106 protein-coding genes and 2 pseudogenes (1 of these 108 cut by a window edge) are annotated in these 113,740 nt (G+C 59.1%); 55 read left to right on the top strand and 53 right to left on the bottom strand.

The genetic code is table 11. From position 1 onward, the window contains the following. The 4 genes in view from LOY68_RS12755 to LOY68_RS12740 are tightly spaced (at most 58 nt apart) and all read right to left on the bottom strand, a layout consistent with a single transcriptional unit that may run on beyond the window. Positions 1-101 carry the 5' portion of a hypothetical protein gene (locus LOY68_RS12755; protein WP_265044930.1) on the bottom strand. It extends 1,021 nt beyond the left edge of the window, so only the first 101 of its 1,122 coding nucleotides appear in the window; it begins with the start codon at positions 99-101; its stop codon lies beyond the left edge, outside the window. 58 nt (positions 102-159) lie between these two features. Further along, the gene (locus LOY68_RS12750) at positions 160-756 is read right to left on the bottom strand and encodes an ATP-binding protein (RefSeq protein WP_265044929.1); all 597 of its coding nucleotides are present in this window, start codon (positions 754-756) and stop codon (positions 160-162) included. Next, complete coding sequence (locus LOY68_RS12745; protein ID WP_265044927.1) at positions 753-1,283, bottom strand: hypothetical protein; 531 nt, start codon at positions 1,281-1,283, stop codon at positions 753-755. The genes LOY68_RS12750 and LOY68_RS12745 overlap by 4 nt, the downstream gene beginning before the upstream one ends. 38 nt (positions 1,284-1,321) lie before the next feature. Then, a complete protein-coding gene (locus LOY68_RS12740; RefSeq protein ID WP_163909654.1) occupies positions 1,322-2,194 on the bottom strand; it encodes a sulfatase-like hydrolase/transferase in 873 nt (290 codons plus the stop codon). A gap of 545 nt (positions 2,195-2,739) precedes the next feature. Here LOY68_RS12740 and LOY68_RS12735 point away from each other — a divergent pair. Then, complete coding sequence (locus LOY68_RS12735; protein WP_265044924.1) at positions 2,740-3,846, top strand: hypothetical protein; 1,107 nt, start codon at positions 2,740-2,742, stop codon at positions 3,844-3,846. A gap of 104 nt (positions 3,847-3,950) precedes the next feature. Here LOY68_RS12735 and LOY68_RS12730 read toward each other — a convergent pair whose 3' ends face one another. Continuing rightward, on the bottom strand, positions 3,951-4,289 hold the full coding sequence (locus LOY68_RS12730) for an FKBP-type peptidyl-prolyl cis-trans isomerase (protein ID WP_163909652.1): 339 nt from the start codon (positions 4,287-4,289) through the stop codon (positions 3,951-3,953). Positions 4,290-4,462: 173 nt separating this feature from the next. On the opposite strand from LOY68_RS12730, the pseudogene LOY68_RS12725 reads away from it, so the two are divergent. After that, positions 4,463-5,534, top strand: a pseudogene (locus LOY68_RS12725) (diguanylate cyclase domain-containing protein). A 34-nt stretch (positions 5,535-5,568) separates the two neighbouring features. Here LOY68_RS12725 and LOY68_RS12720 read toward each other — a convergent pair. Continuing rightward, the gene (locus LOY68_RS12720) at positions 5,569-5,877 is read right to left on the bottom strand and encodes an RcnB family protein (RefSeq protein WP_265044923.1); all 309 of its coding nucleotides are present in this window, start codon (positions 5,875-5,877) and stop codon (positions 5,569-5,571) included. Positions 5,878-6,059: 182 nt separating this feature from the next. On the opposite strand from LOY68_RS12720, the gene LOY68_RS12715 reads away from it, so the two are divergent. From LOY68_RS12715 to LOY68_RS12700, 4 genes are all read left to right on the top strand, one after another. Next, complete coding sequence (locus tag LOY68_RS12715) at positions 6,060-6,665, top strand: LemA family protein (RefSeq protein WP_265044921.1); 606 nt, start codon at positions 6,060-6,062, stop codon at positions 6,663-6,665. Positions 6,666-6,687: 22 nt separating this feature from the next. Continuing rightward, positions 6,688-7,734, top strand: a complete 1,047-nt coding sequence (locus LOY68_RS12710) for a M48 family metallopeptidase (protein WP_265044920.1) — start codon at positions 6,688-6,690, stop codon at positions 7,732-7,734. Between the two features lie 302 nt (positions 7,735-8,036). Continuing rightward, entirely contained in the window at positions 8,037-9,329 is a 1,293-nt protein-coding gene (locus LOY68_RS12705; protein WP_265044918.1) for an MFS transporter, read from the top strand. Between the two features lie 27 nt (positions 9,330-9,356). After that, positions 9,357-10,127 (top strand): substrate-binding domain-containing protein, encoded by a 771-nt coding sequence (locus tag LOY68_RS12700; protein ID WP_265044916.1) that lies wholly within the window; start codon positions 9,357-9,359, stop codon positions 10,125-10,127. Here LOY68_RS12700 and LOY68_RS12695 read toward each other — a convergent pair. Further along, on the bottom strand, positions 10,117-11,031 hold the full coding sequence (locus LOY68_RS12695) for a LysR family transcriptional regulator (RefSeq protein WP_054054454.1): 915 nt from the start codon (positions 11,029-11,031) through the stop codon (positions 10,117-10,119). The genes LOY68_RS12700 and LOY68_RS12695 overlap by 11 nt on opposite strands. 405 nt (positions 11,032-11,436) lie before the next feature. On the opposite strand from LOY68_RS12695, the gene LOY68_RS12690 reads away from it, so the two are divergent. Continuing rightward, the gene (locus LOY68_RS12690; RefSeq protein ID WP_054615187.1) at positions 11,437-13,248 is read left to right on the top strand and encodes a monovalent cation:proton antiporter-2 (CPA2) family protein; all 1,812 of its coding nucleotides are present in this window, start codon (positions 11,437-11,439) and stop codon (positions 13,246-13,248) included. Positions 13,249-13,443: 195 nt separating this feature from the next. Here LOY68_RS12690 and hcnC read toward each other — a convergent pair whose 3' ends face one another. The 5 genes from hcnC to LOY68_RS12665 form a co-directional block, all read right to left on the bottom strand. After that, entirely contained in the window at positions 13,444-14,703 is a 1,260-nt protein-coding gene (gene hcnC, locus LOY68_RS12685; RefSeq protein WP_265044912.1) for a cyanide-forming glycine dehydrogenase subunit HcnC, read from the bottom strand. After that, positions 14,696-16,105, bottom strand: coding sequence for a cyanide-forming glycine dehydrogenase subunit HcnB (gene hcnB, locus LOY68_RS12680; protein ID WP_265044911.1), 1,410 nt, complete (start codon positions 16,103-16,105; stop codon positions 14,696-14,698). The genes hcnC and hcnB overlap by 8 nt, the downstream gene beginning before the upstream one ends. Then, positions 16,102-16,416: a cyanide-forming glycine dehydrogenase subunit HcnA gene (hcnA, locus tag LOY68_RS12675; protein WP_163909641.1), complete on the bottom strand. Its 315-nt coding sequence runs from the start codon at positions 16,414-16,416 to the stop codon at positions 16,102-16,104. Before hcnA ends, hcnB begins: the two co-directional genes overlap by 4 nt. 245 nt (positions 16,417-16,661) lie before the next feature. Further along, positions 16,662-17,201, bottom strand: a complete 540-nt coding sequence (locus tag LOY68_RS12670) for a hypothetical protein (protein ID WP_265044909.1) — start codon at positions 17,199-17,201, stop codon at positions 16,662-16,664. A gap of 299 nt (positions 17,202-17,500) precedes the next feature. After that, the gene (locus LOY68_RS12665; RefSeq protein ID WP_163909639.1) at positions 17,501-18,442 is read right to left on the bottom strand and encodes a hypothetical protein; all 942 of its coding nucleotides are present in this window, start codon (positions 18,440-18,442) and stop codon (positions 17,501-17,503) included. A gap of 310 nt (positions 18,443-18,752) precedes the next feature. Between LOY68_RS12665 and LOY68_RS12660 the strand changes: the two genes are divergently transcribed. Both LOY68_RS12660 and LOY68_RS12655 read left to right on the top strand, forming a co-directional pair. Further along, complete coding sequence (locus LOY68_RS12660) at positions 18,753-19,436, top strand: response regulator transcription factor (RefSeq protein ID WP_163909638.1); 684 nt, start codon at positions 18,753-18,755, stop codon at positions 19,434-19,436. Beyond that, on the top strand, positions 19,414-20,808 hold the full coding sequence (locus LOY68_RS12655; RefSeq protein ID WP_265044906.1) for a sensor histidine kinase: 1,395 nt from the start codon (positions 19,414-19,416) through the stop codon (positions 20,806-20,808). Before LOY68_RS12660 ends, LOY68_RS12655 begins: the two co-directional genes overlap by 23 nt. 135 nt (positions 20,809-20,943) lie before the next feature. Here LOY68_RS12655 and LOY68_RS12650 read toward each other — a convergent pair whose 3' ends face one another. From LOY68_RS12650 to LOY68_RS12640, 3 genes are read right to left on the bottom strand one after another with little or no spacing between them, the layout of a single operon-like run. Then, entirely contained in the window at positions 20,944-21,354 is a 411-nt protein-coding gene (locus LOY68_RS12650; protein WP_265044905.1) for an SRPBCC family protein, read from the bottom strand. Positions 21,355-21,381: 27 nt separating this feature from the next. After that, positions 21,382-22,179, bottom strand: a complete 798-nt coding sequence (locus tag LOY68_RS12645) for an SDR family NAD(P)-dependent oxidoreductase (RefSeq protein WP_054052681.1) — start codon at positions 22,177-22,179, stop codon at positions 21,382-21,384. 2 nt (positions 22,180-22,181) lie between these two features. Continuing rightward, positions 22,182-23,198, bottom strand: coding sequence for an aldo/keto reductase (locus tag LOY68_RS12640; protein WP_265044904.1), 1,017 nt, complete (start codon positions 23,196-23,198; stop codon positions 22,182-22,184). Between the two features lie 117 nt (positions 23,199-23,315). Between LOY68_RS12640 and LOY68_RS12635 the strand changes: the two genes are divergently transcribed. Continuing rightward, positions 23,316-24,266 carry a LysR substrate-binding domain-containing protein gene (locus tag LOY68_RS12635; protein ID WP_265044902.1) on the top strand — a complete coding sequence of 317 codons (951 nt, stop codon included), beginning with the start codon at positions 23,316-23,318 and terminating at the stop codon, positions 24,264-24,266. Positions 24,267-24,341: 75 nt separating this feature from the next. On the opposite strand, the gene LOY68_RS12625 is transcribed toward LOY68_RS12635, so the two are convergent. The 3 genes from LOY68_RS12625 to LOY68_RS12615 form a co-directional block, all read right to left on the bottom strand. Next, positions 24,342-25,445 carry an NAD(P)/FAD-dependent oxidoreductase gene (locus LOY68_RS12625; RefSeq protein WP_265044900.1) on the bottom strand — a complete coding sequence of 368 codons (1,104 nt, stop codon included), beginning with the start codon at positions 25,443-25,445 and terminating at the stop codon, positions 24,342-24,344. Between the two features lie 16 nt (positions 25,446-25,461). Continuing rightward, on the bottom strand, positions 25,462-26,766 hold the full coding sequence (locus tag LOY68_RS12620) for an MFS transporter (RefSeq protein ID WP_054052689.1): 1,305 nt from the start codon (positions 26,764-26,766) through the stop codon (positions 25,462-25,464). A gap of 274 nt (positions 26,767-27,040) precedes the next feature. Continuing rightward, on the bottom strand, positions 27,041-27,823 hold the full coding sequence (locus LOY68_RS12615) for an SDR family oxidoreductase (protein WP_265044898.1): 783 nt from the start codon (positions 27,821-27,823) through the stop codon (positions 27,041-27,043). Between the two features lie 155 nt (positions 27,824-27,978). On the opposite strand from LOY68_RS12615, the gene LOY68_RS12610 reads away from it, so the two are divergent. The 3 genes from LOY68_RS12610 (at position 27,979) to LOY68_RS12600 (ending at position 30,600) form a co-directional block, all read left to right on the top strand. Next, positions 27,979-29,145: an iron-containing alcohol dehydrogenase gene (locus LOY68_RS12610; protein WP_163909630.1), complete on the top strand. Its 1,167-nt coding sequence runs from the start codon at positions 27,979-27,981 to the stop codon at positions 29,143-29,145. Positions 29,146-29,158: 13 nt separating this feature from the next. Further along, positions 29,159-29,473 carry an NIPSNAP family protein gene (locus tag LOY68_RS12605; RefSeq protein WP_054615203.1) on the top strand — a complete coding sequence of 105 codons (315 nt, stop codon included), beginning with the start codon at positions 29,159-29,161 and terminating at the stop codon, positions 29,471-29,473. Positions 29,474-29,616: 143 nt separating this feature from the next. After that, positions 29,617-30,600 carry a cyclase family protein gene (locus LOY68_RS12600; RefSeq protein WP_265045775.1) on the top strand — a complete coding sequence of 328 codons (984 nt, stop codon included), beginning with the start codon at positions 29,617-29,619 and terminating at the stop codon, positions 30,598-30,600. Here the strand turns inward: LOY68_RS12600 and LOY68_RS12595 are convergent. From LOY68_RS12595 to LOY68_RS12585, 3 genes are all read right to left on the bottom strand, one after another. Next, entirely contained in the window at positions 30,593-31,522 is a 930-nt protein-coding gene (locus LOY68_RS12595) for a LysR family transcriptional regulator (protein WP_265044897.1), read from the bottom strand. The two genes, LOY68_RS12600 and LOY68_RS12595, sit on opposite strands and share 8 nt — an antisense overlap. A 227-nt stretch (positions 31,523-31,749) precedes the next feature. Then, complete coding sequence (locus LOY68_RS12590) at positions 31,750-32,688, bottom strand: cyclase family protein (protein ID WP_265044896.1); 939 nt, start codon at positions 32,686-32,688, stop codon at positions 31,750-31,752. Positions 32,689-33,048: 360 nt separating this feature from the next. Further along, positions 33,049-34,257, bottom strand: a complete 1,209-nt coding sequence (locus LOY68_RS12585; protein WP_265044895.1) for an NAD(P)/FAD-dependent oxidoreductase — start codon at positions 34,255-34,257, stop codon at positions 33,049-33,051. A gap of 148 nt (positions 34,258-34,405) precedes the next feature. Between LOY68_RS12585 and LOY68_RS12580 the strand changes: the two genes are divergently transcribed. The 5 genes from LOY68_RS12580 to LOY68_RS12560 all read left to right on the top strand — a co-directional run bounded on the left by LOY68_RS12580 (position 34,406) and on the right by LOY68_RS12560 (position 41,363). Next, the gene (locus tag LOY68_RS12580) at positions 34,406-35,392 is read left to right on the top strand and encodes a GlxA family transcriptional regulator (protein WP_265044894.1); all 987 of its coding nucleotides are present in this window, start codon (positions 34,406-34,408) and stop codon (positions 35,390-35,392) included. Between the two features lie 467 nt (positions 35,393-35,859). After that, positions 35,860-36,156: a hypothetical protein gene (locus LOY68_RS12575; protein WP_265044893.1), complete on the top strand. Its 297-nt coding sequence runs from the start codon at positions 35,860-35,862 to the stop codon at positions 36,154-36,156. A gap of 272 nt (positions 36,157-36,428) precedes the next feature. After that, positions 36,429-39,149 (top strand): magnesium-translocating P-type ATPase, encoded by a 2,721-nt coding sequence (mgtA, locus tag LOY68_RS12570; protein ID WP_265044892.1) that lies wholly within the window; start codon positions 36,429-36,431, stop codon positions 39,147-39,149. Between the two features lie 223 nt (positions 39,150-39,372). Beyond that, the gene (locus LOY68_RS12565; protein WP_265044891.1) at positions 39,373-41,022 is read left to right on the top strand and encodes a Na/Pi cotransporter family protein; all 1,650 of its coding nucleotides are present in this window, start codon (positions 39,373-39,375) and stop codon (positions 41,020-41,022) included. Beyond that, a complete protein-coding gene (locus LOY68_RS12560; RefSeq protein WP_265044890.1) occupies positions 41,010-41,363 on the top strand; it encodes an SLOG family protein in 354 nt (117 codons plus the stop codon). Before LOY68_RS12565 ends, LOY68_RS12560 begins: the two co-directional genes overlap by 13 nt. Positions 41,364-41,799: 436 nt before the next feature. On the opposite strand, the gene LOY68_RS12555 is transcribed toward LOY68_RS12560, so the two are convergent. Further along, entirely contained in the window at positions 41,800-42,723 is a 924-nt protein-coding gene (locus tag LOY68_RS12555) for a LysR family transcriptional regulator (RefSeq protein ID WP_054052714.1), read from the bottom strand. A gap of 175 nt (positions 42,724-42,898) precedes the next feature. Between LOY68_RS12555 and LOY68_RS12550 the strand changes: the two genes are divergently transcribed. The 11 genes from LOY68_RS12550 to LOY68_RS12500 all read left to right on the top strand — a co-directional run bounded on the left by LOY68_RS12550 (position 42,899) and on the right by LOY68_RS12500 (position 55,319). Continuing rightward, positions 42,899-44,035: an iron-containing alcohol dehydrogenase gene (locus tag LOY68_RS12550; RefSeq protein WP_265044889.1), complete on the top strand. Its 1,137-nt coding sequence runs from the start codon at positions 42,899-42,901 to the stop codon at positions 44,033-44,035. 84 nt (positions 44,036-44,119) lie between these two features. Beyond that, positions 44,120-44,899, top strand: coding sequence for an enoyl-CoA hydratase-related protein (locus LOY68_RS12545; RefSeq protein ID WP_163909619.1), 780 nt, complete (start codon positions 44,120-44,122; stop codon positions 44,897-44,899). Between the two features lies 1 nt (position 44,900). Beyond that, complete coding sequence (locus LOY68_RS12540; RefSeq protein WP_265044888.1) at positions 44,901-46,106, top strand: CaiB/BaiF CoA transferase family protein; 1,206 nt, start codon at positions 44,901-44,903, stop codon at positions 46,104-46,106. 170 nt (positions 46,107-46,276) lie between these two features. Continuing rightward, a complete protein-coding gene (locus LOY68_RS12535; protein ID WP_163909617.1) occupies positions 46,277-47,320 on the top strand; it encodes a TRAP transporter substrate-binding protein in 1,044 nt (347 codons plus the stop codon). A gap of 15 nt (positions 47,321-47,335) precedes the next feature. After that, positions 47,336-49,234 carry a TRAP transporter large permease subunit gene (locus tag LOY68_RS12530; protein ID WP_265044887.1) on the top strand — a complete coding sequence of 633 codons (1,899 nt, stop codon included), beginning with the start codon at positions 47,336-47,338 and terminating at the stop codon, positions 49,232-49,234. 27 nt (positions 49,235-49,261) lie between these two features. After that, complete coding sequence (locus LOY68_RS12525; RefSeq protein ID WP_054052724.1) at positions 49,262-49,717, top strand: thioesterase family protein; 456 nt, start codon at positions 49,262-49,264, stop codon at positions 49,715-49,717. A 16-nt stretch (positions 49,718-49,733) separates the two neighbouring features. Continuing rightward, positions 49,734-50,693, top strand: a complete 960-nt coding sequence (locus LOY68_RS12520; RefSeq protein WP_265044886.1) for an amidohydrolase family protein — start codon at positions 49,734-49,736, stop codon at positions 50,691-50,693. Further along, a complete protein-coding gene (locus tag LOY68_RS12515) occupies positions 50,686-51,630 on the top strand; it encodes an amidohydrolase family protein (RefSeq protein WP_265044885.1) in 945 nt (314 codons plus the stop codon). The genes LOY68_RS12520 and LOY68_RS12515 overlap by 8 nt, the downstream gene beginning before the upstream one ends. 32 nt (positions 51,631-51,662) lie before the next feature. Next, positions 51,663-53,240 carry an aldehyde dehydrogenase (NADP(+)) gene (locus LOY68_RS12510; RefSeq protein ID WP_265044884.1) on the top strand — a complete coding sequence of 526 codons (1,578 nt, stop codon included), beginning with the start codon at positions 51,663-51,665 and terminating at the stop codon, positions 53,238-53,240. Between the two features lie 123 nt (positions 53,241-53,363). Continuing rightward, on the top strand, positions 53,364-53,936 hold the full coding sequence (locus LOY68_RS12505) for a PPC domain-containing DNA-binding protein (protein ID WP_265044883.1): 573 nt from the start codon (positions 53,364-53,366) through the stop codon (positions 53,934-53,936). 75 nt (positions 53,937-54,011) lie between these two features. Continuing rightward, a complete protein-coding gene (locus tag LOY68_RS12500) occupies positions 54,012-55,319 on the top strand; it encodes an OprD family porin (protein ID WP_265044882.1) in 1,308 nt (435 codons plus the stop codon). Positions 55,320-55,836: 517 nt separating this feature from the next. On the opposite strand, the gene LOY68_RS12495 is transcribed toward LOY68_RS12500, so the two are convergent. Together LOY68_RS12495 and LOY68_RS12490 are read right to left on the bottom strand one after the other, a co-directional pair. Then, positions 55,837-56,775: a pyridoxal-phosphate dependent enzyme gene (locus LOY68_RS12495; RefSeq protein WP_265044881.1), complete on the bottom strand. Its 939-nt coding sequence runs from the start codon at positions 56,773-56,775 to the stop codon at positions 55,837-55,839. Between the two features lie 112 nt (positions 56,776-56,887). Beyond that, a complete protein-coding gene (locus tag LOY68_RS12490) occupies positions 56,888-57,679 on the bottom strand; it encodes an SDR family NAD(P)-dependent oxidoreductase (RefSeq protein WP_265044880.1) in 792 nt (263 codons plus the stop codon). A gap of 125 nt (positions 57,680-57,804) precedes the next feature. Here LOY68_RS12490 and LOY68_RS12485 point away from each other — a divergent pair, with 125 nt between their 5' ends. Further along, complete coding sequence (locus LOY68_RS12485; RefSeq protein WP_265044879.1) at positions 57,805-58,743, top strand: GlxA family transcriptional regulator; 939 nt, start codon at positions 57,805-57,807, stop codon at positions 58,741-58,743. 101 nt (positions 58,744-58,844) lie between these two features. After that, positions 58,845-59,504, top strand: a complete 660-nt coding sequence (locus LOY68_RS12480) for a methyltransferase family protein (protein ID WP_265044878.1) — start codon at positions 58,845-58,847, stop codon at positions 59,502-59,504. Positions 59,505-59,621: 117 nt separating this feature from the next. Here the strand turns inward: LOY68_RS12480 and LOY68_RS12475 are convergent, their stop codons facing one another. The 7 genes from LOY68_RS12475 to LOY68_RS12445 form a co-directional block, all read right to left on the bottom strand. Continuing rightward, positions 59,622-60,290, bottom strand: coding sequence for an HAD-IA family hydrolase (locus tag LOY68_RS12475; protein ID WP_265045774.1), 669 nt, complete (start codon positions 60,288-60,290; stop codon positions 59,622-59,624). A gap of 173 nt (positions 60,291-60,463) precedes the next feature. Beyond that, entirely contained in the window at positions 60,464-60,871 is a 408-nt protein-coding gene (locus LOY68_RS12470; protein ID WP_163909605.1) for a response regulator, read from the bottom strand. A 112-nt stretch (positions 60,872-60,983) separates the two neighbouring features. Beyond that, positions 60,984-62,591 (bottom strand): GMC family oxidoreductase, encoded by a 1,608-nt coding sequence (locus tag LOY68_RS12465; protein WP_265044877.1) that lies wholly within the window; start codon positions 62,589-62,591, stop codon positions 60,984-60,986. Positions 62,592-62,755: 164 nt separating this feature from the next. After that, positions 62,756-63,973, bottom strand: a complete 1,218-nt coding sequence (locus tag LOY68_RS12460; RefSeq protein WP_265044876.1) for a mandelate racemase/muconate lactonizing enzyme family protein — start codon at positions 63,971-63,973, stop codon at positions 62,756-62,758. A 1-nt stretch (position 63,974) separates the two neighbouring features. After that, complete coding sequence (locus LOY68_RS12455) at positions 63,975-65,294, bottom strand: MFS transporter (protein WP_265044875.1); 1,320 nt, start codon at positions 65,292-65,294, stop codon at positions 63,975-63,977. A 192-nt stretch (positions 65,295-65,486) separates the two neighbouring features. Then, positions 65,487-66,911, bottom strand: a complete 1,425-nt coding sequence (gene aldA / locus LOY68_RS12450; RefSeq protein ID WP_265045773.1) for an aldehyde dehydrogenase — start codon at positions 66,909-66,911, stop codon at positions 65,487-65,489. 234 nt (positions 66,912-67,145) lie between these two features. Continuing rightward, positions 67,146-68,078: a LysR substrate-binding domain-containing protein gene (locus LOY68_RS12445; RefSeq protein ID WP_265044874.1), complete on the bottom strand. Its 933-nt coding sequence runs from the start codon at positions 68,076-68,078 to the stop codon at positions 67,146-67,148. Positions 68,079-68,261: 183 nt separating this feature from the next. Here LOY68_RS12445 and LOY68_RS12440 point away from each other — a divergent pair, with 183 nt between their 5' ends. After that, the gene (locus LOY68_RS12440; RefSeq protein WP_265044873.1) at positions 68,262-69,440 is read left to right on the top strand and encodes a hypothetical protein; all 1,179 of its coding nucleotides are present in this window, start codon (positions 68,262-68,264) and stop codon (positions 69,438-69,440) included. A 212-nt stretch (positions 69,441-69,652) separates the two neighbouring features. Continuing rightward, positions 69,653-70,528 carry a LysR substrate-binding domain-containing protein gene (locus LOY68_RS12435; RefSeq protein WP_265044872.1) on the top strand — a complete coding sequence of 292 codons (876 nt, stop codon included), beginning with the start codon at positions 69,653-69,655 and terminating at the stop codon, positions 70,526-70,528. Between the two features lie 123 nt (positions 70,529-70,651). Here LOY68_RS12435 and LOY68_RS12430 read toward each other — a convergent pair whose 3' ends face one another. From LOY68_RS12430 to LOY68_RS12395, 7 genes are all read right to left on the bottom strand, one after another. Further along, positions 70,652-72,016 carry an MFS transporter gene (locus tag LOY68_RS12430; protein WP_265044871.1) on the bottom strand — a complete coding sequence of 455 codons (1,365 nt, stop codon included), beginning with the start codon at positions 72,014-72,016 and terminating at the stop codon, positions 70,652-70,654. A gap of 160 nt (positions 72,017-72,176) precedes the next feature. Beyond that, positions 72,177-73,610 (bottom strand): NAD-dependent succinate-semialdehyde dehydrogenase, encoded by a 1,434-nt coding sequence (locus tag LOY68_RS12425; RefSeq protein WP_265044870.1) that lies wholly within the window; start codon positions 73,608-73,610, stop codon positions 72,177-72,179. Beyond that, positions 73,607-74,641 carry an aldo/keto reductase gene (locus tag LOY68_RS12420; protein WP_265044869.1) on the bottom strand — a complete coding sequence of 345 codons (1,035 nt, stop codon included), beginning with the start codon at positions 74,639-74,641 and terminating at the stop codon, positions 73,607-73,609. Before LOY68_RS12420 ends, LOY68_RS12425 begins: the two co-directional genes overlap by 4 nt. A 10-nt stretch (positions 74,642-74,651) precedes the next feature. Continuing rightward, the gene (gene fae / locus LOY68_RS12415; RefSeq protein ID WP_265044868.1) at positions 74,652-75,164 is read right to left on the bottom strand and encodes a formaldehyde-activating enzyme; all 513 of its coding nucleotides are present in this window, start codon (positions 75,162-75,164) and stop codon (positions 74,652-74,654) included. A 378-nt stretch (positions 75,165-75,542) separates the two neighbouring features. Beyond that, on the bottom strand, positions 75,543-75,839 hold the full coding sequence (locus tag LOY68_RS12405; RefSeq protein WP_265044867.1) for a pentapeptide MXKDX repeat protein: 297 nt from the start codon (positions 75,837-75,839) through the stop codon (positions 75,543-75,545). Between the two features lie 53 nt (positions 75,840-75,892). Next, the gene (locus LOY68_RS12400; protein ID WP_265044866.1) at positions 75,893-76,672 is read right to left on the bottom strand and encodes a molybdopterin-dependent oxidoreductase; all 780 of its coding nucleotides are present in this window, start codon (positions 76,670-76,672) and stop codon (positions 75,893-75,895) included. Continuing rightward, a complete protein-coding gene (locus LOY68_RS12395; protein ID WP_265044865.1) occupies positions 76,669-77,286 on the bottom strand; it encodes a cytochrome b/b6 domain-containing protein in 618 nt (205 codons plus the stop codon). The genes LOY68_RS12400 and LOY68_RS12395 overlap by 4 nt, the downstream gene beginning before the upstream one ends. 157 nt (positions 77,287-77,443) lie before the next feature. Here LOY68_RS12395 and LOY68_RS12390 point away from each other — a divergent pair, with 157 nt between their 5' ends. Next, positions 77,444-78,382: a class I SAM-dependent methyltransferase gene (locus tag LOY68_RS12390; protein WP_265044864.1), complete on the top strand. Its 939-nt coding sequence runs from the start codon at positions 77,444-77,446 to the stop codon at positions 78,380-78,382. A gap of 102 nt (positions 78,383-78,484) precedes the next feature. Here LOY68_RS12390 and LOY68_RS12385 read toward each other — a convergent pair whose 3' ends face one another. Next, on the bottom strand, positions 78,485-79,252 hold the full coding sequence (locus tag LOY68_RS12385; RefSeq protein WP_265044863.1) for a helix-turn-helix transcriptional regulator: 768 nt from the start codon (positions 79,250-79,252) through the stop codon (positions 78,485-78,487). A gap of 111 nt (positions 79,253-79,363) precedes the next feature. Here LOY68_RS12385 and LOY68_RS12380 point away from each other — a divergent pair, with 111 nt between their 5' ends. Both LOY68_RS12380 and LOY68_RS12375 read left to right on the top strand, forming a co-directional pair. After that, the gene (locus tag LOY68_RS12380; protein ID WP_265044862.1) at positions 79,364-80,467 is read left to right on the top strand and encodes a polyamine ABC transporter substrate-binding protein; all 1,104 of its coding nucleotides are present in this window, start codon (positions 79,364-79,366) and stop codon (positions 80,465-80,467) included. Positions 80,468-80,511: 44 nt separating this feature from the next. Further along, complete coding sequence (locus LOY68_RS12375) at positions 80,512-81,627, top strand: P1 family peptidase (RefSeq protein WP_265044861.1); 1,116 nt, start codon at positions 80,512-80,514, stop codon at positions 81,625-81,627. 123 nt (positions 81,628-81,750) lie between these two features. Here LOY68_RS12375 and LOY68_RS12370 read toward each other — a convergent pair whose 3' ends face one another. Beyond that, a complete protein-coding gene (locus LOY68_RS12370) occupies positions 81,751-82,362 on the bottom strand; it encodes an NAD(P)H-dependent oxidoreductase (RefSeq protein WP_265044860.1) in 612 nt (203 codons plus the stop codon). 85 nt (positions 82,363-82,447) lie between these two features. On the opposite strand from LOY68_RS12370, the gene LOY68_RS12365 reads away from it, so the two are divergent. Then, on the top strand, positions 82,448-83,074 hold the full coding sequence (locus LOY68_RS12365; RefSeq protein ID WP_265044859.1) for a TetR/AcrR family transcriptional regulator: 627 nt from the start codon (positions 82,448-82,450) through the stop codon (positions 83,072-83,074). Positions 83,075-83,208: 134 nt separating this feature from the next. Here LOY68_RS12365 and LOY68_RS12360 read toward each other — a convergent pair whose 3' ends face one another. Further along, a complete protein-coding gene (locus LOY68_RS12360) occupies positions 83,209-83,841 on the bottom strand; it encodes a TetR/AcrR family transcriptional regulator (protein WP_265044858.1) in 633 nt (210 codons plus the stop codon). Between the two features lie 163 nt (positions 83,842-84,004). Between LOY68_RS12360 and LOY68_RS12355 the strand changes: the two genes are divergently transcribed. After that, positions 84,005-84,445: a hotdog fold domain-containing protein gene (locus LOY68_RS12355; RefSeq protein WP_265044857.1), complete on the top strand. Its 441-nt coding sequence runs from the start codon at positions 84,005-84,007 to the stop codon at positions 84,443-84,445. A 147-nt stretch (positions 84,446-84,592) separates the two neighbouring features. Here the strand turns inward: LOY68_RS12355 and LOY68_RS12350 are convergent, their stop codons facing one another. Beyond that, positions 84,593-85,315: a GNAT family N-acetyltransferase gene (locus tag LOY68_RS12350; RefSeq protein ID WP_265044856.1), complete on the bottom strand. Its 723-nt coding sequence runs from the start codon at positions 85,313-85,315 to the stop codon at positions 84,593-84,595. Between the two features lie 268 nt (positions 85,316-85,583). On the opposite strand from LOY68_RS12350, the pseudogene LOY68_RS12345 reads away from it, so the two are divergent. After that, positions 85,584-85,715, top strand: a pseudogene (locus tag LOY68_RS12345) (alkene reductase); the annotation flags it as partial. Positions 85,716-85,944: 229 nt separating this feature from the next. Here the strand turns inward: LOY68_RS12345 and LOY68_RS12340 are convergent. Next, positions 85,945-86,508, bottom strand: a complete 564-nt coding sequence (locus LOY68_RS12340) for a YceI family protein (protein WP_163909592.1) — start codon at positions 86,506-86,508, stop codon at positions 85,945-85,947. A gap of 34 nt (positions 86,509-86,542) precedes the next feature. Then, positions 86,543-87,478, bottom strand: a complete 936-nt coding sequence (locus LOY68_RS12335) for a LysR family transcriptional regulator (protein ID WP_265044855.1) — start codon at positions 87,476-87,478, stop codon at positions 86,543-86,545. Positions 87,479-87,601: 123 nt separating this feature from the next. Between LOY68_RS12335 and LOY68_RS12330 the strand changes: the two genes are divergently transcribed. Together LOY68_RS12330 and LOY68_RS12320 are read left to right on the top strand one after the other, a co-directional pair. Next, positions 87,602-89,038, top strand: coding sequence for an amidase (locus LOY68_RS12330; RefSeq protein WP_265044854.1), 1,437 nt, complete (start codon positions 87,602-87,604; stop codon positions 89,036-89,038). A 176-nt stretch (positions 89,039-89,214) separates the two neighbouring features. Beyond that, complete coding sequence (locus LOY68_RS12320; protein WP_265044853.1) at positions 89,215-89,862, top strand: VOC family protein; 648 nt, start codon at positions 89,215-89,217, stop codon at positions 89,860-89,862. A gap of 92 nt (positions 89,863-89,954) precedes the next feature. On the opposite strand, the gene LOY68_RS12315 is transcribed toward LOY68_RS12320, so the two are convergent. Beyond that, complete coding sequence (locus LOY68_RS12315) at positions 89,955-91,313, bottom strand: MATE family efflux transporter (RefSeq protein WP_265044852.1); 1,359 nt, start codon at positions 91,311-91,313, stop codon at positions 89,955-89,957. Between the two features lie 278 nt (positions 91,314-91,591). On the opposite strand from LOY68_RS12315, the gene LOY68_RS12310 reads away from it, so the two are divergent. The 7 genes from LOY68_RS12310 (at position 91,592) to LOY68_RS12280 (ending at position 100,011) form a co-directional block, all read left to right on the top strand. Further along, positions 91,592-92,206, top strand: a complete 615-nt coding sequence (locus LOY68_RS12310) for a hypothetical protein (protein WP_265044851.1) — start codon at positions 91,592-91,594, stop codon at positions 92,204-92,206. A 60-nt stretch (positions 92,207-92,266) separates the two neighbouring features. Then, complete coding sequence (locus LOY68_RS12305) at positions 92,267-93,844, top strand: RNA-directed DNA polymerase (protein WP_265044850.1); 1,578 nt, start codon at positions 92,267-92,269, stop codon at positions 93,842-93,844. A gap of 166 nt (positions 93,845-94,010) precedes the next feature. Further along, positions 94,011-95,762 (top strand): ATP-dependent nuclease, encoded by a 1,752-nt coding sequence (locus LOY68_RS12300; RefSeq protein ID WP_265044849.1) that lies wholly within the window; start codon positions 94,011-94,013, stop codon positions 95,760-95,762. A 410-nt stretch (positions 95,763-96,172) separates the two neighbouring features. Beyond that, positions 96,173-96,445 carry a hypothetical protein gene (locus tag LOY68_RS12295; RefSeq protein WP_265044848.1) on the top strand — a complete coding sequence of 91 codons (273 nt, stop codon included), beginning with the start codon at positions 96,173-96,175 and terminating at the stop codon, positions 96,443-96,445. A 101-nt stretch (positions 96,446-96,546) separates the two neighbouring features. Next, positions 96,547-96,948, top strand: a complete 402-nt coding sequence (locus tag LOY68_RS12290) for a GFA family protein (RefSeq protein ID WP_265045772.1) — start codon at positions 96,547-96,549, stop codon at positions 96,946-96,948. A gap of 316 nt (positions 96,949-97,264) precedes the next feature. Then, complete coding sequence (locus LOY68_RS12285) at positions 97,265-99,421, top strand: TonB-dependent siderophore receptor (RefSeq protein ID WP_265044847.1); 2,157 nt, start codon at positions 97,265-97,267, stop codon at positions 99,419-99,421. 152 nt (positions 99,422-99,573) lie between these two features. Then, the gene (locus LOY68_RS12280; protein WP_265044846.1) at positions 99,574-100,011 is read left to right on the top strand and encodes a phage infection protein; all 438 of its coding nucleotides are present in this window, start codon (positions 99,574-99,576) and stop codon (positions 100,009-100,011) included. Between the two features lie 74 nt (positions 100,012-100,085). On the opposite strand, the gene LOY68_RS12275 is transcribed toward LOY68_RS12280, so the two are convergent. The 3 genes from LOY68_RS12275 to LOY68_RS12265 all read right to left on the bottom strand — a co-directional run bounded on the left by LOY68_RS12275 (position 100,086) and on the right by LOY68_RS12265 (position 104,450). Then, on the bottom strand, positions 100,086-100,451 hold the full coding sequence (locus LOY68_RS12275; protein WP_265044845.1) for a hypothetical protein: 366 nt from the start codon (positions 100,449-100,451) through the stop codon (positions 100,086-100,088). A gap of 1,014 nt (positions 100,452-101,465) precedes the next feature. After that, positions 101,466-101,768 (bottom strand): hypothetical protein, encoded by a 303-nt coding sequence (locus LOY68_RS12270; protein ID WP_265044844.1) that lies wholly within the window; start codon positions 101,766-101,768, stop codon positions 101,466-101,468. A 102-nt stretch (positions 101,769-101,870) separates the two neighbouring features. After that, positions 101,871-104,450 carry an EAL domain-containing protein gene (locus LOY68_RS12265; RefSeq protein WP_265044843.1) on the bottom strand — a complete coding sequence of 860 codons (2,580 nt, stop codon included), beginning with the start codon at positions 104,448-104,450 and terminating at the stop codon, positions 101,871-101,873. Positions 104,451-104,707: 257 nt separating this feature from the next. Here LOY68_RS12265 and LOY68_RS12260 point away from each other — a divergent pair, with 257 nt between their 5' ends. Next, entirely contained in the window at positions 104,708-105,028 is a 321-nt protein-coding gene (locus LOY68_RS12260; protein ID WP_265044842.1) for a hypothetical protein, read from the top strand. Between the two features lie 244 nt (positions 105,029-105,272). Here LOY68_RS12260 and punC read toward each other — a convergent pair whose 3' ends face one another. Further along, complete coding sequence (gene punC / locus LOY68_RS12255) at positions 105,273-106,472, bottom strand: purine nucleoside transporter PunC (RefSeq protein ID WP_265044841.1); 1,200 nt, start codon at positions 106,470-106,472, stop codon at positions 105,273-105,275. Between the two features lie 123 nt (positions 106,473-106,595). Between punC and punR the strand changes: the two genes are divergently transcribed. The 3 genes from punR (at position 106,596) to LOY68_RS12240 (ending at position 108,151) form a co-directional block, all read left to right on the top strand. Next, entirely contained in the window at positions 106,596-107,510 is a 915-nt protein-coding gene (gene punR, locus LOY68_RS12250; RefSeq protein ID WP_265044840.1) for a DNA-binding transcriptional activator PunR, read from the top strand. Between the two features lie 72 nt (positions 107,511-107,582). Next, positions 107,583-107,957: a hypothetical protein gene (locus LOY68_RS12245; protein ID WP_265044839.1), complete on the top strand. Its 375-nt coding sequence runs from the start codon at positions 107,583-107,585 to the stop codon at positions 107,955-107,957. Next, positions 107,954-108,151, top strand: a complete 198-nt coding sequence (locus tag LOY68_RS12240) for a helix-turn-helix transcriptional regulator (protein WP_163909574.1) — start codon at positions 107,954-107,956, stop codon at positions 108,149-108,151. Before LOY68_RS12245 ends, LOY68_RS12240 begins: the two co-directional genes overlap by 4 nt. A gap of 6 nt (positions 108,152-108,157) precedes the next feature. On the opposite strand, the gene LOY68_RS12235 is transcribed toward LOY68_RS12240, so the two are convergent. Together LOY68_RS12235 and LOY68_RS12230 are read right to left on the bottom strand one after the other, a co-directional pair. Continuing rightward, entirely contained in the window at positions 108,158-108,478 is a 321-nt protein-coding gene (locus tag LOY68_RS12235; RefSeq protein ID WP_163909573.1) for a DMT family transporter, read from the bottom strand. Positions 108,479-108,546: 68 nt separating this feature from the next. Continuing rightward, complete coding sequence (locus LOY68_RS12230; protein ID WP_265044838.1) at positions 108,547-109,002, bottom strand: carboxymuconolactone decarboxylase family protein; 456 nt, start codon at positions 109,000-109,002, stop codon at positions 108,547-108,549. A 200-nt stretch (positions 109,003-109,202) separates the two neighbouring features. On the opposite strand from LOY68_RS12230, the gene LOY68_RS12225 reads away from it, so the two are divergent. From LOY68_RS12225 to LOY68_RS12215, 3 genes are all read left to right on the top strand, one after another. Then, entirely contained in the window at positions 109,203-109,817 is a 615-nt protein-coding gene (locus tag LOY68_RS12225; protein WP_265044837.1) for an FMN-dependent NADH-azoreductase, read from the top strand. Further along, positions 109,814-111,223 carry a PLP-dependent aminotransferase family protein gene (locus LOY68_RS12220; protein ID WP_265044836.1) on the top strand — a complete coding sequence of 470 codons (1,410 nt, stop codon included), beginning with the start codon at positions 109,814-109,816 and terminating at the stop codon, positions 111,221-111,223. Before LOY68_RS12225 ends, LOY68_RS12220 begins: the two co-directional genes overlap by 4 nt. A 98-nt stretch (positions 111,224-111,321) precedes the next feature. Continuing rightward, positions 111,322-111,915: a TIGR00730 family Rossman fold protein gene (locus LOY68_RS12215; RefSeq protein ID WP_265044835.1), complete on the top strand. Its 594-nt coding sequence runs from the start codon at positions 111,322-111,324 to the stop codon at positions 111,913-111,915. A gap of 132 nt (positions 111,916-112,047) precedes the next feature. On the opposite strand, the gene LOY68_RS12210 is transcribed toward LOY68_RS12215, so the two are convergent. Further along, positions 112,048-112,587 (bottom strand): ester cyclase, encoded by a 540-nt coding sequence (locus LOY68_RS12210; RefSeq protein WP_265044834.1) that lies wholly within the window; start codon positions 112,585-112,587, stop codon positions 112,048-112,050. A 34-nt stretch (positions 112,588-112,621) separates the two neighbouring features. Then, the gene (locus tag LOY68_RS12205; protein WP_265044833.1) at positions 112,622-113,650 is read right to left on the bottom strand and encodes a polysaccharide deacetylase family protein; all 1,029 of its coding nucleotides are present in this window, start codon (positions 113,648-113,650) and stop codon (positions 112,622-112,624) included. Positions 113,651-113,740: the final 90 nt, after the last annotated feature.

The following is a 113,740-nucleotide window of genomic DNA, read 5'->3' as shown; positions in this document are numbered from 1 at the left end:
ACCTTGAGCGTGGTCCCCATGAAATCGAATACCGCCGAGAAACTCGAGAGCGCGCTTTCTCGTTTATGTACGTTCATCAGCGCATCGAGAGACTCATCCATTGTTGTGTCCCGTCTGGAAAGTAGCGATTGGTTTTCGGTGCGGTCCCTGGACTTCATCTCAACCGTAGTCCTGAAATGGCTGGATGAAATCGAGAAGGTCTTCGAGTTGTTGGTCCGCTGATTCATTCCTCAACCTGAGTATCCGTTTGTCAGTAGCGCTCAACCGTGTGAACAATTTTTCGTATTGGGTATGCACGGCCTGTAGCAGCGCCGGGTTGTCGTGCTGCCAACGCAGATCACCCTCGACGGCACGACAGCGCAGCCGCTCTCGCAACAAAGGCAGATCAGGAAGCATGCAAACCAGTACGCCGGGAAAACCATGGGGAAGAAACAGACTGTCGATATGCGCGATCAATCGTCGGGCTTCATCTGGCGTGATCCAGCCTAGATCTTGATAGGCGTTGATGTAGCAAAGGGTGTCGTAGATGCAACGGTCTGCCAGCAACATCGCGGACTGCGGTTTTTTTTCATTCTCTATCTGCTCCACCAGGTACTTGATGGCTCGCACGCTGGCGCGCTGATACGCGGAGTCCTCAGGTACCGGGAATGAAACCGCAAAGCCCCTGGCAAGCCCACGATGCGTGACAAGTCGATTGATCGCAGTCGATTTACCCGCACCGTGAGGACCACAAAAATAAACGACGGGCCGCGTCATATTGGCTTCATGGCATGTGTCTTGATACCTCGGCTTTCCAGTGCAGCCTTTTTTTCCGCACTATCGGAAAGTAGATAAACGTCGGCAATTTCCAGGTGCTTCAATATTTCGGCGATTTGTCCGAAATCGCGAAGATCATAGGTGAGCCCTAAACGCGTGCAAGCCTCCCGGCTGCTGAGGTTGTGCTGTTGCCTTTCGGCGTAGACCCTGACTTTACTGACCAACCCTCTACCGCGACCGTCATGTTCTTCGGTGTAGATAATCAAACCATTATCCAACCGATTGAGTGTGTGCATGGCATCGGTCATCTGTGCACAACAGTCGCATTCATGATCGCCTGCAATATGCCCTAACGCGCAGGCCGATTGAATTCGCAACGGAACCGGAGATATCAGATTTCTGTAGATAAACAAGTGGTGAAAGGGTTGACCTTTATAGACGGTTTCCATCGCACCCACATTAAACTCACCCACATCATTAGTGATCGTCGCGCCCCATGCAGCATCGAGTATTTGAAGATCAGGCATAAGCCAACCTGTAATGATTGTATATAAAGGAATCGGAACTAGTTGACGGTCGCAATAAGCAGAGGTACTTCAGTGACTTTTTCGTGAGGATAACCATGTCCCCACATACCGTCTTCCCCGAAGCATTCACCGTGATCGCCAGCAATGACCACCAACAGCGGATGAGAAATTTTCGACAGTAGAATACCCACCTTTCGATCAACTTCCTCGAGTGCCGCTATTTGCAGTTTTTGCAACTTCGCGAGCGCAGCGGTATCGACATCCACTTCATGCGAGAAGGCTTTTTTCAAACCCCACAGGTTTTTATGCTTCTTTATGGTTTCTTTCGCCGATTCCGGCAAAGGTGCAACGCCGCAGTCGTAGGGAACATGCGTTTCAGGACAATTTATAAACAGGAAGAACGGTTCATTGCCTATTTCATCAACGAGTTCATCAATATGATTAAGCGGAAACTCGGAGGCTTCCCTCTCCGTAAAAACAGACACGAAGTCATTTTTTCCATAGAAGTGAAAGGTATCGAAGTGCTTCGCCAAAGCAGGATGCCTGAACCAGCGAACGCCCCCGGCGCCGATCACTCGAAAACCACGTTTTGCGTAGGATTTCGGTACCGACTCGCCGTCAATGCTGACGCCGATGGTCAAGGGGTCGCGTTGACGCCCTGAAGCCAGGCGCCATAGCTGGCGGACTTCGGGGCTGTAGAAATCATTGAAAGGTGGCGTAATTACCGACGGTAGATAGCCCATGAAAAAGCTCATGTGCGCCGGTAGCGTATACGTTCCGTGAGTGCCCGCCGCGCGGGTTTGGCCGAGACTGTCGAAGGTCGGTGTCTCGGCCTGGGAAAATGAATCGAAACGACAGGAATCCACAGTAATAAATAAAACACTGCGATCTGACATTGCTGTCTGGCTCATGAATCCTCCTTGAATATTGAGCAATCGTTGCATTCCAGCGAACGCCGAGAGCCTAGGGCAGCATTAACCTACTGCCAACTTACAATTTAAATCAGCACATCCTTGTGCAACTTCAAATACGTCCATTTAGTGCAGCTACTTCAGGTTTGTTACTTAGGCGCGTGGACAGCACCACCACTCGAAGTGAAGGTAATTACAGCACTCACGGCTTGCTGCTCGGCGGAACTAAGTACGCGAATATTCTGATTCATGAAGGTCATCCTTTTATTTCATAAGTTGAGATCAATTTGATCGACTTCGAGACTTTGTTAATCGCCTCGCCTTCAACCCTAACAGTCTCAGGATATGCGTCAAAGATAATCTGCCCCCAAGTGTTGCAAGATATTTCAGGATTTCAGCGTCGTGAAAATTGCACTGGCTGATTACTTGACATATCCCCGATCGATGCTTAAGTCTCCCAGTCCACATGCAATGGAATACCGGGCAATATCATTCTGATATTAACTAGTATCATATTGCCGCACTGGCCATTACAGGGAGGTTTAATGAATTGTTCATCACTTGTTCGCGCGGCCATATCAGCCACTGAATTAGCCGAGATCAAGGAAAGGCTCGAAGCCTTTTTGAATAATAACGAGCAAAGACCTTTGTGCTCGTTCCTCTCCGGCTCGGTGGCCGAGGGGCTGGCGACAACCCGATCTGACTATGATGTGTATGCCCTGTACGAAACCTGCGAAGAAGGTGAAACCCTTGTTACAGGCGGACAACGGCCCATCGAAGTCACACGGATAAGCCTCGCGAAACTGCAGAACATCATCGAAGTGCTGATGATCGGCGAGGACCTGCCCAGTGTCACCAGCTATGAACTGCTGTTGTGTCACCGGCTGTATACGGGGATTGGCCTGACCCACTCTCACATTTTTGATCAATTGAAAAAAACACTGGATGTTGATGTCTTCCGAAACAGGTTGAGCGATTTCTGTCGACTCAATGCTGAGCGTTCAATGAAGGTCAGCGCGGGTTTCGCCGAAGCGGGAGACTTCGATTCCGCGATGCTCTCTGCGAGAACTGCGGCGAAACACAGCTTTAATCAGCTCTTGGTCTTCAGCGGCGCAACGTCTTTACTGGACAAATGGCAGTTACGTTACGCGCAGCTTTTTATGGGTGAAACACACCTGGCGTTTGAGCGTTTCGTGGACGTTTTCGCCGGAACATTCAGCGGGTCCGTAAACCAGAAAAAGGTTTACCTGCAGAGTTGCTACCGCTTTTTGCAAGTCATGGCGGATCATGCCTTGCTCGCGAATCGCATGCATGAAAACGATTTCTGGACGTTCTCCCGTTTCTTCCCCACGCATCTTTCAGGAAGCGCTCGGCTACTTGAAAAACCGCCGGGCATTCGGGTTGTCAGCCACGCAGACACGTTTTTTCTATTGCAGCTCAATACTCCGCTGATGGAGCTTCCAGAATCTGCGGCGTTGTTATGGGCGCTTATCGATAACGACTCTTGCGTCAACGACGTTCTGCAACGAGCTACTGAAGGGCTGCAGCTATCTGAAGAAGAATGCACTCAATACTTGCAGACATTTCTGTCGGCCGGTGTGATAACGATGAGCCGTTTCGACCTGCCGCTGCGACATTTGACGGGCGATTGACCGGGGGCTACGAGCTGCTGGTCTTCGTTCCAAAAACAAAAAAACCCGCCCTCTCATTTCACCGAGAAGGCGGGGTTTTTTCGTTTCAAACCACTAGCAATCCATCAATCATCCCGCGTCAGCACTTCCAGCAATTCAATCTCGAAGATCAAATTCGAATTCGGCGGAATCGCGCCCATCGTGCGTTCGGCATACGCCAAATGCGCCGGCACCAGCAGCTTGCGCTTACCGCCCACCTGCATGCCCATAATCCCCTGGTCCCAGCCTTTAATGACCCGGCCAGTCCCGATCACGCACTGAAAAGGTTTGCCTCGGCTGTAGGAAGAATCGAACTCAGTGCCGTCTTCCAGCCACCCGCGATATTGCGTGGTGATCAGCGCGCCTTTGACCGCTGCTTTGCCGTCGCCCGGTTCTAGGTCGATTACCTGAAGCTCATCATTCATTACATGCACTCGTCTGTTCACTCCCTCGCAAGGGCTTATGGGCGTCGTTTTCCCAGATTTGCGAGCAATTGGCAACCGTTCGGCGCGGTTTGGATCTATTTACGCTCGTCAGCCTGAACTAAGATAAGCAGCATCACCCCCACGGTTGAACATGTCATGACGGCCATTGCTGAATGAGTTTCCTCTGGATCAGCGCTGCCATTGGCAGTGATGCTTGCCCTGCTGGTAGCGCTACTTTGCCGTCAGTATTCCTTGCAACAGCAGTTGACCGAATGCCGCGCGCTGATCGCCAGCCTGTCCAAAGGACAAAACATTCACCTGGACGGTGACGCCGAGCGCTTCAAGCGCAGCCAGTATTTCGCGCGTATCGGCACGTGGGACTGGGACGTGGACACCGACAAGCTCTACTGGTCGGAGGCGATCTACGGCATGTTCGGGTTCAAGATTGGCGAAGTCACGCCCTCCTACACCTTGTTCTGTTCCTGCGTGCACCCGGACGACCGGGTCAAGGTCCGTGCCGGTGAATTACGTTGCCTGGAAACCGGCGAGAACCATGACGAGGAATACCGCGTGGTCTGGCCCGACGGCACCATCCGTTGGCTGCGCGAAACCGGCAATGTGGTGAAGAACGATCACGACACCACGATCAAAATGATGGGCGTGGTGCGCGACATCACCGAAGAAAAAGCCTCGGCCAGTTACCTGCAACACCTGGCCCACTACGATCCGCTGACCGGTCTGCCCAATCGCATTGTCCTGGAAGAACGCCTGTGCGAAGCGCTTGAGCAAGCGCGGATCAGCGCGACACGGGTAGCGCTGGTGTTTGTCGACCTCAATGGGTTCAAGGCCATCAATGACCATTACGGTCATGCGGCGGGCGACCGGGTGTTGGTCACCACGGCGACACGACTGAAAAAAATCCTGCGTTCAACCGACACCGTCGCCCGGATCGGCGGCGACGAATTCGTGGTCATCCTGCAAGGCTTGCCTACGGGCATCAACTTGCAGGACGAAGCGCGCAGCATCTGTCAGAACATTTTCATCGAGCTTTCACCGCCGATGACGATTGGTAATGATCAGCGGCACATCGGCACCAGTCTTGGGGTCGCGGTGTTTCCGGATCATGCGGCGAGCATGGATCGGCTGATTCATATCGCGGATCTGGCGATGTATGAGGCGAAACGTAGCGGGAATAATCAGTATCGGTTGGGGGCTATCAGCCCGGCGCGTGCTCATAGTGAATAACTCCGAACACGCGCCAAGACGCTAGCCGCGCCGCTTACCGCTCTACCGGTGTGACATCCACAATCGTCCCGTTCGTAATCTTCACCATCATGTACTTGTCATTGATCTGCACCCACTGCGCATCAGCCGACGGCGCCTTCAGGCCTTTGGCCTTCCAGTTCTTCACGGCTTTTTCGCTGCGTTGATACATGTCCGGTGCGCGGTCGCCTTTTACCAGGCTGCGGGAATTGTTGACGCCGGGCTGGACGGTTTTCTGGGGTGGCTCTGCGGCCTGGACGATGGGGTTGATAGTGGCGATGCCGGCGACAAGGGCGAGGCTGGCGATAAGGGTTTTGCTGTTCATCGGTGAACCTCTATAAAAAATGCGGTGTTCGAAGTGGGACCACGACCACCCTCAAACATTCGAAACCATTCATACAGACTGTAAGCCAAGCAATCAGCCAGCGCGGCCGACAGCAGTCAAACCCTGGGTTTTCCGCTAACATCCTGCGCAAAATCCCGCAGAGTGAACAAGGACATCACACCATGAGTACTTCCAATATTGTCATGCTGGTCATTTTGGCCATCCTGATTCTCTGCGTTCTGTATGCCATCGGGCTCTTCAATAACCTGGTCGCCCGCCGTAACGAAATCACCAACGCCTTCGCGCAGGTTGAGGTTCAACTCAAACGCCGCTACGACCTGATTCCCAATCTGGTGGCCACCGCCAAGGGATATCTGGCCCACGAGCGCGAGACGTTGGAGGCCGTCATTTCTGCGCGAAATAACGCACTGGCCGGGCTCAAGGCCGCACAGGCGCAACCGGGAGATGCTCGAAATATTGCCCAACTGAGCCTTGCCGATGGCGTGCTCAACAATGCGATGGGTCGCCTGAGCGTAACCCTGGAAGCCTATCCCGAACTCAAGGCTTCGCAGGCCATGCAGCAACTGAGTGAAGAAATCAGCAGCACCGAAAACAAAGTGACCTTCGCACGGCAGGTGTTCAACGATGCAGTGCTGACTTACAACAACCTCAAGCAAAGCTTCCCCGCCGTGCTATTCGCCGCTCGCTTCGGCCATGGCGCTGATGCCACCCCGCTGGAATTTGCCGACACCGCGGCTATTCAACAAACCCCACAGGTTTCCTTCTGACACGTTGCCCACGGATGGCTCGATGAATTTTTTCGCACAACAACGCCAGGCCAAACACCGGACAGCGTTACTCGTCCTGCTGATGAGCCTGGCGGTGCTTAGCCTGATCACCGTCACCAGCCTCATCTTCAGCCTTGATCGTGCCAACGACGGCAGCGATACATTGGTCATCAAGTGGCAAAACTTCGCGATGCCAGCGTCGATCATCGTTGGCGTCGTTTTACTCGGTAGCCTGGCCAAGTACGCCCAGCTTCTGGCTGGCGGCAAAGTCATTGCCGAAGAATTGGGTGGACGCCAGATCGATCAAGGCGGCCGAACGCTGGAAGAGCAACGCCTGCTCAACATCGTCGAAGAAATGGCCCTTGCCTCGGGCGTGACGGTGCCGACCGTCTATCTGCTGCCGGATGAAGGCATCAATGCTTTCGCGGCAGGGTTTACCCCTAAGGATGCAGTGATCGGCGTGACGCAGGGGGCGATAACACTGCTTACACGGGAAGAACTGCAAGGCGTGATCGCCCACGAATTCAGCCATATCTACAACGGCGACATGCGCCTGAACATGCACATGGTGGCAGTCGTTAGTGGCTTGTTAGTCCTGGGCCTTATGGGCGGCCTGATCCTGCTCAAAGTGAGTCAGGGAAATCAGCGTGACAACCGTTTCAAGATAGCGGGTCTGTTTATCGGTCTGATTTTGTGTGTGGCCGGATTTGCCGGAAGTTTATTGGGCAGCCTGATCAAGGCAGCCGTCAGTCGGCAACGCGAGTTCCTGGCTGATGCTACCGCCGTGCAGTACACCCGTAACCCTGACAGTATTGCTGGCGCACTGAAAAAGATTGGTGGTTATGCCCAAGGCTCACACATCAGCGCCAAAAGAGCCGGTGAGTTCAGCCACCTGTTTTTCAGTCCTGGCACGTCGTCGGTAATGGAGCGTTTATTTGCAACGCATCCTGACTTGAGTGAGCGAATCCGGCGGATCGATGCGCAATGGGATGGCACGTTCCCTATGATTGAAGCGGCAAAAATGCCAGACACTCGGGCTGCGCGAACGGCGGATCAATCCCTAGTGTAGGGATGATTTATCTGACGGGTGGGTTGTCTGTTTGGGCGCCTTCGCGAGCAGGCTCGCTCCCACCTTTGTTCGCGGTTGCTCGCTGATTCTGTGTTCGCTGAAGATCCCTGTGGGAGCGAGCCTGCTCGTGAAAGCGGTAGCTCAGACAACAACAATCCCAGCCCCATTGATCCGCCTCACGCATCAATACATGCCAACTATGCAATTAACATATCGATGCCCCTGCTCCACTATCCGCCCCAATAAGAACCGTGCGCCGCCCCCACGCGGCGCACGTCATAAAAGCGGTGGAGTACACGTCAATGACAGCAGCAATCCCTTCCGGTCGTTCCCGGGCCGGTGCGATTTTCCGGGTCACGTCGGGCAATTTCCTCGAACAGTTCGACTTCTTCCTTTTCGGCTTCTATGCCACGCAGATCGCGGCCGTATTCTTCCCGGCCAGCAGCGAGTTCGCCTCCCTGATGATGACCTTCGCGGTGTTTGGCGCGGGTTTCCTGATGCGCCCGCTCGGCGCCGTGGTGCTGGGTGCCTACATCGATGATGTGGGCCGGCGCAAAGGGCTGATCGTCACGCTGTCGATCATGGCCAGCGGCACGATCCTGATTGTGCTGGTGCCCGGTTACGAAAGCATCGGGCTGTTCGCGCCAGCCATCGTGTTGATTGGCCGCTTGCTGCAAGGCTTCTCCGCCGGTGCGGAAATGGGCGGTGTCTCAGTCTACCTGTCGGAGATCGCCACGCCGGGCAACAAGGGCTTTTTCACCAGTTGGCAGTCCGCCAGCCAGCAAGTGGCGATCATCGTCGCGGCAGCGCTGGGTTATGGGCTGAACCAATGGATGGCGCCGGCAATGATTGCCGACTGGGGCTGGCGGATTCCGTTTTTCGTGGGCTGCATGATTGTGCCGTTCATCTTCTTCCTGCGCCGCAACCTTGAAGAAACCGAAGAGTTCGCCGCGCGCAAGCACCGTCCGAGCATGGGCGATGTGTTTCGCACCCTCGCGCAGAACTGGGTGATCGTGTTCGCCGGGATGATGGTGGTCGCCCTGACCACCACCGCGTTTTACCTGATCACCGTGTACGCGCCGACCTTCGGCAAAACCGTGCTGCACTTGAGTACGTCCGATGCGCTGCTGGTGACGCTGTTGGTCGGTGTTTCCAACTTCTTCTGGCTGCCGCTGGGCGGTGCCTTGTCCGATCGCATCGGGCGGCGTCCGGTGCTGATCGCCATGGCGCTGCTGACCCTGGCCACGGCCTATCCGGCGCTGACGTATCTGGTGAACGCGCCGAGTTTCATCAACATGCTGCTGGTGTTGCTGTGGTTGTCATTCATCTATGGCTTGTACAACGGCGCGATGATCGCCGCACTCACCGAAATCATGCCGGTGGAAGTGCGGGTCGCCGGGTTCTCGCTGGCGTACAGCCTGGCCACCGCAGTGTTTGGTGGTTTCACCCCGGCGATGTCGACCCTGCTGATCCAGTACACCGGCGACAAGGCGGCGCCCGGTTACTGGATGAGTTTTGCCGCGCTCTGTGCGCTGTGCGCAACGCTGTTTCTCTATCGCCGCGCTTCCGGGCGCCTGCAACCGGCCGTGTCGTGACCGACCTTTGACTGCGAGAATCATTCGATGAAAAAGCTTTTTAACTTTGCAGCACTGATCCTCATCGCGAGTCTGAGCACCGCCGCCCAGGCTGAAGAAATTCGTGTGATGACCTCGGGCGGGTTTACTGCCGCCTACAAAATTCTCGGCCCTGAATTCGCCGCGTCCACTGGCAATACGCTGGATACGGCCCTCGGCCCGTCCATGGGCAAGGCGCCGGAAGCGATTCCCAATCGCCTGGCGCGTGGTGAAAAAGCCGACGTGGTGATCATGGTCGGCTACGCACTGGATGACTTGATCAAACAAGGCAAAGTCGACCCCGCTTCACGGGTTGAACTGGCGGATTCGCGCATCGGCCTGGTGGTGCGCGAAGGCGCGGCGAAGCCGGACATCAGTTCGGTGGAGGGCCTGAAAAAGACCTTGCTCGACGCGCAATCGGTGGCCTATTCCGACAGCGCCAGCGGTGTGTACATCGAGGAGCAGTTGTTCAAGAAATTGGGCATCGAAGACCAGCTCAAGCCGAAGTCGAAGATGATCCCGAAAATCCCGGTGGGCTCGGTGGTTGCCACGGGCGATTACCAACTCGGCTTCCAGCAGGTCAGCGAGTTGCTGCCGGTGCCGGGGGTGAGTTTTGTGGCGAAGATTCCGGAGTCGGTGCAGTCGGTGACCCGCTTCGCCGCCGGCATTCCGGTAGGCGCGCAACACCCGGCGCAGGCCAAGGCGTTGCTGGCTTACCTGGCCTCGCCGGCCGTTCAGCCGCAGGTGCAAGCCACGGGGCTGGATTCGGTCAGCCGCTGATTGTTGGTGGCTGGACTTTCATTTCCACCACCAGGCGTTCCAGTTCCAACGCTGCCGGGGTCAAGGTTCGACCCCGGCGCTTGATCAGGCCGACACTGCGCATCACTTGCGGATCGGTCAGCGGCACCCGAGTCAAAATCGGGTGATCCTCCGCCGGCATCGCCATCAACGGCACCGCCGCCACACCCAGCCCCGCCTCCACCAGACCGATCATCGTCGTGACATGACGGGTTTCGCAGATGCTTGGGCGCTGCGGCACCACACCGGCCAGTGCTTGATCGAGCAAGAAGCGATTGCCCGAGGTCTTGTCGAGGGAGATGTAGTCCTGCTGGTAAAACTCGTCCCAGGTCACGCTGCTGCGCCCGGCCAACGGGTGATCGCGCCGACAGGCCACCACGTAGCCTTCCTGCACCAGCGGTTCGAATTCGACCTCGGCTTCGAGGGTGCCCATGAAACTCAGGCCGAAATCCGCCTCGCCATTGACCACCGCACTCAGCACGTCGTGGGCGCTGGAATCGAGGACTTTGACCTTGATCCGCGGAAATTGTCGGTGGTAATGCGCGATCACCCGCGGCATGAAGTAGTACGCCGCCGACGGCACACAGGCGACAGTGACATGGCCGAGACGGGTCGAGGCGACTTCGCTGATGCCGAGCAGCGCTACGTCCAGATCGTCCAGCAAGCGCTCGACGCTGGGAATGAAACCGCGCCCGGCCTGGGTCAGGCTGACTTTGCGGGTGGTGCGTTCGAAGAGTTTTACGCCGAGTGCGTCTTCAAGCTTTTCGATGCGCCGGCTCAGGGCGGGCTGGGAAATACGCACCGTGTCGGCAGCCTTGCGAAAGCTGCCCTGCTCAACCACGGCGCGGAAGGCTTGCAGGTCGTTGAGGTCGAAGTTGATGGCCATGTGGGTGCTCAGGGGCAGGTTGATTGATCAGCTTAAACTATTAGTCCGTGGAATTGATGTTGCTAGTGAGGACGCCTTCGCGAGCAGGCTCGCTCCCACAGGAGGCTCTGCTGGGCACAGATTATGTGTACGACTCAGATCCCCTGTGGGAGCGGGCTTGCTCGCGAAAGCGGTGTGTCTGGCGAAAAGGATGTTGGATGTGATGGCCCTTTCGCGAGCAAGCCCGCTCCCACAGGGGGCTATTAGCGGCCGCAGATGATGTGTACGGCACAGATCCCATGTGGGAGCGAGCCTGCTCGCGAAGGCGGTGTGTCAGGCAACTTCATTTCATCTGCAAGGCTGACGCACGCGGCCTCAGCCTTTATCCTTGTCACCCCCGCTCTACCGAGTCTATGGAGTTTCGCCATGCCCCATGAAGGCAACCTGTTGCAAGCCGCTGTCGTGTTTCTGTTCGCGGCGGTGCTCACCGTGCCTTTGGCCAAACGCCTGCAATTGGGCGCGGTGCTGGGTTATTTGTTTGCCGGGGTGATCATCGGGCCATCGGTGCTGGGCTTGATCGGCAACCCGCAAAGCGTCAGCCACATTTCCGAGCTGGGGGTGGTGTTGCTGCTGTTTATCATCGGCCTGGAGCTGTCGCCGCGACGTTTGTGGGTGATGCGCAAATCGGTGTTCGGCGTCGGCCTTGCGCAGGTATTGCTGACGGGCTCGGTCATCGGGGTGCTGGCACTGTTTGTGTTCGGCCAGTCGCTGAACAGCGCGATAGTGCTGGGCTTGGGCCTGGCGTTGTCGTCCACCGCGTTTGGTTTGCAGAGCCTCGCCGAGCGCAAGGAACTGACCAGTCCCCATGGGCGGCTGGCGTTCGCGATTTTGCTGTTCCAGGACATCGCTGCAATTCCGCTGATCGCCATGGTGCCGTTGCTGGCCGGCGGTGATCACACCACCAGCGCCGCCGAAGACTTGAACCATGGCCTGCGGGTCCTGGGCAGTATTGCCGTAGTGGTGATCGGCGGGCGTTATCTGCTGCGGCCGGTGTTCCGGGTGGTGGCTAAAACCGGTCTGCCGGAAGTCTCTACCGCCACCGCGTTGCTGGTGGTGATCGGTACCGCGTGGTTGATGGATCTGGTCGGCGTGTCGATGGCGTTGGGGGCGTTCCTCGCCGGATTGCTGTTGGCGGACTCCGAATACCGTCACGAACTGGAAGCGCAGATCGAACCGTTCAAGGGTTTGCTGTTGGGGCTGTTCTTTATCAGCGTCGGCATGGGCGCCAACCTGAGTCTGCTACTCAGCGCGCCAATCACGGTGCTGGGCCTGACCCTGCTGCTGATCGCGATCAAGCTGCCGCTGTTGTTTGTTGTCGGGCGCCTGGCCGGTGGTTTGGGCAAGGTCAGTGCGATTCGCCTCGGCATCGTGCTCGCGGCGGGCGGTGAGTTTGCGTTTGTGGTGTTCAAGATCGGGCGCGATCAGGGCTTGTTCGAGCCGCGCCTGTACGACCTGCTGGTGCTGACGATTACCCTGTCCATGGCCGTAACACCACTGCTGTTGCTGCTGTGCGCGCGGCTGTATTCGCCGAAAGTGCAGCCAGTGGTAGTGCCGGAAAAATTTCGCGACATCGACACCGACGCCCCGCGTGTGGTGATCGCCGGCATGGGTCGGATGGGCCAGATCGTTTCGCGGATTCTGCGCGCGCAGAACATCAAGTTCGTGGCGCTGGACACCTCGGTGGAAACTATCGAACTGTCCCGCAGCTTCGGAGGTGTGCCGGTGTTCTACGGCGACCCGATGCGCCCGGAAATCCTCAGCGCAGCCAAGGTCGAGCAGGCGGAGTATTTCGTGATCGCCACGGACGACCCGGACACCAATATCAAGACCGCCGAAGTGGTACACCGCTTGTACCCGCACATCAAAATCATCGCCCGGGCGCGCAACCGCCAGCACGTTCACCGCTTGGTCGACCTCGGCGCCGAGGCGATTCGGGAAACCTACTATTCCAGCCTGGAAATGAGCCGCCGCACACTGGTTGGCCTCGGGTTGACCCAGGCCCAGGCGGATGCGCGGATCAAACGCTTCAAGCATCACGATGAACAGGTGCTGGAAGCCCAGCATGCGGTGTATGACGATGCGGCGAAGGTGTTGCAGACCGCGCAGGAAGCGCGGGCGGAACTGGCCAAGTTGTTTGAGTCGGATCAGTTGGAGGAACAGGAGTCGGGTAAGGCTTGAAGGCCTGAAGGCTTGCGTAATAGACAGGCAGCCTTCGCGAGCAGGCTCGCTCCCACAGGGAATCTGGTTGACCACAAATTGTGGCTACATCCGAGATCTAATGTGGGAGCGGGCTTGCTCGCGAAGAGGCCGTGTCAGTCGAATCAATGCTGACTGATACACCGCTTTCGCGAGCAAGCCCGCTCCCACAAGGGGTCAGGCGGTTTCCAGTGCCTTCACCTCAACCGCGCCCTTGACCTCAAACCGGTCCGCGAGGAACGGCGTGATGTCCAGCGGCAGCGGTTCGTGGTTTACCAGTTTATCCAGCAACACCCCGGTAATCGCCGACGTCAGGATGCCGGTACGAAAGTGCCCGCAGGCATTCAGATACCCCTCCACGCCCTTCATCGGCCCCAGAATCGGCAATTCATCCGGCGACCCCGGACGCAGCCCGGCCCAGGTGCGCTTGAGATTCACGTCAGCCAGTTGCGGAATGCAGCGCACCGCGCCTTGCACAAGCCCGGCGATTTCCGGGTAGGTGGTGGTGACGTCGAAGCCTTTGTCTTCAGTGGTGCTGCCGATCAGGATCTCACCGTTGTCCTTCTGCGCCACGTAGCAATCGCTGGTAGTCAGGCAACCGCGCAGGATCTTCGGCATGCGTTCGGTCAGCAGGATCTGGCCTTTCACCGGATTCACCGGTATGCGAATCCCGGTGGCCTGCTCGCTCAAGTCCGCCGCCCAGGCACCGGCCGCGTTGATCAGCGTGTCGCAATGAAACACCCCGGCCTCGGCGGTTTGCACGCCGGTGACCCGCGAACCATGGTGCAACACGCCAGTGACGTTGGTATTGAAATACATGTCCACACCGTTCTGCCGCGCGCCTTCGGTATAGGCATCGGCCAGGCGGAACGGGCTGACCTGGTGATCGCAAAGGAACTCCAGCGCTCCCCTCGCCCCGTGGCTAACGGCTGGCTCGGCTTCGCGAAGGGCGGCCTGATCGAGCCAGCGCACCTGATCCGCCAGATGCGGAATGCAAGCAACGATATGCTCGGCGTAGAGCCGGTCTTCATTGTCGTAGATCACAAACTTCAGTCCGGTCTTCTCGAACTTGAAATCCATCCCGTGGTTGTCCTGCAACTCCTTGTGCAGCGCCGGGTACATCGCGTTGGACTGCAAGGCGAAATCGAAGAACGACTGCGGCAGGATGTGCGGCGTGCTGGAGTCCACCACCACCGCCGAGCCATGGGCTTCGCGCTTGCGATTGGCCGACATCATGCGAAAGAAAATCACCCCGCAGCCCAACCCCACTGACTCGCCAATAGCCCACAAGCCGCCGGCCGAGGCCCGGGTCGCGTTGCCCGGACGCTTGAAGTCGATCAGCGCCACCTTGAGGTTTTTGCGCTTGGACAATTGATAGGCGCAGGACGCCCCGATCACACCGCCGCCGGCGATGACCACGTCATAGAACTTACTCATGATGGGCTGCCTCCGTATCGGCATTGTGGAAGGCTGAAAATGGGATCGGATCGATGGGAAAGCGCGGTCGCAACCAGCCCACGTCCTGGCGCCCGGTAGCCTCACGCAACCGGTCGCTGCAATAACCGACGCACATCCGGCCCTGACAATCGCCCATGCTGACGCGGGTGCGCATTTTCAAACTGGCCATGTCTTGTACGCCTTGCTCCAGCGCCCGGTCGATGTCGGCGCGGGTTGCGTGTTCGCACCGACAGATCACCGTGTCAGCGGCAGGCAATGCGGTCTGCCCGGCACCGCGTTCGGTGTAGCGATCGACCGCCGCACGAAAGCGCACAATCGCCTTGAGTTTCGACAGATAGCGGTCACGCCTGACCAGCGCCAGTTCCGTGTCCAGTACGTCCCGTTGCAACAGGATCGATAGCGCCGCGATGCGCCCAGCGAACATTGCCGCTTCGCCACCGCGAATCCCGCCCATGTCACCGGCCAGGTGCACGTGGGGCTCGTTGCTTTGCTGCCAGATATTGGCGCTAGCCCGCAGGTAACCGTCGTCGCTGAAGCCATGGTTCAGCCCCATCTGCTGGCTGAGTTGAGTGCGCGGGATAAAGCCGTAACCGACCGCCAAGGTCTGGGCGGCAATGGTTTCGGCGCGACTCAGATCCGGTTCCCAAGTGCGGGAATACGGCGCCACGATGACGGATTTCAACTCGCCGTCGCCCTGGGCCTCTACCACGCCCCAGCCGTAATGCATCGGGATGCCGTGCAGTTTCAAGAACGTCAACATGCTCAAGCCATCGAGAAACAGCTGCGGTTTGTTCAGCAGCGCCAGGCTTTCCCGGGCGATCTTGCCAAACCCGCAGGCCTCGTAGACCCCGGCGACGGTGACCCCGGACGCGTGCAACTGACACGCCACCAGCGGCAGCAACGGACCGGTGCCGGTAATGACCACCGGACCCTGGGGCTTGACCACGCCGCTCTTGATTTGCAACTGCAGCCCGCCGAGCAGAATCACGCCAGGCAAGGTCCAGCCGGGAAATGGCACGCTGCGTTCATGGCAACCGGCCGCCAGCAGCAGTTGCGGATACTCGAATTCGTGCAAGCGCTCGTCGCCATCCAGCACCACCAGTGCACGAGTGCCCTCGGCACCGACCACGCGATGATTGAGCCGCACATCGATCAGCCCCGACTGTGCCTGGAATTCACCGTGCAGGCGGCTCAGGATTTCCGAATAGCGTGGCCCCAGATAGTCGAGCTGAACGCCATCGCGCAACGGCCCGCGATAGACCACACCGCCAAGCCGCGAGGCTTCTTCCAGCAGGGTGCTGCGCACGCCATGTCGAGCCAGTTCAATGGCCGCGGCCATGCCCGCCGGGCCGCCGCCGACGATCACCGGATGCAGGCTCATAAGGCCTCCTGCTCGGCGATGCGATTGACCTGGGTTTCGACGATCATGCCTTCACGCGCGATAGTCTGGCAGGCGCGACGCTTGTGCCGGCCGTTGATCTTCACCAGGCAGCACTGACACACGCCCATGCCGCAATAGGCGCCGCTGATCTGATCGTGATCGTTACGGGCCACCTGGCGCAGGCCAAGGGACTGGATGACTGTTAGGACGGTTTCGCCGATGGCGGCGCTGACCGGTTGGCCGTTGATGTGCAAAGTCATATCCGCCCTGGCCAGCGGCTGGATATCGAAGGTTCTGTCTAAGCGTTGCATTGCAATGTTCTTCCGTGAAAGGTTCAGGTGGGTTCGTCAGCTCCATGCCGTACTACACCTTGCTGGCCAACTGAATACACAACAACGAGGAGGTCTGCATCGGTACTTCGACAGCGCAATAGCTGCGCATGAAAAGTACCTTAGCCGGTACAGCAGAGAGGGCCTGGATCTTTTACGTTAAGCGATATTTCAAAATTAAATATTGATCCACGCCAGTAAAAATGCCCTCCCCTCTAGCCCGGGCCTCAGTTGGAAAAAACGTACTGTCCCTTGATTTTTTTCGGCCCGATAAAGTTCAGGTCCGGGAACAGCAGTGTCTTGAGCCAGGCCACAAAAAACACCATGCCCAGGCCGATCGCAGCGCCGATCAACGTCGATACTGGATCCTCGGAAAAACCCTTGAAAATTTGCGAGGCCTGGCTAAGGGAAAGGATCACGTACACGGTGTAAAACTGCGCCCGGTACTTGTAGAAGCCGTAGGCGAACCACAACGGAATCAGCCCGCTAATCAACGTGAAAATCACCATCGCCTTCGGCCCGATCATCGCGCCCAGGGAGAACCCCGTGAGTGCGCCGAGCAAGGCTTGAGCAATCATCAGCCCGAGCAACACCTTGACCTTGCCCTGATGCTGCGCATTGCGCGCCGGGTCCGGGTGCGAACCGATCCAGTAAGCCAGCACGCGGTCCTTGACCGCCCCGCCGGAAAACGCCTTGAACGTCTCGGTTTTGGAACGCCCGGCGTCGAGCATCGCCGTGATTTGCTGTTTGATTTCCTTCTTGTCCAAGCTGCTTCTCCCTGACACAACACAATTAAATGTGGGAGCGAGCCTGCTCGCGAAAGCGATAGACCATTCAACATTAATGTTGGCTGATACAGCGCTTTCGCGAGCAAGCGCGCTCCCACAGAGGATAAATCGCGTTACATATTGCCCTAGAAAGCAAAACGCCGCTTCTACCAGAGGCAGAAGCGGCAGAGGCATGAGCCTCAGAGGGATCAGTGCATGAACAGGGCGATCAAAATGATGATCGGGATTGGCACGCCAAGAAAGAACAGAAGTAGTGAGCGCATGATGATTCTCCCGGGTTAGCGAACTGGTGGCAGAGTGGTGGTGGTGACGTAGGCATCCGATTCCAGATACACCACGGCATCCCGACGACGACCGCCAAAGGTTGCGGCAAGGCTGGCGAAGAACGCACCGGCCAGCAGCGCGACGAACATCCACAACGCGGTCCAGGCAGCGATTTTGGCAGCGGTGTCAGCGGCTTGTTGAGCGGCAAGTTTGGCGTCGGCAATGGCTTTCTGAGTGCGGGCGTAAACCTCATCCACACGACGTTCGGCATCAGCCTGAGTCAGGTTGGTACGCTGGGCGACCAGTTGTGCGAGGTAGGTCCGGTCTTCAGCAGCCAGTTGGCCGTTGTTGCTCAGGCTGCGCACGAAGATGCGAGTCACGGTGCCACGGGCGGCGTCATCGCTGACGGCGGCCGGACGATCATCGCGGAACAGGCTATCGATGAAATAACCGTACTGGTCACTGTTGGTGTTACCGGCAGCTGTGCCCGCCGCTTGAGTCACGGCACTTGCAGCGCCACCGGCGACACTCGCCCCGGCCTGCACACCACCGCTGACAATGCTGCTGACCGAACCGACCACCAGGGTCGCGGTTACCAGGGTTGCCACGCACCAGGCCAGGAAACCATGGGCGGTATCACGAAAATACACTTCATCACCGTGCATGTTGGCCCACTTCACCCGCAAGCGACCGGCGATGTAGCCGCCGAGCCCGGATGCGACGATTTGCGTGACCGCCAGCCAGATGATCGTTGAAATGCCCAGGCCCTTGGCGCTGACGCCCTCGTTGGCCCACGGTGAGACAGCCGAAAAGCCCAGGCCGAAGCCGAGCAATACCAGAATCAGCGACAACGCCGCTGCGGCAGCAGCCCCGGCGAAAATCGCGCCCCAGGACACGCCCGAGAGCGTGCTTGACTCTTCTGCGGCAGGATAAAAACCCTCTGAGGATCTATTCATTATTGTTCAGCTCCAGGCATGAAAGATGGTGTTACAAATCTTCGAGAGAGGAATTGCAGGCACCGTGCCAGTCGCCAGATATAAATAAATCGTTTTATATCAATAGGTTAAAAATACTAAAAATCCTAGGACCATGCATTTTGCAATAGCTGCTGAATATCAGCGGGTTTTATGCATTGAGAACCGACGTGCAAATAAACGCCCCACACGCAAGGTTCCTCAACCAACATGAAAGTTAATTTAATAAGCCGCGCGCATTTCTTGGCAAAATGCCCTCATTCTGTAACGAACTGAATAGCAGGCCCGCCCTATGACCCGCATCTTGACCATCGAAGACGACGCCGTGACCGCCCGCGAGATCGTGGCCGAACTGAGCAGCCACGGTCTGGACGTGGATTGGGTCGACAATGGCCGCGAAGGCCTGGCGCGCGCGGTCAGCGGCGGCTACGACCTGATCACCCTCGACCGCATGCTGCCGGAGCTCGATGGTCTGGCCATCGTCACCACGCTGCGGACCATGGGCGTGGCCACGCCGATCCTGATGATCAGCGCCCTCTCCGACGTCGATGAGCGCGTGCGCGGGCTGCGGGCCGGTGGCGACGATTACCTGACCAAACCGTTCGCCACCGATGAAATGGCGGCGCGGGTGGAAGTGTTGCTGCGCCGGCAAAGCACCGTCAGCGCCCAGGCCACCACGTTGCGGGTAGCGGATCTGGAGCTGAACCTGATCAGCCACGAAGCCAGCCGCGACGGCGAATTGCTGACCCTGCTGCCCACCGAATATAAATTGCTGGAATTCCTGATGCGCAACACCGGTCAGATCCTGTCGCGCATGATGATTTTCGAAGAGGTCTGGGGTTATCACTTCGACCCCGGCACCAACCTGATCGACGTGCACATTGGCCGTTTGCGCAAAAAGATCGACCCACCCGGCAACGTCCCGTTGATCCGGACTGTGCGAGGCTCGGGGTATGTCATTGCTGAACCCCTCTAAAGGCTGGCGCTCTTCCAGCAGCCGTTTGCTGGCGCTCTACAGTTCACTGTTCGTGGCCTGGAGCGGGATTCTGATGGGGGTCATGTATTACGAGGTGTCCGGTTACCTGGACAACCTGGCCAAGCACTCGTTGATGCAACGCCAACACCTGTTCTCGCGTTTTCAGGGCGAGCAACTGGTGGATGCTCTCGCCGCCAGCATGACTTTCGATATCCGTGGCATCGACGCTTACGGTCTGTTCGACGCCCAGCATCGTTATCTCAGCGGCGCTCTGCGGGAGATCCCGGCGGAGCTGCCACTGGACGGCCGGATTCACATGCTCGGCAACTGCGCCGAGTCCGACGACCCGACGCTGCCCGCCGACAGCTGCGACGCCGTGGCCACGCCAACCCTTGACGGTCGCTGGCTGGTGCTGGTGCGCGACAACGGTTCGTTGTTCGCCGTGACCCAGATCATCCTCCACGCGTTGTTCTGGGGCGTGTCCCTGACCATCCTGCCCGGCATTGCCGGTTGGCATCTGTTGCGTCGCCGCCCGTTGCGACGCATCCGCGCGATCCAGGCCAGCGCCGAAGCCATCGTCGCCGGCGACCTGACTCATCGCTTGCCCCTGTCCAACCGCCGCGACGAACTGGACATGCTCGCCGCCATCGTCAACGCCATGCTCGAACGCATCGAGCGCTTGATGAACGAAGTCAAAGGCGTGTGCGACAACATCGCCCACGACCTGCGTACCCCGCTGACCCGCCTGCGAGCGCAGCTCTATCGGATCCAGCAACAGGCCGACGAGAGCTCGCCTCTGGTGCAGCAACTGGATTCGGTGCTGGCCGAGGCGGATACATTGATGGCGCGGTTTCGCGGATTGCTGCGGATTTCAGAACTGGAGGATCGTCAGCGGCGTTCCGGGTTTGTGCAGCTTGATCCAGTGCCATTGCTGCGGGAATTGCATGACTTTTATCTGCCGCTGGCGGAGGAAGGTGAACTGTCTTTTCAACTGCAACTGCCTGAGTCCTTGCCGACACTGAATGGCGACCGGGCGTTGCTGTTCGAAGCGGTTGCGAACCTGTTGAGCAACTCGATCAAATTCACCCCGCCCGGTGGCCAGGTAATCTTGCGCGGGATCAATCAAGGTGGGCATACACGGATTGAAGTAATCGACTCAGGGCCGGGTATTCCGCCGTCGGAACGAGAAGCCGTGTTCCAACGCTTTTATCGGGCCGAGGGTGGGAATCAGCAGAGCGGGTTCGGGCTGGGTCTGTCGATTGTCGCGGCGATTGTCAGCCTGCACGGCTTCACCCTGGAAGTAGGCACCAGCGACAACGGCGGCGCACGGTTGGCGCTGGATTGCCGGCAGAGTTTGATTCCACCGACGTAACGCTAATGCGTGGCCGCAGGAGATCAATGTAGGAGCTGCCGAAGGCTGCGATCTTTTGACCTTGATCTTCTTTGTTCCGCTGAGAACCAAGATCAAAAGATCGCAGCCTTCGGCAGCTCCTACAGGGGACCGGCGTCAGGCCGGGTAGTTGGCCCGCAGGGCTTCTAGGCCGCCCTTGTAGATCCCGTCAAACAGCGCTTCGACTTCTTCATCGGTCACGCCTTTGGCGGTGAACCGGCCGGACCAGGTCACGCGAGCGCCCTGCCCTTGTGCTTCAACACGCAACGTCGCCAGGTAGTCAGTCGCCGGGAACGGCGCCTGCTCGATCGAGTAGCTGTAGGTTTTGCCCGCGTTGTCGAACGCTTCCAAACGCTCAACCACCACGGCGCCATCCGCCGTTTGCAGGCTGCGTACGCGGCCGCCTGCGCTCAGTTCGCTTTTCACAATGAACGGCAGCCAGTCCGGCAGCGAGTCAAAACCGCCGATCAATTGCCAGACCTGATCGGCCGAAGCCGGGATGTCGATAGTTGCTGATGCAGTTGCCATAAATGAGTGTCTCTCTATGAATTCAGTTCAGATTGCCATGCTGTCGACGACGCCGCCATCCACACGCAATGCCGCGCCGGTAGTGGCCGAAGACAATGGCGAAGCGATGTAGGCCACCAGGTTGGCGACTTCTTCCACGTCGGCCACGCGCTGGATGATCGAGCTCGGGCGCGCCTTGCGTACAAAGACGTCGGCTTCTTCCCGGGCGCTGCGGCCGGACTCGGCGGTGGCGTCCTTGAGCATTTGTTCCAGGCCGTCGGTGAAGGTCGGGCCGGGCAGGATCGCGTTGACCGTCACGCCAGTGCCGGCCAGGCGTTTGGCCAGACCGTGGGACACCGCCAGGTTGGCGCTTTTGGTCACGCCATAGTTGATCATGTCGGCCGGGATCGCCACCCCGGATTCCGAGGACAGGAAGATCACCCGGCCCCAACCATTCTTGACCATCTCGGGTGTGTAATGCCGGGACAGGCGCACGCCGGAGATCACGTTGACTTCATAGAAGCGCGTCCACTCGCTGTCCGGTGCGTCGAAGAAATCCACGTCGTCGAAGATCCCGAGGTTGTTCACCAGGATGTCCGCACGCGGTTCGGCGGCGAACAATTGCTCGGCGCCTTCGGCGGTGCCGAGGTCGGCGGTGAGGCCACGCAATTGTGCGCCCGGCACGCTGTCGCGAATGCTCGCCAGTGCCTGCTCAACCTTGGCCGAGTCGCGGCCGATCACCACCACCGTGGCGCCGCACTCGGCCAGCGCCTTGCTGATGCCCAGGCCAATGCCAGCGGTGCTGCCGCTGACGATGGCGAGTTTTCCAGTCAGATCGATTTTCATGCTCAACCTCCAATGATTGGCAGTGGTGCGCGCTCGGAAACCAGTTTCGCGTCACGCAATGCCTGCCAGAACGCCGCAGGAATGACCTCCGACAACGCGGCCACATCTTCAGCGATGCGGTCAGGACGGCTCGAACCCGGAATCACCGCCGCCACTGCCGGGTTGGCCAGGGAGAACTGCAATGCCGCCGCTTTGACGCTGACGCCGTGGGCCGCTGCGATTCGCTTGATGTGCTCGACTTTGTTGATGATCGCCGGGCTCGCCTTTTGATATTCGAAGTGCGTACCGCCGGCCAGGATGCCGGAGCTGTAAGGGCCGCCGACCACGATCTCGACGTTCTGCGCCAGGGCCGACTCCATCAAGCGTTGCAAGGCGCGGTCATGATCGAGCAGCGTGTAGCGACCGGCCAACAGGAAACCGTCCGGCTGGGCTTCGGTGAGGTCCAGGGTCAGCTCGCACGGCTCGACCTTGTTCACGCCCAGGCCCCAGCCCTTGATCACGCCTTCTTCGCGCAAACGGGTCAACACTTTGAACGCGCCGGTGCGGGCCTGGTTGAAGTATTCCAGCCATTGATCGCCGTAGAAATCCTGGGCGATGTCGTGAATCCAGACGATGTCCAAACGGTCTGTTTGCAAGCGCTTCAGACTGTCTTCGATCGAACGCAGGGTCGCGTCGGCACTGTAGTCGTTGACGATTTTGTTCGGGCGACCGTGTTCGAATACGCCGGCCTTCTCGCCGAGATCACGGGCGGCGGTGTCTTCGATTTCATCGAGGATCACCCGGCCGACTTTGCTGCTGAGCACGTAGTCGTCGCGGTTGTATTGGGACAACGCGGTGCCAAGGCGAATTTCCGACAGGCCCGAACCGTAGAACGGCGCGGTGTCGAAGTAACGCACGCCAGCATCCCAGGCGGCGTGCACGGTGGCCATCGCCTCTTCTTCCGGGATGGCGCGGAACATGTTGCCCAATGGGGCGGTACCGAAACCCAGCACGCCGGGCAGTTTGTCTTTCAAGCTCATGGGTGATTCCTCTTGAGTGTCGAGGTCAGCTTTGGTGACCGTTGAGCCGATCGTAGATTGCCATGATCGGACCGTCCAAGACATAATGCGCAGCACTTGAGTCCCTAGAGGTCTGACATGATCGACATCCGCCAATTGCGCTACTTCGTCGCCGTCGCCGAGGAAGAACACGTCGGTCGCGCCGCCGAACGCCTGCACATTTCCCAGTCGCCCCTGAGTCGGCAGATCGCCCAGCTCGAAGAACGCCTGGGCCTGACCCTGTTCGAACGCAGCCAGCAACGCATCCGCCTGACCCGCGATGGCCAGACCTTCCTTGCGGAAACCCGCGCCCTGCTGACCCACGCCAATCGACTGGAATCCCTCGGCAAGCGCCTCGGCCGCGGTGAAGAAGGCGGCTTGTGCATCGGCTATATCGAAAATGCGATGCACGCTGGCGTGTTGCCGAATGCCTTGCGCGTGTTGCGCGTGGACCGGCCGAATGTGCACGTCGCGCTATACAACCTGAGCTCTGCGGAACAATTGGAAGGCCTTCGCCAGCGTAGTCTGGATATTGCCCTGGTGAGCGAGCCGCCCGTCGCCGACGACCCGGATCTGTTGGGTTTTCAGGTGCTGGACGACCCGATGCTGCTGGCGTTGCCTGAGCATCATCCGCTGGCGCATCAGGCGACGTTGGGACCAGCAGACCTGGCTGATCAGGAATGGATCGGTGTGCAACACCGCCAGAACTGCGCGAGTCGCGAAGACTTCGTCAGCGCCTGCATTCGTGCCGGGTTCACGCCGGATATTAGGATGGAGGCGACAGAACCGTTTACTGCGCTGGGGCTGGTGGCGTCAGGGCTGGGGATTGCGATGATTCAGAAAGGCTTGAGCCGCAATGCGCCGCCGGGTGTGGTGTTGCGGGAGGTGCCGTGGATTTCGTTTACCACACCGTTGTGGGCGGCGTGGCACCGGATCAATTTGCGGCCGTTGGTGGAGACGTTCAGGAAAGTGCTGACTGAACCCGCACAGCAACCGGTCTACAACAACACCACAAAACCCTGTGGGAGCGAGCTTGCTCGCGATAGCTGACTGTCAGCCAACATCTATGTTGAATGACCCACCGCAATCGCGAGCAAGCTCGCTCCCACAGTTGATTTGTGGTGTTCATCGGATCTCGGTCATTACTCGCTCCGCCAACGCCAGGCAACTGGTCAACCCCGGTGATTCAATGCCGAACAGGTTCACCAACCCTGGCACACCATGCTGCGCCGGTCCGCTGATGACGAAGTCAGCTGCCGGCTCGGTCGATCCAGTAATCTTCGGCCGAATACCGCTGTAGGCCGGTTGCAGGCTGTCATCCGGCAACCCCGGCCAGTAGCGGCGGATTGCCTGATAAAAGCCATCCGCCCGACGTGGATCGACGCGGTAGTCGATGTGCTCGACCCATTCCACGTCCGGCCCGAACCGAGCCTGGCCGCCCAGATCCAGCGTCATGTGCACGCCCAAACCAGCACTTTCCGGTGCCGGGTACACCAAGTGCCGAAACGGCGCCCGACCGCTGAAACTGAAATAACTGCCCTTGCACAATCGCGCTTCTGGAACGTACTGGTGTGGCAAGCCGCTGATCCGGCTCGCGACCTCAGGCGCGGACAACCCGGCGCAATTGATCAACTCGCGGCAGGTCAACGTCATCGGTTGCACGCCGCCCATTTGCAGTTCAAATCCCTGCTCAATGCAACGCGCCGCCAGCAGTGGCGTGTGAAACGCAACCGACGCACCCGCTGCTTCCGCATCCCCTTGCAGCGCCAGCATCAACCCATGGGAATCGACAATGCCGGTAGACGGCGACCAGAGCGCGGCGACGCAGGACAACTCAGGCTCAAGCGCGCGTGCTTCAGCAGCATCCAGCCATTGCAAATCATCAACGCCGTTGCTCAACCCCTGCGCCATCAACCGCTGCAACGCCGCTCGCTGATCCTCATCGGTCGCGACGATCAACTTGCCCAGCCGCTGATATTCAACGCCGCGCTCATCGCAAAAGGCATACAACCGTTGCTTGCCCTCGACACACAGCTGCGCCTTGAGGCTGCCACTCGGGTAATAAATCCCCGCATGAATGACCTCGGAATTGCGCGAGCTGATGCCCACGCCAATCCCCTCGCCGGCCTCGACCACAATCACTTCGCGCCCGCTCAAGGCCAACGCCCGAGCCACCGCCAGACCGACCACACCGGCTCCGATCACCACGCATTCGATATCGACGCTCACCTGCCCTCCGCTCATTTCACGCCAGACCCCGTTCCCGATAATCGATCAGGCTGGAGAAAATCGCCAGCAGCAGGGCCATGACCACAAAGAAGATCAGCACCAGGAAGTACGACCCGGTGAATTGCACGATCAAGCCGATCAGGATCGGCACAATCACTCCGGCCATGTTGCCGCAGAAGTTCATGGTGCCGGCCAGCACACCGGTTTTCGAGGTACCGCCGAGGATCGACGGAATGCACCAGTACATGCCGCACCAACGAATGAAAAACATCGCCACGCAGAGCAGGCCAATCGCCTTGCTCGCCTCGTTCGCATAGGCCACCGCCAGCATGCACAACGCTGCCACCAGTGCCGAGCCGCTGAACATGCTGCGCATCACCAGGTTGGGCGAGGCGCCGCTGGATTTCCATTTGTCGCCGAGATAACCGCCCACCAATTCGCCAACGAAGCCGCACATGAAGATCAAAAACGTCGCGCCGCCCATGCTCGAAATGTTCAGGCCGTGGGTCTGGTGCAAGTAGCTGGGCATCCAGGTCAGCAAGCCGTAGAACACGCTGAGAATGCAGCAGTAACCGGCGAACATCGCCAGCACCGAACGGTCCTTGAGCAGTTCCTTGAGAGGGATGCTGGTGACCGCGCCGGGTTGGCTGGTCTGGCGATTGCCTTCGGTGATGTGCGCCAGTTCCGCGGCGTTGACGCCGGGGTGTTCGCTGGGGTGGTTGCGGATGTATTTCCAGGCCAGCACTCCGGCGAGCATGGTGCCGACCCCGGCGATCACAAACGCGATGCGCCACGAGTCGAACCAGCCGATCAGACCGGCAATGATGATCGCGCCAAACGCACTGCCCAACGGTGCGCCGCCGTCCACCAGCACGGCGCCGCGCCCGCGTTCGTTGGGGGTCAGCCAGGCGCCGTTAAGCTTGGCCCCGGCGGGCATGATCGGCGATTCGGCGATGCCCAGTCCCATGCGCGTGATGAGCAGGAGGATCCAGTTGTGCGCTCCGGCCGCCAAGGCCTGGAACGCGCCCCAGGCGACGGTCGCAATGACAATCACACGGCGGGTCTGGAAGCGATCCAGCAGCATGCCGCCGGGAATCTGCATCAACGCGTAGGACCAGAAAAACGCGCTGAGCATCAAGCCTTCCAGCGCGGGCGGGATCTGGAATTCACTGGAAATCAGCGGCAACGCCACCGACAGCGAGGCGCGGTCGATGTAGTTGATTGCGGTCAGCAGCAACATGATCAGGAAGATGCGCCAGCGCACGCTGGTGGGACGCTCGGCGGCGGACAGGGACAGTGTTTCGGCACTCGGATTGTTCATGAGGGGCGCTCTTTATTGTTGTGGATGCAAGCGGCCGAATGCCCATCAGTCACGACGCAAAACCCTGTGGGAGCGGGCTTGCTCGCGAAAGCGGAGTGTCAGGCGATATCGATATTGACTGAACCACCGCCTTCGCGAGCAAGCCCGCTCCCACAAGGGATCTTCATTACCGGCAGGCATTCGGCTGGCGGCACCCACTCTAATCACGCGCCCGACGGGTGAATAATGATGGGATCTGATTGGGGGATTACCAAACGTCATCCCCCCGCAAAGATCAGAACGTGCCGGGGTAGCTGCCGCCGTCCAGCAGCAGGTTTTGCCCGGTGAGGAAACCGGAATGGGCGCTGCAAATGAACGCGCAATAGGCGCCAAACTCATCGGGCTGGCCAAAGCGTTGGGCCGGCACGTGTTTGCGCCGTTGTTCGCTAATGCTCTCGACGCTGGTGCCATTGGCGTCGGCGGCGGCGCTGAGGGTCTTGTGCAAGCGCTCGGTTTCGAACGGTCCCGGCAGCAGGTTGTTGATCGTCACGTTGTTCCCGGCCAGCTTCGACTGACGCGCGAGCCCGGCGATAAAACCGGTGAGGCCACTGCGGGCGCCGTTGGACAAACCGAGCACATCAATCGGCGCTTTCACCGCGCCGGAGGTGATGTTGACGATGCGCCCGAACCCACGTTCGGCCATGCCATCGACGCACGCCTTGATCAGCTCGATGGGCGTGAGCATGTTGGCGTCCAACGCCTTCAGCCAGTCTTCGCGCTGCCAGTCGCGGAAGTCCCCCGGTGGCGGTCCGCCGGCGTTGTTGACCAGAATGTCCACCTGCGGACACGCCGCCAGCACCTGCTCGCGCACTGCCGGTTCGCTGATGTCCCCGGCCACGGTGCGCACCTCGACGCCAAGGCTGCGCAATTCTATGGCGGCGGACTGCAAGGTTTCTTCGCCGCGCGCATTGATCACCAGGTTGACGCCCTCCTTCGCCAAGGCCCGCGCACAGGCCAGGCCCAAGCCTTTGCTGGCGGCGCAAACGATGGCCCAGCGGCCCGAAATTCCCAAGTCCATGACGATGCTCCTGACAGTTGAAAAACCTAACGTTACCACTGCTGCCCGACACTTCAGGGGATGACAAAGGGTGATCACCGGATCAGACCTTTTCATTATCAGCCGCCCGCCCCGCTTATTACTGTCTCCCGACCAATAAGAAACCGGAGACACCCATGAACCCGTTCCAGTTTTATTTCCCCACGACCTTGAAGAGCGGCAACGGCCTGGTGCGTCAGGCCGGTGCATTGCTCAAACCGCATGTTCGAAAAAAGCTGCTGGTGGTCACCGATCAGGGGCTGATCGCGTCCGGGGTGATGGAGAGCTTTTTCGCCTCGTTGGCTGAAAGCGAAATCAGCTACGAAGTGTTCGCCGGCGTCGAACCGAATCCCACCACCGACGTGCTGGAACGCGCCGTGGCCTTCCTGAAAAGCCACGAGTGCGACGCAGTGATCGGCGTCGGTGGCGGCAGCAGCATCGACACCGCCAAGGGCGTGGCGGCCATGGCCACCAACCCCGGCAACATCCTCGACTACGAAGGCTACGACAAACTGCTGCACCCACCTCTGCCGATTTTCGCCATCCCGACCACCTCCGGCACCGGTAGCGAATGCACCGCCTCCACGGTGTTCACCAACACCAAGACCCTGTTCAAGACCGTGATCATCAGCCCGGCGTTGTTTCCGAAACTGGCGATTCTCGACGCCGAACTGACCCTCAAATTGCCGCCGTCGATCACCGCCGCCACCGGCATGGACGCCCTGACCCACGCCATCGAATCCTATGTGTCGAAGCAGGCCAACCCGGTGAGCCAGGCCCTGGCCCTGCAAGCGATCAAGATGATTTGCACGCACCTGCCCAAGGCATTCTTCACCGGCTCCGACCTGCACGCGCGGGAACAGATGCTGCTCGGTTCGTTCCTCGCCGGCGTCGCGTTTGCCCAGTCGAAACTCGGCAACGTGCATGCGATCTCCCACACCTTCGGCGGTGTGTTCAACATTCCCCATGGCATCGCCAACGCGACGCTGCTGCCCTACGTCATCGAATACAACCTGGCGGCCTGCCCGGAGCTGTTCCGCGAGATCGCCATCGCCATGGGCGAAGACGTCGACGGCCTGAGCCCGGCCCGCGCTGGCCGCAAAGTTGTCGAGCACGTGATGGCGCTGAACCAGGCCATCGGCATCCCCGCCAACATCAAGGACCTGGGCGTGGACCTCGACTACATGCCGCAAATGGTTAGCGACTCCATGCGCAGCGGCAACGTGCTGGTCAACCCGCGCCTGACCACCGCCGCTGACATCGAACGGATCATCAACAACGCCTACCACGGCACTCATTCCTGAAGAGACCAACCCCATGTTTTACGAAATGCGCACCTACACGATCCAGATCGGAAAAATGCAGACCTACCTCAAGCACTTCGAGGAAAACGGCCTGCCGGTGATCTCCCGCTACGCCAAGTTGGTGGGCTGGTGGTACACGGAAATTGGCGAGTTGAACCAGGTGATCCATATCTGGGCCTACGAGAGCCTGGATGAGCGAATCAAGAAGCGCGCTGCGCTGTATCAGGACGCGGATTGGCTGGAAGGGTTTGTGCCGATTGCGTTTCCGATGCTGGAAAAAATGGAATCGAAACTGCTGATCGCGGCGGATTTCTCACCGATCAAATAACCCCGAAACGCCACCGCCCCCCCTGTAGGAGCTGCCGAAGGCTGCGATCTTTTGATCTTGTTTTTTAGAATCAAAGTCAAGAGATCGCAGCCTTCGGCAGCTCCTACAGGGGCGGTATGGCGTTCAAATCCAAGGACAACCTCATGTGCGACCACAACACCAATAACACCGCCGCCGACCGTTCTCCCGACATCAAAAAACTCCTCGAAGGCCTGCCCACCAACTGGGGCAAGTGGGGCCCGGATGATGAAGTCGGTGCCCTGAATTACCTGCAAAGCGCCGAGATCTTGCGCGGCATCGCTTCGGTGCGCCAAGGCAAGACCTTCACCCTGCAGGTGCAAATCGGCCATCCCAAAGGCGAACCGCTGTGGCCCGGCCGACGCCCGTCGATGCGGGTCAATGTGCTGGACAAGGGGCATTTCCTGGCCGGCAAAACCCACTTCGATGGCCACGTCGAATACGCCGACGATGTGATTTTCATGCACCTGCAAGGCTCGACCCAGTACGACGCCCTGGGCCATGTGTGGCACGACAACAAATTGTGGAACGGCTACGACGCCATGAGCACCATCGGCAGCATGGACAAGGCCAGCATCCTGCCGATTGCCGAGCGCGGAATTGTCGGGCGCGCGGTGTTGATCGACATGGCCCGCCATCGCGGCAAAGCGGTACTGGACAAGGGAGAAACCTTTACCCATCTGGACTTGCTGGCGGCGGCGAAAGCCCAGGGCATCGAGATCGAGAAACGCGACATCCTGATCATCCGCACCGGTTGGATCGGCTCGTTCTATGACCGCGAGCCGGAAGAGTTCTACAAGGACTTCGCCGAACCGGGCCTGACCTTCAGCCGTGAATTGGTGGAATGGTTTCACCAGATGGAGATCCCCAACCTGGTCACCGACACCATGGCCAACGAAGTGGCGGTCGACCCCAGCACCGGCGTACTGATCCCGTTGCACAACGCCTTGATGCGTAACCTCGGCGTGACCTTCACCGAAGTGGCGCTGCTCGATGAACTGGCCAGCGATTGCGCCGCCGATGGCCAGTGGAAGTTCCTCTACACCGCCGCGCCGCTGAAGATTGTCGGCGGCACCGGGGCGCCGGTGAATCCGATCGTGATCAAGTAGTCAGGTCGCTCTGCAGTTCGTTGATCAACAGGGTCGCCGCCGGAGACAGATCGGCGCCGGCCCTGGTGATCACGCCGAAAGGTTCGTTCAGCGCACGTATCGACACTGGAAGCTTCACCAGCAAATCGTATTGCTCGCAGTACTCGGCGACTTCCACGGGAATCACCGCCAGCAGCGTCGAGTCCTGTTGCACCAACAGAATGGTGGCGAGGATGGACGAAGTTTCCAGCGGATAACGCGGGATCTCCAGCCCCGCTTCGTTGAGTTCACGTTCCAGGGCCTGACGCATCGGCATGTCCTTGGGGTAGACGACCCAGCGGTAATCGCTCAACTGCGAGAGTTGCAACGACTCAGCAGCGGCCAGGGGATGGTCTTTGCTGGCGACCACTGCCAAGGGTTCCTCGCTGAGCTCGATGCAGTCATAAGCCTCGGTTCGCTGACCAACGCTGGTGCGACAAATCGCCAGATCCAGCCGCCCCTGATCCAGCAACCCGAGCAACGTGGCGCTGGTGTTTTCCACCAGTTCCACCGACAACTCAGGCTGCTTGAGGCGCAATGCGGTCAAGGCCCGGGTCAGCAACGGCACTGCGCCCATGATCACCCCCACCGACAAACGCCCGCCCTGACCTTGCAGGATGCTGAGCATTTCCTCGTGCAAGTGCTCGACGTCGCTATGGATCAGCCGGGCGTAGCGAATCATGCAGCGTCCCATTTCATTGGCCACCAGGCCTTTGGGCTGGCGTTCGAACAGCGGCATGCCAATCAGTGATTCGACTTCATGCAGGGCTTTGGTGGCGCCGGACTGGGAGATCGAAATCTGCTCGGCGGCCTTGTGCAGGGAGCCCCGATCATCCAGGGCGATCAGCAGGCGCAGTTGTTTGAGCCGCAGGCGTGAAGCGATGCTGACAAGGGTAGGAACCATGTCCGTGTGTTCTCCATTCCAGGAAAAAAAACTCAGGCAAAAAACAGCCCTTGTAGCAGCTGGCGAAGCCTGCGTTCGGCTGCGAAGCAGTCGTGAAACCTGAGAACGCGGTCCAGCTGAAGCACCGCGTTGACTGATTTGACGACTGCTGCGCAGCCGAACGCAGGCTTCGCCAGCTGCTACAAGGGCCGAACTCCGGCTTCGTCAGGTGCTACGGGTGGTGGGTATCAGTGGATCGCTACCGGGTTGATGTTGACTTGGGTCGAGCCCTTGTACAGCGGCTGGCCGAGGACAAACATGAACTCCCAGGCCTTGTCTTTGACCAGCGCGCGGCTGTCGATCAGTTCCAGGTTGTAGATGCCGTTCTTGGCCAGCATGTACTGGTTGACCGGGAATTCCTGGCCGTCTTTGGCCGGGTAGATTTCCGACGCCCAGGTGTCACCGCCGAAGGCGACGATCTGCTTGTCCACCAGCCATTTGGCCGCCGCCATGCCGATGCCCGGTTCCACCGCGAGGAACTTCTTGTTGTCCTTGCCCAGCAGCTCCAGCCAACCGGTATTGAACAACACCACATCGCCTTTCTGGATGGTGATGCCTTGCAGGTCGAGGGCTTTCTGGATGTCGGCGACGGTAAATTCGGTTTTCTCCGGCACGATCGGCGTGCCGTACACGACGGTCATGTCCAGCACCACGCCACGGGTGACGATCGGCGGGACCTTCTCGATGCCGAGTTTCTTCACGCCTTCGACAGTGACGAAATCCGCCGCGCGGTTGCCGTTGTAGTAGACGTAGTCGATGCCGATATGGCCGATGCCGTTGAGCTGGGTGCCAACGCCGGTCCAGCCCACCACCAGTTCATCGTTGAAGGTGAATTTGTTCGGGCCCATGGTCGTGCCACCCGCCTCGCCCGGCTGGACGTTGGTCAGGTTGAAACTGCGATGACGGAAGGCCGGGAGGGTCTTGTCGATGGGCACGGCCAGCGGGTAGGTCTTGCCGGTCTTGATCAGTTTGGCGGCGTTGAGCACCGAGTCGGCGTTGAGCAGATTGAGCGCGCCGATTTCATCATTGGCGCCGTATTTCGAGGGGTACCACTTTTCGGCATCCGCGGCTTGCGCGGCGCTGAAGGTGAAGAGCAAGGTAAAAGGCAGTATCAAACGATTGAGCATTGGGGGCGTCCTTATGGGGTTGCAGTGACCCCAAGGTACGCAGCCCGCCTGTGCGGAAACAGACAGGTATGGGCAATACATTTGTTCTGGAAAGGCACGATTCCCGTAGGAGCGAGGCTTGCCCGCGAAAGCGTCGTGTCAGCCGACATCAACGTGTCTGACACACCGCCTTCGCGAGCAAGCTTCGCTCCTACAGGGAACTGTGTCAGCTACAAATCTTGCGAACAACACTTGAACAAATGTGGGAGCGGGCTTGCTCGCGAAAGCGGAGTGCCAGTCGACATCAACGTGTCTGACACACCCCCTTCGCGAGCAAGCCCGCTCCCACAGTGATCGGTGTGAAATCGAAATGGCGTTACGTCAGCCGTAAACCATTTCCGGATTACCCGCCTCCAGCGCCGCCGCACGATTAGCCGCCGGCGGGTAGATCCACTGGGTGTTGATCATGCGTTTGCGTGCCTTGCCTTCGTCGTGGGTCAGCAGCACCTGGCGGTCCCAGCCTTCGGTGTACACCGCGCCCCACTCGCCCAGGTCCAGGCAGGTGGCGTAGAACGGCTGGCGGTATTCGAGAGTCGGCACGCCCACCAGATCGGCGGCGACGTTATGTCCGGCAAAGCGGCCCATGAAGATCGCGTGCTGGCAGGACATCAACGAGTAATGACCTTCGTCATCGGTCAGGGCCATGGCCACATCGCCCGCCGCGAATACGTGATCGGTGCCGACCACACGCAAGTCGCCGGTGACTTCAACGCGGCCCTGGCGATCCAGTCGGGACGAGACTTGCGCAGTGAGGCCACTGGCGATCATGCCGCCGGTCCAGATCACGGTCTTGGCTTCGATGCGTTTGCCGGCAGCAGTCAGCACACCGTTTTCATCAATCGCCACCACCCCGCTGCCGAGTTGGAACTCAATGCCCATCGACGCCAGTGCTTCGGTGATCATCGGCCGTGGTTTCGGGCCCAGGTCCGGGCCGATTTCTTCGTTGCGTTCGATCACGATGATCTTGAACCGCGCATCGGCGCCATGCAGGTTGCGCAGGCGTTCCGGCAACTCAGTGGCGACTTCCAGGCCCGTGAAACCACCGCCGACGACCACGATGGTGTTGCGTGCCGGCGAATCCGGCAGATCGCCCAACTCCGTCAAATGAAGATCCAGCTTTACCGCATCGGACAACTGGTCCACGGCGAAAGCGTTTTCCAGCAGGCCCGGCACCGGCGGGCGATTGAGTTTGCTGCCGCTGGTCAGCACCAGCCGATCATAGGGCACGCTGATACGCCGACCGTCGGTGGTCAGCGCATGCACCACTCGATCGCTGGAGGTGTCGATGCGCTCGACTTCCGCTTCGATGAACTTGACCCCCGCCGCTTCCAGCAATGGCAGCAGCGGCGAACTCATCTCGTGGGGGGCGTGTTCGTGCAGGCGCGGACGAATGACGATTTCCGGCTTGGGGGAAATCAGGGTAATTTCCACATCGTCAGTCTTGTCGTTGAGGTCCAGCACGCGTGCCGCGCCCAAGGCGCTCCAGACACCGGCGAAACCGGCACCGACGATCAATATTTTGCGGGACATGATGGCTACCTTCGTTCTCGTTATTGAGGCAGACAGCGAGCGGCTGTCTGGTCATGCGGGAATCGATGGTAGGGCTGGACGCTGGCCCCCGAAATGACATAAAACCCTGAAATCCTGCCGTTTTTACCCGGCGTTGTGGAAGCTGCCCATGAATGAAATTGCCCAGCCACGCTCAATCGTGTTCGTCGCCTACCCCGACATGGGCCTGCTGGACCTGACCGGCGCGCAAACCGTGTTCTGGGCTGCGTCCAAAGCCATGGCCGAACGCGGTTTGTCGGGGTACGAGCGCCACACCGCGAGCCTGACCGGAGGCCTGATCCAGACCGCCGAAGGGCTGGTGGTCGAGACGTTGCCGTTGAGCGATTTCGCCGAGCTGGCCATCGACACCCTGATCGTTCCCGGCGCGCCGAATATTCGCCAGGCGATGCATGATTCCCTAGAGCTGGTCACTTGGTTGGCGGCGGCTTCGGCCAAAGCCAAACGTACCGCGTCGGTGTGCAGCGGCACGTTTCTGCTGGCCCAGGCCGGGCTGCTCGAAGGCCGACGCGCGGCGACCCATTGGGCAATGTGCGACATGCTCAAGGAAGGCTTTCCGTCGATTGAAGTCGACAGCGATGCGATCTTCGTCCAGCAAGGCAACGTATGGACCTCGGCGGGAGTCAGCGCCGGGATCGACCTGGCGCTGGCCCTGGTTGAAGCCGATTGCGGCCGCGAAGTGGCGCTGCAAGTGGCACGCGAACTGGTGGTGTTTCTCAAGCGTCCCGGCGGCCAGGCGCAGTACAGCGAGATGCTCCAGGCGCAAACCCGGGACGGCGCGGTATTCGACGACTTGCACCTGTGGATCGCGCAGAACCTGAGTCGCGAAAACCTTACGGTCGAGGTGTTGGCCGAACAGGTGCAGATGAGCCCGCGCAACTTTGCCCGGGTCTACAAACTCAAGACCCGTCGCACCCCGGCCAAAGCCGTGGAAGTTCTGCGGCTGGAAGCGGCGCGACGGTTGTTGGAAGACTCTGAACGCAACATCGACCAGATCGCCCGGCAATGCGGGTTTGGCGATGAAGAACGCATGCGTTTTACCTTTCAACGCAACCTCGGTGTTTCGCCACGGGATTATCGGAATCGGTTTTCCCGTTGATTCACGGTTTCCCACGATCGGCGTAGGAGCTGCCGAAGGCTGCGATCTTTTGATCTTCGCATTTAAACAGCGCCGAAGATCAAGATCAAAAGATCGCAGCCTTCGGCAGCTCCTACGGGGGGTCATAAACATGACAAGTAACTGTCATTTACCTGAACAACTTCCAACTTCAATAATCGGATCCGAAGTTTTTCCATTCAATTGCACTTTAATCAGCTATTGAAGGTTGACTTGCCCCACCCGCCTGAGTAAATTGCGCGGGCCGGTTTCACAGGCCTTTTTTCAACTCACAAAAGAATCCAATGGACACAGTATCTAGTCGCTGTCGGGTAACTGCGAATTCGCAGGATCTGGCACACAACCCAGAACATGACGGGACTCGACTTTGCGGTCGGGTGAGCTGCGCTAGAGCTTGATGCTCCACCGTAACTTGCCTCGCCGGCGTCAGTCCGGTCCAGAGGTATGTTATGAACTTCAAATCCACTGTAATGCCCGGCGTACGCGCCTTTGCCTCGACCATGCGGGTCAAGTCCTGCCGTGAGCGTCTCGCCACGGCCGTGGCCCGCGCGCCGTTTTCCAGCCAATCCTCCCCTGCCAAGGCGCACCTGCGTGCCAACTGGCGCGTCTGCCCGATGACCGGTCAGCTTCAGCAACGCTGGAGCGTCGACGACAGCTCGGAACCACCGAGTCGGCGCATCGCGCGCCTGTTCCAGCAGGCGAGCCTGATGCTCGGCCTGTTCCTCGGGGCGCGCACTTTCAACTGAACTGAAGGCACTTTAAAAGTCCTTCCCTGGCGTTTTCCTTAAATAGGAATTCGGCAACTTCTTATTGTCTGTTAAATAGTGAGTTAGTTATGGACGAAGCCAGTAGACGGTTCGCTGCCCACAACTATTCAGTTACTGGACAGCGAACGTTAAACCCTGAAACGCAACTATCAGAATCGATCGCTTATTGGCGGCTCGACATACGTGCGCTCGTCTTTCATTAGCTGAGGTGCCTGTGTGTCGTGCCGCAAGCCTGCGGCAGGAGCACAGCAATGACCCTTGTAAACACCGCAAAAAAAGCCACTCGCGGCGCCAGCAACGACAACGCCAAACTGTCGATGCGCGCCGCCCGGGAAGCGCAGAACGGTCTCGCCGTGACGCTGACCAACCTCAATGCCAGCACCGACGGCCTGACCGAGCTCGAAGCCCAGGGCCGCCTGGCGCGCAACGGTCACAACGAAGTGGCCCACGACAAGCCGCCTCACGCCCTGATCCAACTGCTCAAAGCCCTGAACAATCCCTTCATCTATGTGTTGCTGACCCTGGCCGGTATCAGTTTTTTCACTGATTACTGGTTGCCGATCAGCAGCGGTGAAGCGGATGACGCCGACCTGACCAAAGTCATCATTATCATGACCATGGTCAGCCTCAGCAGCCTGCTGCGGTTCTGGCAGGAATATCGCTCGGCCAAATCCGCCGAAGCCTTGAAGGCGATGGTGCGCACCACCGCCACCGTACTGCGCCGCGAGCACAACGACGGCACACCACGGCTGCGCGAAGTGCCGATGCGTGATCTGGTGGCTGGCGATATCGTGCAGCTGAGCGCTGGCGACATGATCCCGGCGGACATTCGCCTGATCGAATCCCGCGACCTGTTTATCAGCCAGGCGGTGCTGACCGGCGAAGCATTGCCGATCGAGAAGTACGACACCCTCGGCAACGTCGCGCAGAAGTCCGCCACCAGCGCGGCGCCTGATCAATCGAACCTGCTGGACCTGCCGAACATCTGCTTCATGGGCACCAACGTGGTCAGCGGCACCGCGAAAGCCGTGGTGGTCGCCACCGGGGCGCGGACTTACTTCGGCTCCCTGGCCAAAGCCATTGTCGGCTCACGGGTGCAAACCGCGTTCGACCGTGGGGTGAACAGCGTCAGCTGGTTGCTGATCCGCTTCATGCTGGTGATGGTGCCGATCGTGTTCCTGCTCAACGGCTTCTCCAAGGGTGACTGGGGCGATGCCTTCCTGTTCGCCCTGGCGGTGGCCGTCGGTTTGACCCCGGAAATGCTGCCGATGATTGTCAGCGCCAACCTGGCCAAAGGCGCGTTGGCGATGGCCAAGCGCAAAGTGGTGGTCAAGCGCCTCAACGCGATCCAGAACTTCGGTTCGATGGACGTGCTGTGCACCGACAAGACCGGCACCCTGACCCAGGACAAAATCATCCTTGAGCACCACGTCGACAGCCACGGTCGGCGCGATGATTCGATCCTCGAACTGGCGTGGCTCAACAGTCATCACCAAAGCGGTTTGAAAAACCTGATGGATCAGGCGGTGGTGCAATTTGCCAATGCTAACCCAGCATTCCGCGTGCCTTTCGCCTACAGCAAGGTCGATGAATTGCCGTTCGATTTTGTGCGGCGACGCCTGTCGATCATCGTCAAGGACAGCCGCGACGATCACCTGATGGTGTGCAAAGGTGCGGTCGAGGAAATGCTGTCGATCGCCAGCCACATCAACGAAAACGGCCAGGTGATCGCGCTCGATGCACAGCGGCGTAAAGACCTGCTGGCGTTGGCCAACGAGTACAACGAGGACGGTTTCCGGGTGCTGTTGGTGGCGACTCGCGAAATCCCCAAAGCCCAGAGCAAAAACCAGTACCACACCGCCGATGAACGAGACCTGGTGATCCGCGGCTTCCTGACCTTCCTCGATCCACCGAAGGAAACCGCTGGCCCGGCGATTGCCGCGTTGCGGGACATGGGCGTGACGGTCAAGGTGCTGACCGGCGACAACGCCGTGGTCACTTGCAAGATCTGCCGCGAGGTCGGACTCGATCCGGGCACCCCGCTGCTCGGCCAGGACATCGAGCACATGGACGACACCACCCTCAAGCTGCGGGTAGAAGAACGCACGGTGTTTGCCAAGTTGACGCCGCTGCAGAAATCCCGAGTATTGAAGGCCTTGCAAGCCAACGGTCACACCGTGGGATTCCTCGGCGACGGCATCAACGATGCGCCGGCGCTGCGCGATGCCGACGTCGGTATTTCGGTGGACAGTGGCACTGACATCGCCAAGGAATCGGCGGACATCATCCTCCTGGAAAAGAGCTTGATGGTGCTCGAAGAAGGCGTGCTCAAGGGCCGCGAAACCTTCGGCAATATCATGAAGTACCTGAACATGACCGCCAGTTCCAACTTCGGCAACGTGTTCTCAGTGCTGGTGGCCAGTGCGTTCATCCCGTTCTTGCCGATGCTGTCGATCCACTTGCTGCTGCAAAACCTGATGTACGACATCTCTCAGCTGGCGTTGCCGTGGGACAAAATGGACAAGGAGTTCCTGCGCAAACCGCGCAAGTGGGATGCGAAGAACATCGGCCGTTTCATGCTGTGGATCGGGCCGACCTCGTCGATCTTCGACATCACCACGTTTGCGCTGATGTGGTACGTGTTCGCCGCCAACAGCGTGGAAATGCAGAGCCTGTTCCAGTCCGGCTGGTTCATCGAAGGGCTGCTGTCGCAGACGCTGGTGGTGCACATGTTGCGCACCCAGAAGATCCCGTTCTTCCAGAGCACCGCGGCGTTGCCGGTGATCCTGGCGACCGGCACGGTGATCTGCCTGGGCATCTACATCCCGTTCTCACCGCTGGGGACGTTGGTCGGGCTGGTGCCGTTGCCATGGGAATACTTCCCTTGGCTGGTGGGCACGCTGCTGAGCTACTGCGTGGTGGCGCAGACCATGAAAACGATCTACATCCGCCGGTTCAAGCAGTGGTTCTGATCGCCTGAACACCATCCCCTACGGGGCCTGGCCTGGCAACCCGGCGCCTGTAGGAGCTGCCGAAGGCTGCGATCTTTTGATCTTTGGCAATGTCAACCTCGCCACACATCAAGATCAAAAGATCGCAGCCTTCGGCAGCTCCTACAGGGTCAAGTGCTCATCAGATACAGCCAAATGGCCCTTGGGCCGTCAATCAATGCACACGAAATAAAGGAGAGTTCTCATGTCGGGAACGACTCTACTGATCAACCTCGCCGGCGCCATTGCACTGTTGCTGTGGGGCACGCACATGATTTCTTCGGCGCTGTTGCGCGGCTTCGGCACGCCGCTGCGCCAGTGGATGGGCCAGCACCTGAACAACCGCTGGCTGGCCTTGCTCGCGGGCATCGGCATCACCGGCATCCTGCAAAGCAGCACCGCCGTCAGCCTGATGGCCACCTCGTTCACGGCTGCCGGCACCTTGGGCCTGGCCCCGGCGCTGGCGGTGATGCTCGGCGCCAACATCGGTTCGACCCTGGTGGTGCAACTGCTCAGCGCTGACATCTCGATCCTGACCCCGCTGGTGCTGCTGACCGGCCTGATCGTTTTCCGGTCGAGGGATGACTCGCGTTTCGAGAGCGTCGGCTGTGCGCTGATCGGCCTGGGGCTGATGTTGATGGCCCTGCACCTGCTCGGCTCGACCCTGGCGGAGGTGGAAGGCACGCCGGTGTTCCAGCTGATCATGCAAAGCCTCGACGGCGATCTGTTGATCGCGTTGCTGGTGGCGCTGATCCTCACCTGGCTGTGCCATTCCAGCGTGGCGGTGGTGCTGTTGATCGTGTCGCTGGCCGCGACCGGAATGCTCTCGGCGACCACCCTTGTCGCGTTGGTGCTCGGGGTGAATATTGGCGGCGCGTTGCCGTCGGTGATCAATGCCGGATCCAACGTTGGCCGGCGCCTGCCCCTCGGCAATCTGCTGGTGCGCACGCTTGGCGCGGCGGTGGTGCTGCCGTTGGCTGGGTGGCTGGCTTCAATGAATCTCGATCCGGCGGCGCTGGTGGTTTACCTGCACACCGGTTTCAACCTGCTGTTGGCGCTGGTGTTTATCGGTTTCACTCAGCCGATGGCCAAATTGCTGACTCGTCTGTTGCCGGAGCCGCCACGGGATGTCGATCCAGGCATGCCGCGCTACCTCGACGAGGCGGGTCTGGAAGTGGCCAACATCGGCCTGTCGAATGCCGCCCGCGAAGCGCTGCGCATCGCCGACATGCTCTCGGCCATGCTTGAGCGCACGCTGCAACTGTTCCACACCTCGGCGCCGGTATGTGCCGATGAGGTGCGGCGCATCGATCTATCCCTCGACGTTCTGAGTGCAGCGATTCGTGCGTATCTGGCGGACATCGGCCAGGAAGGCATCAGCGACAGCGATGCTGATCGTGCCCAGGAAGTCCTCACGTTTGTGATCAATCTGGAACATGCGGCGGACATTCTTTCCAGCAGCCTGACGCAACTGGCCATGCGTCGTTTGCGTCGCGGCGAGCACTTCTCGGTGTTCGAGCTGCGCAACATCGCGCCGTTGCACGAAGCGTTGCTGGAAAGCCTGAGCCTGGCGATCACCGTGTTCCTGCGCGAAGACATCGGCACCGCGCATCAACTGGTCCAGCGCAAGGAAACCGTGAGAAGGCTGGAAGCCGAAGCCAGCCGCGCGCACTTTCGCAAACTGCAGGAGGACAAAAGCACCTGGGCCGAATCCGGCGACATCTTCCAGCGCGTGCTGCGTGACTACCGTCGGGTACATCACCACATCGCCGCCCTCGCCTACCCGTTGCTGGAACGGGCCGGTGAGTCGCTGGGGGATGATCAGGCCAAGGAAACCTCGCCATGCGCGTCCTGATCTGTGCCGGCCGCCATTACACCGACACCCGCCAGTGCCGCCGGGTGCTCGACGCCTTCCAGCGCCTGCACCCGGTGCAGGTGCTGATCCATGGCGGCAATCAATACCTGGGCGCCGACATCGAGGAATGGGCCCGCGAACACGGCGCCGACATCGTGCGCTACCCACCCAACTGGCAACGCCACGGCAAACTCGCCGAACGCCTGCGCAACCACTTCATGCTGCGCGACAGCCGCCCTGACGTGGTCATCGCCCTGCCCGGCGGCGAAGACACCGAAGAACTAGTGACTCAGGCCCGGGCAGCGGGCCTACAAACCCTGTCGGTAACAGATCGCGATTGAAGCACCGGAACACAAACCCTGTGGGAGCGAGCCTGCTCGCGAAGGCGGTGTGTCAATCAACATCTGCATTAACTGATCCACCGCATTCGCGAGCAGGCTCGCTCCCACAGGGAATTGAGGTGGATCACAGATTTTTCGTCCACCAGAGATCCAGGGTGGGAGCGAGCCTGCTCGCGAAGGCGGTGTGTCAGGCAGCATCTGCATCAACTGATCCACCGCTTTCGCGAGCAAGCCCGCTCCCACAGGGAATTGAGGTTGATCACAAGTTTTGCGTCCACCAGAGATTCACTGTGGGAGCGGGCTTGCTCGCGAAGAGGCCATCCCGTTCAACATCAATGCTGCCTGACACTCATTTCTACATTGCGCCAAACGCAAATCAGATTTTCCGCAATTGCACGAATGCGCGATTCCAAAGCCAGTCAGTATTCCGACAGCCTCAATTCGGGTTCAACAGCGCCTCGCGTAACAGCCGGGCGGCTGGCGAGTCGGGCACGTTTTTGCGCGAGACCAGTTCATAGGGTTCGCTGCGCGACGTAATGGGCAGCGGCAGCGTGGTGGTAAAGCCGTAGCCGGAGCAAAACTTCGCCACGTCGGTGGACACCAGCGCGACGAGGGTCGGGTTTTCCTGAAGCAGCGACAAGGTGGCAAAAGCCGAGGTGGTTTCCAGCAGGTGCACCGGGAAGCGCAAGTCGGCTTCGTGGAATTCGCGCTCCAGCAGCAAGCGCATGGGCATGTTGGCGCGATAGACCACCCAGCGGTAATCCACCAAGTCCTTGAGCGAGAGTTGCCGGGCGTAGGCGAATGGATGTTGGGTGCTGGCGATCACTGCCAGGGTTTCTTCGACGAAGGTCGAGCTCTCATATAAGTAGGGGGTGGTGCTGATCGTAGTGCGGCAGATCGCGAGGTCCAGGCGACCGGCGTCGAGTTGGCTGAGCAACGCGGCGCTGGTGTCTTCGACGATCTCGATGGACAGTTTCGGGTTGTCCGCAATCACCCGGCTGATCGCGGTGGTCAGCAGCGGCACGGCGCCCATGATGGTGCCGACCGACACGCGCCCACCCTCGCCGCTCATGATGCCGATGATCTCTTCGCGCAGGTGCGCGAGGTCGGTCTGGATCAACCGCGCGTAGCGAATTACCGAGCGCCCGGCGTCGTTCGGTTCAAGCCCGCGGTTAGTTCGGGTGAACAGCGAGGTGCCGAAGGTGGTTTCAATTTCCTGCAGCGCTTTGCTCGCGCCGGGCTGGGTCAGCGCGACCTGTTTGGCCGCGCCCAGCAAGGAGCCGTGCTCATCCAGCGCAATCAGCAAACGAAGCTGTTTGATGTGCAGGCGGGACATGATCGAGTTCAGTGAGGGCGTCATCAGGGTTAACTAAAAGTTATAGAGGTATCGAAAGTTGTCAGTATCGGGGCTCGCCACGACGGCCCTATAGTCCACCCCACAACCAGGCAATGCAATGGGTTTGACCAGAGAGCGATAGCCCTCCTGCCGCAGGCCGATTGCAACAATAACAATCCTGTATAACTTGTGGTGAATCATGTCCCTCATCAATTACGTCACCAAAATCCAGTTCGGCTACGACAGCCTGGCGCATCTGGCCGCCGAAGCCGAGCGCGCCGGCATCACCCGGCCACTGATCGTCACTGACATTGGCGTGCGCAATGCCGGCATCGTCGACAAAGTCATCGCCGCCCTCGGTGGCAGCGCTCCAGCGATTTTCGACGCCACGCCACCCAACCCCAACGAACACGCCGTACGCGAAGCGGTCGCGCAATATCGCCTCGGCGAGTGCAACGGCATCATCGCAGTCGGTGGTGGTTCGTCGATTGATCTGGCCAAGGGTGTGGCAGTCTGCGCGACCCACGACGGCCCGCTGCAAAGCTTTGCGGTGATCGAAGGCGGACTGGATCGCATCACCTCGGCTACCGCGCCGCTGATCGCGATTCCGACCACCGCCGGCACCGGCAGTGAAGTCGGCCGGGGCGCCATCCTGATTCTCGACGATGGTCGAAAAGTGGGCGTTATCTCACCGTATGTCGTGCCCCGCGTGGCGATCTGCGACCCCGAGCTGACACTCGGTTTGCCAGCGATGCTGACCGCCGCCACCGGCATGGACGCGATTGCGCATTGCATCGAAACGTTTATGGCGCCGGCCTTCAATCCCGCCGCCGATGGCATTGCCCTCGATGGCCTGTGGCGCGCCTGGGAACACATCGAACGCGCCACCACCGAGCCCGGCGACCGCGAAGCGCGGATGAATATGATGAGCGCGTCGATGCAAGGCGCCCTCGCATTCCAGAAAGGCCTGGGCTGCGTGCACAGCCTGTCCCACGCTTTGGGCGGGATCAATCCGAAGCTGCACCACGGCACCTTGAACGCGATCTTTCTGCCCGCCGTCGTCGACTTCAATGCCAACGCCCCGACCGTGCGTGACGAACGCAAGCTCGAACGCCTGCGCCACGCCATGGGCCTCAAGGCCGACGCCGATATCGGCGCCGCCATCGAGGACATGACCCGCCGCCTCGGCCTGCCGACCCGCCTGCATGAGATCGGGGTCGACGAGAGCCTGTTCGCCGGCATCGTCGAAGGCGCGTTGCACGATCACAGCCACAAAACCAACCCGCGCGAAGCGTCGTCCGCGGACTACCTGTCGATGCTCGAACAATCGCTGTAAGCAGCCGCTATCCAACAACAATAAATCAGGAGGCAACCGCGTCGTCGAACTCACCCCACGAGCCTCGACGCCAGCGGAACAATCATGAAGCCCACCGTCCTTATCGAACGGCAAGCGTCCATTGCCATCGTCACCCTCAGCCACCCAGGGAAAATGAACGCCCTGACCCTGTCCATGTGGCAGGACCTGGGTGATGTCATGACCGAACTGTCCGCTGACACCTCCGTGCGCTGCGTGATATTGCGCGGCGCTGGTGAACAGGCGTTTGCCGCCGGCGCCGACGTTAGCGAATTCCCCAGCGTGCGCGCCAACCAGGCCCAGGCCCGTCACTACGCCGAGATCACCTCGGCGGCGATGCGCGCCGTGGTCGAGTGTCCGCACCCGGTGATCGCGATGATCCACGGCGTGTGCGTCGGCGGCGGCCTGGAAATCGCCGCGTTGTGCGACCTGCGCATCTGCGGCACGTCCAGCCGTTTCGGCGCACCGGTCGGCAAGTTGGGGCTGGTCATGTCCTATGACGAAATGGCCGGTCTGGTGGCATTGGCCGGTCGCTCGACCACCCTGGAGATTCTGCTCGAGGGTCGCATTCTCGACGCCAACGACGCCTACGTGAAAAACCTCGTGACCCGGGTCGTGCCGGATGCCGAGGTCGAATCCGAAACCCTCGCCACCGCCAAACGCATCACCCAAGGCGCGCCCCTGGTCGCCCGCTGGCATCGCCAGGCTGCGCGCCAACTGGAAGCAGGCGTGGCACCCACCGCCGAGCAGATCGACGCGAGCTATTCCTGCTACGACACCAACGACTTTCAGATCGGCCTGAACGCGTTTATCGCGAAAGCCAAACCACAATTCGAGGGCAAATGACATGGGACCGCTGACAGGCATGCGCGTAGTAGAACTGGCTCACATCATGTCCGGGCCGGTGTGCGGAATGATGCTGGCCGACATGGGCGCCGACGTGGTGAAGGTCGAGAAAGTCCCGGACGGTGATGATTCGCGCCGCTTCTCGCCGATCATGCAAAGCGGTGAGTCCGCCTCGTTCATGGTGGTCAACCGCAACAAACGCGGCATCGGCCTAAACCTGAAAACCGAGGGCGGCCGCGATGTGTTGCGCCGGCTGTTGCTGGACGCCGATGTGGTCACGGAAAACTACCGGGCCGGCACCATGGAGAAATTCGGCCTGGGCTACGAAGCGCTGAAAGTCATCAATCCCGGCCTGATCTACTGCGCGATTTCCGGTTACGGACGCAGCGGGCCGTTCGGTGAAAAAGGTGGCTTCGACCTGATCGCCCAAGGCATGAGCGGCATGATGAGCATGACCGGTGAAGCCGGGCGTGAACCGGTCAAGGCCGGCTCGCCGGTGGCCGACATCAACTCCGGGATTCTCGCCGCCCTCGGCATCTGCGCCGCCTACGCCGCCAAGCAGAAAACCGGCCTCGGGCAAATGGTTGACACCTCGCTGTTCGAGGCCGGCCTGCAACAGATGTACTGGCCAGCAGCGGCCTACTTCGCCGACGGCACCATCCTGCCGAAAATGGGTTCGGCCAACTCCACCAGCGCGCCGTACCAGGTGTTCCGCACCGCCGATGGCTGGATCAACATCGGCGCCGCCAACCAGGCCAACTACGAACGCCTGGTCGAAGCCCTGGCCGTGCCGCAACTCAAGGCTGACCCGCGTTTCGCCAGCAATGCGCTGCGCATGGAGCATCGCCTGGCCCTGGTGGAAATCCTCAACGAAGTGCTGGTCGCGCGCACCACGGATGAATGGATGGTGTTGTTCGACAGCCTCGGCCTGCCTGCCGGGCCGGTCCTGGACATCGCCGCCGCGCTGGCGCACCCACAAACCATCGCTCGCGGCATGGTCGTCGAAACCGAACACCCCACCGAAGGCCGGGTGCGCGGCATGGGCCTGCCGATTCACTTCTCCGACATGGACAACGGCGCTGCGCCAGCCAGCCGTCACGCGCCACTGCTGGGCGAACACACCCGCGAAGTGCTGAAGGAAAGCGGGTATGCGGACGATGAAATCGACGAGCTGATTAAAAGCAAAGCCGTGGTGGCATTGGCATAACGCAGCTCCCCCCTGTGGGAGCGGGCTTGCTCGCGAATGCGGTGGGTCAGTTGACATAAGTGCTGACTGACACGACGCCTTCGCGAGCAAGCCCGCTCCCACAGGGAACCGGGTTTGCACATTTGATCCGCAGTTTTTTGAACAACTACAAAAACAATAAGGTGAACATCATGAGCCGTATCTTGACCGAGACTGTCAGCCGCCGATCATTCCTGGTATCTGCCGGCGTCACCGTCGGTGGCGCGTTTGCCGCCAACCTGCTGCCGTCCAGCGTCTTCGCCGCGACCAAACCGATTGTGTTGCGCTACACCAGCAGCCTGCCCGACACCCATCCGTTGAACAAACAGATGAAAGCCGCGTCCGAAGCAATCAAGGCTGAAACCAACGGTGCCGTGGACTTGCAGGTGTATGCCAACGGCGCCATGGGCGGTGACACCGACATGCTGTCCCAGGTGCGCGCCGGGGCTATCGATTTCATTCCGTTGCCAGGTGCGATTCTCTCGACGCTGGTGCCGGCCATGTCGATCGAAAGCATGCCGTTCGCGTTCAAGGACTACGAGAGTGTCTGGGCTGCGCTGGACGGCAAGCTCGGCGAGTACGTGCGCGCCAAGACCGAGAAAGTCGGCCTGATCCCGATGGAAAAAGTCTGGAACAACGGCTTCCGCCAGATCACCAGTTCGACCCGGCCGATCAACACCCCGCAAGACCTTGCCGGTTTCAAGTTGCGCGTGCTGGTCAGCCCGTTGTGGACCTCCATGTTCAGCGCCCTCGGCGCTTCCCCGACCGGCATCAGCATCAACGAAACCTACTCGGCGCTGCAGACCAAAGTCGTCGACGGCCAGGAAAACCCGTTGGTGGTGGTCGAGTCCGCGCGCTTCTATGAAGTGCAGAAATACTGCTCCATGACCGACCACATCTGGGGCGGTTTCTGGATCGTCGCTTCGGGCAAGACCTTCCCCAAACTGCCCGCCGATATTCAGGAAATTGTCTCCCGGCAGATCAACGCTGCCGCACTCGTTCAGCGTCAACAAGTCATCGACCTCAACACCAGCCTGGAGCCGTCCCTGACCGCCCACGGCATCACCTTCAACAAAGTCGACCGCGCATTGTTCCGCGCCGACCTGCAATCGAAAGGCTTCTACACCCAATGGAAAGACAAGTACGGCCCGGAAGCCTGGAGCTTGCTCGAGCAGTACGCGGGTCAATTGTCCTAAGCCGGAGACCAGGTCATGAAAAACGACATACCAATGACGGATGTTTCTCCCGCTGAAGGACTCAGCCCACGCCAGACCACTTTCCGTCTCGGCCGCGCCCTCGATACCGGGTTGCGCTGGCTGACTGAAGGTAGCGCGGCGTTGCTGGTGGTGATCGAAGTCACCCTGCTGTTCTGCAACGTGTTCTCGCGCTACGTGCTGAATCAGCCGATCGTGTGGGGCGATGAACTGGCCTCGCTGCTGTTCCTCTGGCTGGCGATGCTCGGCTCGGTGGTGGCGATGCGGCGCGGCGAACACATGCGCCTGACCTCATTTATCGGACGCTTGCCTGCGGAAAAACGCGCCTTCGTCGATACCCTGGGCGCGGTGATCGTCATCACCTTTATCGGGCTGCTGTTCACCCCGGCCTGGGAGTACGTCAGCGACGAGTGGATCATCACCACCGCCGCCCTGGAAATCCCCAACGCCTTTCGCGTGTCCGCCATCGCCGTCGGCCTGAGCCTGATGCTGATGACCTGCGTCGCCCGCCTGCTGACCAGTGCGCGGCTGATCGACTTCTCGGTGTCGGTGGCAATGCTCGGCTCCCTCGCGGCGCTGTTGTGGGTCGCGGAAGGCCCGCTGTTGCTGATGGGCAACTGGAACCTGATCGTGTTCTTCATGATCGGCGTGATGGCGATGATCGTCATCGGCGTGCCGATCATGGTCGCGTTCGGCCTGGCCACAGTGGCGTACCTGTCGACTATGACCAGCACGCCCCTGACCCTGGTGGTCGGGCGCATGGACGAAGGCATGGCGAGCCTGATCCTGCTGGCCATCCCGTTGTTCGTGTTCCTCGGTGCCTTGATCGAAGCCATGGGCATGGCCCGCGCGATGATCCGTTTTCTCTGTTCGTTGATCGGCCATGTGCGCGGAGGTCTGTCGTATGTGTTGATCGGCGCCATCTACCTGATCTCGGGTATTTCCGGCTCCAAAGCCGCCGACATGGCCGCCATCGCACCGGCGCTGTTTCCGGAAATGAAGAAACGCGGCGAGGACGAAAATGAACTCGTGGCGATGCTCAATGCCTCCGGGGCGATGTCGGAAACCATTCCGCCGAGCCTGGTGCTGATCACCATCGGCTCGGTGACCGGCGTGTCGATTTCCGCGCTGTTCACCGGCGGCTTCATGCCGGCAGTCGTGGGCGCAATCGCCATGGCGGTGGTGATCTGGTGGAAGAACCGCAAAGGCGAAGCCTCCACTGGCAAACGCGCCACGGGCAAGGAGATCGGTCACTCGCTGCTGCTGGCGTTGCCGGCGCTGGCCCTGCCCTTCGTGATCCGCACCGCAGTGGTCGAAGGGGTCGCCACCGCGACTGAAGTCGCCGCGATTGGCGTGGCCTACACCTTTATCGTCGGGTTGCTCTGCTACCGCTGCTTTGACTGGCGCCGCCTGTATCCGATCCTGGTCAGCACCGCCGCGTTGTCGGGCGCGATTCTGATCATCATCGGCAGCGCCACGGCCATGGCCTGGGCCCTGACCCAGTCGGGCTTCTCGCATCAACTGGCGCTGGTGATGTCAACGGTGCCGGGCGGCGCGATGGGCTTCCTGATCATCTCTGCGGTGGCGTTCATCCTGCTCGGCAGTTTCCTCGAAGGCATCCCGGCCATCGTGCTGTTCGGACCGTTGCTGTTCCCGATTGCCAAGACCATGGGCATCAACGACGTGCATTACGCCATGGTCGCGATCTTCGCCATGGGCCTGGGCCTGTTCGCGCCACCGTTTGGCGTGGGTTTCTACGCTGCATGCGCCATCGCCAAGGTCGACCCCAGCGGCGCCATGCGTCGGGTCTGGCCGTACCTTGGCGCTCTCGTGGTGGCCTTGGGCGTGCTGATTGCCGTGCCATGGATTTCCATCGGTTTCCTGCCTAACGCCTGACTCATTCTTTGATATCCGAGGTTTCTCATGAATTTCTCCACGCTGGAAGCCGGTACCGCCACCGAACGCAAACTGATCGTCGATCGGGAACGCACCATTTCATTCCTCGGCGAGGACTTGCGCATCTACGCCACACCGCGCCTGGTCGATGACATCGAACAGACCTGCCTCGACTACCTGCTGACGTTCCTGGATGAAGGCGAAAACACCGTCGGCGCGGCGGTGGATATTCGCCACGTCGGCGCCACGCTGCTGGGCATGTCGGTGAGCATTGTCGCCACCGTCACGCGGATCGAGGGCCGTAGCGTCACCTTCAACGTCGAAGTACGCGACGACGTCGAGCTGGTGGCCACCGCCGCGCATACCCGCGTGGTGGTCAACGTCGCCAAATTGCGCAGCCGGGTCCAGGCCAAGGCCGAAGCGGCAGCCGCCGGTGAAGTCGAAGACGGCGTGCTCAGCCCTTCCCAATTCGCCTCGCGCTAAGCCAAGGGACGCCCCCATGATCACGCTGCACGAACGCAATGGCTTGCCGAACCTTGCCGCCGAGGATGCGCTGCCGATTGTCGATGCTCACCATCACTTGTGGGACCTCGGCAACGGTCGTTATCCGTGGTTGCAGGACGAGTATCACGAAGAGTTTTTCCTCGGCGACTATCACAGCTTGTGCCGTGATTTTCTGCCAGAGGACTTCCTCGCCCTGACCGAAAAGCAACGGCTGATCGGCACCGTACACGTCGAGGCCGAACGGGCGCGGGATGAGCAAGTCGCTGAAACTTTGTGGCTGGAACAGGTCAACGCACGCTACGGCTTCCCGAATGCCATCGTCGCCCACGCCTGGTTCGATCGCGAAGACAGCGCCGAGATTCTTGCGGCTCAGGCTGCGCGGCCACTGGTGCGGGGGATTCGTTCCAAACCGGTGACCTCGGCGTCGCCGGATGTCTCGATTGCCGGCGCTCGCGGCAGCATGCAGGACCCGAAATGGCTGGAAGGCTTTTCGCGGCTGGCTGAACACGGTTTGTCCTGGGATTTGCGCGTGCCGCCGTGGCATCTGGTGGAAGCCGCCGAAGTGGCGGCGATGTTTCCGCAGATCCAGATCGCCCTGAACCACACCGGTTTCGCCTGGGATCGCAGCCCGTCGGGCATGGCGCGCTGGCGCGAGGGGCTGGAAGCGTTGGCCTTGCAGCCCAACGTGCATATCAAGCTGTCGGAGTTCGGCCTGAAGGATTCGCCCTGGAACTATCAGGACAATCGCGTGGTGGTGATCACGGCGCTGGAAATCTTCGGTTCCGAGCGCTGCATGTTCGCCAGCAATTTCCCGGTCGCCGGGTTGCGCGCGTCCTACGACACGATTGCCGATGGCATGGCCGCGATGCTTGCGCCAATGGGGCGTGCCGTGCAGGAAGCGGTGTTCGCCGGCAACGCCCAACGGTTTTATCGCCTGGAGCCGCAGCATGGATGACTGGCGCGCTCGCTTTCTGGCCAGCGGCGAAGACGTGGATCTGCCGATCATCGACGCCCATCAGCACTACTTCGATATCGAGGCCCACTATTACCCATGGCTCAACGACCGCCCATTGCGACCGTTTCGCTATGGCGATTACTCGTCGATCTGCCGCACCTTCCTGCCCCAGGACTATCGCCGGCTGACCGGCCAGCATCGCATCGTGCAAACGGTAGTGATCGAGGGTGAATGGGACCCCGCAACTCCGGCCGATGAAGTGAGTTTTATCGAGTCTTTGGCGCAAGACGAACCGACCCTGGCGGCCATGGTCGGGCAGGTTTGGCTGGATCGCGAGGACGCACCGAGCCTCTTGCGTGAGTACGGCAAACACCCACTGGTACGCGGCGTGCGCCACAAACCTAAGGTCACCAGCCGTGAAGACTGGCGCGAAGATTTCGTGGCGCCGGGCTCCATGCGTGATCCCCGTTGGCGCGAAGGTTATGCCCGATTGGCTGAGAACGGCCTGCACTTCGAATTGCAGGCGCCGTGGTGGCATTTGCCGGAAGCGGCGGAGCTGGCCAGGGACTTTCCCGACGTGACCATCGTGGTCAATCACACGGCGCTGCCGGCGGATCGCTCGGCAGAAGGTTTGGCTGGTTGGCGCGACAACCTGGCGCTGCTGGCCCGCGAGCCAAACATCGCCCTGAAGATTTCCGGCATTTGCATTCCCGGCCAGGCATGGCCTGTCGAGGCCAACCGCGTGGTGGTGAACGACGCGATTTCGATTGTCGGGGTCAGTCGCTGCGCGTTTGCCAGCAACTACCCAGTCGATGGCGTGGTGAACAGCCTGAGCGAAGTGTTCGACGGTTTCAAAACCATCGTCAGCGATCGCTCCCGCGCCGATCGACTTGCCCTGTTTCACGATAACGCCCGACGCATTTATCGGCTCACTTGATCCCTATTCTGAACAGCCCTTAAGGAGTTCCCATGTTTGAAGTTTCAGGCCACAACTACATCGCCGGCACTCGCTCGGCACTAGGCTCGAACACCGTGCAAAGCCACGACGCCAGCACCGGCGAAGCGCTGCCGTATCGGTTCCATCAGGCGACCGTGGAGGAAGTGAACGCGGCTGCCGAAGCAGCGGCCACGGCGTACCCGATCTTCCGTATTCTTTCCGCCGCCCGACGTGCCGAATTCCTCGATGCCATCGCCACTGAACTGGAGGCGCTGGACGATACCTTCATCGCTTTGGTCTGCCGCGAAACCGCCCTGCCCGCCGGGCGCAATCAAGGTGAACGGGCGCGCACCAGCGGCCAGATGCGCCTGTTCGCCACAATGCTGCGCCGGGGCGATTTCTACGGTGCGCGCATCGACCGCGCTTTGCCGGACCGCCAACCGCTGCCGCGCCCGGACCTGCGCCAATACCGCACCGGCCTCGGCCCGGTCGCGGTGTTCGGTGCCAGCAACTTCCCGCTGGCCTTTTCCACGGCTGGCGGTGACACCGCGTCCGCCCTCGCCGCCGGTTGCCCGGTAGTGTTCAAGGCGCACAGCGGGCACATGGCGACCGCCGATTACGTCGCCGATGCGATCACCCGTGCCGCCCGTAAAACCGGCATGCCCGAGGGCGTGTTCAGCCTGCTCTACGGCAGCGTCGGCGAGGCGTTGGTCAAGCACCCGGCGATTCAAGCCGTAGGCTTTACCGGATCGTTGCGCGGTGGCCGGGCCTTGTGTGACATGGCGGCGGCGCGGCCGCAACCGATCCCGGTGTTCGCCGAGATGAGCAGCATCAACCCGGTGTTGCTGATGCCCGCAGCGCTCAAGGCCCGGGGTGAAAAAATCGCCAGCGAACTGGCCGCTTCCGTGGTGTTGGGCGCCGGCCAGTTCTGCACCAATCCCGGTTTGGTGCTGGGCATTCGCTCGCCGGAGTTCAGCGCTTTCCTCGAACGTTTTGGCGCGCTGATGGGCGAGCAGAACCCGCAGACAATGCTCAATACCGGCGCGCTGAAAAGCTATTGCCACGGCTTGGACAACCTCCACGCACACGCCGGCATCACCCACCTGGCCGGCGCCGCGCAACAAGGCAATCAGGCACAGCCGCAGTTGTTCAAAGCCGATGTCAGTTTGTTGATTGACGGTGATGAGTTGCTGCAAGAAGAAGTCTTCGGTCCGACCACCATCGTGGTCGAAGTCGCCGATCACGCCGAGTTGCTCCGGGCGCTGCACGGCTTGCGTGGGCAGTTGACCGCCACGCTGATTGTCGAGGATTCGGAACTCGACACCCTGAGCGAAGTGCTGGCTCTGCTGGAGCAAAAAGTCGGGCGCGTGCTGTTCAACGGTTATCCGACTGGCGTGGAAGTGAGCGATGCGATGGTGCATGGCGGGCCGTACCCGGCGACCTCGGATGCGCGCGGCACGTCGGTCGGCACGCTGGCGATCGATCGTTTCCTGCGGCCGGTGTGCTACCAGAACTGCCCGGACAGTTTGTTGCCCGAGGCACTGAAAAACGCCAACCCGCTGGGCATTGCCCGACTGGTTGATGGGGCCAGCAGCCGCGCTGCGCTGTAGGTCATTCAACCCCAGTAACCACTAACAACCAAAAGCAACTCCAGCGCCTGTTGAAAAACAGGCGTCGGACACGCTCGTCCCAAAAACCGCTGTAGCCATAAAAACAACAACAGAGGAACACCGATGAAAGTTCAACTTCACCCGACACTGCGCTTGTCCAAATTGATGTTGGCGCTCACCGCCGCCGTGCTGATCAATTCGAGCGTTTCCCAACTGGCGGTGGCAGAAACCGCACCTACCGCGACGGCCGCGCCCATGCAATGTGCAACTGAAACCACACCGCGCTACACCAAGACTCCCACCGGTTACCTCATGGTCCTGCGCATGGGCGACAACGCCTTCAAGGAGCTGACCAAACTGGCCATCGCCGAGAAGATCCCGAGCGCTTCCATCAGCGGCATCGGCTTCGGCAACGTGAAATTCGGTTTCTGGAACAAGGATAAAAAAGACTTCGACGCCAAGGTCTTCAGCAACGTCGAGATGGCCAGCATTACTGGCTCCGTGGCCTGGAAGAACGACCAGCCTTCGATCCATATGCATGGGGTTGCCGGTGACGCGACCTTTCAGGCCTACGGCGGCCACATCCTCGATTTCGACGTAACCACCGGTTCAATGGAAATCACCGTGATCGTGCACCAGCGTCGCCTGGAGCGTGGGATTGATCCGTGCATTGGCGCCAACGTCCTGGGTATCTGACGCAAGTTACAGGCTCCCGCAACTGCGGGAGCCACCCTCCTGAATTCGAATTACAAAAAAATAGGGGCGATTTAGATGAGCAGCAAAAGCACGGTTGTAACCCTCGCGCTGGGCGCCATTGCACTGAGCACTCAGGCACACGCGGACTTCCTGAGCGATAGCAAAGCCACCCTGGGCCTGCGCAACTTCTACTTCAATAATGACAACCGCGATGGCACCGCCACTCCTTCGAAAACCGAAGAGTGGGCGCAGGGTTTCATGCTGGATTACAAGTCCGGCTACACCGATGGCGTGGTGGGTTTTGGGGTTGATGCGTTGGGTTTGATGGGCGTTACGCTGGACAGCGGCAAGGGCCGGCATGTGGGCAGCTCGATGATTCCTTCGGACACCGATAACAGCGCGGTCGATCAGTGGAGCCGGTTGGGGCTGACCGGCAAGGTCAAAGTCTCGAAAACCGAACTGCGCCTCGGCACGTTGATGCCGAAGCTGCCGATCCTGGTGTCCAACGACGGCCGCTTGCTGCCACAGACCTTTGAAGGTGGGCAGATCACTTCGGGCGAGTTCAAGGACCTGACGTTCACGGGGGGTCGAATCGAGCACGCGACAGGCCGGGGTTCAAGCGACCAGACCGGGTTGGCGGCCACGGGCGGTACGCGGGAAAGCAACGCGTTCGACTTCGCCGGCGGCGACTGGAAAGTCACCAAGGACCTGACCGCGCAGTACTACTACGCCAACCTCGACAACTACTACACCCAGCAGTTTTTCGGCCTGATCCACACCTTGGCGATTTCGGAAGGTCAGTCCCTGAAAACTGACTTGCGCTACTTCAAGACCGATTCGTCCGGGGCCAATGGCTCGGGCACGTCTGGCTACAAGATCAGTGGCTACACCGAGGGCGGTGATGGCGAGATCGACAACAAAACCTGGAGCGCGGCGCTGATCTACAGTCTCGGTGGTCATGCGGTTACTGCCGGTTATCAAAGCGTGTCGAGCGGCAGTGGTTTCACTCAGCTCAACCAAGGCACCTTGCCGGACAAAGGCGCTGCCGGGGTGAGTCTTTATTTGTACACCGATCGCCTGATCCAGACCTTTACCCGCGCGGGTGAGCGCACGTCATTCGGGCAGTATGCGTATGACTTTGCGGCGCTGGGGGTGCCGGGGTTGAAAGCGTCGGTCATGTACCTGAGCGGGGACAACATCAAGACGGTTTCTGGCGACAACCAAAAGGAATGGGAACGGGATATCAGCCTGGATTACGTCCTGCAATCCGGTGCGCTGAAAGGCGTCGGGTTTGGCTGGCGTAACGGCAAGTCGAACAGCGAAGCGTCCCGAAACCAGGACCAGAACCGGCTGATCGTGAGCTACAGCATCCCGCTGCTGTAGGAGCAAAGCTTGCTCGCGAAGGCGTCGGCACATTCAACATCTTCGCTGCCAGTTACACCGCCTTCGCGGGCAAGCCTCGCTCCTACAATTGATATGGGTTGAACCGGATATCTGTGAACAACCCACCCCCCTGTAGGAGCGAGGCTTGCCCGCGAAGAGGCCATCACATTCACCATCCATATCGCCTGACACACCGCCTTCGCGAGCAGGCTCGCTCCCACATTGAATCTCGGGTGAATGCAGGATCTGTGATCAACCTCAATCCCCCTGTGGGAGCGAGCCTGCTCGCGAAGAGGCCCTCACATTCAACATCCATATCGCCTGATACACAGCCTTCGCGAGCAGGCTCGCTCCCACATTTGAATCTCGGGTAAATGCAGAACTTGTGATCAACCTCAATCCCCCTGTGGGAGCGGGCTTGCTCGCGAAGGCGTCGTGTCAGGCAACATCGATGTCGACTGTTACTCCGCCTTCGCGAGCAAGCCCGCTCCCACAGGGTTTAGTGGTGGCTGCTTGTTCAGTTCGGTCTTTTTTCCGTACTGCCCGATGTACGCGCCCACCCCGCCACCAATTGTGCGGTGATGCTGACCCCGCCGCACACGATGATTACCACATCATGAGCCTCTGCAATCGCCGGGTGATCGAGGTACGCCACCGCCAGTGACACGCCGCACGCCGGTTCGACCAACTGGCGTAGGTCGCTGGCGTAACGGACCACGCCCATGATTGCTTCGTCGTCGCTGAGCACCACGCATTCGTGGGGGAAGTCGCGAATATGCTCCACCGGCCACGCCGCCACCTGGGCCGCGCCGAGAGAGGTGGCCACCGTGCTGATCCGCGCCAACCGCACCGGGCGCCCGGCTTCGACGGCGGCGGCAAACGACGCCGCGCCTTCGGTTTCGCAGGCGACGATCCGGCAATCCATGCGTTTGTGGCGAATCAATCCAGTAAGGATCCCCGCCAGCAAACCACCGCCGCCGACCGACGTCACCACCACATCGACCTCGGGGCAATCCTCAAGGATTTCATCAATCATCGTGCTGTGGCCTTCCCACAGCACGGGATGATCGAACGCCGGCACATATTCAGTGTTGGTCCCCCGCGCCAGTTCCTTGGCCCGTTGATTGGCTTCATCCCAGATTTTGCCGTGAACCAGCACCTCGGCCCCAGTCTTGCTGATCCGCAAGCGGGTGCTTTCAGGGGTGGTGTTGGGCACGACGATGCAGGCTTTCAGGCCCAGACGAGCAGCGGCCACAGCGGTAGCAAACCCGGCATTACCGCCGGACGGACACACCACTTTGCGTTTGCCCTGGGCCGCAGCCTGGCTGCACAAAAGCCCCATGCCGCGCAGTTTGAACGAACCACTGGGTTGCAGGTTTTCTAGTTTGAGCCAGATGCGCCGGGTGGGCGTGGACAGGGTCGGGTGCAGAATCAGCGGTGTTCGGATGTGCAGCATCGAGGGCTCCTGGCAACACCCCGAGCCCGTCGAAATCCTTCAACGAGCCCGGGATGAAAAGGTGAATGGGCCTTATCCAAGCTTAGTTCACCCCTGCCCCGGCCCGACCTTTTCAACGATAACGCGATGCCGCCGTGGAATGCCCGAACAGACCCGACAGCGCCCGGCGTTGAGCCTCGTAAGCGTCCCACTTTTCGCCTTCATGCAGGCTCGGAATCGTCACCACTTCGCCCTGGGCCAGCCCGGCGAGTGCGGCATCGACCATGTCCTGGGCCGACATCACGATCTCTTGCGGCAGGTTTTCCACCGGGTTGCCGGCCTCGCTCCAGAAGTCGGTGGCAGTGGCGCCAGGCAATACGGCCTGGATGCGGACGCCTTTATCGGCCAGTTCATGATGCATCGACTGACTCAAGCCGAGCACAAAGGCCTTGGTCCCGCCGTACACGCCGTTGAGGATTTCCGGGCCGATGGCGACGATCGAGGAAATGTTGACCACGGTCCCCGCGCCACGGGCGACGAAACCCGGCACCACGGCGTAGGCCAAACGCATCAGCGCGGTGACGTTGAGGGTGATCATGTCTTCCATCTCGTCCACCGGGCTGCCGAGCAACGGCATGACCCCGCCGACCCCGGCGTTGTTGACCAGCAAGGTAATACTGGCGTCAGTGCGCAGGATGTTTTCGACCCGCAGCAGGTCGGCCTTGTCTTTCAGGTCGGCGGCGACCACTTCCACGGCACGGCCGGTTTCGTTGCTCAAGTGGTTGGCCAGGGCGTTTAATTTACTTTGGCTGCGGGCAACCAAGATCAAGTCGTAGCCTTGCCGGGCGAGACGGTCGGCGTAGACCGCGCCGATGCCGGAAGATGCGCCAGTGATCAGGGCGGTGCCTTTGGATGAAAGTGCCATGTCGCGTTTCCTTCACAGTGAGGGCGATAAGCTCGCCGGGTGTGAACAGTTATAAAGCGACTGACATAAGTCTCAAATGACGTTTAAAGTACGTTTTCGGGACATGACCTTTTGAGGACACAAAAATGACTTCCGTGGCGTTTGTGGTGTTCGAGGGTTTCCAGTCCATGGCGCTGGCAGCGATGCCGGTGTTCGAGTACGCCAATTTCAGTGCCGGCGAGACCCTGTATGAAGTCAGCGTATTGTCCGAAGATGGCCGCACACTGCGCGCTTCCGGCGGCTTGAGTGTCGGCACTGAGGCGTTTGATCAACGGGTGTTCGACACAGTGATTGTGGTCGGTGGCGACGCGATTCTTGAGCAGGCGCCCGAGGCGGTGCTGAGTTATGTACGTGACAGCGTAAAAACCGCGCGGCGCACGGCGTCGATTTGTTCCGGGGCATTCGTGCTGGCCCAGGCCGGGTTGCTGGAGGGACGCCGCGCCACCACTCATTGGGCCTACGCGCGGGATTTGCAGGCACGGTTTCCGTCGATCAAGGTCGAGGAAGACAGGATCTTTGTGATCGATGGCTCGATCTGGACTTCGGCAGGCATGACCGCCGGTATCGACCTGGCGCTGGCCATGGTCGAAAAGGACCACGGTGCCGAACTGGCCCGGTCCGTGGCGCAGAAACTGGTGATGTACCACCGCCGTGCGGGTGGCCAGTCGCAACACTCGGCATTGCTGGAACTGGAGCCGAAATCCGACCGTATCCAGACCGTGCTCGGTTATGCCCGGGAAAACCTGGCGTCGGCGTTGTCGGTGGAGCAACTGGCGGATGTGGCGCGGCTCAGTCCACGGCAGTTCAGCCGGGCGTTTCGCGCCGAAACCGGGCAATCGCCGGCCAAAGCTATCGAGAACCTGCGCCTGGAAGCGGCGCGGCAGATGCTGGAACGCGGGCGATTGACCCTGGATCAGATTGCCGAGGAAAGCGGTTTCAGTGATCGGCGAAGGATGCGCGAAGCGTTTTTGCGGGCGTTCGGGCAGCCGCCGCAAGTCATCAGACGCAACGCCAGATCCGCGTAGGAGCTGCCGAAGGCTGCGATCTTTTGATCTTGCTTTTAAAAAGATCAAGGTCAAAAGATCGCAGCCTTCGGCAGCTCCTACACTTGTGGGTGGAGGCTTCTATGAACATATCCCCCAAACTGGCATTTTTCGCCGTTGTATCTACCCTCGCCTACCTCGGCCTCGCGGTGTGGGGGTTGGGTGGGTTTGCGGCGTTCTTTTCCCACGGTTCGCTGGTGGTGGTGGCGTTGGCAACTGTGGTGATGGCGATTGCTTCACTGTTCACCGAGGTCAACCTCAGTTCCGGCGAACGGGAAGACCGGGGCAATCGCTGGGTGCTGCCAGTGTTCGGGATTATCGGGTTGCTCAGCGGGTATTTGCCGGCCTATACCGACCGCATCGACTTCTGGACTTTTGGTGGCGAGGGCGTGCGTTGGCTGGGTGCGCTGCTGTTCATTGTCGGCGGTGCATTGCGCTTGTGGCCGGTGTTTGTGCTGGGCAAGCGTTTCAGCGGATTGGTGGCGATTCAGCCGGGGCATACGCTGGTCACCGACGGGATCTATCGCACCTTGCGCAATCCCAGTTACCTGGGGCTGATGGTCATTGGCATTGGTTGGGCGCTGGCGTTTCGTTCGGTGGTGGGGTTGATTCTGGCAGCGTTGACGTTGATTCCGTTAATCGCGCGGATTCACTCGGAGGAAGCGCTGCTGCGGGCGCAGTTTGGGCGGGAATATGAGGATTATTGCGGCAGGACGTGGCGGCTTATCCCGGGCATCTACTGACACACCTCTATCACTGTGGGAGTGGCTTGCTCGCGAAAGCGGTGGGTCAGCCTCTATCAATGGTGACTGACACGACGCCTTCGCGAGCAAGCCCGCTCCCACAGGGGAATGGGTTGTTCAGGAAGAATGCACGCGGATTCGGCCATCGGCATCGGTGCGAACTCCGGCTGATGCGTAATCAGCCATCGTGGCATGCGGCGTCTGGATCGGATGATCATGCGTCGACGTAATCACCAACAAATCAGCCTCCGCCGCATCTGCCGCCTGAATCCCCACGGTTGCGTCTTCAAAAATCAAACACTCCGTCACCTCAACGCCCAACCGCTGCGCCGCCAGTCGATAACCGGCAGGATCCGGCTTGCCCGCCTTCACATCTTCAGCCGTGACCATCACCGCAGGCTCGGGAATCCCTGCCGCCGCCATCCTGCGCAACGCCAAGGCACGCGGTGCCGAGGTGACAATCGCCCACTGATCAGCAGGCAATGTCTTCAGAAACGCAGCCGCACCAACCACCTCGACAATCCCTTCCACGTCCTCGATTTCCGCCTCGGTAATAAACGCGGCCTCAGCCTCGGCATCCAGCCCCGGCAAGCCCTGGCGGTTGATGGTGTCGATGGCGCGCGCGCCGTGAATCGTCGGCAGGAATTTCGCGACATCGATGCCATGGCGCAACGCCCACGCCGTCCAGATTCGCTCGGCGGCGGCGATGGAGTTGAGGACGGTGCCGTCCATGTCAAACAGAAAGGCGCGGTATGGCGTGTTGAAAACGGATTTTTGAGCAGGCAAAAGACAGCTTCCTATCGCAAGGGGCCAGGCAGGCATGTCGGGCAATGTACCACCGACAATCGATCACAATCGACGTAGGAGCTGCCGAAGGCTGCGATCTTTTGATCTTGCTCCTCGGCGTACTGAATGCAGCCAAAAAACCAGGATCAAAAGATCGCAGCCTTCGGCAGCTCCTACAGGGGACGGGGTGTTTTCAGAGCCCCTTCGACGCAATCGAGCAACTGCCCCAATGCCCACGGTTTCTTAATGAACGACACCGAATGTCGCACCCCGGCGCTTTCCGGGGTTTCGAAGCCGGACATGATCATGATCGGTTTTTCCGGCCAGCGATCACCGAACTCATTGGCCAGGTCCGCGCCATTGCGCTTGCCGGGCATCGTGATGTCCGTCAGCAACAGCATGACCTTACCCGCGTGTTCTTCCAGGTACAGCGTTGCCGCATCCGCGCTGATTTGCGGCTCCACGACAAAGCCTTCTTCCTGAAGAATTTCGCAGAGAAACTCCAGAATCAGCGGGTCGTCCTCCACCACCAGTATCAAGCCGCCAGGTAACGACTCGCCCGCCATTGTTATTGGATTCATGACCTGACCACTCCCTGATTGCATAAATGATTTCGCAGCTCAAATCTGCCACCTATCAGGTATGAGCGGCGGACTGAGCGGAAATTCATTTTTGATACAAGCCAAGTTGAAATCAGGCGTCCTGCAGGATCAGATCGGCGCCCTTCTCCGCCACCATCAGCACGGCGGCGTGGGTATTGCCGCTGGTCACGTTGGGAAAAATCGATGCATCGACAATGCGCAATCCGTCAATTCCGTGAACCTTCAACCGTTTGTCGACCACCGACTGCTGGTCATCCGCGCCCATCGCACAGGAACCGCACAGGTGATAAATCGAACCGCTGTTTTCGCGAAAGTACTGCAACATCTGTTCGTCGCTTTCGACCACTGGTCCCGGCAACACCTCGGCGACGGTGATGCCCTTGAGCGCCGGCGCCTGCATGATCTTGCGCATCAGTCGACTGCCCTGGATCACCTCGTCGATGTCTTTTTGTGTGCTCAGGTAGTTGGGATCAATCAGCGCCGCGTCCCGTGGATTTTTCGAGGCGATCTCGATATGCCCGCGACTGGTGGGCCGGCACGGGTTGAAGCACAACAGGAAACCTGAATACGGCTCGGGCTTGAGGCTGGCCTTGTTGTTTTTCGGAATCTGGTACGACAGCGGGTTGAAGTACAACTGCAGGTTCGGATTGGCCTGGGTGTCATCACCCCGGAAGAAGCCACCGGCCTGGTTGACGCTCATCGCCAGCGCGCCCTTGCGGGTCAGCAGGTATTTGAGCCCGAGCTTGAACTGGCCGAACAGCGAACTGAGTTGATCATTGAGGGTCGGGATGTTGGCTTTGTAGTAATAGCTGGCGCACAGGTGATCCTGCAGATTCTGCCCCACCGCCGGCAGGTGCTTGACCAGCGGGATTTGATGTTTGGCCAGCAGCGCCTGATCGGCGACGCCGGACAATTGCAAGATCTTCGGCGTGTCCACGGCCCCGGCACAGAGAATGACTTCCTTGCGCGCAGTGAAGGTACGGACCACGCCGTGCTGGGTCACGGAAATCCCGGTCGCCCGATCGCCATCGAACAAAACCCGATCCACCAGGGCGTAGTGCTCGACCGTCAGGTTCGGTCGACTCAGCGCCGGGTGCAGGTGCGCGAAGCTGCTGGAGCAACGCTGGCCATCCTTGGTGTTGACGTCGTAGATGCCCGAGCCTTCGAATTTCGGGCCGTTGAAGTCGTCGCTATGCGGGTAACCGAGTTCGTCGCAGCCCTTGAGGAACACGTCGCAGATTGGATGGGTCTGGCCTTTCATCGGGGTGATGCTGATCGGGCCGCTGCCGCCGTGGTATTCGCTGTCGCCCAGCGGGTGGTTTTCCAGTTTGCGGAAGTACGGCAGCACGTCCTTAAAGCCCCAGCCATCGTTGCCGTTGGCCGCCCAGTCGTCGAAGTCATGGGCCTGGCCACGGACGTAGACCATCGCGTTGATCGAGCCGGAACCGCCCTGCACCTTGCCGCGCGGGGCGTAGATTTCGCGGTTGTTAAGCTGCTTTTGCGGCTGGCTGTAGTACATCCAGTTGAAGGTCGGGTTGTAATACATTTTCGCGAAGCCGACCGGGATCTTGAACCACAGGGAGCTGTCCTTGCCGCCCGCTTCCAGCAGCAGCACCGTGTACTTGCCCGAGGCCGTGAGGCGATTGGCGAGGATGCAGCCGGCGGCGCCTGCGCCAGCGATGATGTAGTCGTATGTCATGCACGGTTACCGCGTAAGTCGTTATACAAAAACTGCGCGCCTCTCCCTGTAGGAGCTGTCGAGTGCAACGAGGCTGCGATCTTTTGATCTTGCTTTTTAAAAAATCAAAAGATCGCAGCCTCGTTACACTCGACAGCTCCTACGGGGGATTGCGCCCTCTCTCGTCAGCCCCTGGCCGGCGATGTGTCTTTGACGTCGGCCGGGGTTGGCGCCATTTGCAGGTGCAAACGCTCGCCGGTGTACGGCGAATGCCGGCGCACCACGTCCATGTTCAGCTCCACCCCAAGGCCCGGCTCGGTGGACGGGATGATGTAGCCGTCCTCCCATTGCAGCGGCTTGGTCAGCACTTCGGCGTGAAAACCACCCCAGGTCATGATGCTTTCCTGAATCAGGAAGTTCGGTGTGCAGGTCGCCAACTGGAAACTCGCCGCCGCGCCAATCGGCCCGTTGTAGAGATGCGGCGCGATTTGCGCGTAATAGGCCTCGGCCATGCTCGCGATTTTCTTGGCTTCCAGCAGACCGCCGCAGCGAGCGACGTTCATCTGCAAAATCGACGCGCCGCCGGCCTGCAACAGCTTGAAGAATTCGTACTTGGTGGTCAGCCGTTCGCCGGTAGCAATCGGGATCGACGTCTTGGCCGCGACTTGCGCCATGGCCTCTTCCTGGCCCGGCGGCACCGGTTCTTCGAACCACAGCGGGTCGTATTTCTCCAGGCGCTTGGCCAGGCGAATCGCCGAGGACGGCACCATTTGCCCATGGGTGCCGAACAGCAGGTCGCACTTGTCGCCCACTGCTTCGCGGATCTTGCGGCAGAAGGTTTCGCAGCGCTCCAGTACTTCCAGCGAGATCTGGTGCCCGGAGTACGCGGTGTAAGGCCCGGCCGGGTCGAACTTCACGGCGGTGAAGCCTTTATTCATGTTCTCGATGGCGCATTCGGCGGCCAGGTCCGGGTCGTCGTAGTCGTACTCGCCTTTACTGTTGACCGGGTACAGATAGGTGTAGGAACGCAGGCGCTCGTTGACCTTGCCGCCGAGCAATTCGTAGACCGGTTTGTTCGCCGCTTTGCCGATGATGTCCCAGCAGGCCATCTCCAGGCCGCTGACCACGCCCATCATGGTCAAGTCCGGACGCTGGGTGAAACCACTCGAATAGGCCTGGCGAAAAAAGCGCTCGATGTGATGCGGGTCGTGGTTGAGCAGGTAGCGTTCGAACACGTCTTCGATGATCGGCAGCATGGCTTTGGGGCCGAAGGTCGCGGCGTAGATCTCGCCCACGCCTTCGATGCCGCAATCGGTCTTGAGCTTGACGAACAGCCAGTACATGCCGCCGATGTGCGGTGGCGGTACGGCGACGATGTGGGTTTCAAGGGCGACGATTTTCATCTCAGGCACCTGTTTTTTTCAAAGATTTACGATTGATTCGGGCGCGCAAGGTCAGGGCCGCGAGGGTCCCGAGCAGGCCGACGAAGGCGATGTAGCCGAAATACAGCTTGTAACCAAAGGCACCGGGGAAATGCTCGGTGAGGTAGCCGTTGATCAAGGGAATAAAGGCGTCCGGCAGGTAACCGACCACCGAGACAATACCGATGGCCAGGCCGGTGATGCGCAGCGGAATGTTGCAGGTGTCGAGGATCGCCCAGTACAGACCGCGAATCGCGTAGGTCATCAGGCCGATGAAGATCACCGTGCCGATCAGCAAGCCCATGCTGTTGAGCGCCGGGAACACGATCAGGCCGACCATCGCCACCGTCGCGAGGAACAGCGCCACGATCAGCACCGAGATGTTGGAGAATTTGTCACCGAGCCAGCCGCCGCCGATGCCGCCAATCGGGCGCATCCACAGCTTGATGGTGGTGATGGTGCCGGCCATGACGGCCGTCATGCCGCCGCCCTGCAAGTAATCGGAGAAACTGTAGGTGGCCCAAAAGATGTGGTAACCGCAGAACACGATGGCGGTGACCAGCCACAGTTCAGGGATTTTCACCAGCGTCGCCAGGTCGCTGAGCAGGTTGTACTTGCCCTTCTCCACCGCCCCGGTGTCGTCCATCGACTTCGGGTCCTTGATCAGCACCAGCACGCAGCCGATGGCGATACAGGTGAAGGCGTAGAGGTAAACCACGTGCTTGAAACCTTCAGCGGCGGACTCGCCACGGGTTTCGGTCGCGAAGGCAAACAGTCCCAGCGCGACGGTGGCCAGCAAGGCTTCGACAAGGCCGCGACCGCCATCGAGGATGCCGAAGAACCGGCCCTGCTCTGTGTGATGGGCAATCATCTTCACGCGCTTTAGCACCGAGGCCCAGAACGTCAGGCCGGTGGTCAGGCCCCAGCAACCGAAGATGATCATCAAACCGGTCATCGACGGCGCCGTGGAGTACCAAAGCCCCAAGGCGCCAGTAGCCACCAGCGAGAAAAAGATCAGGAAACGCGGGGCGATGCGGTCCGCCAGCCAGCCGCTCGGCAAATAACTGAGCAGGAAAATCGTCCCCAGCATCGAGTACAGATAACCCAGCTCGCTGTGGTTGATCTGGAACACTTCGAGCATGGTGGTCTGGTAGACCTGGCGCAGGTACAGGATCGGGTAGATCGCACCGGCGGCCAGTACCAGCAGCATCAATTGGATGTAGCGACTTCCCTTGTCACTGTGGCTTTTTGAACCCGCGTTCGAATCCTGAACAGCGGCAACAGTGGTTGCAGGCTTGGACATCGAGTAGACCTCTGGCGCCCAGTGGTCTGGGCGCTCTGATAATTGTTTTTATATATCTCAGGTGTACTCAGGCCTTTGTGGGAGCGGGCTTGCTCGCGAAAGCGGTGGATCAGGCCATTGATGTATCGACTGACACACCGCCTTCGCGAGCAAGCCCGCTCCCACATAAGCGAGAGAGGTACTGCACGTGGATCAGTAGTTCATGACAACCAATCGGGTCTGGGTGAACTCAAGCATGCCGTGCTTGCCGTCATCGCCGCCCAGGCCGGAACGTTTCCAACCGGCGTGGAAGCCCTGGTACGGGTCGGCCGGGGTGCGATTGACGTACAACTCGCCGGCCTCGATGGCGTTGGCGACTTTCATCGTGGTGCGGTAGTTCTCGGTGTACAGCACCGAGGACAGGCCGAACTGATGATCGTTGGCCATGGCCAGCGCTTCGTCGATGTCGCGGTACTTGAGCACCGGCAGCACCGGGCCGAAGATTTCTTCCTGGATGATTTCCATGTCCTGGCGGCAGTTGCTCAGCAAGGTCGGCGGGTAGAAATGACCGTGGCCTTGCGGGATAAAACCGCCTGTTTCCAGTACAGCACCGTCGGCGATGGCGCGCTCGACCATGGCGTGGATGTTCTGCCGCGAACTGGCGTTGACCAACGGGCCCATCAGGCTGGCGTCGGTGGCGCGGTCGCCGAACTGCACGGCATTGATCTTGGTTTTGAGCAGCGCAAGGAACTGGTCGTAGACGCTTTCCTGCACGTAGACCCGCTCCACTGCCGTGCACAACTGGCCGCAGTGGGTGGTCTTGGACGCGACGATGGCGCTGGCGGCGGCTTCAAGGTCGGCGTCAGCTTCGATGATCGCCGGGGTTTTGCCGCCCAGTTCAAGCGATGGCTTCGCGATGTTGGCCTTGCAGTAATCGAGCACGATGCGCCCGGCGTTGACGCTGCCGGTCAGGGTGATCAAGCCGACGGCCTTGTGGGTGCAAACGGCGGCGGCGGTGGCGTGGTCCATGGTCAGGATATTCACGACACCAGCCGGCAAACCGGATTGCTGCACAGCCTTGGCGATTTCAAACGCGGACGTTGGTGTGTTGTTGCTCGGACGCACCACCACGGTGTTGCCGGCAATCAACGCCGGGGCGATTTTGCGCAGCAAGGTGTAGACCGGGTAGTTGAACGGAATCAGGCACGCGACCACGCCGATGGGTTCGCGGTGCAGGAACAGGTTTTCGTTGGCACTGTCGCTGGGAATGATCTCGCCTTCGATCCGCCGCGCCCACTCGGCGTGGTAACGGGTGATCTGTGCGGCGTAGCGGGCTTCGTGGCTGGCGTCGCTGACACTCTTGCCGGATTCAGCAGCCAGCGCTGCACCGATATTCTCGGCGCAGGCCTCCAGAGCGTCGGCGAATGCGCGCAGGTGCTCGGCGCGTTCGATGCTGGTGAGTTTGCCCCAGAGCTTTTGGGCAGCGGCTGCGGCGTCTACGGCAGCGGTGGCTTCAGCACCGGTGGCCGCCGAGACGTGGCCGACCAAGGCTTCGGTCGCCGGGTTGTAGACTGCAATCAGCGCTTCGCTGGCAGGCTCAATGAAGTGACCGTTTACAAAGTTTCGCTCGAGTCGCATGTGCATCGCCCATCGTTGTTTTTATCCAGTTCCCGCAGTCTTGGCATCCGGGCCGGGTTGAACAAACGATTTATTGAGCGGGGTAACATTCAAAAAATGCAGGTTACTCCCAAGCATCACGCAATCCCCTGTAGGAGCTGCCGCAGGCTGCGATCTTTTGATCTTGTTTTTAAAAAATCAAAAGATCGCAGCCTCGTTGCACTCGTCAGCTCCTACAGGAGGGGGTGTGGATGTCTAGCTGGCGGCGGTGGACGGTTCGAGTTGGCGTTGCGCCAGCCAGATTTCTTCCTGCAACCACTGGCTGAACACCTGCAATTGCGGATTCAGGGTCTGCTCCGGTCGGGTCACCAGCCAGTAGGATTGATGCCCTTCCACGTGCACGTTCAGCACTTGGGTCAACTGCCCGCTGGCCAGTTCCGGGGCGACCATGTGCCAGTCGGCGATGGTGATGCCCAAACCGTCGGTGGCGGCGCGGATCGCCAGGTCCAGCAGGTCAAATTCATAACCGCCCTGGGTGTCGACGCCGCTGATTTTTGCCGCATCCAACCAGTGTTTCCAGGTCAGGTAGCGCTGGTCTTCCCGGGCCAGTACATGCAGCAACGTCAGGCGCTTGAGGTCGATGCCGCCCTCGCTCCACTCCCGTGAATACAGTGACGGCGCGCACACCGCGATGTGCCGTTCCTGGATCAGCAGTGAGGCGTCCAGCCCATCCCATTCGCCATCGCCAAAACGGATCGCACAGTCCAGGGTGCTGGTTTCCGCCAGGCTGTCCTGCAGACGGGTGGTAATGCTCAACTCCAGTTCCGGGTGCTTCTCGCGCAGGCGTCCCAGGCGCGGCATCAGCCAGCGGCTGGTGAAGGTCGGCGGCGCGTTGATGTGCAGGCGATTGGCGTGGGATTTCTGCTGGATGCTGCGCACCGTCAGCTCGATCTTGTCGAAAGACTGGTGCAGCGCCCGCAGCAACACCCGGCCAGCACTGGTCAGTTCGAGGTGATGATGCCGGCGTTCCAGCAGATTTTCGCCCAACTGTTCTTCCAACTGCCGGACCTGACGGCTGACCGCACTCTGGGTCACGTTCAGCAGTTCGGCGGCGCGGGTGAAGCTGCCCGTGCTGCCAGCCACTTCGAAGGCTTTGAGCGCGTTGAGGCCGGGCATTTTGCGTTTCATGGAAGGCTCTCAATGGGGTGACAAGGCGCGCAGCATCCCACGCCCGCCGCAGATTGTCCTACAGGATTTTCTCAGTAACATGCATTTGACGAAGGTTCCCGCGCATTTTTTATCGTTTGTTCAATGCAGCGCTGATCGCAAGACTGGCCGGCATCTCTAATAAAAATAACCGAGAGTTGCCCCATGCACTTCCCTGCTTCCCTGCGCCTCAGTCCGTCTTGCCTCGCCCTCCTCTGCACCTTTGCGGGCCCCGTCATGGCGGTGCAAGTCACCGACAACCTCGACCTCGGCGGCGCCATCCGCGCGCGTTGGGACTACGACCCGGATCGCGACATCCAGAAGTTCGGCCTCGACACGGTGTTCCTCAGCGCCAAATACAACTCCGACACCTGGATCGGTGAAGCGCAATACCGTTTTTACGGACGCTCCTATCCTTACCAGTACACCAAGAACTATGGCGACATTCAGTTCGCCAAGTTCGCCTGGGCCGGCTACAAGTTCAACCCCGACCAGCAAGTACAAGTGGGCCTCAACACGGTGCCGTTCGGCTTGCAGCCGTACTTCGGCAGCACCTTCTACGAAACCCTGGGCAACGTCATCGGCCTGGAAGATGTGCAACAGGTCGGCGCCAAGTACATCCAGCAAAGCGGCGACTGGAACATCCAGGCCGGTTACTACCTGCGTCCGGCGTGGCAAGGCAAAGGCACCAGTAAAGGCGTGACCTATTCCAGCGTGGTGTCCGGGGCCGACAGTTACGTGGGCGACGGCAGCGACAACCAGGAACGCAACACCGTGGTGCTGCGGGTGGCCAAGGCCCTGGACCTGGGACCCTGGAAATCTGAAGTCGGGATCTCCGGCCTGACTTCAACGTTAGAGAACAAGGACACCGACAACGACGGCCGGCGCAACGCCGTGGCCGTGCACTACCTGGGCAAGAACGGTCCGTGGGGCGTGCAGTTGCAGGCGGCGCGGCAGCAGATGTCGCCGCGTAACGCCGGCACCGATGAAGTGGTGACCCTCGGTGGTTACGACGGCACTTACAACGTCGCCAGTCGCGGCAATCTGTACGTGGCGGATCTGAGCTACGACGTCAGCGGCAAATACCTGTTCGACCTGGTCAGCGGCGTGAAGCTGTACGCCAACTACAGCGCCTTCGACAAATCCGCCGATGAGTTCAAGACCTCGCAGCGGATGATCCTCGGGACCTCGTTTTCATTCAGCAAACTGTGGATCGCGACGGAGTGGTTGTATGGGAAGAATGATCCGTATATCGGCGGTAGTAGCTACACCCAGAGTTTGGGGGCTGGCGGGACTGATCACTGGGAGAACCAGTTGTATATGAACATCGGGTATTACTTCTGATCCGGGATTTTTGGCGTTCTTGAGGACGCCTTCGCGGGCAAGCCTCGCTCCTACAGGTTTAGCGCATAACCTGTGGGAGCGAGCCTGCTCGCGAATCGCCCAAACACCACTTGCATCAGCCCCTGCCACAGGAGTCAGATACGCCCTACAAAACCATCACCAAAAACAATAAACCTGCCCCACATCGGCGTCAGGTATGGAGTCACCCTTTCATGCGTCAACTGCCCTCGCTCAACATGCTGCGAGTCTTCGAAGAGGTCGCCCGGCATCGCAGTTTCAGCCAGGCGGCGCAGGGTCTGAACGTCACCCAAGGCGCGGTCAGCCGTCAGATCAAGCAGCTCGAAGATTACCTCGGCGTGGCCCTGTTCATCCGCACGCCACAAGGCCTGTCCCTGACCGAAACCGGCCTCGCCCTATCCCCGCATTTAAGCGACGCCTTCGATCACATCGAACGTGCCCTGCAAGCGGTGCGCGTGCCCAACCTGCGCCAGCGCCTGCGCATCGTCGCGCCACCGACCTGGGCCACGCGCTGGCTGTCGGCGCACTTGCGTGCATTCTGCCAGCGCTACCCGGACATCAGCCTGAGCGTGACCCACCAGACCGGCCACGACAACCTCGCGGAAATCGACTGCCACATCCGCTTCGGCCTCGAAGCCGACAGCCATTGCAGCAGCCAGTTACTGGTGATGGAACGCCACATGGCGGTGGCCAGCCCGGAGTTGTTTATCAATGGTCAGCCGCCGGACCTGCGGCAGTTTCCGCTGCTGCACATCCTGCACGATGGCAGGCGTTTGAAGGTGTGGGAGAACTGGCTGGCGGCGATGGGCCGTGACGATATCGATGCCGGGCAAGGGCTGGAATTCAGCACCCTCGACCAAGTGATCCACACGGCGCTGGCCGGTGGCGGGTTGGCGGTGATTGATCGACAGATGATCGAAAAGGAACTGGCCAATGGCAGTTTATTGCCGATCACCCCGGTAGAAGTGATCGGGCCGTATGGGTATTGGCTGGACGTGGCGAATGACAAATTGGGGTTGTCGAAGGTGCGGTTGTTTACGGAGTGGTTGGGGTTGGTGAGTAATCCCTGAAACAACGATATCCCCTGTGGGAGCGAGCCTGCTCGCGAAAGCGGAATATCAGTCAACACAGATGTTGAAAGTAATGCCGCCTTCGCGAGCAGGCTCGCTCCCACATTGGTTTTGTGGTGGGTTTTAAACCGGTGCTGCGACCTTGACGGCCACAGGCGCCCCACTCTCCACCGGACTCTGCGCCTTGCACGCCTGGCTCAGCGTCAGGGATTTGGTCTCCGGGGCCCAGGCCCAGGAAATCATCGCGCCCAGTGCCAGGATCGCCGCAAGTATCCCCATGGTCGGGCTCAACCCGATCCCCGCCACACTCACCGGCAACAGGAACGTACTGACCGCCGAGCCCAAGCGACTCACCGCTGTCGCAAGACCAATCCCGCTGGCGCGCACTTCGGTCGGAAAACTCTCGGCCGGGAATACGCCGACCAAATTGCTCACCGCTGACAACACCAGCGTGAAAAGACCAAACACCAACACCATCAGGAACGCCGCACTGCCCGGCAACACCGCCAGCAGAAACAACGCCACCGCCAGGATGATGAACGAATTGATCAAGAAGCCCCGACGGGAGAATTTCACCGTGCACCAGATCCCGATCAGCGCGCCGAGGATCAGTAGCAGGTTCAGCATCAGCTCGGTACCAAACCCTTCCGCCAGGCCCATCTTCTGCAGGATCGACGGCAGGAAGGTGTAGATCGCGAAGTACGGCATCACGATGCACACGAAGAACAGGCAATTGAACGCCGTGCGCTTGCGGTATTCACGACTGAACAGCACGGCGTAGCCGGAACGGGTTTCGGTGGAGCGGGTTTCGTCGAGTTCGACGTTATCTCCCAGGTGTTTTTTCACAATGGCCCGGGCTTCGGCGATGCGTCCTTGATTGACCAACCAGCGTGGCGATTCCGGGGTGCCGATCCGGGCGATCAGGATCAATGCCGCCGGGATTGCCGACGAGGCCAGCATCCAGCGCCAGGCGTCATCGCCGAGGCTGAGCATCGCCGTGCCGACGAAGGTGGCGGCGACGTAGCCGAAGGTCCAGATCACGCTGAACGAGCCGAGCAACACACCGCGATGTTTCTTCGGCGAGAACTCGGCGAGCATCGCGTGGCCGACGCTGAAATCACCGCCCAGGCCAATGCCGATCAGCACCCGGCAGAGGAACAACTGCATGGCGGTTTCGGCGTAGAACTGCATCACCGAGGCAATGGTGATCAGCACAAAACTGACCAGGAAGATTTTCTGCCGGCCGACTTTGTCGGAGATCCAGCCGAAGAACAGGCTGCCGAGGAACAGGCCGATCAGCGCCGAGGCACCGATCAGGCCCTGCCAGAATGCATCGAGGTGCATCTGCGGGCTGAGCAGGGTGAAGGCGATGCCGATCAGGCCGAGGATGTAGCCGTCGGTGAAGTGCGCGCCGAAGGTCAGGCCGGCGATTTTGAGGTGAAAGCGCCCGATGGGCAGGTCGTCGATTTTTACCGGTTGTACGGACATGTAAATCTCCAATTGTTGTTATTGACGGAGAAATGAAACCGTTGGCGCTATCCCTTGTAGGAGCGAGGCTTGCCCGCGAAGACGGTGTGTCAATCGACATCCATGTTGAATATTGAATCGCCTTCGCGGGCAAGCCTCGCTCCTACAGGGATTGATGGTGTTAGAGCCCGCCCATCAACAGGTATTTGATTTCCAGGTAGTCTTCCAGGCCGTATTTGGAGCCTTCGCGGCCGAGGCCCGATTCCTTGATGCCGCCGAACGGCGCGACTTCCGTGGAGATGATCCCTTCGTTGATCCCGACCATGCCGGCTTCCAGGCCTTCGGCCATGCGCCAGACGCGGCCGATGTCGCGGCTGTAGAAGTACGCCGACAGCCCGTAAGGCGTGTCGTTGGCCCGTTGCAACACTTCCGCCTCGTCCTTGAAGCGGAAGCACGCGGCCACCGGGCCGAAGGTTTCGTCCTGGGCGATCAGCATGTCGCTGTTGGCTTCGGTGAGGATGGTCGGCTCATAGAAGGTGCCGCCGAGGGCATGCCGACGGCCGCCGCACAACAGCTGGGCGCCCTTCTCCAAAGCGTCGCCGACATGCAGTTCAACCTTGGCCAATGCCGCCGCGTTGATCAGCGGACCTTGCTCGGTCTCACCGTCCAGCGCACTGCCGACGCGCATTGCCGCGACCGCTTCGGCGAGTTTGCCGGTGAAGGCTTCGTACACGCCGTCCTGAATAAAGAAGCGATTCACGCAAACGCAGGTCTGCCCGGTGTTGCGAAACTTCGAGGCCATGGCGCCTTTGACGGCGGCGTCCAGGTCGGCGTCGTCGAACACAATGAACGGCGCATTGCCGCCCAGTTCCAGCGAGACTTTTTTCAGCGTGTCCGCCGCCTGACGCATCAGCAGTTTGCCGGTGCGGGTGGAGCCGGTGAACGACAGTTTGCGCACGATGCCGGAGGCTTGCAGCGCCCCGCCAATCGCCACCGCGTCACCCGAAACGATGTTGAACACACCGGCCGGAATGCCCGCCTGCTCAGCCAGCACCGCCAGGGCGAAGGCTGACAGCGGGGTTTCTTCCGACGGTTTGAGAATCATCGTGCAACCCGCCGCCAACGCCGGGCCGACCTTGCGGGTGACCATCGCCAGCGGGAAGTTCCACGGGGTGATCGCCGCGACCACACCGATGGCTTCCTTGACCACGATGATCCGCGCGTCAGCCTTGTGGCTCGGGATCACGTCGCCGTAAGCACGCTTGGCTTCTTCGGCGAACCACTCCAGAAAACTCGCGGCGTAGACCACTTCGCCCATGGCTTCGGCCAACGGTTTGCCTTGCTCGCGGCTGAGCAAGGTGGCCAAGTCCTTCTGATTGCTCAGCATCAGCTCGCTCCAGCGCTTGAGCTTCTGGCTGCGTTCCTTGGCGGTCAGTTTGCGCCAGGCTGGCAAGGCGCGGTTGGCGGCGGCAATCGCGAGGTTGGTTTCTTCTGCGCCAGCCTTCTGCACTTCAGCGATGAGTTCGCCGTTGGCCGGGTTCGAAACCGGGTACGTGGGACCACCGCTGGACCATTGGCCATCGATGAAGTTGCCGTTACGGATCAGCGCGCTCATGCCACGGCCTCGGTCAAAGTGAAGCGTTCCAGCGCCGGACGGGCCGAGCGCAGGATGCGTTTGCCGGCGGTGTAATCGTTGATCACGTCGCACGGCGTGTAGTTGCGTTCAAGCTCATGCCGTTCTTCGGCGTCGAGCCTGGTTTCCAAGGCTGCCAAGGCACTGTCAAATTGCGCGGTGGTGTCGGCGCCAACCAGCATGCAATCGACCCCCGGATGGTTGGCGACCCAGGCCTGGGCGATCTGCGCGTTCGACACGCCACGGGCACGGGCCACGCGCTGTACCGAATGGGCAATCTCGAACGAGGCTTCGTCGCTGTACATCTGCTGAGTGAAGAAGTCGGTCTGGTTGCGGGTCGATTGCACGTCGCCGGTCAACAAGCCACGGGCCAGCGGACTGAACACCGAAACACCGAGCCCCTGATCGCGGCAGAACGGAATCATCTCGCGCTCTTCTTCGCGGTAGGCGCAGTTCAGTTGCAGTTGCATGTTGATCGGCTTGACCCAACCATTGCGTTCGCAGGCCATGAGGATCTTCGCCAGTTGCCCGGTGAGCATGGTCGACACACCGATGTAACGGGCCTTGCCGGAGCGCACGATGTCATTCATGGCGCTCATGGTTTCTTCGACCGGGGTGTTCACGTCGAAGTAATGCAGCATGAACACATCGACGTAATCCATGTTCAGACGCTTCAGCGAAGCGTCGATGCTGTCCATGATGTGCTTGCGCGAATGACCGCTGGCATTGATGCCGTTGCGGGTGCCGTAGCCGACCTTGGTGGTGATCACCAGGTCTTCGCGACGGGCCAGGCGCTTGACGATGCGCCCGACGACTTCCTCGCCGACGCCAGCGGAATAGAAGTCCGCCAGATCGATGAAATTCACCCCGTTATCGAGGGCGTGAGCGACGATTGGCTCGCTTTGCTTTTCATCGAAAATCCACGGTTTCCAGTCCGGGGTGCCCATGTTCATGGTGCCCAGGCACAGGCGGGAGACTTGCAGGCCGGAGTTGCCCAAACGAATGTATTGCATGGCGCGGACCTCAGGCTTTTGGCGTGTAGAAAGGGTTGCTGATGTGATTGACCACATCCGCCAGTTGCGCGGTTTCCGGCTTGCCGGTCAGGGCGGCACGGATCGCGGTGCGGCAGGCGTTGTAGTTGTTCAGGTACACCACATCGAGGTCATCGCAGGCCGGGTTGACCCAGTTGGCCGTCACAATCGCCCACTCGTCTTCGGCTTCCGGCGGCAAGGTGCCGTCCAGCAGTGCTTCCAGAACAGCCTTGGCGATCCCGGCCTGGGACGCGCCCCAGGTGGCGTTACCGTGCAGGTCGCTGCTGATCGCGGCCTTGTTGACGTAGAGCGTCATCGGCTTGACCGGGATGTTCGGCTGGGCGATCACCATGAACGGGCAATGCCCCTGGCTTGGCGACGCCAGGCTATTGGCAAACGCCTGCCCCGCCGGACCGTTGCGCGGCCCGATCAGGATGTTGATGTGCGCGGCATTCACGCCTGGGCCTTCGAAGCCTTCACCGATGTACAGGTCGAGTTCTTTCATGGGGAATACTCTTTTTGGATTTTTTGGGGTGATCAGAAGCGCACGCGGATCGTGAAGATCGCGGGGCAAATGTCGGAATTCGAAGAGCGCAGCAGGAGGCTGGCGAGGACGCGGCAGGGGTGCTTGGTCATGGTTGCAAACGCTCTTTTTTGTTGTTGATGAGCTGTGTTTGCGATTTTTTAACACTGGGGGTTGGCGGGGCTGTAACCATTAAAAGTCATGAGGGTATGAGTTCAGGTAATGCCCTGTGTGACCTGCACAAAAACCTGTGGGAGCGGGCTTGCTCGCGAAGGCGTCGTGTCAGTCAGCATTTGCGTTAACTGACACACCGCTTTCGCGAGCAAGCCCGCTCCCACAGGGGATTGGGGGTGGCTTGGGTTACTGCGACATGGCGTCTTTTTTCATCGCGTCTTTGCTCATGGCGTCCTTGGACATGTTGTCTTTCTTCATCGTGTCCTTGCTCATGGCATCCTTGGACATGCTGTCTTTCTTCATCGTGTCCTTGGCCATGCTGTCCTTTTTCATCGTGTCTTTTTTCATGGTGTCTTTGGACATGGCGTCTTTGGACATCGAGTCCTTGCTCATGCTGTCGTTGCTCATGGTGTCGGCGGCGTAGACGCTGGCGACGCCCATGGCCAGGAACAGGGACAGTGCGGCGGTGGCGAGCTTTTTCATGGTGGTATTCCTTGTAGAGTTGAGTGTGCTTGCGGTGAATTGATGGGTGTTTGTCAGCTTCCACCGAACCAGTTGTAGCCCTGGTCTTCCCAGTAGCCGCCCGGGTAGGTGTTGGTGACGAAAATCGCCTGGATGTGTTTCGGGTTCTTGTAGCCAAGCTTGGTCGGCATGCGCAGCTTCATCGGGAAGCCGTATTCGCGAGGCAGCACGGCGCCGTCGTAGGTCAGGGCCAGCAGGGTCTGCGCATGCAGTGCGGTGGCCATGTCGATGCTGGTGTAGTAGTCGTCGGCGCATTTGAAGCCGACGTACTTGGCATTGGTGTCGGCGCCCACGCGTTTGAGGAAATCACTGAAGCGCACGCCGCCCCAGCGGCCAATCGCGCTCCAGCCTTCGACGCAGATGTGCCGGGTGATCTGGTCGGTCTGCGCCATCGCACGCAGTTCTTCGAGCTTCCAGCTGCGCTTGTCGGCGACCATGCCGGTGACTTCCAGTCGGTAGCTTTCTTCCTCGACGGTAGGAGCCTCGTCGATGCCGTAAAAGGCATTGAAGGGGAACGGTCGGGTGATCATCGACTCGGGATAGGTCGGCGCCATGGCGTTGGGATTGAACAGCCAGCCCTGCACCCGATCGTTGAAGCGAGACATCGAGGACAGCGCGGTTTCGACGCTGTCGTTGTCGGTGATGTTGCAGCCCGACAACATGGCCACGCCGCCAAGGGTCAGGCCGCGCAGCAGGAACGAGCGCCGGGAACGGTCTTCGATCTGCGGCGCCAGCACCTTCCGGGCTTCGCTGAGGATGGACGACTCGTCGAGTCCTTCGATGCGCTTTTTCATACCGACTCCTTGCGACCAACGATCATGTACCACAGCGTTTTTGGCACCAGCAGCACCATCACCAGGTGCACCGCGATGAACGCCACCAGCAGCGACATCGCAATGAAATGCACCTGCCGCGCCCCTTCGTAACCGCCGAGCAATTCACGCAACAACGGGAACTGCACGGACTTCCACAGCACCAGCCCGGAGATCACCATCAGCGTGATGTCGAGCATGACGAACAGGTAGGCAAACCGCTGGACCTGGTTGTAATGGCTGAGGTCGGCGTGCCCCAGCCGCCCTCTCAATGCCGCCCACAGGTCGTGCAGGATTCCCTTCGGCGACACCGGAAAAAACCGTCGAAACAGACGACCACTGGCGATGTTGATGATCAGGTAGATGAGGCCGTTGACGGCGAGGAACCACATCGCCGCGAAGTGCCATTGCAACGCACCGCCGAGCCAGCCGCCCAAGGTGAGCGCTTTCGGGAAACTGAAGTCGTACAGCGGCGAAGCGTTATAGATGCGCCAGCCGCTGGCGATCATGACCACGACTGCCAGGGCGTTGAGCCAATGGGTCAGGCGCAGCCAGCGTGGGTGGCTGGCCTTGGGTGAGGCAGTTGGCTGCGACATGTCCGGCTCCCGGTTATTGTTCGTTGGGGCCAAGTATGGGAGCCGGAAGATCGCCAAATCCTCACGTAAAGTTAAATTAAACGTGATAACTATCCAGGCGTTGCCGGGGTGCATTTGTGGTTAAAATGCCGCCCACTCAATTTGCCGACGTTGCCTGATGAACCCTGACGCCCTTGCCACCCTGAACACACACCTGTTGACCGCACTGGCCACCGCCCCAGCCGAAACCCGCCGCCTGTTTCACGGGCGCGGGCGTTGCTGGCCGGGCCTCGAGCAGTTGACCGTGGACTGGTTGCAGGGCGTGGTGCTGGTGTCGTTGTTCAAGGAGCCGGAAGCGCAGCAACTGGAAGATTTGAAGGTTTTACTGCTGGGCATTACGCAATCCGCCGAGTGGCAACAATCCGGCGCACACACGTTGCTGCTGCAACACCGCTACCTGCTGCAAAGCACCACCGAATGGCTGCTGGGGGATGCGCTCGATGAGATGACCATCACCGAGGGCGGCCTGAAATATCGGGTGGACCTGGGCCGCAAACAGAATGCCGGGCTGTTCCTCGACATGCGTTATGGCCGCGATTGGGTGCGGGCCAATGCCGAGGGCAAGCGGGTGTTGAACCTGTTCGCCTACACCTGCGGGTTCTCCGTGACGGCCATCGAGGGTGGCGCGGCGCATGTGGTCAACCTGGACATGTCCAGCTCGGCGCTGAGCCGTGGCCGCGACAATCATCGGCTCAACGGCCACGACTTGAGCAAGGTGACGTTCCTCGGCCATGACTTGTTCAAATCCTGGGGCAAGGTGATCGGCAAGGGGCCGTATGACCTGGTGATCATTGATCCGCCGTCATTCCAGAAAGGCAGTTTTCTGCTGACCAAGGATTACCAGCGGGTGCTGCGTCGGTTGCCGGAGTTGTTGACCGAACAGGGCACGGTGCTGGCCTGCATGAACGACCCGGCGTTTGGTTCGGACTTCTTGATTGATGGGGTTACGCGTGAGGCGCCGAGTTTGCGTTTTGTGCAGCGGCTGGAGAATCCGCCGGAGTTTCCGGATGCGGATGTTGAGTGTGGGTTGAAGGCGTTGGTGTTTCGGCAGGGCTAGCTGAAGATCAAAAGATCGCAGCCTTCGGCAGCTCCTACATTGACCGCGTGAGAACCCGATCCTGTAGGAGCTGGCGAAGACTGCGATCTTTTGATGTTGATCTCAGCGCGGTTGCAGCACCAGCGCAAACAACTCGCCATGCCCGCTGACGTTGAGCTTGTGGTAGAGATTGCGCCGATGCACCTTCACCGTTTCCGGGGAAATGCTCAATTGCTGGGCGATGGCTTTGCTGGAGAAGCCCTGAAGAATCAGGCGCGCGGTCTCGACTTCACGCACGGTCAAGCGCGCGTCGAAGTGATCGAGCAAGGTCGCCAGATCCCCGGCCACCGCCGTCGGCCCTTCCGGTGGCACGAGTTGCAGATGTCGGCCCATCGCGGCCAGCACCCAGTCACGCACGCACAGCAAGCGACCCTGTTCTTCAAGGGTGAATCGCGCAGCACGCCCAAGCGACAAACCGAGCACAGCGCCGTCCACATTGATCATGAATTGCATCTCGTCACCGCCCACCACCGAGCGGAAGTAACTCTGGTAATACTCGCTTTGCTGAAACTGGTCCGGGGCCACTGAATCGAGGTTGTGCAAGCCGTCGGTGATGCCGGCGCAGACGGCCTGATAGAAAGGATCGAGCAAGTACACGCCAGCGCTGTAGCGGGCCAATTCCTCGTCTTCGGGGGCACTGGCACGGGAGTCGAAATCAATCAGCAACCGTGGCAATCGCCCGGCGCGCATCACCGCAACCAACGCGTTATCCAGCGGCACCAGCAAACGCAAAGTGTCCACCAGCGCACGCCAGAACCCGTCCTGGCCGAGGGTGCCGAACACCCGCGCCAAGCCTTGATGCACCGGCAACTCTTTCAACAACCCGTCCACGTCCTACCCCTTTCGAGTAACCCATGATGGGAATGGGTGACCACCCTCCCCCTCGATACGCTGCAAGCTCCTGATTATCACCGGCCTGCAGCAGGCCAGGAGCGCCGCATCATGAGTGGTCACCGCACGTATATCAACCTGGGACTGGGCGCCTGCCTGTCGGCCTCATTGTCGGCATTTGCCGCCGAAGCCCCCACCGTGCACGTCTACAACTGGTTTGACTACATCGGCCCGACCACGTTGAAGGATTTCCAGCGCGACACCGGGATCAAACCCGTCTATGACACCTTCGACAGCGGCGAAGTACTGGAGGCCAAGCTAATGACTGGCCACAGCGGTTATGACGTGGTGGTGGCCAGTAACTTCATTCTGCCGGCGTTGATCAAGGCCGGAGCCTTGCAGAAACTTGACCGTAGCCAACTGACCAATCTGCAACACATTGACCCGGTCTTGCTGGAAAAGCTGCGCGCGAACGACCCGGACAACCAGTACGCCGTTCCTTACCTATGGGGCACCGACGGCATTGGCTATAACGTTGACAAGGTCCGCGCAGCCCTGGGCGATCAGGCGCCGGTGAACTCCTGGGATCTGCTATTCAAGGAAGAAAACCTCGCCAAGCTCAGCGAATGTGGCGTAGGGGTTTTGGACGCTCCCGCCGAAATCATCCCGATCGCCCTGCACTATCTCGGCCTGCCGCCCAACAGCAGTAACCCCGCGGACTACAAAAAAGCTGAAGCACTGCTGCTCAAGTTGCGCCCGCACATCACCTATTTCAATTCGTCGAAGATCCAGACCGACCTGGCCAACGGCGACATCTGTGTCGCCTTGACGTGGTCCGGCACCGTGTTCGGTGCCATGCAAGCCGCCAATGAAGCCGCGAAGGGCGTAAAGATCGAATACAGCATCCCGGTCGAAGGTGCGCCGCTGTGGAGCGACAACCTGGTCATGGTCAAGGACGGCAACAATCCAGAACAGGGACTGGCCTTTATCAACTACCTGCTCCGCCCTGAAGTGATCGCGCCGGCCACTAACCTGGCGCTCACCGCGAACGCCAACAAAGACGCGACCGCGTTGCTCTCGGACGAGGTCCGCGAGTTCAGCAACATTTATCCCTCAGCCGAGGTGATCGCCAAGGCATTCACCCTGCAACCGCAGCCCCATGAGATCGAACGTGTCCGCACACGCTCCTGGAGCAACATCAAGAGCGGCAACTGAGCCGGCCTCCACCCCTCCTGTTTAACTTGCCTGAGAGTTCCTGCATGAAACCACGTGCCCGCGATTTGAATATCCAGTTCGGCCAGCTGCAACCCGGCCCGCTGAATGCCATCACCGACGTACCCGGCGTCCGTGTCGGCCACAGCAATGTGCGGGGCCGCACCGCTCAGGGCCGCGACATCCTGACCGGCGTCACGGTGATCGAACCCCGCGTCGGTTCCACCAGCCAACAGCCGTGCTTTGCCGGGGTCCATGTGCTCAACGGCAACGGCGATGCGACCGGGCTGGAATGGATTCGCGAGGCCGGCCTGTTGACCAGTCCGATCGCCTTCACCAACACCCACAGCCTGGGCGTGGTGCGCGATGCGCTGATTGTGCTGGACCGCGAGCAGCAACCGGACGACGGGCGTCTTTACTGGAACATGCCGGTGGTGCTGGAGACGTTTGACGGTTTGCTCAACGACATCAATGGCTTTCATGTGAAGCCTGAGCACGTGGCCGAAGCCTTGCGCACGGCAGTCGGCGGACCGGTTATCGAGGGCAATGTCGGTGGCGGCAGCGGCATGATCTGCCATGAATTCAAGGGCGGGATCGGCACCGCTTCTCGGCGCCTGAGCAGCACCCAGGGTGGCTGGACGGTGGGCGCGATCGTCCAGGCCAACCACGGCATTCGCAACGAACTGCGGGTCGATGGTTACCCTGTCGGGCGCTATATGGAAAAGGCTGACTCGCCGTTCCTCAAAGCGTCACTGCCGCATCCCGGCATGGGCTCGATCGTCGTCTGCCTGGCCACCGATGCGCCGTTGCTGCCGCACCAATGCACCCGCCTCGCGCAACGTGCCAGCCTGGGCTTGGCCCGCACCGGTGGTGGTAATGAAGATCACAGCGGCGACATTTTCATTGCCTTTGCGACTGGCAACGACGTGCCACCGGCCGCGTATGAAAGCAAAAAAGCGCCGACCTGCGACAACCTGCGCATGGTCAACAACGACCACATCAGCGAACTGTTCCTCGCCGCTACCGAGGCGGTGGAAGAAGCGATCATCAACGCGTTGCTGGCGGGTGAAACGGCTGAGGGGAATGGGCATGCGGTGCCGGGGCTGGATGCCGCCACGTTGCTGAAAGCCCTGCGCCAGGCAGGTTGGCCAGGGGCCGAATAATCACCACCAATCCCCTTGTGGGAGCGGGCTTGCTCGCGAAGGCGTCGTGTCAGTCGACATCGAGATTGACTGACCCACCGCTTTCGCGAGCAAGCCCGCTCCCACAGGGGGGATCGGTGGTGCTCACACGGTCTCGGTCACTTCTGATGATTTGAAGAGTTTTCGGCCCAGATTCCGTGCTGTCTTCAGGTGGATCTGCGGCGCCTGGGTTTCCGAGTCCAGCAACAATTCGGACGTCACCACCCGCGCACCGCAGTATTCGAAGATGCCATGGTCGATCTGGGTCTTCATCGCCTCGTCGTAACCATGTCGCGTAAACGACCCGGCATCGGCGCCGCCCACACCGACCAGATGCACTCGCAAGTGACCCAGTTTCTGCACAAAGGGGCTGTCCAGGCTGAAGTCGAACGCCCAGCCATTGGAGAACACGCGGTCAATCCAGCCCTTGAGCAGCGCCGGCATCGACCACCAATAAACGGGATAGACCAGCACCAGCGCATCGGCGCGCTCGATCCGTGCCTGTTCGGCGAGGACATCGGCGGGCGGCGGCGCTTCGCGATGATGGACCGCCATGTCTGCCGTGCCGAACCGTGGATCGAAACCTTGAGCCGAGAGGTCAGCGATTTCATAGGTGTTGCTGGAGTTGACGGAGGTCAGGCCTTCGGCGATTTGCCGGGCGAGGCTGTGGGTGAGTGATTGGGGATTGGGATGAGCTACGACGATCAGTGCGTGCATGCTGAAACTCCTGATTGAGAGCACAGGGCGGACCTTATATACTCTAGGTAAGTTACGATCAGTAAGTTACTTTTGGTACATAGCCATGTCAAGCACCGAAAAAAACGAGCAGGACTCCGCACCACAACCCCGTCGCCGTCTATCCCGCGAGGATCGTCAACGCCAGTTACTGGATGTCGCCTGGCAGATGGTTCGGGAGGAAGGTACGGATGCGTTGACCCTCGGACGCCTCGCCGAATTGGCAGGCGTAACCAAACCGGTGGTCTATGACCACTTCACCACGCGCTCGGGTTTGCTGGCGGCGTTGTATCAGGATTTCGACGCCCGGCAGACCGCAATCATGGACGCCGCGTTGCTGACCTGCGAACCGACACTCGACAGCACCGCCGGGATCATTGCGTCGTCTTACGTGGCGTGCGTGCTGACCCAGGGCAACGAAATTTCCGGGGTGATCGCGGCGCTGGCTAGCTCGCCGGAGCTGGAGAAGATCAAGCGCGAGTACGAGGCGATTTTCCTCAACAAATGCCGAGACGTGCTGCAGCCGTTCGCTGGAGTAAACACGATCAAACCCGCGAGTTTACGGGCGATGCTGGGGGCAGCGGAGGCCCTGTCGAATGCGGCGGCGACGGGGGAAATTACTGCTGGCCAGGCGCAGGAAGAACTGTTCGAAACGATCAAGGCGATGATCGAAAGAACAGCCCGCAGTAACTGACACCACCAATATCCCTTGTGGGAGCGGGCTTGCTCGCGAAGGCGGTGGATCAGTCAATACAGATGTCGACTGACACGACGCCTTCGCGAGCAAGCCCGCTCCCACAGGGGGGATTTTTTACAGTGGGGAGATCTTCATTGGTCGCAGATTTCGTCCTTGGAAATCGATCGCCAAGCCGCTTCCGCCAGCATATCCCTGTAAACCATCGGGCGGCCCTTCACCCTTCCCGATAACCAGGTCCGGCAGTAGCTGTCCGCCTGGCCGATGATCAGCGACAACATCAATTCGGCCGGCACACCCTTCAACTCATCACCCCGGTCCGGCGCTGACAGCCATTCCCAGAGCTGCCGGTTGCGGGTTTTGTTGCGGGTGGCCAGTTCGTCCTTGAACGGTCCTTTGGTCACGGCAAATCGCGCGTGGTACTGGAATCGCGCCCACTCGGGTTGGTTGTCGACCCAATCCACGTAGCTGTGCACCAGCGCGTAAATCCCTTCTTGCGTAGTGCCGGCCTCGGCCAGATAGCTGTCGCGCAACTGCGCCTGATCATCCAGCGCAGTGAAAAACAGCGCAGCGACCAAGCCTTCCTTGTTGCCGAAATGGTGGTAGATCGCGCCGACGCTGGTATCGCATTCGGCGCGAATCATCTCGATGGTCGTGGCCTCGATCCCCTGTTCGTTGAACAGTCTGAGGGCTTTTCTGAAGATGTCGCGCTTGAGTTCGGCTCTTCGTCCGGGGTAGCAGCGCTCGAGTAAATCTGCGGTTTCCATGCTGAACACAGGCTCAAAAAATCAACGATAAGGCAGGTGACTGCCCACGGATAAGTCACGCTAGGTTGACAGATTTCCTTTCGACAGAATACTGTTCCGCTACAGAACATTATTCTGTTACGGAACATCATTCTGTAAAACGACCTTTCAAAGAGGCTTCAACATGAACCAGTTTCTCAGCATGTTCACCAGCGCCGGCCCCGAAGCATTCAGCCAAATGGCCTGCAAAGTGGCGCCCTACTTCAGCACCATCAACCCGCTGATTTCGGAACTGCGCCCAGGCTATTCGAGCGTGCAGGTGCCGTTTTCCCGTGAGATCACCAACCACTTGGGCACCGTGCATGCGATTGCGATGTGCAACGCCGCGGAACTGGCTGCCGGGACGATGACCGACGTTTCGATTCCCACAGGCGCACGCTGGATTCCGAAAGGGATGACGGTCGAATACCTGGCCAAGGCCAAGACCGATGTGACGGCGGTTGCCAATGGAGAAGCGGTTGACTGGCTGACGGGCGGCGACAAGATCGTGCCGGTGGATGTTCACGATGCCGAGGGCAAGAAGGTGTTCACGGCGCGGATCACCATGAATGTGAAGCTTTCATAACGGCTGCGCGGGTCAGCGCGGTCAACAATGTGGGAGCGGGCTTGCTCGCGAAAGCGGTGTGTCAATAAACAGTGTTGTCGTCTGACACACCGCATTCGCGAGCAAGCCCGCTCCCACAGGGGATTTTCAGTGTTGGGTCGAGCCGGTTCAGACCAACCGCAGTCTCGGCGCCATGGCCGGCACTGCGTCATCTCCCAACCGCCCACGCACAAACTCATTCGCCTTGCGCGTCAGTTGATCCAGATGCCGGTCCCGCTGTTTCTCGGCATCGGTCATCGCGCGCTTGCCGTTCTTTTGCAGCAGATACGTATGAATCTGCCGCACTTCCAGCGAGCTGTAGATCGGTGCTGTATCCAGCACTGCCATCAAGCCATCGGTGCCGTGATCGCGGGTGTTCATCAGCACTTGCGTCTCGCGCACGCCCAGCACCTGGAAGCCCATCGCCTCGAAATACGGTACTTTGCCGACGCTGCAAGTCAGTTCGGTGTGAGGGTAGCGACCGACCACTTCGCGCAGCATCGTGCGCGCGATGCCCTGGCCTCGATGGCTGGCATCGACGGCCATGTAAACCACGCCGCACGCCTCGGGATCGTCCTTCACCGGCAGGTACAACACAAAGCCAATGACCTTTTCCGGATCGTCCACGTCCGTGGCCACGATCAGCTCAACCGCAATCCCCTTCGCCCCGTTCAACGCTTCCAGATAGAGGTGGACTTCATAGCCGATTGCGTACTGGTACACGTTGTACAGCAGGTTGCTCGGCGGCAGGGCCACGGCGCTGATGTCGGTCAGGTTGTCGACCACCAGTTGCAGGATCTGGCTGGTGATGTGCTCGGGGCACGGCGTTTTGAAATGGCTGATCTGGGGCATCGAATGACGGACTCCGGTGATTCGTTCGCGATTGTAACGTGCCGCAGCAGGAACGCCGCACGCTGATTGCGGACCGAATCGTCCAAAGAGAGCGGATCGCTGGCCCGTTTTTCCCATCAGGCAATCCGCCCAAGGTGGCCTCCATCACTTACCGGAGGTCACCATGAATCACCCAACCCTGCTTTCCACGATCCAGATCGGCCCACACAAACTCGCCCACCGCGTGGTCATGGCACCGCTGACGCGCATGTGTTTCGAGCCCGGCGTTTTTATTGCCAACCCGGATCTGCCGGAGCGCATTCGGCTGGGTTGGCCGTTGAATGCTTATGATCGGGATACGTTTTATGGCGGTACAGAGGTTGGGTTTACGGATTATCCGTTTTATCAGGAAAGTGCCTGAGCCTGAGCTTTTGTGTTGAATATTGAGCCGTCTTCGCGGGCAAGCCTCGCTCCTACAGGGGGATTGGGTTGGCCACCAATATTGCGTTCGATGGGGATCCAGTGTGGGAGCGAGCCTGCTCGCGAAAGCGGTGTGTCATTCGACATCAGTGTTGAATGTGCTGGCCTCTTCGCGAGCAGGCTCGCTCCCACAGGGGGATTGGGTTGGCCGCGAGTAATGTGTGCGGCAGTTACTGCTCCGGCGCAACGATCCGAAAGCGGATATTGATGTCTTTGGACACCACACCATCCGCCCACTCGCCCTCGCCGATTTTGAAGTCCTGGCGGTTGAGCGCGAACTCGCCGACAAACACGCCGATGCCGCTTTCCGACTTCAGTTGGACTTGGACTTCCACTGGCCGGGTGATGGTTTTGAGGGTCAGGTCGCCGGTGAATAAATAACGGTCGCCGCCCAGAGCTTTGACGCGGGTGGATTTGAAGAGGCCCAGCGGGTAGGTGGCTGTGTCGAACCACGCAGGCTTCTGCAACTCAGTGTTGGCGTCGCTGCTGCCAGCATCGATGCTGGCGAGCTGGATGCTCAGCGCGGCGTGGGCAGCCGAGGGTTTTTGCGTGTCGAAATCCAGCGTGCCTTCGAACTGGCCGAACGTGCCGTACACCCGCGAGCCAAACTGGCTGTAGGTGAAGCTGATCTGGCTGGCGGCGGCGTTGACCTGATTGTATTCGGCGGCTTGAGCGCAACCGGCGCCGAGCATCGCAACAGCGATGGCGGCGTACTGCAGGAACCGAAAACGCATGGGACTCTCCGGTCAGGGGCCAGCGATAGGTGGACTAAAGCAAAGAACTGCTGTTTATGCCACTGGCATCGCCCGAGCCCGACATCCGCCCCTTCAGATACCCGATAAACGCCGTCACCTTCGGCGAGGGCAAATGCTCCCGCGCCGTGACCGCATTCAGATCCTGCGGCGGGCCGATCCACTCCGGCAACACCCTTCGCAACCGCCCTGCTTCAACGTCAATCTGCATGCTCTGGTCCATCCCCAGACTCAGCCCTTCACCGGCTAGCAACGCTTCCTTTAACAGCGCCGGGTCGTTGGCGATGATCGTTGGCTCAACCCGATAATTGCGCAACTTGGCGCCCGCCTTGCGCAACGGCCAGACATAACCGACATCGCGCCGAGCCTGATTCAGCACCAGCGTGGAATGCTGAATCAACTCGTCAGGCGTGGTCGGTTGCCCATGACCCACGATGTATTCAGGTGCGGCGTAAATGCCCGTGGCATAACTGGCCAGCCGCCGCGCCACCAGGCTGGAATCAGGTAATGCACCCAACCGCAACGCTACGTCGATCTCTTCCCCGACCAGATCCAGCGGCACATGGGACGCCAATATCTCAAGCTTGATCTCCGGATACGTCAGGCGAAACCCGGCCACCAACGGCGCAAACCAACTGACCCCGAACGAGTAAGGCACCGTCACCCGCAACCAGCCGCGCGGGCCGTCGCGCAACTGATGCACGGCCAATTCAGCGTGCTCAAGGGTCGCGGCGATGTCCTTGCATTGCTCGTAGTAAACCGCGCCGGCCTCGGTCAGGCTCAACTGGCGGGTGGTGCGACGCAGCAGCTGAACGCCGATGGCCTGCTCCAACTCGCGCACGCGGCGGCTGACGGTGGTTTTGGGAATCTGCAACGCCTGGGCCGCTGCGGTAAAACTGCCCAGGCGCACTACGCGCACGAACACCAGCGTGTCATTCAAGTCCCGGATCATCGCAAACCCTGTCATTGGTGGAATCGCAGGATTGTGCCACCAACGGCACATTGCATACCGCTTTAATGGGCTAATCAGCGAATAGCGCTTTACCTATGATCGAGTCTCAACTGGAGACCGCTCATGAACCTCAACGAATACGCAGCCTACGATGGCATCGGCCTCGCCCAATTGGTGGCGGCTGGCGAAGTCACCCCGGCAGAACTGGCCAAACTCGCATTGGCCGCCGTAAACCGGGTCAACCCGCAGATCAACGCCGTTATCGAAACCTGGTCGCCCAGCGTGACCGAAGGCGCGAGCCCGTTGGCCGGTGTGCCGTTTCTGATCAAGGATTTGGCCATCACTTCGGCAGGCCGACGCGTGGAGTTGGGCAGTCGCCTGGCGCAAGGATTGGTCGCAGAATCCGACTCGTACCTGATGCAACGCTTCAACGCCGCTGGCCTCGCCACTGTGGGCCGCACCACCACGCCGGAAATGGCCTTCAGCACCGAAACCGAATCCGCCCTGCAAGGCCCGACGCGTAACCCGTGGGACCTTCGTTTATCGGCCGGCGGGTCGAGCGGCGGATCAGGCGCAGCAGTCGCCGCCGGCATCGTGCCGATTGCGCATGCCACCGACGCGGCGGGTTCGATCCGCGTACCGGCGGCCTTCAACGGTTTGGTCGGCCTCAAACCGACCCGTGGCCGCGCTTCCAATGGCCCCGCGCTGGACGAAGTGTTTGCCGGATTCGGCGTGCAACTCGGCCTGTCGCGAACCGTGCGCGACAGCGCGGCATTGATGGACATCGTCCAGGGCGGCGCGCCCGGCGATCCGTACTACACCGCCGCACCGGCCGAAGGCTTTCTCGCCCAAGTCGGCCGCGACCCGGGACGATTGCGCATCGGCCTGCTCGACACACCCTGGAACGGCGCCCCGCTCGACCCCGAAATCGCCGACGCCACCCACGCCGTCGCCCGCGAACTCGAAGCCCTCGGCCACAGCGTCGAGCCAGTCAGCGCCCCGCTCGGCACCTCGTGGGATTCCTTCGTCGAAGCCAACGCGCACATCTGGTGCGCCACCCTCGTCCGCTGGATCGACGGCCTCGCCTCCGCCACCTCGCGCCCGATCGACCTGACCACCCTCGAACCCGCCACCCTCGCCTGCTACGCCTACGGCCAACAGGCCCGCGCCGTGGAATTCGCCGCTGCGCTGGAAACCCGCAACCTCATCGCCCGCAGCGTGGCGGGTTGGTTCGACGATTTTGATGTGCTGCTGACGCCAACCCTGCCGCGCCTGCCTCAAACTTTAGGCACCTACAACCTGGACGCGGAAAACATGGACGGATTGCAATGGACGGCGCGGGTGTTTGAACACTCACCGTTTACCCCGGTATTCAACGTCGCGGGGACACCGGCGATCTCGTTGCCGCTGGGGATGTCGCGCACGCATGGTCTGCCGATCGGCTTACAGTTTGCGTCACGGTTCGGAGCGGAGGATGTGTTGCTGCGGCTGGCGGCGCAATTGGAAGTGGCAATGCCATGGCATCAGCGTCGGCCCGGAGTTTGGGCCGGCAACGCATAAACCCGAAAACACCCCAAATCCCCTGTGGGAGCGGGCTTGCTCGCGAAGGCGTCGTATCAGTCAACATCTTCATCGACGGACACCCCGCCTTCGCGAGCAAGCCCGCTCCCACAATGGACGGTGTATAAACCAACAATTGATCCCAGTAGGCAAATCCTCAAAAAGGCACGGAGCACATGAACAGCACCCTCGATCACCTCGCCATCGTCGCCCCCAACCTCGACGCCGGCTGCACCTTCGTGACCAACGCCCTCGGCGTCGACCTGCAACCCGGCGGCGCCCACCCACGCATGGGCACCCACAACCGACTGCTGCGCCTCGGCCCCGACATCTACCTGGAAGTGATCGCCATCGACCCATCCGCCCAGCTCCCCGACCGGCCGCGCTGGTTTGCAATGGACAACCTGACTTTTGATACCCAGCCACGCCTGACAACCTGGGTCGCCCGCACCGACGACATCCAAGCCCTAAGCGATGCCTGCCGCAACATCGTGGGCAACCCCGAACCCATGACCCGAGGCACCTTGGCCTGGCAAATCACCATTCCCGCCGACGGCCGCCTGCCCCTGAACGGATCAGCACCGACGCTGATTCAATGGTCGCAAACACCCCATCCCGCAAGTGCCATGCTGGATCGAGGCTGTTCGTTGGTAGCGCTGGATGTGTTCGATCCCGATCCCGAAAAAGTCCAGGCGATACTCACCGCGATCAACTTTTCCGGCCCTGTTCATCTTCATGCGCTGGAGGCGACTGCAAAGCCTTACTTGCTGGCACATATTCAAACGCCAAGCGGCTTAAAGATGTTGCCGATATCAAACGCGTAAGATCAAAAGAATGCGCTCCCCTGTAGGAGCTGCCGAAGGCTGCGATCTTGGCGATAAACGCTGCGCCACATCCCTAAAACGAACGCCCCGCCCTACACCAACCGCTCAATCTTCTGATGCTGCCAGACAAACTTGTAGTAAGCCGTCTGCAACGCCAACATTCCCAAATACGCCACTGGAAATGCCATCCACACACCCTGCAATCCGTACTTCGCATCCAACAGATACGCCACCGGCAACTGAACGCCGAGCACGCAAACAATCGAAATCGCCATCGGTATCAACACCGTGCCGCTGGCGCGCATGATCCCGCCGATAATCGCCTGGAAGCCAAACACCAACAGACTCCACAACATGATGTGCAGCAGATGCTCAGCCATCGCCCGAGTCGAGTCTTCCGTCAGGAACAACCCCAACAACCAGTGCGATAACAAGTAACCCAACAACACCAAACCACCGGTCAAACACACGTTAATCAACAGCCCAGTGCGCAAAATCGGCGTGATCCGCTCCAGCCGCCCCGCCCCAATCGCCTGCGCCCCAAGAATCGACGCGGTGATCGCAATCGACAACGCCGGAAACTGCACGTAATTCACAATCTGCGTCACCGCCCCATACGCCGCCGTCGCCTGGGAACCGTGCTGATTCACCAACGCCAGAATCACCAACTCCGACGCCGACAACACCACCATCTGCAACCCGGTCGGCAACCCGATGCGCAACACCTTGCCCAGAATGTCCAGGTCCAACCGCATCGCCGCAAACATCTCCCGATCCGGCGCCAACGGATGCCCCTTGCGAATCAACCGCCACGCCAACCACCCCATCGCCGCCAAATTCCCCGCCAACCCCGCGTACGCCGCACTCTGAATCCCCATCGGCGCAAAACCCAGCCAACCTTTTATCAAGGCGGGAGTCAGCGCCAGACCGATGCACGTCGAAACCACCAACGCCACCAACGGCGAAACCGTATCACTCACCCCACGCAGCAACTGCGTAAACAACACATAGACCAACAGCGACGGCATGATCCACATCATCACGTGCGCGTAGGAAACCGCGTCGTCCAACACATCCGCCGGGGTTCCCAAGCCTTGCAAGGCAGGCCTTGCGAACACACTGCCCAACACCGCCGCGACCAACCCGATCATCGCGCCCAACAGCAAGGTTGTGGCGGCGATGGTTTTCACCAAATGGGTTTCCCGTGCGCCCCAGGCCTGGCCGATGAGCACACCCGCGCCCGCGCCGAGGCCGATGACCAGGGCGATGAAGAAGAAGACGATGGGGAACATGCCGGAAACGGCCGCCAAGGCTTGGGTGCCGAGCATTTGGCCGATGTAGATGCTGTTGATCGTGCCCGACATGGATTGGAGGAAGTTGGAGAGGACCATGGGGGCTAGGAAAAGGAGGTAGGTTTTCCAGAGGGGTGTGGTTTGACTGGGGGTTTGCATGCGTAAGGCTCGGGCTGGCAGGTGATCGAGGTGGATGGAGTCTACGTCATGGGGAAATAGGATCGCATCGTAAAAAATGGGATTCGTGATTTCTCAGTTATTTAAAGGCTGGCATGGCGATTTGCGACTACTTTGATAGTGGCTTATAGAAGCGTGGATCCAAGAAGGTTGGTTTTTCAATACAAGTGAAAGGCCAGAAAAAAGATCGTTCAAGGCTTACAAATAAAGGTGTAACCGCTTCAAGCCCCCTCAAATCTGCGGTTTCAAGGAGCGATCAATTGAGCAATGGACCAGTCATTCGCAGCGTGATGTTGTTCGCAATGCTGCTAGCCCCTTTGACACATGCACTAGCCGAAAACATGCAGTGGGTGACCACCGATCGCACAGATCGACGTACCTGCCCGTCTACAAAATGTGGTGTTGCCGGGCATATGATGTTTCGGGAAGGAGCCGACGTTCTGGAAACGAAGAACGGCTGGAGTCGTATCACCAAACCCTATTCAGCGTCCTGCGAAGGCGGCAAAAGTGAATACGTGAAGGAAGGCAATAGCGCCTGCACGAGCGCCAACGGTATCCAAAATGGAAAGTTCGCGGAGTGGGTTCAAAACAAAGATCTCAGTCCGAACCGGCCAGAAGATCCGGGGCACGGGGCAACCGGAGACTATTCACTTGTCAGTGGTTCCGACGACTTTCGGCTCTACAAAGATCAGTTTTCCAAAGCTGCTCGCCAGTTGATTAATGACGGTACTTGTACTGAGGGGGATTTCAAGGAGATGGGTGGTTGGATGGCTTCTACTAACCGAGGTAAAGGGGTGTACTTCTCGTATTGTGGAGGTATGACTCTCAGCAATAAAATTTACCTAAATATAAACTCAGGAAAAATCAATCGTTAGAAAAATAATTGGCTTTTTACTGCCAAAATATATTTCAAGCACGCCCTTGGAAAAACTACCATGCTTACAGACGATTCACTTGAGTTCGCAAGAAATCATATAACATCATTTTATGACACTGACTTCTACCCAAAACCGTTTGAATTTTCTGCCCTTTGGCACTCTTGGGCAGAGGTAAAAATCTATCTTATTAATACCAGCCTAGCACAAGCGCACACTACTAACCCTAGAGTGTTACCGTGGGCTAAAGCTCGGGGAGGGTATCGAATAGTCCACCAACTTGAACCGCTCGACTCGATCATCTATACAGCACTAGTTTATTTAGCCGCAGAAAACATTGAAAGTTCACGCATGGACTCTTCTACAGCATGCTCCTACCGAATAGAAGTCGATGACAATAGCTTCTTTGCCAAAGGATCAGGATTTTCTGCGTACCGAGAAAGCTGTGAGCGACTAGGCCAAATATATGAATATGTGTTATCCACTGACATCAGTGACTTCTACAACCAAATTTATCTTCACAGGGTAGGTAACATTATTGATTCTGTAGGAGCCCCAGAGGGATTAGGCAAAGCGATTGAAAACTTCCTTTCTAGACTAAACAACAAGGCATCCCAGGGAATACCCGTTGGTCCCGCCGCATCAATTATTCTGGCTGAAGCGGTACTTATAGATGTGGACCAATTCATATCGAACCATCACGTAGAGCACGTTAGATACGTGGATGACTTTCGCATATTTTCAGATTCAAAAGATCAGCTTTCCGAAATACTAGAAAACCTTGTAGTTTATCTTCATGACCAACATAGACTGGGTTTAGTCTCAGAAAAAACCTCGATAAGAACAGCAGAAGAATTTTTGCATGAAGAACTCCAAAACCAATATCAGATGGAAAAACTTGAAATACTTAATGAGATTGAAGCAGGCAATCAATATGGTGCTTATGAGTCAGATGGTGATGACGAGTTTGAGTCAGAAGAGGAGGAGTATGACGCAGGAGATTATCAATGGATGGGGGCTGATGAAGATGGAGAACGTACAAACGAAGCCGAAGACATTGGCGGCGCACTGCTAGATGCTCTGATAAGAGCAAGAAATTTTGGTTACGTCGATCTTGCTGTCTTAAGAGCCATAATTCGCAGAGCAAAATATGCTCAAACACCTTCCCTAGCTGAATTCCTGCTCAACGATATAGATTTCTACACCCCGATAATAAATGACGTTTGTTTATACTTAATATCTTTATCACAGGGAGACCTAAAACCTCTCGTTCCTCTGCTGTCGAATTTATGTCGGAAAAGTACACTTCAAAAGCGCAGCGTTAGAGTTTGGATGGAGTGGTTATTCACCCGTGATGCAATATTTTTAACGGACCAGAATATTCGCCGATATGCATATGAAGGCGCGGTTTCGTCGGCGGCATCTGGAGCATTGGTTCAGAAAAATATTGCTTGGTCAAAAGAAGCAAAACAAAAGGTTTTAACCTCTGCATCTTGGGATAGACGGTCTTACATACACTCACTTAAAAACCTATCTAAAGATGAGACCAAAAAATATATAGACTTCATTAAAAGAAACCCGTCACTCACACATACTGATAAGTGGATATGCGAGTGGGTAATAGCTGGCTACCCTTAAACAAAAAACCCAAGAAGAGAACATAAATTCGCGCCCTTTTTTTCTAAACACATACAACCGAAAACAACCCCCCAAAAAAAGGAGAACCTTCCTTCTAGGCACCTGCCTCCGAAACCAAGAGCAGTTGATGCATATACTAACTACCATAATCTTTTAGGGAAAAAATATGCGCTTGGAATATATCAAAATTCAAAACTTCTGCTCGTGTGTATCGGTCGCGATCCCTCTCAACAGCTACAACCCTATAATTGGTTATAATAACTCTGGAAAATCCAATGTACTTAGAGCAATAAGCTGGCTTCTACATAAGTCAGTACTTCAAGCCCACATGTTTTACGACCCAGAACAACCTGTAATAGTGGAAGGTCACATATCAAATGTAAATTTGAATTTACTTCCATCAAATCAACAAATTCAAGTAGATCGATTTGTATCAGATGGAGCATTGCGCTTTAGAAGACGGCAAGATGCACCCGGTGTTCCCGCCGCACAAATCAGAATAGAAGTTTTCAATCCAAACACATTGGAGTGGGCACCTAACCCTACAGGATTGGACAACGCTATTGGAGCGCTTTTTCCCGATCCGCTATATATAGAAGCAATGGATGATTCCGCCGACGATATCAGTCGCTTCGCCGCAAAAAACACGATTGGTCTTCTATTAAAATATGCAGTAGAACAAATCCGAATAAACAACATCACCGCATTAGAAACCGTATTATCAGACCTACAAACTCTCGGATCTCATCTTACCGGGCCTGGACGCCTAAGGGAGCTGGAATCATTAGAGGTTCAAGCTGCAATAGAAATTGCAGAGTTTTTTCCTGGTCTAGGCATGCATCTAGAAATACTTCCACCAACACTAGAAGACCTAATAAAGGGAGCAACCATTTCACTTTCAGACGGGCATGGACACCAACGCCCTTTCACTTCTTATGGGCATGGAGCACAACGAACAGTTCAAATGGCTCTCATAAAGCTTCTAGCATCACAAATGAATCAGCGCAACGGACAAGGCTCTATCACCATACTTCTTATAGATGAACCAGAGCTTTATCTTCACCCTCAAGCAATCGAAAGACTGCGAGAGTCGCTGGAACTACTATCTAGTCAAAATTTTCAGGTTATATTTTCTACTCACTCTCCCCTTATGCTAGGAAATTCTCATGGGCTTAACACATCAATAATATATAAGAATATCGATGGAGAAACTGTAACTCGAACCAAATTGACCACTGCGGCGAATTTAATATCGACTCACTCCCATCAAGCCAATGTAATATTCTCCCTTCAAAACTCAACCTACCTCCTATTCTCGGAAAAAGTGGTCGTCGTGGAGGGTAAAACTGAATCCATGATGCTTCCCGCACTTTACAAAAGCCTTACTGCTAGAAGCCTATCTCAGGATAAGACTTGCTTAATCGAGGGTTCAAGTAGTTCATCAATATGGCCAATGATGCAAGTTTTACAAGGTGTTGGGTTCACCCCAAAAGCTGTGGTAGACCTAGACTACGTATTTAAAGTTGCCACTTTAAATAATTTGATCAGCATCACCGACCCGGACTATTTGGCGTGTAAAAACTGGTTTTCCAACAATCAAATACATGGCGGCTACTACCTTGGCACTGATGGATTCCCAACTCGAAAAGATAGTAATGGCTTAACGGTACCAGTGGCTCCAGAGCAAGCATTTTCAAACATGGCAATAGCAATGCAAGCGGAGATCTCAAACCTGGCAGAACAGCTTAGAGCTAGAGGAATTTGGGTATGGGAAAGAGGCGCAATTGAGGCATGTTTAGGAATTCAAAAAAACGACACAGCACGTATAAACTTTATAACAAGAATGCAAAATACGCAATCAGTCAATCATGCCACCCACCCAAATGACCTGACTCAGCTTATTACCTGGATCAGTTAACAACGATAAAGAGCACACGGATGTCCGCTATTAACATATGGCGGATATCTATAAAGTCCCATTTAATGCACCAGATCTTTTCTTAAGTTACCGGGTCACCCGCACTCAACTCCCACAAGGTCTTCATACCATTCTGTCTTGCCCCCTTTCACGATGAAGCTTATAGTCCGCCCCGTCGCCCAAATGGCGACCAGGTTTGGCGACCTGTTTGATCGGGTGCAAAAGCTCTGTGCTTTTTTGCAGATGCTGTTGCACGCTCGCAAAGCTGTCTTTATGGCAGCTGTGCGCGGGAGACCTTCGGGTCTGCCGGTTTTCCGATCCCGGTTCGCCAACCTGCGTACAGCTGTCACCCATTCGTTTGGCGACGATTGAGGGCAGTCAAACTTTGCTTTGATCGGAGTTTTACCTTTATGGATAGATACATCCCCCTAACCGGAATCGACCTGGTCCCGGCTTCCCTACTCATCGACACCCAAGCCCCACTCCACGTCCTGCAAGCCATGGCCGATTACCGCATTCGCACGGTCACGCAGGTGTTGGAGAACATCGCCTACCGCGCCGAGATCGGTTGCGACACGGTGGTACTGGCAGACTTCTCCAGGCTATTGGTCATTCCCTTGCGCGACGGTTGCGACTTGATGGATGTCATCGGCCGGCGCTTACGGGCGCAGGTTAAGGAGTAAATGAAAACGGGCGCTGTGGTGGTGCCCGTTTTTTTGTGTCCGTGATGCCGTAGCATGGCGGGTCTTGCCTTTCCCCTTCTTTTGTCGAGTAACCGATGAACATGGATGAATTTCATCAAGGAAGCTGCCTTTGTGGCGCTGTGCGCTATGAGGTTTCGGGTCAACTGAAAGCCGTCTCCCACTGTCATTGCGAAAAATGCCGAAAAGCCCATGGCGCCGCGTTCGCGACGTACGCCAGCGTTCCCCGGTCGGACATTTCCATCGCGAGCAGCGTAGATGCGCTCAAGCGTTTTCAATCGTCAGCCGGGGTCACGCGGCAGTTTTGTTCGAGCTGTGGGACTTCGTTGTTCTGGTCGGATTCGAATGGAGCGTTTGCGGATTGGATTTCGGTTGCGGTCGGTACGCTTGATACGCCGTTTAACCCGCCCAAGCAGAAACACGTGTGTGTTTCGTCGAAAGCGTCCTGGTTTGAAATAGAAGATCGTTGGCCTCAAGAGGGTTGATGGTTGCTCGTTCGATTGAATCGATAAAAAAGGGTGCCGTGATGGCGCCCTTTTTTTGGGTTTGCGCGTGATGAATTCGGTTGTTTGCAGCGCACCCATCATCGTGATTTCCGCTCGTATTTGCGCCTCAACGATCCCGTCTGATTGCCCGTCCAAACCTGCCTTATGCCCCGCCCTTCATGTTATAAATGTGAAAAATTTGTTAAATCCCTGTCCGCAAAGGGTTTTTACAAGCGAAGCAATCTGCCAGACTGACGAGAATAATTATCAATACGATTATCATTGCCATGGACGGCCGTCAGGGAGAGTCAGATTCATGCTTGGGCATCAACCGCAAAGCCGTACGCCTTTTTCACCTGGTCTTCTGGCCATCGCCATCTACTTCGCAAGCACTCATGCCGCTATCGCCGCTGAAACCGCGACCCCACCCGCGACGCTGGAGCTGGATGCAACCAACATCACCAGCGAGCAGTTAGGTGCGACCACTGAAGGCACCGGCTCCTACACCACCGGCCCGATGCAGACTGCCACCAAGTTGCCTCTGACCATGCGTGAAACCCCGCAAGCCGTGACGGTGATTACCCGTCAGCGCATGGACGATCAGGCCATGACCAGCGTGAACGATGTGGTGAAGAATACGCCCGGCCTGTTCCTCAGTCAGTCCAGCGGGCCGGGTCGTCAGACTTACAGTTCTCGCGGTTTCGACATCGACAACATCATGTACGACGGTCTGCCGAGTTCGTATTCGGGCTACACCATGGGCGTGCAGCCTAACCTGGCGATGTTTGATCGCGTGGAGGTGATTCGCGGTGCCACGGGGCTGGTCACCGGCGCTGGTAATCCATCGGCGGCGATCAATATGGTGCGCAAGCGCCCGACGTTCACGCCGCAACTCAGTGTTACGGGTGCGGCCGGCAGTTGGGATGATTATCGCGGTGAGTTTGATGCTTCCGGTCCGCTCAACGACAGCGGCACGTTGCGCGGAAGGATGGTGGGTTCTTACCGGGATGCCGACAGTTTTCGCGACAAGGAGCAAAGCGACCACGGTCTGTTCTACGGGATTGCGGAAGCGGATCTGAGCGACAGCACCACCGCGTCCCTGGGCTTCTCCCGCCAGGAGGATCAGACCAATTTCTTTTGGGGAGGTTTGCCGCTCGGCACGGACGGTCATCACCTGAATCTGCCCCGCTCCACGTATCCCGGCACGGATTGGGAAAACAAAAAGCTGCGGGTCGACACGGTGTTCGGCGACATCGAGCATCGCTTCGACAATGATTGGAAATTGCACTTCGCCGGCTCGACTTCAACGCTGGACGGCATGTTCTCCGGGACTTACCTGTCGCGCTACGACGGTCCGCTGGAGACCACTGCCTGGCAATCGAAGCAGGACGAAAAGCAGACCGCGTTCGATACCTACGCCAGCGGCCCGGTGGAAGCGTTCGGGCGCACGCATGAAGTGGTGATCGGCACCAGCAAGCGCATTTACGACAACACCAGCAAAGACTACAGCCCTTACGACACCGGGTTGCCGATCGGCGCGCCGAAACCGGACTTCGTGCGTGACGGCAAAACCCACAACATCACCACTCAAGACGCCGTTTACCTGACCACCCGTTTGAGTCTGGCCGACCCGCTCACGCTGATTCTCGGCGGGCGCCTGGACTGGTATGACTACGATGACCGCTCGGGAGACGGCGACTATAAGGTGACGCGCAACCTGACGCGCTACGGTGGCCTGATCTACAAGCTCGACGATCACCATTCCGTGTACGCCAGCTACACCGACATTTTCACGCCGCAAACCTCGCAGGATCTTTCAGGCAAACTGCTTGATCCGATCGTGGGGGAAAACTACGAAATCGGCATCAAGGGTGAATATTTCGATGGCGCCCTCAACGCCAGTCTGGCGGTGTTCCAGACCGACCAGAAAAACCGCTCCACCGAAGCCGCCACTCAACTGGGTTGCCCGGTCCTGACCTGCTACGAAGCCTCTGGCCTGGTGCGCAGCCAAGGGATCGACATGGAACTGCAAGGCGCGCTGACCGAAAACTGGCAGGTCGGCGCCGGCTACACCTACACCCGCGCCCACTACATCAAGGACTCCGACCCGGCCAACAAGAATCAGCGTTTCGAGACTGACACGCCGGAGCATCTGTTCAAACTTTCGACCGTTTACCGCCTCCAGGGCCCGCTGGAAAAACTCCGTGTGGGTGGCAACGTCTATTGGCAGAGCCGCATGTACAACGACGTTGCTGTAGCCAATGGGACTTATCGGCTTGAACAAGGCAGCTACGCCGTGGCCGACTTGATGGCGGGTTATCAGGTGACCAAGCATCTGGACTTGCAACTGAATGCCAACAACATCTTCGACCGTGTTTACTACGCGGCGATTGGCAGCAGCACTGTGTGGGGCTCCACGGATACTTATGGCGATCCGCGCAGTTATCGGCTGACGGCGAAGTACAGTTTCTGACGATAAGAGAGCCGTTGGACTCCGGTGCAGGCGGTGGTTGTTCCACCATCGCCAACGTCGATAGTCACCATCACGTCAATGAAGTTCTCATAAAAAACCGTCGGCGTAACATCCGCTCCATACCCAACTAACAACACCCGGAGCACACGATCATGAAACGCCAAATCCTTCTCAGCATCGCTTTCTCGGTTTTCGCAGTTAACGCTTTTGCAGCGCCTTCTCGCACAATGATCGCTGAAGGTGGTTCGGATCGGTTGATCGAAAGCCGTGTGGCTGAGGGTGGTTCGGATCGCTTGATCGAGAATCGTGTTGCTGAAGGTGGCTCGGATCGTCTGCTGGAAAAACGCGTTGCCGAAGGTGGTTCCGATCGTCTGATCGAGAACCGCGTCGCTGAAGGTGGTTCGGATCGTCTGCTCGAAAAACGCGTTGCTGAAGGTGGCTCGGATCGTCTGATCCAGAACCGCGTCGCTGAAGGTGGCTCGGACCGTCTGATCGAGAATCGTGTTGCTGAAGGTGGTTCGGATCGTCTGATCCAGAACCGCGTCGCCGAAGGTGGCTCGGATCGTCTGATCCAGAATCGCACCGCATAAGTAAATAGCCTTAAAGCAGTCCCCAACAAAGAGCCCGGCCTGATCAGCCGGGCTTTTTCACATCTGACACGCCGCTATGCGACAAGCTCGACGTAGTTAGACTCCCCGCCCCCACTCGCGCCCGACAACCAGCCCCATACGAAGGCCAACGTGGTGCGCCCTGCGTCATCAATGCCAACCGTGCCACGAGACCAGCCTGCGAGCATCTCGCCATCTGTCGTCAAGCAGTGATAAAGCAGCTCGATGCTATCGGGGCCTGTCACGCGCCCGACTTGATGCCCCATGCGAATCCGGCCGCCCTGGTAAGTGCCCGAAATGGCAGCGTCTTCGACCTGATAATGAAATACGGTGCCTGCGCCAGATACCCCGTGCGCGTTACCCGCTACCGTAAATCGACGATTGTTCAAACGCTCGCTGATTTGAGAAAAGCCAGTTTCCATAGATGTCGCGTCCTTGAGTCGAGAGGTCCATTCCAGCGTCGATGATCTTAAGCCATTGTGTCGCAACTCATTAAGGCACTGATTTGCCTGTCGATGACGCGGCAAATTCAAGACAATAAAAAACCCGGACTGATAAGCCGGGCTTTTTGTACCTTAAACCCAACCCGTAGCAGCTGGCGTAGCCTGCGTTCGGCTGCGAAGCAGTCGTAAAACCTGAGTGCACGGTTTCCCTGAAGCACCGCGCTGGCTTACTTCGCGACTGCTTCGCAGCCGAACGCAGGCTTCGCCAGCTGCTACAGGGAACGTGTTTTGTTTGGGATTTTCAGAGTTCCGTTACTGATCTGTCTCAATCGCTGAAGGCTGTTCCGGCCGACTGATCCAAAATCGCACCGCATGAATGAATGGTTTCATCGCGATACGTGCCTTAAACCCAACCCGTAGCAGCTGGCGTAGCCTGCGTTCGGCTGCGAAGCAGTCGTAAAACCTGAGTGCACGGTTTCCCTGAAACACCGCGCTGGCTTACTTCGCGACTGCTTCGCAGCCGAACGCAGGCTTCGCCAGCTGCTACAGGGAACGTGTTTTATTTGGGATTTTCAGAACTGCATCACTGATCTGTCTCAATTGCTGAAGGCTGTTCCGACCGTCTGATCCAAAACCGCACCGCATAAATGAATGGTTTCATCGCGATACGTGCCTTAAACCCAACCCGTAGCAGCTGGCGTAGCCTGCGTTCCGCTGCGAAGCAGTCGTAAAACCTGAGTGCACGGTTTCGCTGAAACACCGCGCTGGCTTATTTCGCAGCCGAACGCAGCCGAACGCAGGCTTCGCCAGCTGCTACAGGAAACGTGTTTTGTTTGGGATTTTCAGAGTTCCGTTACTGATCTGCCTCAATCGCTGAAGCCTGTTCCGGCCGACTGATCCAAAATCGCACCGCATAAATGAATGGTTTCATCGCGGGACTCAACAAAAAACCCGGTCTGATAAGCCGGGCTTTTTTTTATCTGAAATCAGGTCTTAGTGCGCATTCAACAACATGAAGATACCCATCACCACCCACAGTACCGAGATGTACTGCATCGGCACAAAGAACAGCGTGTGTTTCTTGCGAAAGACGACTTCGCCGCCGGTGTCTCTATCGATGTAGATCTTGCCCGGCTGGTTGTTCATCCGGTGGCCAACATAGGCGTTGACGGCCGCGCCGACCAGTAGGCCGACACCCAGCCCGAGCCCATTGCCGAGCCCGGCGAAAGGTATGACGCAGATTAGCGGAATAACAACTGCCAGAAGGCCCCATCCTTGCCAAATAACAAAAAACATAACGCTTCCCTGGTTAATTTTTGAGGCGCGCAATCTAACAAAAAAACCGTTGAAGCGGTAACATTTTGAAATCAATTAGCCATCAGCTTCTACTGAGGCGGTTCAAACGATGCTTTTGGCTCCTGCATGTTCCACCAAGGCGTTGAACGCCTCAATCTCCAGCGGCCGGCTCAAGTAGTAGCCTTGACCTTCATCGCAAGACACCGCTTTCAGCAATCTGAGGTGCTCCGCCGTTTCGATGCCCTCTGCCGTCACGGTGAGCGATAACGCACGCCCCAACCCGACGATGGCCTGGACGATCGCCTTGTCATCCTCGCTTTCAACCAAGCGGCTCAAAAAGCTGCGGTCGATTTTCAGGCCGTCGAAAGGGAATTCGCGCAGGTAACTCAGTGACGAATATCCCGTGCCGAAGTCGTCCATGGATATCCGCACGCCGAGGCGCTTGAGCGTTCGCATCACCTCCAGCGCGCCGGCGGCATCTTCAAGCATGACGCTTTCGGTGATTTCCAGTTCTACCCGGGCAGGGTCGATGCCCGAGTCGTACAGGGTTTGCTGAATGCGCTCGATCAGGTTGCCTTGCCTGAATTCGATCGGTGAAAGGTTGACGGAAACGAACAAACTGTTCGGCCACTGGGCGGCGCAGTTGCAGGCGGTATTGATGACCCAGTTGCTTAACGCGAGGATCAGCCCGGATTCTTCGGCAATCGGGATAAACGTGTCGGGCGGGATTAAACCGCGCACAGGGTGTTGCCAGCGTACCAACGCTTCGGCGCCGACCATCTGACCGTCGGCGATTCGATAGCGAGGCTGGAAATGCAGGCGCAGTTCACCGTGTTTGATCGCATAGCGCAGGTCGCTTTCCAGGCGACGCCGCTCAATGATCCTGGCGTTCATGTCCCCCGCGTAAAAGCGCCAGGTATTACGCCCTCCGGCCTTGGCCTCGTACAACGCAATGTCCGCGTAGCGAAGCAGCTCGGCCGCCTCAAAAGCGTCCGTTGGCGCCATCGCGATGCCGATACTGGCGCTGACGAATACTTCTTGCTCGCCAATTTCGATAGGCCGCTCAATCGACTCGATCAGGCGGCGACAAAGCGCCTCGACCTCGTCCTGGGTGCTGACATCCGTAAGGATCAGGACAAATTCATCGCCCCCGACACGGGCAACAAGGTCCCCATCGCGCACGCAGTCGGCCAGGCGGTTCGATACCTGGTTAAGCACCAAATCACCAGCGGCGTGCCCGAGCAAGTCATTGACCGGTTTGAACCGATCCAGGTCCAGGCTGAGCATGATCAGCGGTTGCTCCGCCGTCGGCAGTGCCTTGAGTTTGCCGTCAAGAAACTCCTGAAGACGTGTCCTGTTGGGGAGCCCGGTCAAGGCGTCGTGCTGCGAGAGGAATTCGATCCGGCGACGGGCTTCAACTTCCTCTGTGACATCGGTCGCGGTCCCGCGGAATCCGTCCCCGGTCATTTCTCGAGCTGAAAGACGGGTGATTCGCTCCTGACCTTTGCTGTCGATATAGCGACACTGGACGCTGATGTCGGGGCGGCGCTTCGGGATGCTGAGCCACTGCGACAACGTGCCGGATTCGAGATGCAACAGATCATCGATCACGGCTCCGGTCCAGGCGTCTCTGGAAAGGCCTGTAACGACTTCAAATCGCTCGGACAGGAAGGTCAAACGCCAGTCGGCATCGATCTCCCAGACCCAGTCCGAACTGGCTTCAACCACGTCGCGAAAACGCGCTTCGCTGGTCGCGAGCGCGTCCTGGCTGCGTTGCTGCGATGTGTAGCTGGCATCGAGTGCCTGCGCCGCGGCGGTCGCACGGCGCAAAATGAACCAGGTCATCAGGCACACCAACAGCGCAGCGATGCCGATCAATGGCAGCCCTACCCCCAATAAACGCAGGCCGGGCTTTGATGAACTCCAGTGCAGGCGGCCGGCCGTGCCGTCATCGCCCAATGCAAGGAATGACGTGGTGCCCATCTCGTCAGGCGTGGCGGCGTGCAGGCGATCGACCCCAAAATCGTCGCCGATCAGGGCCAGCTTGGTGCTGTTCAACATATCCACGAAAATCAACACCGACGGCGGCTTCTCATCAGGTACTACGCTCGGGTCGGTTCCCGGAGTAATGGCGGCGGCCGCGATGAGGGTGGGTATACCTTTCACATTGATGAAGGTGGTCGTAGGCGTTTCTGTCTCGGCGCCGGCACGTGCTTTATCGAGGATCCCGGCCAGGGAGGACTGCTCCAGCCACTCGGCGGCGTCAACGGGCTTGAGCTCACCCTTGATCACGGAATAAACGGTGCGATTGGCGTCGTCGACGACAAACACCCCCTGAAAGCCAAAATCCGTGTATAGCGTTGAACCCACGTTTTGCCGGGTGTAGGCCCAGTCAACGTCTATATCCGTGTGCAGATGCTTGTAGGCATCGCCCCAAAAGGCGTAGTCCTTGACGGTTGAGCGCAGGGATTTTTCCAGCGATTGCACGGCTTTCTTTGTGTAGAAAGCGCTTTCGACCTCTTCTGTGCGGTCCAGATCATGCGCGAGATAAATCAGCGAACCGCTGGCCAGTAAAAACACGGCCGCCAACAGCCCCACGAATTTGAATAGAGAGGCACGTGCCAACGACAGGCTCGATCGATTGGCGAGCGTTGAGACGATAGGGGCGAGATTGTTCGGCATAATTTCCCGCTGGTCGTGGATGCAAGGCGCTTGCACATAAGGCTATCGGCTGTGATGACAGAATAGTGAATCATCTGACTTTTGCCTGACGTCACCTTGAATCGCGGGTTCAGGGTGGAAAATCGCCGGTGCAAAGGCGCCCTCCTCAACCATTGCCAGCGTCGATAGTCACCATCACATCAATGAAGTTCTCTTAAAAATTCCGGGGCGTAACATCGCATCCATACCAACCAATAACTCCCCCGGAGCACACCATCATGAAACGCCAAATCCTTCTCAGCATCGCTTTCTCGGTTTTCGCAGTTAACGCTTTTGCCGCGCCTTCTCGCACCATGATCGCTGAAGGCGGTTCGGATCGATTGATCGAAAGCCGTGTGGCTGAGGGTGGTTCGGATCGTCTGATCGAGAATCGCGTTGCTGAAGGTGGTTCGGATCGTCTGATCGAGAATCGTGTTGCTGAAGGTGGCTCGGATCGTCTGATTGAGAATCGCGTTGCTGAAGGTGGTTCTGATCGTCTGATCCAGAACCGCGTTGCTGAAGGTGGCTCCGACCGTCTGATCCAAAACCGCACCGCATAAATGAATGGTTTCATCGCGGTACTCAACAAAAAGCCCGGCCTGATCAGCCGGGCTTTTTCGTGCCTTAAACCCAACCTGTAGCAGCTGGCGAAGCCTGCGTTCGGCTGCGAAGCAGTCGTAAAAACTGAGTGCACGGTCTACCTGAAACACCGCGTTGGCTTATTTCGCGACTGCTGCGCAGCCGAACGCAGGCTTCGCCAGTTGCTACAGGGAACGTGTTTTGTTTGGGGTTTTCAGAACTCCGTTACTGATCCGTTTCAACCCGGCCAAACCGCTCAGCCGCGCCGCTCTTGCGCCCCTGCATCCAATACCCCAAAACCGCCACCGGCACGGTCCCCAGCATCACCATCACGGCAGTCTGCAACGGCTGTTCGATCCACGTTGACACCAGCAAACTCGCGCCAAAGCACGCCCCCAGTTGCAACGCGTTTTGCAGGGCCGCGGCCTTGCCGGAATTGTCCGGGAATGGCATCAGCGCATTCGTAATGATGATCGGGAAACTGGCGCCGTTGACCAATCCCATCAGGCAAAACGGGATCAGTAATGTGGTCAGGGTCGGCGTGGTCAACGTCGCCACCAGGTACAACGCGACCATGCTCAGGCAAAACGCGAGGATCAGCCACGGCAGCATCAGTTGGCCGCTGATCCGTTGCAGCAAACTGCGGCAGCTGAAGCCGCCGATCAGGAATCCCAAGGTTGGAAGTGCGTAGCTCAGGCCAATGTCGCTGGGGCTGTAGCCCATGCCGCCGAGGATGAACGGTGAGGCGGTGAGCCAGGCGAAGAATGCGGCGGAGCAGGCAGCGTAGATCAGCACGTTGCCGCTGAAGGCCGATGTCTTGAGGAGTTGTCCGAAACTGATGCGGGAACGTTCGCCGCTGGCCGTCAGGCGTTTCGGCGTGGCTTTGAGCAACGCCGTGGGCACCAGCAATGCGACGCTGATGCCGAGCAGTACAGCGAAAATCGCCTGCCAGCCCCAGTGATTGAGCAGCATCGCCCCCAGCAGTGGCGCGAGTGCGGGCGACAGGGACATCAGCGGAATGATCCCGGCGAACAAGCGATTGGCCTGGTGTGGCGGGTAGCGGTCGATCACCAGTGCTTGCCAACTGACCGCCGCCGAGCACACGCCGACGGCCTGGATAAAGCGCAGCGCCCAGAGTTGCACTTCGGTTTCGACCCAGAACATGCCGAGGCAGCCCATTGCGAACAGGCTCAAGCCCATTAACAGCACTGGTTTGCGACCAATGCGGTCCGACAACGGTCCCCACAACAATTGCCCGACGGCAAACCCGGCGAGGAAGATGCTCAGGCTCGCGCCGACCGCGCCGGCCGACAAGTGCAAATCGCCGCCAAGGACGCCGAACGCCGGGAGATACATGTCCATACCCAGGTAGCCGAGCACGCTCAGCCCAATCAAATAACAGGTGAAACCAAACGAGTTTTTCATCAACGCCCTAACGGAATCTTCAAATCAAATAATTTGTTAGCAGCGTGCCATTATGGGTGGTGAGACTTTGCTGTGAAGCGATAATAATTGGACGGTCTTATCAATATTTTTGAAGGCAACTGAATGTGGTCTGAATATTCCCTCGATGTAGTCGATGCCGTGGCTCGGCACGGCAGTTTCAGCGCGGCGGCGCAGGAGCTGCACCGCGTGCCGTCGGCGGTCAGTTACACCGTGCGTCAACTGGAACAATGGCTAGCGGTGCCGCTGTTTGTGCGGCGGCATCGCGATGTCGAGCTGACACCGGCCGGCAAGCTGTTTATCGAGCAGGCTCGTGGGGTCATGAAAAACATGCTCGACACCCGGCGCCTGTGCCAGCAAGTGGCCAACGGCTGGAGCGGCCAGTTGAAAGTCGCGGTGGATGCCATCGTCAAACAGGAGCGCTGCCGGCAATTGGTGCTGGATTTTTATAAACAGTTTCCCGACGTTGAATTGCTGCTCGGCTACGAAGTATTTAACGGTGTGTGGGACGCCCTCGCCGATGAACGCACTGACATTGTGATCGGCGCCACCAGTGCCGTGCCGGTGGCCAGTCATTACAGTTTCCGCGACATGGGCCTGTTGAACTGGTTGTGCGTGGCCAGCGCCGGGCATCCGTTGGCGGCAATGGACGAACCACTGGACGACGATCAACTGCGGCCCTACCCCGCGCTGTGCATGAACGACACCTCGCGCCACCTGCCGAAACGCGATACCTGGTCGCTGGATAATCAGCGACGACTGGTGGTGCCGAATTGGGCCTCGGCCCTGGATTGTTTGCGTGAAGGTTTGTGCGTGGGCATGGCGCCGGCGCACCTGGTGATCCCGCTGATCAAGCAAGGCGAACTGGTCGCCCTGAACCTGCAACGCCCTTTCGCCGCCAGCCCGTCGTGCGTGGCGTGGAATCAAAACAAGCTTTCGCCCGCCATGACCTGGTTGCTGGATTATTTGGGCGATGCCGAGACGATGAATCAGGAGTGGCTGAATGGAGATCTGCCCTAGACGTAAAGCACCCTTTACATCGCGAAAAACTTCGGCGAGTATGTAAAGCACCTTTTACATCAGGACGATGAAATGAAACGTTACTACTACGAAATGGCCGCCTCACTCACCCTCTACATGATCATGCTGGCCGGCTCGCTGACGCTGCTACAGCATCTGGAAAACGCCAGCACGGCCTTGCGGGTTACCGTAACGTTGATGCCAATGCTGCCGGCGGCGTTAATGTGCTGGGCCATCGTGCGCAACCTTCGGCAGATGGATGAAATGCACTTGCGCATCCAGTTCGAAGCGCTTGGTTTTGCCTTTGCGGCGTCCGCGCTGCTGACCTTCAGTTACGGCTTTCTGGAGAATGTCGGTTTTCCACATCTCAACTGGACCTTTGTGTGGCCGGTGATGGGTTTGATGTGGATCATCGGGCTTCAGGTCGCCAGACGTCGTTATCAATGAAAAACAAACTGAAAGAACTTCGCGCCGAACGTAAGTGGTCGCAAGTTGATCTGGCGGCACTGTTGAATGTCTCGCGGCAAACAATCAACGCCATTGAAAATGGGCGCTATGACCCAAGCCTTCCGCTGGCGTTTCAAATTGCCCGGGCGTTTGAGTTGCCGATTGAAAGCATTTTTGACGATGAAGTTGATTGAGGCCGATCAATTCGCCGACACCAACTTCAACCCGATAACGCCGCCCAAGATCAGCGCGATACAAAGCACCCGCAACGGCGTGGTTGAATCCCCCAATATCGCCATCCCGAGAATCGCCGTGCCCGCCGCGCCGATGCCGGTCCACACCGCATAAGCCGTGCCCACCGGCAAGGAACGCAGCGCCACGGAAAGTATGTAGACGCTCGACACGCCGGTGGCGGCGGCGATAAGTCCTGGAGTCAATCGGGTGAAACCTTCCGAGCCTTTCATCGCAAATGCGAAGGCGATTTCGAGGATGCCGGCGAGACCTAGTAATAACCATGCCATGGTGACAACTCCTTTCGTTTAGCAAATGAGAAGTGAGCGAGCGCCGACGCGGCGCTCGCCTAAAGGGTTCAGGCTTTGTTGGCCGCCGCAGGGATCGAGCGGAACGTCACGCCGAAGCGGTTGAAGGCGTTCATCAAGCCGATGGCGTAAGTCAGGTCGGCCAGTTCCTTTTCGTTGAACTCGGCGGCGGTGGCTTGATAGTCCGCGTCCGGCACGCCGGTTTCGGCCACGTTCGTGACGGTTTCGGCCCAGGCGAGAGCGATGCGTTCGCGGGTGCTGAATACGGCACCGGCATCGCGCCAGACCGGCACCAAAACCAGTTTTTCCACACTGACGCCGAGCTTGATCAGGTCCCGCGAGTGCATGTCGATGCAGTAGGCGCAGCCGTTGATTTGCGAGACGCGCAGGTACACAAGGTCGATCAGTTCGTGGGGCAGACCGGTTTTTTGCAGGGTCACGTAGACGCCACCGAATGCCTTGTAACCGTCGGGCGAAGCGCTGGCGTAGTCGATGCGATTAGTCATGATGAATCCTCTGTTGGCTGATTTGAGGACTCCATCGTGGTGCTTCATGGACCAGCGGTGAAGGTCCATGATCTGCCTATTGTCATGGGCCATACTTATCCATTCATGGACCAGTCAGAAAGGCATTTCATGGATCTTTTGCCTGGGTCATAGGGTTCGTAGCATGGGTGCCTCTGTCGATCATCCGGAAGGTAAACACCATGAATATCCTGCATGTCAGTTGCAGCCCTCGCGGGCAAGCGTCCGAGAGCTATCGGCTGTCGCAAAAAGTGATCGGGCATTTATTGCAGCGCGATCCGAACGCCGAATTGATTAATCGAGTGGTAGGCGCCGGCGGGATCGCGCATGTGGATGAGAACTACGCGATCTCCCAACAATCGCTCGAAGACGTCTCTCAAGAGGGTTCTTTTATCCAGTCCGAAACGTTGATCAACGAACTGGAAAGCGCCGATGTGCTGGTCATCAGCACGCCGATGCACAACTTCACCGTGCCCTCGGCATTGAAGGTGTGGATTGATCACGTCGCTCGGGTGCGCCGGACGTTTAATGTCGGCGCGCAAGGCAAAACACCGATGCTGCGCGATCGTCCGGTGTTCGTGGCCATTGCTTCGGGCGGGAGATTTTCCGGGGAACGTGCGCGTCAGCCGGACTTTTTGACGCCGTATCTCAAAGCCGTGCTAAACATGATCGGCCTGCATGATCTAAATTTCTTCACAGTCGAAGGCACCGCCCTGGGCCCGGATGCTGTCGCTGAGGCCCGCGCCTCGACTGATCAGGCGCTGCACACGTATTTCCACCATCACGAGGCGCAATGACAAATCCCGGCAAGCCTTTTTCGCCCCTGGACCCGGCGTCCAAAGAACCGATCTACCGGCAAATCTACTGGCGGTTCCGTAGCGCGATTTCCGATGGCGCGCTCACGCCGGGCGAGCGGATTCCGGCGGCCCGGGCATTGGCGAAAGAACTCGGCCTGGCCCGTGGCACCATCGATACCGCGTATTCGCTGCTGACTGCCGAAGGCTACATTCAGGCGCGCGGTCAGGCCGGGACGGTGGTGGCGCCGGGGATCAATGTGCGGGCGCCCTCTTCTGCCGCCGAGCGAACGGTCGAAAACACTTCGATCCGGCACAAGGCGCCAATCCTGCCGTTTCAAATGGCCTTGCCGGCGCTGGATGCGTTTCCACGGAAAATCTGGGCGCAGATTGGCGCCCGTTGCGTTCGCGCCACGCAGGTAACGGACATGGCCAACCCGTCGGTGTACGGCCTGGAATCGTTGCGCATCGCGATTGCCACTTACCTGCAAGTCGCACGCGGTATTAACTGCGCGCCGTCCCAGGTGTTTATCACTTCGGGTTACCGCAACTCACTGACGCTGATCGCCCACACCTTGCTCAAACCCGGCAACCGCGTGTTGGTCGAAGACCCTGGCTACCTGCCGACCCGGCAATTGCTCACGCATCTGCAGATTGAAACGGTGCCGGTGCCGGTCGATCAGGACGGCATGCAGGTCGCGAAAGCGGTGAACAACGCGATGGACGCCCGTGCGGCAGTGGTCACGCCGGCGCATCAAAGTCCGCTGTGCGTGTCGCTGTCGTTGCCGCGCAGGTTGGAACTGCTGGAGTGGGCGAGCCGTGAGCAAGCCTGGATTGTCGAGGACGACTACGACGGCGAATACCGCTACGTCAGCCGCCCGTTGCCCGCGCTCAAGAGCCTGGATCGCGACGGTCGGGTGTTGTATGCCGGCACGTTCAGCAAGGTGCTGTTTCCCGGGATCCGCCTCTCGTATCTGGTGGTGCCGCCGGCGCAGGTCGAGCGCTTCGAGCACGTCGGTCAGACCTTCCTTGGCAACTGCCCGGAACTCACTCAGGCCATCGTCGCCACGTTTCTCACCGAGGGTCATTTCGCCCGGCATATCCAGCGCATGCGCAAACTCTACGGCGAACGCCGGGAGGCGACTGCGCGGGGGCTCAAGGCTGTTTTGGGCGAGCGGATTCGCATTGATGCGCAACCGGGTGGCATGCACTTGATCCTGCGGCTGACGGATCAACAATCTGATCGCGCGCTGGTCGAGCGCCTTCAGCAGGCAGGGATTTATGCCGAAGCGCTGAGCGATTTCAGCATTCGTGGCCAGACCGATTCGGCGCTGCTGCTCGGGTTCGCCAACATCGATTCCCAGGCCACCGCCGAACGCCTTGGCCAGCGCATTCTGGAATTGTTGTAACGGCTTCATGGCCTATTCGAACACTCGATTCTTGGCGCTTTTGCATCAGTCCAACTAGCCGCAGGATGAGGCGCTCAGCCCTCAAGCGGACACAATCGATGCCCACCCCACTTCGCAGCATTGCGGTTTTCTCCGGTTCCAACTTTGGCTTCAACCCCGCCTATACCGAAGGTGCTCGCGCCCTGGGCCGGGAAATCGGCAGGCGCGGTTTGCAACTGGTGTACGGCGGCACCGACCGGGGTTTGATGGGGATCGTCGCCGATGCCGTGCTGGCCGAAGGTGGCGAAGTGGTGGGCATCATCACCCGCTACCTGCACGACCTCGGTCATCTGCATGGCGGACTGACCCGGCATGAAATCACCCCGGACATGCGCAGCCGCAAGACCCGCATGAGCGAATGGGCGGACGCCTTCATTGCCTTGCCGGGCGGTTTGGGGACCTTTGAAGAATTGTTCGAAGTCGCGACATTGACCCAGCTCGGCGAGCACAACAAAGGCGTCGCCTGCCTGAACATCGGCGACTTCTTCAACCCGGTGCGCAGCCTGCTTGAGCATGCAGTGAAGGAAGGCTTCATGAAAACCGAACACAGCGACATGCTGATCTTCAACACCGAACCGGCGGCACTTATTGATGCGCTGGAGCAATGGCAAGCGCCCACCATCAACAAATGGATCGCCCCCGCACAGACCTAAAACCAACACAAATCCCCTGTGGGAGCGGGCTTGCTCGCGAATGCGGTGTGTCAGACACGTTTATGTCGACTGATACGACGCTTTCGCGAGCAAGCCCGCTCCCACAGGGGGAAATTTGCGTGACGGCGGAAGTTAGTGAGACATGCCCAACTGCTTCGTCAACGTCAGGTTGTCTTCAATGTGCCAGTTCGCCGCAATTTTGCCGTTTTCAATCTGGTAGATATCGGTGGCGATGAAGTCCACGGTTTGCCCGGTGCCTTTGGTGTCGCCAAAGGTCCCGGTGAAATGCCCGCGAAAATGCAGGTGCACCACGACCCGGTCGCCGGCGATGATCATTTGCTCGACCTCGCAACTCAGGTCCGGCACCGCACCACGAAACGCCCGGGATGCCAGCAACGGCCCTTCCGGCCCTTGTTTGCGACCTTCGGGCGGGGTCTTGTCGATGAAGTTGTTTGCCAGCGCCTCCCGGGCGAACGCTTCTTCGCCGGTGTTCCAGAAGGTGTCGTAACGGCGGGCGGCGGTTTCCATGAGTTTGAGTTGCGCGGCGCTCAGGCTCTTGTCGGTGATCAACACACCGGGTTTCACCAGCTCGGTGGCGGCGGCAGTACCGGAGACTGTCACGGCGAACAAAATACCGGCGATGAGGGACGCGGATGCGATTGAACGTGGCATCGTCAGACTTCCTTTAAATGATGTCGGGCAAGACTCAGATCGTCTCGGTTTCCCGAATGCTGAGTGGGCTGTTGAGGGTGTATTCGGCGATGGCGTCCTTGCGCATGAAGGCGACACCCGGATGGCGTTTGGCGTAGCGCAGAAACTCGTCCCAGACCCTCACCATCTGCGGCGTGCCGCTAATCCGGTCATGCGCACTGACCGACATCATGCGCCGCCGGCTGCCGGCCTCTTCGTAGAGCTGATCGAACTCCAGTTTTATCTGCTCCAGGAATTGCCCCGGCGAGTAGTTGCGACCCTCGATCAGCACGATGTCGTTGTTGCGCAGGGTGTACGGCACCACGACAAAATCCTTGCCGTTGACCTGTTCGATAAAGGGTTCGTCGCGGCTGACATCATCGATGTGATAGACGTAACCCAGCTCCTGCAACAGTGCCAACGTATTAGGGCCGCGCCGCAGCCAGTTGCAGTTGTAGCCCTTGACGGGTTGGCCGGTGACCTCGGTCAGCATGCTCGCGGCTTGCTGCAGGAAGGCGCGCTCCTCTTCCCGGCTCATGGCAAATTGCGAGCTCCAGTGCGGGCCGTGACCCGAGGCTTCATGGCCACGGGCAACGATCTCTTTGGCCAGCGCCGGGTTGCGTTTCACCGCATCGCCGATCATGTGGCTGGTGACTTTGACGCCGTGGCGATCCCACAGGTCGAGCAGCCTCGGAACGCCTTCGCGGTAGCCATAGGCAAACCAGGTATTGGTGGCCGGGTCCGAGGGCACGCTGTCGGGGAAATTCACGCGGGGAAACGGGCTGTCGGTGTCTTTGAGCGGCTGTCCACCGGCTTCGAACTGCATGGAAATCGAAACCACCAACCGCGTATCGCCCGGCCAGAAACCACCCTTGGATTTGCTCGAAGTCGGCGTTGCCGCGCCGGTGCTTTGCGCGGCGGAAGCGTTGGCCGGACTGAGCAACGCGCCAGCGGCCAGTACGGCAGCCCCTGCACCAGCCTGGGCCAGGAAGGTCCGGCGTTGCGGGTTTGGTGGGGTCGCAGATTCGGTGTTCGTGGGTTCCATGCTGTTGACCTCAAACATTAAGTGATGCGCCGAAGGGGAATGCCGCAACGTTAGTGCTTAAGGTTTATTTTGATAATCAGGCAAAAATCG

The organism is Pseudomonas sp. B21-053 (assembly GCF_026016365.1).
In the GTDB taxonomy this organism is placed as follows: Bacteria; Pseudomonadota; Gammaproteobacteria; order Pseudomonadales; family Pseudomonadaceae; genus Aquipseudomonas; species Aquipseudomonas nunensis.
Note: the sequence above shows the minus strand (reverse complement) of the source record. Positions and strands in the feature narration are given on the sequence as shown.

Bases quoted from the DNA above. Each gene is read 5' to 3' on its own strand.
- LOY68_RS12750 (WP_265044929.1), bottom strand. From the start codon at position 756: ATGACGCGGCCCGTCGTTTATTTTTGTGGTCCTCACGGTGCGGGTAAA.
- LOY68_RS12745 (WP_265044927.1), bottom strand. From the start codon at position 1,283: ATGCCTGATCTTCAAATACTCGATGCTGCATGGGGCGCGACGATCACT.
- LOY68_RS12740 (WP_163909654.1), bottom strand. From the start codon at position 2,194: ATGAGCCAGACAGCAATGTCAGATCGCAGTGTTTTATTTATTACTGTG.
- LOY68_RS12735 (WP_265044924.1), top strand. From the start codon at position 2,740: ATGAATTGTTCATCACTTGTTCGCGCGGCCATATCAGCCACTGAATTA.
- LOY68_RS12730 (WP_163909652.1), bottom strand. From the start codon at position 4,289: ATGAATGATGAGCTTCAGGTAATCGACCTAGAACCGGGCGACGGCAAA.
- LOY68_RS12720 (WP_265044923.1), bottom strand. From the start codon at position 5,877: ATGAACAGCAAAACCCTTATCGCCAGCCTCGCCCTTGTCGCCGGCATC.
- LOY68_RS12715 (WP_265044921.1), top strand. From the start codon at position 6,060: ATGAGTACTTCCAATATTGTCATGCTGGTCATTTTGGCCATCCTGATT.
- LOY68_RS12710 (WP_265044920.1), top strand. From the start codon at position 6,688: ATGAATTTTTTCGCACAACAACGCCAGGCCAAACACCGGACAGCGTTA.
- LOY68_RS12705 (WP_265044918.1), top strand. From the start codon at position 8,037: ATGACAGCAGCAATCCCTTCCGGTCGTTCCCGGGCCGGTGCGATTTTC.
- LOY68_RS12700 (WP_265044916.1), top strand. From the start codon at position 9,357: ATGAAAAAGCTTTTTAACTTTGCAGCACTGATCCTCATCGCGAGTCTG.
- LOY68_RS12695 (WP_054054454.1), bottom strand. From the start codon at position 11,031: ATGGCCATCAACTTCGACCTCAACGACCTGCAAGCCTTCCGCGCCGTG.
- LOY68_RS12690 (WP_054615187.1), top strand. From the start codon at position 11,437: ATGCCCCATGAAGGCAACCTGTTGCAAGCCGCTGTCGTGTTTCTGTTC.
- hcnC (WP_265044912.1), bottom strand. From the start codon at position 14,703: ATGAGTAAGTTCTATGACGTGGTCATCGCCGGCGGCGGTGTGATCGGG.
- hcnB (WP_265044911.1), bottom strand. From the start codon at position 16,105: ATGAGCCTGCATCCGGTGATCGTCGGCGGCGGCCCGGCGGGCATGGCC.
- hcnA (WP_163909641.1), bottom strand. From the start codon at position 16,416: ATGCAACGCTTAGACAGAACCTTCGATATCCAGCCGCTGGCCAGGGCG.
- LOY68_RS12665 (WP_163909639.1), bottom strand. From the start codon at position 18,442: ATGAATAGATCCTCAGAGGGTTTTTATCCTGCCGCAGAAGAGTCAAGC.
- LOY68_RS12660 (WP_163909638.1), top strand. From the start codon at position 18,753: ATGACCCGCATCTTGACCATCGAAGACGACGCCGTGACCGCCCGCGAG.
- LOY68_RS12655 (WP_265044906.1), top strand. From the start codon at position 19,414: ATGTCATTGCTGAACCCCTCTAAAGGCTGGCGCTCTTCCAGCAGCCGT.
- LOY68_RS12650 (WP_265044905.1), bottom strand. From the start codon at position 21,354: ATGGCAACTGCATCAGCAACTATCGACATCCCGGCTTCGGCCGATCAG.
- LOY68_RS12645 (WP_054052681.1), bottom strand. From the start codon at position 22,179: ATGAAAATCGATCTGACTGGAAAACTCGCCATCGTCAGCGGCAGCACC.
- LOY68_RS12640 (WP_265044904.1), bottom strand. From the start codon at position 23,198: ATGAGCTTGAAAGACAAACTGCCCGGCGTGCTGGGTTTCGGTACCGCC.
- LOY68_RS12635 (WP_265044902.1), top strand. From the start codon at position 23,316: ATGATCGACATCCGCCAATTGCGCTACTTCGTCGCCGTCGCCGAGGAA.
- LOY68_RS12620 (WP_054052689.1), bottom strand. From the start codon at position 26,766: ATGAACAATCCGAGTGCCGAAACACTGTCCCTGTCCGCCGCCGAGCGT.
- LOY68_RS12615 (WP_265044898.1), bottom strand. From the start codon at position 27,823: ATGGACTTGGGAATTTCGGGCCGCTGGGCCATCGTTTGCGCCGCCAGC.
- LOY68_RS12610 (WP_163909630.1), top strand. From the start codon at position 27,979: ATGAACCCGTTCCAGTTTTATTTCCCCACGACCTTGAAGAGCGGCAAC.
- LOY68_RS12605 (WP_054615203.1), top strand. From the start codon at position 29,159: ATGTTTTACGAAATGCGCACCTACACGATCCAGATCGGAAAAATGCAG.
- LOY68_RS12600 (WP_265045775.1), top strand. From the start codon at position 29,617: ATGTGCGACCACAACACCAATAACACCGCCGCCGACCGTTCTCCCGAC.
- LOY68_RS12595 (WP_265044897.1), bottom strand. From the start codon at position 31,522: ATGGTTCCTACCCTTGTCAGCATCGCTTCACGCCTGCGGCTCAAACAA.
- LOY68_RS12590 (WP_265044896.1), bottom strand. From the start codon at position 32,688: ATGCTCAATCGTTTGATACTGCCTTTTACCTTGCTCTTCACCTTCAGC.
- LOY68_RS12585 (WP_265044895.1), bottom strand. From the start codon at position 34,257: ATGTCCCGCAAAATATTGATCGTCGGTGCCGGTTTCGCCGGTGTCTGG.
- LOY68_RS12580 (WP_265044894.1), top strand. From the start codon at position 34,406: ATGAATGAAATTGCCCAGCCACGCTCAATCGTGTTCGTCGCCTACCCC.
- LOY68_RS12575 (WP_265044893.1), top strand. From the start codon at position 35,860: ATGAACTTCAAATCCACTGTAATGCCCGGCGTACGCGCCTTTGCCTCG.
- mgtA (WP_265044892.1), top strand. From the start codon at position 36,429: ATGACCCTTGTAAACACCGCAAAAAAAGCCACTCGCGGCGCCAGCAAC.
- LOY68_RS12565 (WP_265044891.1), top strand. From the start codon at position 39,373: ATGTCGGGAACGACTCTACTGATCAACCTCGCCGGCGCCATTGCACTG.
- LOY68_RS12560 (WP_265044890.1), top strand. From the start codon at position 41,010: ATGCGCGTCCTGATCTGTGCCGGCCGCCATTACACCGACACCCGCCAG.
- LOY68_RS12555 (WP_054052714.1), bottom strand. From the start codon at position 42,723: ATGACGCCCTCACTGAACTCGATCATGTCCCGCCTGCACATCAAACAG.
- LOY68_RS12550 (WP_265044889.1), top strand. From the start codon at position 42,899: ATGTCCCTCATCAATTACGTCACCAAAATCCAGTTCGGCTACGACAGC.
- LOY68_RS12545 (WP_163909619.1), top strand. From the start codon at position 44,120: ATGAAGCCCACCGTCCTTATCGAACGGCAAGCGTCCATTGCCATCGTC.
- LOY68_RS12540 (WP_265044888.1), top strand. From the start codon at position 44,901: ATGGGACCGCTGACAGGCATGCGCGTAGTAGAACTGGCTCACATCATG.
- LOY68_RS12535 (WP_163909617.1), top strand. From the start codon at position 46,277: ATGAGCCGTATCTTGACCGAGACTGTCAGCCGCCGATCATTCCTGGTA.
- LOY68_RS12530 (WP_265044887.1), top strand. From the start codon at position 47,336: ATGAAAAACGACATACCAATGACGGATGTTTCTCCCGCTGAAGGACTC.
- LOY68_RS12525 (WP_054052724.1), top strand. From the start codon at position 49,262: ATGAATTTCTCCACGCTGGAAGCCGGTACCGCCACCGAACGCAAACTG.
- LOY68_RS12520 (WP_265044886.1), top strand. From the start codon at position 49,734: ATGATCACGCTGCACGAACGCAATGGCTTGCCGAACCTTGCCGCCGAG.
- LOY68_RS12515 (WP_265044885.1), top strand. From the start codon at position 50,686: ATGGATGACTGGCGCGCTCGCTTTCTGGCCAGCGGCGAAGACGTGGAT.
- LOY68_RS12510 (WP_265044884.1), top strand. From the start codon at position 51,663: ATGTTTGAAGTTTCAGGCCACAACTACATCGCCGGCACTCGCTCGGCA.
- LOY68_RS12505 (WP_265044883.1), top strand. From the start codon at position 53,364: ATGAAAGTTCAACTTCACCCGACACTGCGCTTGTCCAAATTGATGTTG.
- LOY68_RS12500 (WP_265044882.1), top strand. From the start codon at position 54,012: ATGAGCAGCAAAAGCACGGTTGTAACCCTCGCGCTGGGCGCCATTGCA.
- LOY68_RS12495 (WP_265044881.1), bottom strand. From the start codon at position 56,775: ATGCTGCACATCCGAACACCGCTGATTCTGCACCCGACCCTGTCCACG.
- LOY68_RS12490 (WP_265044880.1), bottom strand. From the start codon at position 57,679: ATGGCACTTTCATCCAAAGGCACCGCCCTGATCACTGGCGCATCTTCC.
- LOY68_RS12485 (WP_265044879.1), top strand. From the start codon at position 57,805: ATGACTTCCGTGGCGTTTGTGGTGTTCGAGGGTTTCCAGTCCATGGCG.
- LOY68_RS12480 (WP_265044878.1), top strand. From the start codon at position 58,845: ATGAACATATCCCCCAAACTGGCATTTTTCGCCGTTGTATCTACCCTC.
- LOY68_RS12470 (WP_163909605.1), bottom strand. From the start codon at position 60,871: ATGAATCCAATAACAATGGCGGGCGAGTCGTTACCTGGCGGCTTGATA.
- LOY68_RS12465 (WP_265044877.1), bottom strand. From the start codon at position 62,591: ATGACATACGACTACATCATCGCTGGCGCAGGCGCCGCCGGCTGCATC.
- LOY68_RS12460 (WP_265044876.1), bottom strand. From the start codon at position 63,973: ATGAAAATCGTCGCCCTTGAAACCCACATCGTCGCCGTACCGCCACCG.
- LOY68_RS12455 (WP_265044875.1), bottom strand. From the start codon at position 65,294: ATGTCCAAGCCTGCAACCACTGTTGCCGCTGTTCAGGATTCGAACGCG.
- aldA (WP_265045773.1), bottom strand. From the start codon at position 66,911: ATGCGACTCGAGCGAAACTTTGTAAACGGTCACTTCATTGAGCCTGCC.
- LOY68_RS12445 (WP_265044874.1), bottom strand. From the start codon at position 68,078: ATGAAACGCAAAATGCCCGGCCTCAACGCGCTCAAAGCCTTCGAAGTG.
- LOY68_RS12440 (WP_265044873.1), top strand. From the start codon at position 68,262: ATGCACTTCCCTGCTTCCCTGCGCCTCAGTCCGTCTTGCCTCGCCCTC.
- LOY68_RS12435 (WP_265044872.1), top strand. From the start codon at position 69,653: ATGCGTCAACTGCCCTCGCTCAACATGCTGCGAGTCTTCGAAGAGGTC.
- LOY68_RS12430 (WP_265044871.1), bottom strand. From the start codon at position 72,016: ATGTCCGTACAACCGGTAAAAATCGACGACCTGCCCATCGGGCGCTTT.
- LOY68_RS12425 (WP_265044870.1), bottom strand. From the start codon at position 73,610: ATGAGCGCGCTGATCCGTAACGGCAACTTCATCGATGGCCAATGGTCC.
- LOY68_RS12420 (WP_265044869.1), bottom strand. From the start codon at position 74,641: ATGCAATACATTCGTTTGGGCAACTCCGGCCTGCAAGTCTCCCGCCTG.
- fae (WP_265044868.1), bottom strand. From the start codon at position 75,164: ATGAAAGAACTCGACCTGTACATCGGTGAAGGCTTCGAAGGCCCAGGC.
- LOY68_RS12405 (WP_265044867.1), bottom strand. From the start codon at position 75,839: ATGAAAAAGCTCGCCACCGCCGCACTGTCCCTGTTCCTGGCCATGGGC.
- LOY68_RS12400 (WP_265044866.1), bottom strand. From the start codon at position 76,672: ATGAAAAAGCGCATCGAAGGACTCGACGAGTCGTCCATCCTCAGCGAA.
- LOY68_RS12395 (WP_265044865.1), bottom strand. From the start codon at position 77,286: ATGTCGCAGCCAACTGCCTCACCCAAGGCCAGCCACCCACGCTGGCTG.
- LOY68_RS12390 (WP_265044864.1), top strand. From the start codon at position 77,444: ATGAACCCTGACGCCCTTGCCACCCTGAACACACACCTGTTGACCGCA.
- LOY68_RS12380 (WP_265044862.1), top strand. From the start codon at position 79,364: ATGAGTGGTCACCGCACGTATATCAACCTGGGACTGGGCGCCTGCCTG.
- LOY68_RS12375 (WP_265044861.1), top strand. From the start codon at position 80,512: ATGAAACCACGTGCCCGCGATTTGAATATCCAGTTCGGCCAGCTGCAA.
- LOY68_RS12370 (WP_265044860.1), bottom strand. From the start codon at position 82,362: ATGCACGCACTGATCGTCGTAGCTCATCCCAATCCCCAATCACTCACC.
- LOY68_RS12365 (WP_265044859.1), top strand. From the start codon at position 82,448: ATGTCAAGCACCGAAAAAAACGAGCAGGACTCCGCACCACAACCCCGT.
- LOY68_RS12360 (WP_265044858.1), bottom strand. From the start codon at position 83,841: ATGGAAACCGCAGATTTACTCGAGCGCTGCTACCCCGGACGAAGAGCC.
- LOY68_RS12355 (WP_265044857.1), top strand. From the start codon at position 84,005: ATGAACCAGTTTCTCAGCATGTTCACCAGCGCCGGCCCCGAAGCATTC.
- LOY68_RS12350 (WP_265044856.1), bottom strand. From the start codon at position 85,315: ATGCCCCAGATCAGCCATTTCAAAACGCCGTGCCCCGAGCACATCACC.
- LOY68_RS12340 (WP_163909592.1), bottom strand. From the start codon at position 86,508: ATGCGTTTTCGGTTCCTGCAGTACGCCGCCATCGCTGTTGCGATGCTC.
- LOY68_RS12335 (WP_265044855.1), bottom strand. From the start codon at position 87,478: ATGATCCGGGACTTGAATGACACGCTGGTGTTCGTGCGCGTAGTGCGC.
- LOY68_RS12330 (WP_265044854.1), top strand. From the start codon at position 87,602: ATGAACCTCAACGAATACGCAGCCTACGATGGCATCGGCCTCGCCCAA.
- LOY68_RS12320 (WP_265044853.1), top strand. From the start codon at position 89,215: ATGAACAGCACCCTCGATCACCTCGCCATCGTCGCCCCCAACCTCGAC.
- LOY68_RS12315 (WP_265044852.1), bottom strand. From the start codon at position 91,313: ATGCAAACCCCCAGTCAAACCACACCCCTCTGGAAAACCTACCTCCTT.
- LOY68_RS12305 (WP_265044850.1), top strand. From the start codon at position 92,267: ATGCTTACAGACGATTCACTTGAGTTCGCAAGAAATCATATAACATCA.
- LOY68_RS12300 (WP_265044849.1), top strand. From the start codon at position 94,011: ATGCGCTTGGAATATATCAAAATTCAAAACTTCTGCTCGTGTGTATCG.
- LOY68_RS12295 (WP_265044848.1), top strand. From the start codon at position 96,173: ATGGATAGATACATCCCCCTAACCGGAATCGACCTGGTCCCGGCTTCC.
- LOY68_RS12290 (WP_265045772.1), top strand. From the start codon at position 96,547: ATGGATGAATTTCATCAAGGAAGCTGCCTTTGTGGCGCTGTGCGCTAT.
- LOY68_RS12285 (WP_265044847.1), top strand. From the start codon at position 97,265: ATGCTTGGGCATCAACCGCAAAGCCGTACGCCTTTTTCACCTGGTCTT.
- LOY68_RS12280 (WP_265044846.1), top strand. From the start codon at position 99,574: ATGAAACGCCAAATCCTTCTCAGCATCGCTTTCTCGGTTTTCGCAGTT.
- LOY68_RS12275 (WP_265044845.1), bottom strand. From the start codon at position 100,451: ATGGAAACTGGCTTTTCTCAAATCAGCGAGCGTTTGAACAATCGTCGA.
- LOY68_RS12270 (WP_265044844.1), bottom strand. From the start codon at position 101,768: ATGTTTTTTGTTATTTGGCAAGGATGGGGCCTTCTGGCAGTTGTTATT.
- LOY68_RS12265 (WP_265044843.1), bottom strand. From the start codon at position 104,450: ATGCCGAACAATCTCGCCCCTATCGTCTCAACGCTCGCCAATCGATCG.
- LOY68_RS12260 (WP_265044842.1), top strand. From the start codon at position 104,708: ATGAAACGCCAAATCCTTCTCAGCATCGCTTTCTCGGTTTTCGCAGTT.
- punC (WP_265044841.1), bottom strand. From the start codon at position 106,472: ATGAAAAACTCGTTTGGTTTCACCTGTTATTTGATTGGGCTGAGCGTG.
- punR (WP_265044840.1), top strand. From the start codon at position 106,596: ATGTGGTCTGAATATTCCCTCGATGTAGTCGATGCCGTGGCTCGGCAC.
- LOY68_RS12245 (WP_265044839.1), top strand. From the start codon at position 107,583: ATGAAACGTTACTACTACGAAATGGCCGCCTCACTCACCCTCTACATG.
- LOY68_RS12240 (WP_163909574.1), top strand. From the start codon at position 107,954: ATGAAAAACAAACTGAAAGAACTTCGCGCCGAACGTAAGTGGTCGCAA.
- LOY68_RS12235 (WP_163909573.1), bottom strand. From the start codon at position 108,478: ATGGCATGGTTATTACTAGGTCTCGCCGGCATCCTCGAAATCGCCTTC.
- LOY68_RS12230 (WP_265044838.1), bottom strand. From the start codon at position 109,002: ATGACTAATCGCATCGACTACGCCAGCGCTTCGCCCGACGGTTACAAG.
- LOY68_RS12225 (WP_265044837.1), top strand. From the start codon at position 109,203: ATGAATATCCTGCATGTCAGTTGCAGCCCTCGCGGGCAAGCGTCCGAG.
- LOY68_RS12220 (WP_265044836.1), top strand. From the start codon at position 109,814: ATGACAAATCCCGGCAAGCCTTTTTCGCCCCTGGACCCGGCGTCCAAA.
- LOY68_RS12215 (WP_265044835.1), top strand. From the start codon at position 111,322: ATGCCCACCCCACTTCGCAGCATTGCGGTTTTCTCCGGTTCCAACTTT.
- LOY68_RS12210 (WP_265044834.1), bottom strand. From the start codon at position 112,587: ATGCCACGTTCAATCGCATCCGCGTCCCTCATCGCCGGTATTTTGTTC.
- LOY68_RS12205 (WP_265044833.1), bottom strand. From the start codon at position 113,650: ATGGAACCCACGAACACCGAATCTGCGACCCCACCAAACCCGCAACGC.